The organism is Citrobacter sp. Cf087, assembly GCF_030334285.1.
Lineage (GTDB): Bacteria > Pseudomonadota > Gammaproteobacteria > Enterobacterales > Enterobacteriaceae > Citrobacter > Citrobacter freundii.
In genome coordinates this window covers 516,687-632,029 of sequence record NZ_JAOWED010000022.1, presented here as the reverse complement: position 1 = coordinate 632,029, position 115,343 = coordinate 516,687, and the positions used below count along the sequence as shown (strand labels likewise).

The following is a 115,343-nucleotide window of genomic DNA, read 5'->3' as shown; positions in this document are numbered from 1 at the left end:
TTGCGCAGACGGTGTGACATCATGCATAAAATAGCGATACAGCGCCTGAACATCCTCGTCAGAAAGTTTTGCATAAGAGGGATAAGGCATGGCCGGATAGAGCGGGTGACCGTCTTTGGCAATTCCCTGGCGTACCGCCTTTTCAAAATCCTCGTATGAGTAATTACCAATACCCTGAGCCTTGTCCGGGGTAATGTTGGTCGAATAAATATCCCCCACCGGAGTAGGAAATTTTTTGCCCCCCGCCATCGCCGCACCACCTTCAGCGGTATGACAGGCGACGCAGTCTGAAATTCGCGCGATGTATTCACCGTTAGATTCAGCAGCGCTTACCGAAGCGGTAAATAAACAGGCGGCGAGAATGGTTACGTTACGCATAGATCACCCCATATCCTTGAGTTCATTAACCGCACGCCATGCCTGATCGATTGCCGTGTGGGCATAAGCACTCCAGTCAGAATCGGAGTTAGCGATGGCAATGCGACCGACTGGCTGACGCGCCCGCTCGATAATTTCTGGCATTTTATCCATATCATCGAACAGTGAATTGGCGTAGTACGCATAGCCATGCGCCCAGCGGTTAACGGTAATGGCGGAGATATCGCGTTGATTATCAAAGCCTGTTGAGCCAAACATCTCCTGCAACTGGGAGCGAATCATCTCCTCATGCGCCGCAAAAGTGGTCCCCAGCAAATAGGCTCGTCCCAGGCGGAACTGCTCTCTGGCCGATAGGTTACTGCCCGGATAGGTCGGCACATAGACCATGTGAATGACCATCGGATCGTCCGGGGAGGCCGGATGCTGATACCCACCAATACTGACCGGATAGTCGAGCTTAACCCGGCTGTAAGGTGCCGCTGGAGAATAAAATTCATGTACGCCAAGCTGTTTGAACGCCTGCCAGTTTTTTACCACCACGTTGGTGTACACCAGCGGAGCCTTGACGTTCAGTTTGAGATCCGCCTGCTGCTGTTCCGGCATCTCAGGCACCAGATACGGGATCATCATGTTATAGCCTGCCATGATGGTGTTCTTACCGCGCACACGGTGCATTTTACCGTCACGCAGATAGGTCACCACAACGCCATCCTGCACGTTAGCCGCATTAATCACTGTGCTGTTCAGGCGCAGGCGCGTGGTGTTTTCTGGTAGATCCAGCTTTTCATAATGTAATCTGGCGAGAACAGAGTCTTCCATCGTGTTACCCGGTAGCGCATCCGGCAGCATATACCTGACTAACAGTCGGGCCAGACCGGCGTTACCGTCCGGGAAATGGTAAACATACGGCTCTTCGAGGTCGGCCAGCGACTCTCCGTCCAACGGCGGTAACCCCATCCCTTCCATGCCGGGTAAGGCGCACGCCCTGGCATCGCTGCAGGAGATGCCTTCAATGCCGATGGCAAAGAAGTCATTGGAACGCTGCTGAAAATAGAGCAGCGCCATTTTGCTCAAACCCACTTTTGTTGCTAAAAATTCACTGTAGCTGTGGGTATCCAGCCATTCCATTTTCTCATCAACCGTCATCCCCGGAAGGTAATCGCCAGGGCGCACATGCAGGTCGATCAGCGCTTTTCTGTCGTTCTCACCTAGCGGAAAATCATTGATAAAGTCTTCAATTTTACGGCCATTGAGCCTGTCCGGCGGAATATCATCAGATACCGCGCGGCCCGGATCGCCGCTGACGATTTTTGTTACGCCAAAATTCTTCTTGTCGAAAAAAACCCCGCGACTGAGCTGCCAGTCGGGGTAGAAGTTTACGTCAAAACTCTCTTTTAACCGCGTGACGCTGACGCCCACGGTTTCCATCAGTTTTTGTACTTCAGGGCTGAAATTATGCGCGGGTGACTGGAATGCTTCGCTGCCGCCATAACCGAGTAATTTCTTGCCCGAGCTGGTAAATTCATTACGTTTGGCGTGTCCGCCAAAATCGTCATGGTTATCGAGGATCAGGATCCGGCTATTTTGCCCGGCAACTTGACGCCAAAAACAACCGGCAGCTAACCCGCTAATCCCGCCCCCAACAATCACCAGATCGTACTCTTCCTCGACGGGCAGAGCGTTTAAATCAAAATGCTTCTGCTCGCGGCCTAGCGCATGCGCCATTTCAAATGATCCAGGATGATTACCCCGCAGCCCTGTCAGCGCAGGAGGATAATAATTTCCATCTATAAATGCGTTTCCCTTTCCTGTCGCCCTGACCCACTCCAGCGGGGTAAGTCCCGCCGCAATAGTCACCGCGACGCCGTTGAGAAAATCACGTCTGGTAATTGCCATTAACTTTTTTCCTTATTGCTACACACTGCCTTTAATACGACACAAATAAGAGAAATACCCCCTTCTTATTTATAAAGGGGTACAACCGACTACTTCACTGGCTTTAACTCTTCATCCAGTTTTTTAGAATCATAATAATCACCCTGCCAGGTGATTTTTCCTGCTTTAACATGAATATAGCTTACGCCTTCAAATTTGATCGGATTATTTGTCGGCGGACTCCCTGCCCATTCACCACTATTTTTGCCTGAAAATTCCCAACGGAATGCCACGGTGTCTTCGTCGTAGACGGGTTTGCCAACCATTTTCCAGCTAAGATCTGGCACCGCCTTAATAAAAGCGCCGATAACCTCTTTTTCCGCTTTTTCTCTGCCGTTTATCGGTTCTCCCGCGGCGGCATCATAATAGACTGCGTCCTCCGCAAGATATTGAGCGGCTCGCGAAGCATCATGCGCATTCCACGCCGCCATATACTCTTTCACGGTATTCAGCGATGTACTTTCTGCAAGGCTATAGCCAGAGAGCATCACTAATGAAAGAACCGCAATTTTTACTGTTTTCATCGTAATCCTCTCTATTCAGAAATGTCACACATGATATGTTTCACCCGAGTGTATTCTTCGAGCGAATAGGATGAGAGATCTTTGCCATAACCCGATTTTTTGAACCCGCCGTGCGGCATTTCGGCGCACAGAGGAATGTGATTGTTAATCCACACCGTGCCAAAATCGAGGTCAATGCTGAAGCGCTGCGCGCGACCATGGTTACTGGTCCAGACGCTGGCGGCAAGACCATACTCCACATCATTCGCTTTGTGTAGTGCCTCTTCGTCAGTAGAAAACGACTGAATGGTCATTACCGGACCAAATACTTCATGCTGAATAGCTTCATCATTTTGATGCAATCCGGAGACAATCGTCGGCTCAAAATAGAAGCCCGGACCTGACCCGGCGCGCCCACCGGTTTCAATTTTTGCATGTGCCGGTAAACGCTCAATAAAACCTTTCACCTGCTCCAGTTGATTCCGGCTATTCAATGCGCCGTACAGCGCATTCTGATCTTCTGGCGGCCCAAATTTGATACTTTTTGTTTTCTGGATCAGTTTTTCCAGAAACTCAGCATAGATGGATTGCTCTACCAGGATCCGCGTAGCCGCTGTGCAATCCTGCCCGGCATTGAAAAAGCCTGCCGTAGTGATTGTCGCAATCGCCTTGTCCATATCCGCATCGGCGAACACGACTGCAGGCGCTTTCCCGCCCAATTCCAGATGTGCTTTAGTCAGATTCGCCGCTGCTGATGCCGCAACCTGCAAGCCCGCGCGGACCGAACCGGTAATCGAAACCAGTGAAGCCTTCGGATTTGAAACCACCAGCGAACCAGTGCTGGCTTTGCCCAACACGACGTTAAACGCCCCTCTCGGGAACAATGGTGCTGCCAGTTCAGCTAACAGCAGCGTACTGACTGGTGTGGTGTCGCTTGGCTTTAACACGACCGTGTTGCCTGCCGCCAGCGCTGGTGCAATCTTCCACACCGCCATCATGAACGGGTAGTTCCACGGCGTAACTTGCCCAACGATACCCAGCGGTTCACGACGGATGGTCGATGTAAACCCGGCGGAATATTCTCCGGCCGCCTTCCCTTCAAGACAGCGCGCCGCGCCAGCAAAAAAACGGATGGCATCGCAGGATGCCGCAATCTCCTCTTTCTCAATAAAATGGCGAAGCTGACCGGTTTCCTGACTCTGCGCGGTTACCAGTCGCTCAACGTTGCGTTCAATCTCATCAGCTAGCAGCAATAACGCCTTTTGCCGCTGTGCTGGCGTCGATTTTCTCCAGATGCTAAACGCCGCCTCCGCTGCTGAGTAGGCTTGCTCTACCTCCGCCTCGTTAGCGTTGGGAGAAATTGCGTATGTTTCACCATCAACCGGACTCACCAGTTCGAAGCTATCTTCGCTACTGCCTGCTACATAGTGCCCATTAATAAAATGCTTCAGGGTTTTCATGTTTGTCTCCTGCCAATTAATACATAAAGAATCTTATGTAATATATATATTGTAAAATTTTTTCAAATGCGCAACATTGACACTATGATAAGCCTCGCATTTTTAACTTAATTTTCACATTTGCAAGGTAAGGCTTTTCATTGCCAGCTGACGCGTTATGCTCAGCTCATCATGAGGTTATCGGGACACACATCCGCTTGTGCAGTGACGTTGCGCCCAGGCATGTAAAATAACTCGGCCATTCTTACCTTCCTTGCCCGACGGGCATGTGTTAAAAATGGTCGTTGTTTCAGGGAATTGAGTACAGAAAAGATTATGATTACTCACGCGGTCATATTTGCGCCTATCGGGCAGGTCAGTCGTTCAGACCAGATAGTCCAGCGCCTTTCAAATGCCATTATCACGGGGTTGCTGGAGCCAAAAGAACAGCTTCCCAACGAAACTGATTTGGCAAAAATGATGGGTGTCTCACATATCACTATCAGAGAAGCGCTAAACACGCTTCGGGCTAATAATCTTATCCATACGGTTCGTGGTCGTAATGGCGGGAGCTTCGTTTGCGAAAATATCGATGGCAAAAATAGCGCCCTGCACCCGTTCAAAGCGATCAGTACGGATTATCTGTCTGATCTGGGTGAAATGCATTGTGCCATTATTAGCCATAGCGCGAGACTGGCTTCCCGACGGATGACCGGTGCGGATATCGCCAAATTTCGCGAGTTTGTCGAGGTACTCAGAAAGGCAAACTCACCTGAGCTGATGACCCAGGCCGATATGCGTTGTCTGCTGGCGATTGCCGCCAGTTCGCATTCAGCGCGACTGGCCAATCAGGAGCTGCAAATTCAGGCTGAATGGGCATCACTTGTGGCGATACTTTATCGCACAGACAGTATTCATGCGGAAATTATCGCGCTTTATTCAGCGCTGGCCGATGCACTGGCTGCTCACAACGAGGCAGAGTCAGTACAGTTTGCTACACGGATCATCGACACGTTTACCTACTACCTTATTGAAAAAAAGCTGAAATATAACTCGAACTGACAATCAGTGAAGGCAGGACAGACAATGAGCTCTTCGACATCCCTAAGCGCATTAATCCGTAAAATTGATGACATAACTGTTTCTACCGTAGATTCTACCGTTGCGCTAGCGAGGAGCATCCATGAGGCGATTTCAGGGGTACAAAAGGCCTCAGCCGAGGTCGTTCTCGACCCATCAGTAAGATCCACCGTTCAACAGCACATCAAGCGCACGCTCAGTGACAACCATTACTGTTCAGGGGCGGGATTCGCCAGCCATATTGAGAGCACCGCAAACACAAAAGAGTACTGGTTGCTGGAGTGGTGGTATAAGAAAGATAACGGTTTGAGCCAGGCGCATCTGGATTTGGATCAGGCCACGCAACAACGACTGGATTTCAGAACCTTTGAGTGGTTTAAGCATTCTCCTCCGGCTGGCAAAGCCTATATCCACGGTCCCTACGTCGACTATATTTGCAATATCTCCTATACCCTAACGTCAGCCGTCCCGGTCTACTACAACGACCAGTTTCTCGGTGTTGCCGCGGTCGATTTGCTGGTCAGTCAGATAGAAGCCGAACTGCTCTCCTGCGCTCATCCTGATTATGTGATTCTGACCAATCTGGAAAACAGGATCATTTTCTCCAGTTGGCCACGTTTTCGCGTGGGTGAATTGCTGTCACCTGCAAATAGTACCGTGGTGTATCAGAGCGACTATTTTATCCTTTATCACTATAAAAACTAAGGGCCCGAAGGCCCTTAGTTTTTAGTTATCCTGCCCCATATTGAGCTTACTGGCGTACGCAATGGCGTCGTTTTCCGGCGCCGCTGAACGACCAAACGGACGGGTCAGGAACATATAAATAAGTCCCGAGCCAACGACAATCGCCAGGCCGAACAGGACCGTCCAACGGTCAATGAAGTCGCTGCTGTCTGCCGGTTGCGCCAGTAACCAGATCCCGCACAATCCGTAAGCTAACGCCAGCACATTCACGATTACCCCCCAACCGCCAATGGTCCACTCCCCCGCCGGTTTCCAGCCTTTCAGGCGCTGACGCAGCGCGGCAAGCACAACCATCTGGAACGAGATGTAAATCCCGATAACAGCAAACGCGGTGATACGCGACAGGTTATCTGGCTGGAAATAAACCCAAACACAGATGATCACTGGCAGTAGGCAACTGACGACCATGGCATTATCCGGAACACCATTTTTAGAGATTTTGGCCATCCATTCACTTCCCGGCAGCATTCTGTCGCGGGAGAAAGAAAAGATAAGACGGCTTAACGCAGCCTGGAGAGACAAAATGCACGACAACATGGCGATAATCGCGACGACGATAAAGACAGTCGCGCCGGTTTCACCCAGAGCTTCATTAAGGATTGCCGGGATCGGATCGGACGTTTTACCATTCACGATGCTGACCAGATTCGGTGAAGCCAGCAGATAACCCATAACAGAAATAATGGCGGAAATCGCGCCGAATACGATGCTTAAAATCATCGCCACTGGGATCTTTTTACTGGGATTCTGCACCTCTTCCGCAACGTTACCGCAGGCCTCAAAGCCAAAGAACATAAACAGTCCCATCAGCGCAGCAGACATAAATGCGGTGGAATAGCTGCCGTCATGAGCCAGCACACCCATCGAGTCAAAAATTACAGAGAACGGCTGCGAACGGTGGAAAATCAGCAGATAAATCCCCAGCGCGATCACGCTGACAATTTCACACCAGAAACCAATTTTCGCCACCCGGGCCAGATTTTTAGTCCCGGACATATTAACCGCCATCATCAACAGCAGCAGCAGAACGGAAGTCACCAACATCGTGGCTGGAGTCTGACCATAGTGGAAGAGTGATTCAACAAACGTTGATGTATATTCCGCGATCGACGTAATGGTGACCACCAGTGCCCACAGGTAGATCCAGGCGGCGATCCACGCATATTTCTTGCCCCACAACCTTCTGGCCCAAGGGTAAAGTCCGCCGGTTATCGGATACTGGGAAGCGACCTCACCAAACACCAGCGCCACCAAAAGTTGCCCGCATGCGACGATTAAAATCCACCATACTGCAGGCGGCCCCGCCAGCGTTACGGCCAGCGCAAACAGCGAATAGACGGCGGTAAGCGGCGACAGGTAGGTAAAACCCAACGCAAAGTTTGAAATTAAACCGATTGATCTATTGAACTGTTCTTTGCCATCTTTTTGAGAATTATCGTTTTTCTTATCAGGTGTCTGTTCCATATAGCTTTCTCTTTTGTGGAATAGTCGCAGGGTTGAACAATTAATGTATAAAAGATATTAAGTTATATGTATAGTGATTTTGTCGCAGATTTGTTAAAAATGATCGCGCATCACGTTAATGAAAAAGTGGAAATAAAACGGTAGAGAGAGCGAGAATTTTGCGGTATTTACAACCAACAATTCTTTAGCAATTGCGAACCGTGGGCCACTTTGGCGGATAAATACGCACAGCGGATTGCGTTCGATGCTAAGTAGCAAGAATCGCTGCTGTTAAGCAACATTTTTGCAATATAATAACGTGATGTTAAACGCTGAACCTGAGCAGGTGAATGATGGAAATTGATCTCGATAATCTGGTCTTTGATGGACTGGAAGAAGCGCAAGAGCGTAACGCTGAACGTCTGGAAGATGCAGACAAGAAAGCGCAAGAAATTATTGCTGATAATGATTGCGGTGACGCCTGCAAAATCTGATTTCCGAACCGGCGCAATGCCGGTTTTTTTTACCTCCTGGCTATGCCCTCTCGCCTGGCTACATATCGCATTGCGTTTACCCATTGTTAACACCTTTTTCACTAATAACATTTTGTAAATAGATAAGAATTTTTTCTTATTTTGTCCTGAACCTGAGTTATGGGAGCGTAAAAAGCACAAACCAAAAAAAACGACAGGGACTTACAAAATGATGGTAACAAAAACTCACAGCGCGAAAAAAACACTGCTGGCACTCGGCATCCTGCTGGCATCAGGCATTAGCGTCTCACAGGCTCAGGCCGACCAACTGGCCGATATCAAAGCCGCAGGCGTAGTAAAAGTCGCAACATTTGACGCGAACCCGCCGTTTGGCTCCATCGATGCCAAAACGCATAAGATTGTCGGCTACGACGTCGATTTTGCCGAAGCGCTGGCCAAATCTCTTGGTGTAAAACTGGAACTGGTGGCGACCAATCCGGCAAACCGAATTCCGTTATTACAATCTGGTAAAGCCGATTTAATCGTTGCGGATATCACGATCACGCCTGAGCGGTCGCAGGTAATAGATTTCTCCGTCCCCTATTTTGTTACCGGCCAGCAGTTTCTTGTGCCAGCAAAATCTCCGGATAAGCTCGATCAATACAGCAAAGCACGCATCGGCGCGGTAAAAGGCACTACTGGTGAACAGGCACTGCATCAGCGCTTCCCGCAGTCGCGCGTACTGGCCTATGACGATATCCCGCTGGCGTTAACCGCACTGCGCAACGGCAATGTTCAGGCCATCACCCAGGACAGTACGATTCTGGCCGGTTTATTAGGCGGTGCGCCGGATAAAGCAGATTTCAAAATTCTACCGGATCTGCTGAGCAAAGAAGAGATTGGCGTGGGGGTGAAAAAAGGTGAGCCAGCGTTGTTAAAAGCCGTCAACGATGCACTTTTGAAGCTGGAATCTACCGGGCAGGCGGCCAAAATTTATGATGTCTGGTTTGGTCCTGAAACCAAAAGTCCACAAGCCCGCGCCTTTAAAATAGAAGCCAAATAATATGCTCTCAGCCCTTTTTCATCGATCCGCAGCTTCGGCTGCGGATTTTACCCATTTGCGTCAGGCGAGCGTCGAACTACGCAATGTGGTTAAAGAGTATGGCGCTCAAACTGTACTTAACGGCGTCAACCTGGCAGTTGAGCCCGGTGAAGTGGTGACCATTCTGGGGCCTTCCGGCTCTGGAAAGTCCACTCTTATACGTCTTATCAACCAGTTGGAGTCGCTCAGCGATGGCGAAATCTTCATTGATGGTAAACCGATTAGCCAGTTGCGCGGGGCGGCATTACGCCAGCTACGCAGCCGTATCGGTTTCGTATTTCAGCAATTCAATCTCTATTCGCATCTGACTGCGCTGCAAAACATCGCGCTGGCGCTGGAATATGTTCACGGCTGGAATAAGACGGAAGCGGATCGCCGGGCACTTGAGTTGCTGGAAAAGGTGGGACTGGCGGAAAAAGCCAATGCCTATGCCGCACAGTTGTCCGGTGGACAGCAGCAGCGCGTGGCCATCGCCCGCGCGCTGGCTTCATCACCGCAAATTATTCTGTTTGATGAGCCCACCTCCGCGCTGGATCCTGAAATGATCGGCGAGGTATTGCAGGTGATGAAAAATCTCGCCCACAGCGGTATCACCATGATCGTCGTGACCCACGAAATGCATTTCGCCCGCGAGATTGCCGATCGTGTGGTTTTCATCGATGGTGGCGATATTCTTGAAGTGGCCCCGCCGGAGGATTTTTTCGTCCAACCACAGCACCCGAGAACCCAGCGTTTCCTGAAAAAAGTGCTCGACCCGTTACACCAGGAGTCATCATCATAATGCATGCAATGGACTGGCAGGGAGTGCTGAGCGGGCAACCCCTGCAATGGATAATTTCTGGTTTTCTTACCACGCTTTGGGTGACGCTGGCAGGTATCGTGCTCGCCACGCTCATTGCCATCTCACTGCTCAGCCTGCGACTGACGGGCAATCGTCTCGCTAAAACGATGGTCGGGGTGTGGGTCTCGGTGTTTCGCAATACACCTTTACTGGTGCAACTGATGTTCTGGTATTTTGCCGCATGGAACTGGCTTCCCCGTGACGTCATTAGCTTCATCAATGCTGATCATCCATGGTCAATTCTGCCGGGTGATGTCTGGTGGTTAACACCGGAGTTTATCTGTTCAGCATGGGGACTGAGCGTATTTACCTCAGCATTTTTGGTCGAAGAGATCGCCTCAGGTTTACAGGCAGTTTCTGCCGGACAACGCGAGGCTGCCGTGGCGCAGGGGTTTTCATCCTGGGCGATATTTCGTCACATTCTGCTGCCTCAGGGACTGGCAAACGCCTGGCAACCCATTGTTGGGCAATATCTCAACCTGATGAAGCTTTCCTCGCTTGCCAGCGGTATTGGATTTGCTGAGCTCACCTACCAGGTACGGCAAATTGAGAGCTACAACGCGCACGCGCTGGAAGCCTTTGCCCTTGGCACCGCACTCTATCTGTTTACCGGCATCGTGCTGGGTATGTTGCTTACGCGTCTTGGGCCGCGGCCGGCGGCGGGTAAATCGTCAAAGGTAAGAATGCGCATCTTCAGCGTCAGGAGCATACTGCATGATCGCTAATATTTCGGTCATTACCGACAATCTTGACTATCTCCTGTGGGGACGTGTGGCTGAGGGGCAACCCGGCGGTGTACTGCTCACTTTGCTGATGGCTATCGGTGCGGCTTTGCTGGCGCTGCCTGGCGGGATCGTTCTTGCCTGCTGCGCCTGGCGATTTCCAGGCGCGGTTCGCAACGGGTTGTTTATCTGGGCGGAATTTATTCGCGGCATTCCGCTCATCTTTGTGATTTTCTGGATGTGGTATTTGCTACCCATGCTGACCGGAAGCGATCTGCCCGGTGCCGTTACCGTGACGCTGGCGCTGGCATGGTTCACCACCGCTTCGGTGATGCACTCGGTGTATGCTGGAATTAGCGCACTGCCTGGTGGGCAATATGAAGCGGCAGTCGTTCAGGGGTTTCGCCCGGATCAGGCCCTGTGTCTTGTCTTGCTGCCGCAGGTGCTGCGTAACGTACTGCCGTCGTTGACGGGGATTTTCATTGGGCTACTGAAGGACACGTCACTGGCATTTATCGTTAACGTACCGGAACTCACGACGGTTGCCGGTCAGGTTAACAGCCGGGTGCAAATCTACCCGGCAGCCATTTTTATCTTTACCGGACTGGTCTATTACCTGCTGTGCTTTAGCCTGGAGAAAATCACCCAGCGCCGCTTCGCACTAAAATAACCTCTCGGCTCAACATTCCACAAACTGATGGTCTTCGTTGAGCCGATATTTCACGCCCGCCCGAATGTTTTTTTCCCCTTCAACGGCAAGCGCAAAGCGCATTCTCTCGCCATCGTGATAAGCCAGCGCCGCACATCCGCCGGGACCGAGCGTTATCGAATCTACAGTACCGGTACTGGCAACAACGGCGTTCTCTCCGCTGGCAATAATGTGGATATTGTCCGCGCAGTTAGCGATTTTTGCCTCTGCGCCAAAACAGGCTACCTGGGTTAAATCACCGCTACTGGCAACCCGGTTTCGGTCGCCAAGCGAACTGATGCGTACGCGCATGCCGGTACTGGCGATACGCGTTCCGTCGCCCACACTGCTGATACGCGCCGAATTTCCCGCAATCGCTATTCGCCCACGATCGCCTGAACTGCCGATATGCGTGTTATAGCCTACACTGCCAATCCGTGCGCTGTAACCGGCACTGGCGATCTGTGCGGCATACCCGGCGCTGGCAATTTTAACGTTGTCACCCGCACTGCTAAATCGGGCATAATCTTCCGCACTCGCCAACGGACGACTGGTTTCCTCCGCGGCTTGCTCACAGGAAATATTCCCCATTGCGTCAATATCCTGCTGAGCAAAACTCGCCTCTTCCCGCCATTTCGACCAGCCGTATTCCACCAGGCTATTTGCCCAATCGGTATACCCTTCCCGCTGGAGCGCGCGATGAACATCGGCATAGCTTCCTCCTGCGGGAAACGCGCGTAGAAACCAGCGATACATGACGGGCCCAACACGCCAGGCCCGTAAGTCACTTCGTGTAATCATCATCGCTTAATGCCGGTGGTAGCCATCCACCATACACTTGAAGGTTTCGCCCGGCGTGCGGCCCGTAGTGCAAAGATAAAGATGCCCAAAAATGAAAAACAGACTGACAATTGCCAGCGCAAAGTGCGCCTGAAGCAGCCAGTAACGCACACCAGGAAACAGATCTCCGACGACCGTCGGGTAAAGCGATAACAACCCAGAAATCAGCAGTAGTGGCAGCAACCCATACATCACGCCAACGTAGGCCGCCTGCTGTAGCGGATTGAATTTAGAACGCGGTGATGCCGGGAATGGATGTGACTCGCCCTGCATAATGCCAAACAGGTAAAAACGTGTTTGTCTTTGCGCGCGAGCGATCCAGCCCTGACGTTGAATAATATAGTGATGTCCGTTGCCGCCAATCAGGTTGATCAGCACAAAACCAACCCAGCAGGCAAGTAGCAAAAAGCCGCAAACCTCATGAACGGTAAGCAGGCTTTTCATTACCGGTGCGCTGACGGCAGAGAAGTGATTGACCAGGCCACTGACCAGAAGTAGCAAAAACAGCAGCGCATTCGACCAGTGCCACAAACGAACAGCCTTCGAATATAAATAGACCTTCTCACCGTGCCCTGCCGACGTTTTATGTGCCGCCCGAAAGCGCAGCATGGCGTGAAGCGCCAGCACCAGCCACATTCCCACCAGCATTAACCCGGCAACGACTAACCACACGGGCCAGTAGTCCGGTGAAAACAGGGGAACATACTGCGCAAGCTGGGCGTGAAACTGTTCGGCATTTTGCGACGCGTTCATACATTTTCCTTTTTAATCAAATGTTGACCGAACCGACGATACAGATGGGGTTTCCCGGCGCCTGCAAGTTGATATTCGTAATACTTGTTTTCTCGCAACCAGGTCTGAATTTCCGGGCTATCTTCACGGCCAAAAATCAGCGCATGTTCCGGGCAAGCGTTAACGCAGATCGGTGGAAAACCTTTCGCCAGGCGTGATTCAGCGCAAAAGTCGCATTTATCCGCCACTTTGGTATGCGGGTTGAGATAACGAACCTGATAAGGACACGCACCAATACAGTAACTGCAGCCGATACAGGAAGACGTATCTACTCGCACAATACCGTTCTCATCCCGCCAGGAGGCACCGGTCGGACACACCTCAATACAAGGCGCATCATCACAATGCTGGCAGGATTGACGGAAGTAGTGATACAGCGTTTCGTTGTCGTTGTCCGAGACTGGAATATGCGCTATCGACAAACGGCTGCCCTGGGCAGGAACATGGTTGGTTTTCCTGCAGGCCCGCGCGCAGATATTACATCCGTTACACAGTGATTCGTCGTGAATCATGACGTAACGAACGGCTTTAGGGCTCCTGGTACTCGCTAACAGATTTTGACCTGGGCCGGTGAAAAAAATCACCGTCCCCATGCCAATGACAAATTTTCGTCGGGTGAAGGACATCGGGTTATCCTCTAAACTGTGACAGTGGTCGTCCACACGTTCCATGACATCAACCTGAATAATTCAGGGGTTCTGATACTGCTCAACCTCAAGCCATTCACACAGGCCGTACGCTTTGCCATAACTCATAAAACGTTCGCTAAACAGATAAGGTTCCGCATTTGACGATTCCACAGTACGTATATCTGCGTAATCGGGATGCGTTTCCATAGCCGTTAGCGCCGCTGTAATCTGCTGAGATTCAAAGCTATACGGCGGTTGCGTCAACATGGCGACCTTATAGGGGCGAGGATACGTGCGGCCGTCGAAGCGTACCGCCTCGGCAATCGCACGGCAGATGTCGTTTTCCACCACCTGCACGCACATGTCGGCGTAGTTTGCCGTCATGGTTTGCGTTGAGTAGAAATAGACATCTTCCGCGCCCTGCACACGGGTGATATCCGCGTTAATTGCGTCCTGACACAGCACATCCAGCAGCACGGATAGATCGGTTTCAGGGACCGAATAAGGTGGCTGCAGAAACACGCTGCGCCCCACCAATTGCCCGGATGCCGAATGCTGGCGGATAAAATCTGCCACAATCGACTCCGGGCTAGAGGGTTCCTGAACCTGCGGCGCAGTCACCTGTTCTACCGGCGAGTGAAAGGCCTGTAGCCAGTGTCTCTTTTGACTATCAACCTCGTCAGGAAGCGCCTCTACGGGTGCCAGAACGTTGCTCACGTTAGTCATCTCACGTTCCTTACGCTGGCAACAGATCTTGCGCCGCCAAATCAGCTGCCACGTCTTCAAGTCCGAGTCGGTTCAGGGTTTCACGCGTTGGGCAACCCAGCTCTGGATCCCAGCCCATTTCCTGATAGAACATCGTCAATGACTGACGCATATCCTCCCTGTCCATCTTGTCGGTTCCTTCAGTGAAGACCGGGATCTTCGGATCTTTATCGAATACCCAGGAGCAGATGAGATCGTGCTCATTGCGCATATCCTTGGTTTGCATCAGTTTGACCGTATAAGCGCGATGCAGTGTAAAGATGCGTTCAGCGGCAAGGTCCAGACTCGCCTGCGTGGTTTCATCACCGGTGACTGCCTGGAAGAACTTCGCTTCCAGATCCAAGTCTCCGCGATAGTTACGGCTCTTGAGTGGTGAAACCGTCATCGGCCAAACCCAGTTACACAACGTAACCGCGTTATGCAGACAGACTTTCAGCAGCGTCCATTTGGCATATTTGATCTTGGCAGCATTGATCGGGGTGTAGTTTTTGGTTTCATCGTAGGCATCCTGTGAACCAAACAGCTCGCCCGCCACTTCGCGCTGCAATTTCAACGGCAAACCGGAACCGATGAAGTTGATATGGGTGTGCGCCATGCAGTCACGGTTAAACATACAGTTGGTGATCGCCCCCACCTGCGCTGAAGCCTCGTTCGCATGGTGAACAGGAAAACCGAACGGCGACCACAGTTTATTTTTGGCATAACCCCAGTACTCTTCGCCCAAATCCCAGCGTTCAGCAATGGCATACGAGCCGTCCGCAAGGTGACTGAGTTCCCCCACGCGATGCGCCAACCGATAGTAGAAGTCTTTAATAAAATTAGGATCACCCGCTTCCAACTGATCCCAGCGGATCTCCGCATACTCTTCAGCCGGCAGTACGCGTTTAAAGACGCCTTTCGAATAGCAATAAGTAAAATCACGGTGCAACTGGCCGTAGTTACACCAGATACCGTAATCGTCAAACAGGTTCAGACCAATCAGGTTTCCCACCACACGCCCATCGTCTTTATCGTCAAAATCTTTCGGGCCATTGGGGAAAATGGTGGTGTGTACAAAGTTCGCCACACAAGTGTTGCCGCCGGTACTCGGCACGCCAAAATCTTTCACCCGCGGAACATTGAGCTGTGACATACAACGAATAGGGCATGAATGACAGCCGCTCATTTTGACCGTGTATTTTTCTGCGGCTGGCCCCAGATCGAACACCGATTTATAGGTACGGAAACCTACCGTATTTTGGTTGCCCGGCGGGATTTCCCCGGTTTCGATTGGTCCGCCTTCTGCTGCGCCCCAGAACAGCCCTTTACGCGCCGTCCAGCGCGAGTTTGGCGAAGAGTATTCTGCCCAGGCCTGCGGGGTGCTTGGCACAACGTGGTTGTTGTTAGCGCCGATGAGCTCGGTCATCATGTAGTCATTGAGCCGCTTCATCTCTTTGCGATCGGCAATATTGACGCCTTTGGTCCCTTCTACCGCAATAGCCTTCAGGTTTTTCGAGCCCATTACTGCGCCAGTACCAGCTCCGCCGCTGTGGTTGCGACTGTTGATCATGCAGGAGAGCGGCACCAGATTTTCCCCCGCCTGGCCAATCGCGGCGACGCAGGTTTCCGGGCTGGTGATGCGACAAATTTCTTCAGTTGTGGCTCGCGTCCCCTTACCCCACAGGAAATCGGCTTTTTCGATGCTAACCTTATCGTCTTTAATGTTGATCCAGACCGGCGATGCGGACTTGCCTTCAATAATAATGGCGTCGTAACCGGCGAATTTCATTTGTGCAGCAAAGAAACCGCCCATATGAGCATCCACGACTAAATTGCCTTTGGTAAAAGTCGATAAGGAGGTGATATTGACGCGGGAGCTACAGGGAGCGCCAGAACCCGTTAATGGTCCGGTGGCAAAAACCAACTTATTCCCTTCATCAAAAGGCATGGTGCCTGGCGGGACTTCGTCGTACATAATTTTATAACCAAAGCCCATCCCACCGACAAATTTTTTAAATTTACTGGAATCTTCAAGGGTGATATTACCCGTGGTGAGATTGACCCGTAAAATAGTACCTGTCCAACCATTAGCCATCATGTTTTCCTTTGCAAGAAGGTTTAATAGATATACCCGCCATTCTTCAGGCAGCTTTTTTATCCAAAACTGCGGTATTTTTGGCAATTAATGGCGCGAATCAGGTATGCCTGCTATCTATCAAACAGTAATATCTTTCCACTCGATAATTTTTAATGCCCCAGTCGGACAAGCATTGGCGCATTCCCCGCATAACACACATTTTGAGGACTTTTTCGTTTCGGTATTTACGGTCGCCATCATCCACGGGCAGGCTGTGGTACACGCGCTACAGCCAATACAGCGTTTGTGGTCCACCGCAATACAACCGTCTTCCTGCTTCCAGGTAATTGCACCTATCGGGCAGACCTTCATACACTGCGGATCTTTGCATTGCCGGCAGGTATCAGCGGTATAGTTTAAATCGCCATACAGCCCACCACCGGACCCGACACCATCATCGCCAAAGAAGAAATTGCGATGGATTTTTATCCGGGAAAAGAAGGTACCCACCGCACCATCGTTATAATTGGTACAGGAAATTTCGCAGCGGTGACAGCCCGTACAGCGAGCTCGCTGGGTTACCAAAACCCCTTTAGGCGTATTGATAAGCCCAACAGTCCCACTATCGACATCTTCCTGCTTACAACCAAAAAGGGATAACAGCGCGGGAGCAATCGTTAATCCCGCCAGTCCTTTTCCTGATATCCGCAGAAATTCTAGTCGCGTTAAACCACAATCTAAAAATGGACGATCAACCTGGTTCATTTATTTCGCATCCTCTTCGCAAATGCTGTGGTAGCAACACCTTCAGGCTAATTTAAACCAGCGCAGGTCAAGCCATATCGGGCGGTTAATGTTGCCAACAACACGTAAATTTTTGCCCTAACCTGATCGCATAAATGACGGTGGTTAAACTGAATGAATCTAATCCTTTAGGGTTAGGCACAGAAATAATGTGGTTATTCAGCATGCATAGTCTTGATCGTCATCAATTAAAAAACGGAAGGGATATAATTAATGCGGAGTGAGATTTATTATCATTAAGATAAATTGAAATAGCACTTCATATGTATTGCAAATATTTGTGACTCCACTCTCATATATATTTTTATATATCATCCGATATACAATTAAATATATAGCGAGTTTGATAGCATTAATTGCAACGCTAAATTATAATTATTGATAGATTAACGTAATGAGAATAAGAGGACGGCGAGAGAAACTACCGCCCTCTTTTTGCGGATTATCCGGCCAATGCTTTAATTACGGTCTCAATAGCCTGTTTTTCTAACTCACTGCGCTTCACACGCTGGTTCGCAAGGGTGGTTCTCAGTACTCCCGCAATGACGATATGCTTAGGCTCTTGTCCCAGATCGCGCATTTCCAGCACTACTTTACCGACTACTCTGCACATTTCACGGTACAACTCGTCGTCTTTCGTCTGATTTCCCATTTTTGCCCGCTCGTCATTAACTCAAACCAACAGCATATATCACTCTGAGTATTTAGACAAAATTCAATGAAAATCAAAGAAATGTCATCATTCTACTGAACTCTCTGAAGTCGATTTACAAGCTCAGCAAGACTTCCCGCCTGCATTTTTTCCATCACCCGCGCCCGGTGCACTTCAACCGTACGCACGGCAATATTCATGGCATCAGCAATTTCCCGATTCATTAATCCTTTTGCTACCAGATGCGCCAGTTCCCGTTCTTTTGGCGTAAGCTGTTGATAGCAGCAGATGATCTCTTGTCGCGAGAACGCCGCTGCCGAGACCTGCAAGGCATGTTCTAATGCTGCCTGAAGCGGCACGGCTGACACCGGTTTTTGCAAAAAATCGACCGCGCCACGTTTCATTTGCTCAACCGCCATCGGCACATCGCCATGCCCGGTGAGAAAGACCACCGCCAGCGTGCTTGCTTTCTGACGCATGATTTCATGCACAGCGTGCCCATCCAGTACCGGCATACGCATATCCAGCAGCAGTACACCCACCTGGTGCAGATTTGCCTCAGCGAGGAATTTCTCACCTTGCTCCCAGCAAGACACTTCATATCCCAGACTTTCCAATAAAAACGCACAGGCCTGGGTGACGGCAATGTCGTCATCCAGCAGATGAATTATCGCCACTACGGCCTCCTTCCCGATTTGGTTTAAAATATAATGTCACTCTCGCCCCCGCTTTTCCGTCCGGGGCCTGCTGATTGTTGATCTCAATATCTCCGTTTGCGTAGCGCACCAGTCGCTGACAAATGACCAGTCCTAGTCCCATGCCTTCTTTACGCGTGGTCATAAACGGCTGAAACGCCTGATACAACTGCGTCTCGTCAATGCCTCCGGCATTATCCTGCACCTGAATACTCACACCACCATCCTTATGCAGGGCGCTAAACCAAACTGTGGTAGCCCCTGCCTGGGCGGCATTGAGTACCAGATTGGCCAGCACCTGCTCAAGAAGAACGCTTGGCAGCGTCAATGTTAACGCCTTGCTGACCTGTGTGTGCAGCGTTACCGCCGGGAATTGCTGGGGCATGCGTAGTAATTGCCAGACGTGATGGATAGCATCGTGAACGTTGATGGCTTGCCAGTCATCGGGAAGTACCGGATTGCCCTGTGCCTGGCTGACCCACTGCCGGAGATTGCGCAGCGTATCGGCCCCCCTTTGTGCCTGGGTGTCGATGTGCTCAAGCACGGGCAGCAACGGATGCTGCTCATCCTGACCGCGCAGGCGAATCAGACAGCCTTGGGCATAATGGCGGATAGCCGACAACGGCTGATTGAGCTCATGGGCAAAACCGGAGGTCATCTCCCCCAGCACGCTCATTTGTCGGGCAGTCTCCAGCGCCTGTTCCTGTTTGTGCAACAACACGTTGTTCCGCTCTAGCTGCCTGCCGCGTCGGCGAACCAACAGCATTACCCAGATGTAGTTGAGCGTCAGCAACAGCAACACGATGGCCACGCCCCCCATTGCCAGTCGGTGTTGAATAAACCAGCTTTTGACATCCAGCCACAACTGACGCTGCTGCGGATGCTGGCGGACATCGCGCAACAACGCTTCCACCTCGCGGGTCGAGGCGGGCGCTCCCCAGCGAAATGTCGCGTTTTGCGGTGCATTGAACAACACCCGCGTGACGCGATCGGCCAGCTCGTCACTCACTGCAGGTAGTGCGGCAAATGACCAGTCAGGATAGAGCGGTGTACTGGTCAGACAGGGAATTGAGGTCGGATGGTTCAACACGGTCATAAAATCGGTTTTACGAATGAGGCCTTCTTCATCCATTTTTTCCAGCAGGCACACCGGCACGATCACCGCCTGCACGGCTTTTTCACGTAATAAATAGAGTAAGGCATCGGCGGGAAATCCGGTAAACGTCAGACGTAAATCGCGTTCAGGGCGCAGACCGGCATCACTGAGCGCTTTATATCCCAGCAAATAGCCGCCAAAAGCCTGAGCATCAATGGCGCCAACCGTTTTGCCGATCAGATCGTGTGGGGAGGTTATCCCGCTGTCGCGTCTGACGAGGATCGCGCTGCCGATCACGTTACTGGTGGCTTTCCCACCACGGGTGGAGCGTAGCGAAGCCAGCCAGCGCAGCGCAGAACGGCTGTTTAGCTGAACAAACTGCGCCGGATTAGTAACAACAAACTGCACCGTTCCACGATTCACCGCCTCCTGCATCTGGTGCAGATCCAGCGGTTGAATATGAAACTGTTCGCCGGGGATTTGCTGATTCAACAATGTTTCCAGCGGCTGCCAGTGATTACGTGTAGAAACCTCCCCGCGCATCGCCAAAACGCCAATGTTCCATGTCTGCGCCCTGATCGCGCCGCTTAGCATCCACAGCGACGCCAGCACTGTCAGACATCTTACTACGTTGCGTCCCACTCAATTGTCCCTGTCAATTATGTTGTTTTAGATCAACAACAAGCCGGGTATGTGGTTAACCACAATAGAGTATACCCCGTCACGATTTTTACACTGTAAATCATTGAGATTCTTTATTCATCACACGCAAATCAACGGCGTGACCAATGTTTCGTTGTTGCATCGTGACGGGAGAAAATATGGACAGCAGTAAACGGCAGTTTCTCCAGCAACTGGGCGTCCTGACCGCTGGCGCATCACTGGTTCCGCTGGCTCAGGCGAAATTTCCCTTTTCGCCTGAACGCCATGAAGGCTCACTTCAGCATCGCTACGCCATGCTGGTTGACCTGCGACGCTGTATTGGCTGCCAGGCCTGTACCGTCAGTTGCGCCATTGAAAACCAGACGCCACAGGGCGAATTTCGTACCCTCGTCAACCAGTATCAAGTACAGATTGAAGGTCAGCAAAGCGTCACCAACGTCCTGCTGCCGCGACTATGCAACCATTGTGATAATCCCCCTTGCGTGCCCGTTTGCCCGGTACAGGCCACTTTCCAACGCGAAGACGGCATCGTGGTGGTCGACAACACACGCTGCGTTGGCTGCGCCTATTGCGTGCAGGCCTGCCCTTATGATGCGCGATTCATCAACCATGAAACGCAAACCGCCGATAAATGTACCTTCTGTGTTCACCGCCTCGAAGCGGGGCTGCTCCCGGCCTGTGTAGAATCCTGCGTCGGCGGCGCGCGCATCATTGGCGATATTAAAGATCCACACAGCCGCATTTCACAAATGCTGCATGAACACCATGACACCATCAAAGTCCTGAAGCCGGAAAGCGGTACGTCTCCTCACGTGTTCTATCTGGGACTGGATGAGGCGTTTGTCACCCCATTGATTGGACGTGCTCAACCCGCTCTCTGGCAGGAGGTTTAAATGAACCATTCACTAATTATCGACGAGGTTCTGGCCCATCCCCAGGACGTAAGCTGGTTACCCTGGGCCGTACAATATTTCTTTTTCATCGGCATTGCCGCCTGCGCCGCACTGTTCGCCTGCGTTCTCCACTGGCGCAAAAAAGAAACGGCAGATCTGGAGAATCTGACGCTGTTAATCGCCCTGACCTGCGCGATTACCGCACCGCTGGCGCTGACCGCTGATCTACACCAAACCGCCCGCGTCTGGCATTTCTATGCGTATCCGACGCCGTGGTCCTGGATGCCGTGGGGCGCACTGTTCTTACCGCTGTTTACCGGTTTTTTAGGTCTGTGGTTTCTGGCGCAGCACGTTAAACGGCTAACGCTAAAAAGTTACAACGTCACAAAATGGTTAGCACTTGGTAGCGCACTGTCCGCCATCGGATTGCTGGTTTACACCGGCCGTGAAGTGTCGGTGGTGCAGGCGCGTCCCATCTGGTTCAGTTACGCATTTCCGGTTGCGATGTTCCTCAGCGCGCTGCAAACGTTTCTTGCCCTGCTTATTGCCACGACAAATAACAAGGACGTACTGCCGCGTAAGCTAGCGTGGGGGCAAATGGTCACGTTGATCGCACTGGCTATCGTGGTGTTGATCTGGGCGAGCGGTAATACGCTTTCCGGTTCGGCTATCCGCCAATGGCTGGATGTGGCTTCTTCAGCACAACACTACGCTATCGGTTGGGTTGCGTTATGGCTTGTTTCACTTGTTCTTTGCGGGTTGGTTGTACGTTACCCCTTGTCGCTACCGCTGCGCGTATTACTCGCTTTTAGCGCCATGGCGCTGTGCTGGCTAATGCGCTGGACGTTACTCATCCAGGTGCAAACCATACCGAAATTTAACGCGCAGTTTAATCCCTACACCCTGCCCGGCGGCACCGATGGCTGGCTGGCCATTGTGGGTACCTTCGGCCTGTGGATAGCACTGATTATTATTGTTCGTGAAGCCCTGAACGCGATCGCAAGGAGAATGCAACATGGCTAATTTAACCCGTCGTCAGTGGCTTAAAGTGGGCCTTGCCGTAGGTGGCATGGTGACTTTTGGCCTGAGTTATCGGGATGTGGCAAAGCGCGCGATAGACGGTTTGCTGGACGGAACCTCGGGCAAAATTACCCGTGACCGCATCTTTGCAAACGCGCTCATCCCTGAAGCCAACGCCCGGCCGCACTGGCAGCAAAACCCGCAGCAGGTGATCTCAATGACACAGTGTTTTGGTTGCTGGACGCAGTGTGGCGTGCGGGTTCGCGTTGACACTGAGCAAGGCAAGGTGCTGCGCATTGCGGGCAACCCTTATCATCCGTTGTCGCACGAGCACCATATCGACGCCTCCGTCCCCTTTACCACGGCAATGGAACAGTTGGCCGGGGAGTCAGGTCTTGACGCACGTTCCACCGCCTGCGCCCGTGGTGCAACTTTACTCGAAGGTCTGTACAGCCCGTTACGTATTCTGGAGCCCATGAAGCGCGTCGGTAAGCGCGGTGAGGGAAAATGGCAGCGCATCAGCTTCGAACAGCTGATCAAAGAGGTGGTGGAAGGCGGAGATCTGTTTGGTGAAGGCCACGTTGATGGTCTGAGAGCCATCTACGATCCCGCTACACCGCTTGATGCGAAACATCCCGGCTTTGGCCCAAAATCCAATCAACTGCTGGTCACTAATACCAGCGATGAAGGACGTGATACCTTTCTACGTCGCTTCGCACTGAACAGTTTCGGCAGTAAAAATTTCGGTGCTCATGGCGCTTACTGCGGTCTGGCCTATCGGGCCGGTTCCGGCGCGTTAATGGGCGATCTGGATAAAAATACCCACGTGAAACCCGACTGGGATAACGTCGAATTCGCGCTGTTTATGGGCACCTCTCCGGCGCAATCCGGCAACCCGTTTAAGCGCCAGGCCCGCCAGTTGGCCAGCGCCCGTTTACGTGACGACTTCCGCTATGTTGTGGTAGCGCCCGCCCTGCCATTAACCACGGTGCTGGCTGACGATCGCGGCCACTGGCAGCCCGTACGACCGGGAAGCGACTCCGCGCTGGCGATGGGGATGATAAGCTGGATTATCGATAAACAACGCTATAACGCTGATTATCTCGCCATTCCCGGTGTGCAGGCCATGCAGCAGGCAGGAGAAAAAAGCTGGACTAACGCCACTCATCTTGTGATTACCGATGAAATTCCAACGCTTGCCGGACAACACCTGACCCTCGCCCATCTGAGCACAAACGCCGCCCAGGAGCCGGTGGTCGTCAACGAGGCCGGTGAGATTGTCGCCGCCAACAGTTGCCCGCGTGCGCAACTGTTTGTTACCCGCGAGGTGACGCTGGCTGACGGGCAGACGGTAACGGTAAAAAGCAGCTTCCAGTGTCTGCGAGAGTCCGCAGAGAAACTGTCGCTAACGCAGTACAGCCAGCAGTGTGGGGTGTCAGAAGCAGACATTGGCGCTCTGGCCGACGCATTCACCCGCCACGGACGTAAAGCGGCAGTAATTACGCACGGCGGAATGATGGCAGGCAATGGATTTTATAACGCCTGGTCGGTAATGATGCTCAATGCGCTGATTGGCAACCTCAGTCTTGAAGGCGGTGTGTTTGTTGGTGGCGGCAAATTCAATGGTGCCACCGACGGTCCGCGCTACAACATGGACAGCTTCGCCGGGAAGGTAAAGCCGAAAGGGTTAAGCATCGCGCGCAGTAAAACCGCTTATGAGTCTTCCGAAGAGTACCGCAATAAGGTAGCTGCCGGACAATCCCCCTTCCCGGCTAAGGCCCCGTGGTATCCGTTTGTCGCAGGTCAGCTTACCGAACTCCTCGTCTCAGCGCTTGAAGGTTACCCTTATCCGCTGAAAGCATGGATCTCAAACATGACCAACCCGTTTTACGGCATTGCGGGATTACGTGGCGTGGCGGAAGAAAAGCTCAAGGATCCTGCTCGCTTGCCGCTGTTTATCGCGATTGACGCCTTTATGAACGAAACCACGGCGCTGGCAGATTACATCGTGCCGGATACTCACAACTTCGAAAGCTGGGGATTTAGCGCTCCGTGGGCAGGCGTGGCCAGCAAAGCCACCACCGCGCGTTGGCCTGTCGTCAGACCTGCGACCAGCCTCACGGCTGACGGTCAATCGGCCTCGATGGAATCTTTCTGTATCGCAGTGGCAAAGCGCATTGGGCTACCTGGATTCGGCGACAATGCGATTACCGATCCGCAAGGTAATCACTATCCGTTGAATCGTGCGGAAGATTACTACCTGCGCCTCGCCGCCAATATTGCGTTTATGGGCAAAGCCCCGGTTGCAGAGGCACAGCCGGAAGACATAGCGCTGACCGGAGTACAGCGGATCATGCCTGTGATGACCCAAACGCTGAAACCCGATGAAATCAGCCGAGTTGCGTTTATCTACTCCCGCGGCGGGCGCTTTGCGCCGGACATCAGCGGACGAGTTGATAACCGCGTCGGCAATGCCTGGGAAAAACCGCTCCAAATCTGGAATGCGAACGTCGCCGCGCACCGTCATGCAATTACCGGCGAGCGCTACAGCGGCTGCCCGACCTGGTATCCTTCACGTCTGTCTGATGGACGTGCGGTCGAGGAGTTGTTCCCGGAACAAGAGTGGCCGTTGAAACTAATTTCCTTTAAATCCAATACCATGTCCAGCGCCACGGCGGTTATCCCACGCCTTCATCATCTGAAACCGGTTAATCTGGTGGCGCTCAATCCGCAGGATGGTCAGCGGTATGGTTTAGCACATGGCGATATCGTGCGTATCACCACCCCTGGCGGTCAGGCGCAAGCGCAGATAAGTCTGCTGCATGGCGTCATGCCGGGTGTCATCGCCATTGAACACGGTTACGGGCATAAAGAGATGGGCGCAGCTCAGCATACGCTCGACGGCAAGCCAATGGCATTTGATGCACAGATAAAGTCAGGGATTAATCTCAATGATTTGGGCTTTGCGGATCCTACCCGGCAGGTTGCCAATACCTGGCTTGACTGGGTGTCGGGCGCGTCGGTGCGTCAGGGGTTGCCAGCGAGAATTGAGCGTATATAACTTTAGCGCCGGATGACAACGCTAACGCGATTTATCCGGCCTATGACGTTCAAAGTCATTGGCTATAGAGATAACTCCAACAGAAGTTACTCAATGACGGCAAAGTTGGGTCAAAAGAGGTTTTCTGGCACAAACTAATAAAGTAAGGAACAAATCACATGCTGTCTTCGCTTACGGTTTGGTTGCTGATAATGATTCATTAGGCGATTCAGTATCAAATGGCAGAGTTGGTGAAATAGAGTTAATTATTGATACAAGCCGAATTTTATAATTCATTTATCCGATAAATAGATAAACCCTTGAATATTTAAAACCTAAATTTCACATGCGGAATTTAGGTTTTTTTGTGTAATTTGAGAACATAGTCACATTAATTAAATGTGAAATAGTTTGATATCATATACCCATTAGTCTGGATATTTAAAATAGGGACTTAATCTATGAACTTCTGGGATGAAGATAAGCAAGGCTTTTTATTATCTCCTGGAGATAGAACAAGTTGCGGTGGTTATATTTTGGAAAATACTGGTCTCCCTCGTATCAGAGGAATTAACATAGCATGCGAAGGAGATGAATATATATGCGGCCTTGATGGTCAACGATATAAAATTGAAGGCGGCGTACCAAATGGTTCATATATAGAGGTAGGTAGAAATTTAATTAGAAATACCTTCAAGAATACCTTTGATGATGACATCGATTATGAAGGTCGAAAAATAACACCAGCCTCAGAGAGACTGAGGAAAATGCAGGAGGAATCAGGTTTACAAAGATGTTCATATGATTCACTTAGAGACCTCAATGAAAGATTTGAACATGATGATTTTATTGGTTCTGCAGGAGGTATAATATCAGGGCGAAAAACAATCATTTCTGGAGATAAGGACAATAAATTCTTAACTTCAAATTTCAGCACGGGTTTTCGAACACGGATTTCCAGGCATTTATTTGATACTTACGCAAGGATGGGGAAAGATTTATCAGGTTATGAAACAGAAATAATATGTCTCCTTGCAGGTTCCGCACACAGTAGAGGTTCATGCAAATGTCATTGCAGGTTTACACCACGTTTTAATTTAACATACAGATATGATGAATATCTTTTGTCCAGTTTTCAGTCAGTAAATAACACCAGTAATTCAAAATCGGAGACACCACCTGTACGGCATCAGCGCCCCTCTGAAGCAAGACAATCGGTTGAACCCGGTTTTTGTGTCGTGCCAGATCAAACATCACCTAAGAAATATGAGTGTGAGTTAATAGTCAATCCACCATCGGGAGTAAGAGAGTTATACCGCCAACTAAATCCAGAAAGAGGAAAAAAACCAGGTTCAATATTGATTGTTGCTGATCCTGAAAAAATTGATACCGATAAAATAAATCATATTAAAGTTGCCAGAGATAAAATTGATCTGGCTTTAGCACCATTAACAAATGAAGAGGCTAAACTTCTATTTGAAAACAGAACCCCGGTAGATATATTCGCATCAAATTTATACAGTGATGCACTAGGAACAAGTGGCGACATTTTGGGTTATATAAAGGACGCGGGAGGAAACTATTATGAAGAAATTAATAAAAAATTAAATCAAATTCAGGGTCTATACCAAAGAACTTATAGCGAAAATGCTGGTCGTATTTCTGGTGAGGAATTTTTTGGTCAGCGAAAGCGGTTGTTTAAAGAGCTTGATGCTATTATGAATAGATTATCAAAAGAGCAATTAGATCTAAAACAATATGATAATATAAAACAGGCTCTAGGACTATCAACAAAATCAATTATACATAAATGGGATCAAACTGGTATAAATGATATTGAAGGGTATGCAAGTTATATAGAAAAATCCGCAAAGTTATTTAAAATAATGAAAACCGTAGGTTATGTTGGTGTCGGCCTCGATTTTGCTAGTTACACTACAAATGTATACGATGCTTGCGCAAAAGGCCGTGAAAGTGAATGTAGAAAAGCCGCTATCTCTGAATATAGTAAGTTTGGTGGTAAACAAACTGCAAGTATGTTTGCCAGTGGTGCTGCTGGCACAGCTTCCAGAGCTGTTTGCATGTGGGCAATGGGTTTTGCTAGCGCAGAATTTGCAGGCGCTGGTGCTGCATTATGTTTAGCGATCGGCACTGGTGCTGGAATCTTAGCAGGTAAAGGTGCTGAAAAATATGGAGAAAAAGCAGGAGAGTATGTGGGAGAAATTATAATTAATAGTCCAGAAAAGCTTACCTACTCGCCCGAGACATTTATGGAAGAATCAGGAATCCTTATATATGAAAAGTTATTTGATAGAAAATTACGCTAATTTACAAGGTTTGATAGGAATAAGTTTTATGTTTTTAATGCTAGCAATAATCTTTATATCTTATGTTATTAATGGTTATAATTACAAGATAATTGCAAAAGCATATGAGAATAAATTTGGTTTGCTTCCTCAAACAGCACGACTGGCAAGAGGGGCGAGTTTGATTGGCACTCCTGCGGCATATTTCGCAAAAATAGATTTTATTATGGGGAGCCTTATATTCCCATATAATAGAGTAATCAATCATGATATGAGTATTGAATCTTATAATTATATTAGAAACCTTCCAGGTCATTTGACTACCGGGTTTAAAATAGAAGCAGCCCTATGGCTTGCTGAGTTAGTATTAGCGATGGCTTTTATGCTAATAGAGTTTATTGTTTAAAAACAGGGACTCCGGTGGAGTCCCTTTTTAACTTTTATTTCAATGTGCCATATGTTTGAACAACAATCCAGCCATATGGTTAACCGGATCGATTGACGTCAACGTTCCGGTCCATCCTGTATGACTATAGGTTTCTGAAATGGTTAACACACCGGACGTTGACGGCATCGATGCGTTACCGTTCATACGCCACTCGGCAAAAAGCGGATTAGTTGTTTACCGGGATCACCGCGCCTTTATATTTAGTACGGATCCAGTCCTGGATCTCTTTTGAGTGCAGGACATCAACCAGCGCCACTATATCCTTCTTCTTCTCGTCGCCACGATGCACGGTAATGATGTTGGCGTACGGGTTGTTTTCACCGCTTTCAACGGCAATCGGATCTTTCACCGGATCCAGCCCGGCGTCGATGGCGTAGTTGGCGTTAATCACCACCGCATCGCCTTCGTCGTTGTTATACATCTGCGGTAACAGCGCGGCTTCCACGTTTGGCAGGAACTTCAGTTTTTTCGGATTTTCGACGATATCGCTAATGCGCGCGGTTACTTTATCCACGCCCGGCTTAAGCTTAATAACACCCTCTTTTTCGAAGATCGACAGAATACGGCCTTCCTCAGATACCGCATCGCGCATGATGACTTTGCCGCCTTCCGGTAGATCTTTCAGCGATTTCACTTTTTTCGAATAGATACCAATTGGCTCAATGTGAATTGCTCCGGCGCTGACGAAGTCATACGTTTTATCGCCCGCATGATCTTTTATCACACTGTTCAGGTACGGAATATGCTGGAAGTAGTTAGCGTCAATCTCACGACCAGCCAGCGCGGTGTTCGGCAGAATGTAATCCTGGAACGGTTTAATCTCCAGATCGATCCCCTGTTTCGCCAGAATCGGTTTGGCCTGTTCAAGGATCTCCGCGTGCGGCACGTTAGACGCACCAACGGTCAGAGTGTCTGCCCAGGAGGCAAAGCTCAGGGCGCTTAAGGTTGCTGCGGCGAGTAACGTCAGTGATTTTTTCATGATAATGGTTTCCGTATTTTATTAGCGTTTATCTAACAGAGAGGTGATCACATCGCCGCAAAGCTGGATGATGAAGACAATGAGCAAAATCGTCACCGTCGCCACCAGCGTGACGTCGCTGTGGTTGCGCTGGAATCCTTCCAGATAGGCCAGATTCCCTAAACCACCGGCACCAATTACCCCTGCCATCGCGCTGTAGCTAACCAGCGCAATTAGCGTCACGGTGATCCCGGACACCAGAGCAGGAGAGGATTCCGGCAGTAAAACCCGAAAAATAAGCGTGCTCAGCCGTGCGCCCATCGAACGTGTCGCTTCAATAACGCCTTTATCCACTTCACGCAGAGCGATTTCGACCAGACGTGCATAAAACGGCGCTGCACCGACGATCAGCGCAGGCAACGCGGCATTGGCGCCGAGAATGGTGCCTACCATCGCTTTGGTAAACGGGATCAGCAGCACGATCAAAATGATGAATGGGATTGAACGAAAGATATTCACCACCAGCGAAATAGCGCTATATACCGCTCGGTTGGGGAACAATCCGCCGCGCGCGGTCAGGAACAATGCCAGACCAAGCGCGATGCCCAGAATAAAGGTCGCAGCACCCGAAAGAGCTGTCATATACAGCGTTTCCTGGGTTGCCGCTAACAGTTGCTCCCACTTCAGATGGGGAAACAGTTCTTCAGCCATGTTGAATCACCTCGCCTTCAATGTCGCTCTGGCGCAGGTCGGCCAAAATATTGTTCAATTGTTCCTCAGAGGCCACCACGTGCACCCAAAGTTGACCAAACACACCATGTGCGGTTTGCGTCATTTTGCCGTGCAAGATATTGAATGGCAGGCCATAGCGCAGGGTCAACTCGCCAACCACAGGCCGGTGCGTGCGTTGCCCGGTAAACGTAAGCTTGATAACTACGCCGCCAAGCTCACTTGCCAACTGCGGATTAAACTCGTCTTCCTCGGTGTACTGGCTCACCTGACGAACGAACTGTTGGGTGATCGGCTGCTGTGGATGGGTAAAGACGCTGAGTACGTCGCCTTCCTCAACAACTTTGCCATTTTCCATTACCGCCACGCGATCGCAGATTTTGCGTACCACGTGCATTTCATGAGTGATCAGCACAATGGTCAATTTGAAGCGACGGTTAATATCGAGGAGTAAATCGAGGATCTGATCGGTAGTTTGCGGATCCAGCGCCGAGGTGGCTTCGTCACACAGCAGGACATCCGGATTGTTCGCCAGCGCGCGGGCAATTCCTACACGCTGTTTTTGCCCGCCGCTGAGCTGGGACGGATACGCATTTTCACGACCGCTCAGCCCAACCAGCGTAATCATTTCAGCAACCCGCTGTTTGATGGACGTTTTGGACGCGCCAGCGATTTGCATAGAGAAAGCAATATTTTCGCTAACGGTCCGTGACCACAGCAAATTGAAGTGTTGAAACACCATGCTGATTTTCAGTCGTGCCTGGCGTAACGATTCCCCACGGGCGGCAGAGATATCGTGGCCGTTAATCATCACGCTGCCTGAGGTCGGTTTTTCCAGCCCATTGAGCAAACGAATTAAGGTGCTTTTACCTGCCCCGCTGTAACCAATAATGCCGTAAATCTGTCCCTGTTCAACCGTCAGGTTGACGTCATCGACAGCGGTGATGGCAAGCCTTCCTGGCGTAAACACTTTCGAAATATTTTTCAGGACAATCATGTCGTTTGGGTATCCGCTGCTGCTTATTGTTCTTCTGCTATCGCTTTTGGCTGTTTAGCAGTATGGATGTCCAAACGAGTGTAATCAGCGGAATTGTCTTTTAAAATGAATTAAAAAGTATTTGATATAACATTTAGATATATATGTCGCGAACACTGAACAGATATCCGTTCTATCCCAGCCACGATGATGGAAAAACTCCTGACATTTTTGTTCACTGTTTTTTTTATCTCTACCCATCTCAATTTATAACTGAATCGAGCAAGCCAGCATCTTTTAAATGAGACATAGGAAATTGCAAAACTAATACATGACTGTGCTCACAAGATATCTTGCGTTAATTGTAAACATATAAAAATAAAGAACGTGTAATCCACTTTTTATTATTCTCAATAATTTGGTTTTGCTTCCGGTTTACAGCATGATCTGTGATTCATTTCACCACATGGCAACATTACTATAAATACAATTCAGCAAAATACACGGAGGCTTTAATGTTTAAAGAAGAAAGGCGTACATCTATTCTTAACTTACTCATCAAAGATCATAGTGTCAGCGTGAGAAAACTCGCCGTTCTTTTTAATGTTAGCCAGGAGACTATACGTTCAGATCTTTGTTATTTTCAGAAAACAGGAATGCTTTTGCGTTGTTACGGTGGTGGTATTGTTAACCGCCAGGCATTAAGCAAGTTGATAACAGAAAATAAAATTGATATCTCCGGCACAATTTCAACTCCGGCAAACAAAGATTTTCGATTACATAGAGAAGGCACGAAAATGTCGGGAAAAGTTTGTATATTAGGTTCATTTAATATTGATGTATCGGCTACCGTCCCCTGGCTTCCGCAAAGCGGTGAATCAATCCTCGCAAGCCAGTTCGGTTTTTATCCAGGAGGTAAAGGTGCTAATCAGGCATTGGCCGCAAATAATGCTGGCACCGACGTCCACTTTATTTTTAAAGTAGGTAAAGATCAGTTTAGCTCTTTTGCCCTCAATCATATTATCCAATCTGGTATAAATTCATATTGTGCTTATCAGACTGATGATGCACCCACCGGAAGTGCATTAATTTATGTTTCAGAGCAGGATGGTGATAATATCATTGCTATCTATCCTGGTGCCAATATGATGCTAACCAGACACGAAATTAATGAACAGCAGGGTCATATATCTGAAGCTAACGTTTTGCTAATGCAGCTGGAGACTAATATCGATGCTATTGAAGAATTTGTTCGCTTGGGTAAATTAGCAAACAAGACAATTATTTTGAATCCGGCACCTTATACCAAAAATGTTAGCCGTTTATTACCTTCAATAGATATTTTAACACCTAACGAAACAGAAGCATCATTTTTATCGGGTATTACAATATTAAATATTGATGATGCTCAAAAAGCAGGGAATATCATTCTTCAATCAGGCGTTGAGAAGGTCATTATCACTCTCGGCGCACAAGGATCATTACTGTGCGAACGCCACCGTACTTTGTTTATCCCAGCCTGGAGTGCCGTCGTCAAAGATGCTGCGGGCGCGGGTGATGCATTTAATGGCGCACTGGCCGCCTCACTTGCCCGTAAATCAGACCTTGTATCAGCCATTCAGTATGCCTCTGCCTTTGCTTCACTGGCAGTTGAACAAGAAGGCGCATCGAGCATGCCGCAGCATGAGCTGGTACTACACCGGATGCGCACTCAATCGCATGATATTATTAATATCAAATAATAGGATCTCAGTATGAAAATTTTATTTATCGGTGAGTCATGGCATATTCATATGATTCATTCTAAGGGATATGACAGCTTCACATCCAGTAAATACGAAGAAGGCGCTGACTATCTCTTATCCTGTCTGCGCCAGCAAAATATCACTATCGACTACATGCCAGCGCATATTGTACAAACCCGCTTCCCGCAGACGGTAGAGGAACTTGATATATACGATGCTATCGTGATTAGCGATATAGGCAGCAATACCTTTTTGTTGCAAAACAAAACTTTTTATCAGATGAATATCATCCCGAATGCGTTAGCGCTGATTAAAGAATATGTCTCAAATGGCGGCGGTCTGTTAATGATTGGCGGATACCTTTCCTTCACCGGCATTGAAGCGAAAGCAAATTATAAAAACACCCTGCTGGCCGAAGTTTTGCCTGTCGAAATGCTGGAGCATGATGATCGCGTTGAAATTCCGGAAGGATGCTGCCCAATCAACACGGAGGAACAGCATATCATTACGCAAGACCTGACACAGTGGCCCCCCTTGCTCGGTTATAACAAATTGCGTGCCAAGGTAAACAGCATCACATTGGTCAAAATAAATGACGACCCACTATTAGTTCTCGGTGAGTACAATAAAGGTAAAGTCGGCTGTTTTGCCAGTGATTGCGCACCGCACTGGGGAAGTCCGCAATTTATGCAATGGGAACATTACAAGTCATTCTGGTGTAACGTTCTGCAAGCAATTAAAAAATAAACGCCAATCTGCAGGTGATTATTGAATCACCTGCCCTTTACCCTCCGTATCGGTTAAAAATATGCAAAGTCACTACAAATATGGTGAAATGTTTTGCGATAGCATATTAACCAGCTATCGTATTTATGGCGACCCGGCATCTCAATTAATGCCATTAATTATCTTACACGGCGGTCCATCAGGCGGTTTTGATTATCTATTAAATTATCATGAGCTGTCTGATGATGGACGCATGGTGATATTTTACGATCAATATGGCTGTGGTCGTTCGACGCATTTTCCGCTGGCGGATGCCTCATTCTGGACAATAGAACGTTATCTTCAGCAACTTCGCCAATTAATCAGTCATCTGAATATTGGTCAGCGATATTCATTACTCGGACATTCCTGGGGAGGTATGCTGGCAGCAGAGCACGCCTGCACGCAACCGGAAGGGTTGAGTGGTGTGATATATGCCAGCGCTCCCGCCAGCATCCCACTTTGGCAAAGCGAAGTACTGCGATTGTTTAAAGAACTCACGACTGGCGCTGATGCAATGTCAGACGATGCCATTATGCAGGCAAAAATCTATCAGCATCCGCCTGAACAACTTATTGCCTACTACAAAAAACATGTTTATTCCCTGGCGCAAGAACCGCTGCATATTCAGCGTTCTGATGCGCAATTTGCCGCCGATCCCACCGCCTACCATGTGCTATGGGGCGCCAATGAACTTGCGGTGAATGGCTTGCTGGCGCAGTGGGACATCACCCGTTCATTGCACAAGATTCGATGCCCAGGATTAGTCCTTCATGGTGAGTATGATCAGGCGACATCACAGGTCGTTCAACCGCTTATTACCCATATAACCCACTGTCGGGGTGTCACGATTCCTAACAGCAGCCATAACCCACATGAAGAAAATACCGAGCCTTGCCTCACTGCTGTCCGTGAGTTTTTACGAGGCCTTGATTAACACGAATTGAGGTGTTTACTATGAGTAAAATAAAAAAGTTATCTCTCACAGATTTGGTGCTGTACGGGCTGGTATTTATGGTGCCGATCGCGCCGGTTTCTCTCTATGGCGTCGTATATAATTTATCTCATGGCATGGTCGCGCTCGTGTATATTATTGGCGCTATCGCGATGTTTTTTACCGCCCACAGCTATTCAACATTATCAAAGCACATCTCATCCTCCGGGTCGGCTTATACCTATGCAGGCGTGTGCATCAACCCCGCTGTGGGTTTTCTCACCGGATGGATTTTGTTGCTGGATTATCTGTTATTCCCTACGCTGGTTGCCGTCCTGGGCGGTGTTGCTGTTCATGCAATACTTCCGCAAATACCGATTTGGGTATGGCCGTTAATTTATGTGGCTATCGGAACGGGCATAAATTATTTGGGAATACAACAAACAGCTAAATTCGACAAACTGCTGGTCTTTATTCAACTCGGTATTCTGGCCATTTTTGTGGTGCTGATTTTGCGACTGCTGATGCTTGATAGCAGCCACGCGTCATTTTCTTTCAAACCTTTTTTTGATTCTCAGTGGTTTACGCCTGGCTTAATTGCTACCGCGATCTCTGTTGCGGCGCTCAACTTCCTCGGATTTGATGCCATTAGTACCCTAAGTGAAGAAAGCGAAGGCGGCGGGAAAGCAGTCAGTAAGGCAACCCTTCTCGCCCTTATCCTGGCCACCGTGCTGTTTATTATTGTGGTGACCTTTGCCGCATTCGCTACGGGTAAAATCGACAGTTTTGCGGAAGGTACAGAAACTAACGAGGCCTTTTTCACGATTGCAGGCGATGTTGGCGGCATCTGGCTTAAAGTTGCATTTTCTATCATCGTAGCGTTCGTTTGCGCAGTCGGGAATATCATTACGGCGCAAACTGCCGTATCGCGCGTCCTGTTCTCTATGGGGCGAGATAAAATGTTACCCACATTTCTGGCGCATGTGCACAGTAAAAGAAAAACACCTGACTATGCAATTCTGTTCACCGGGGCTGTGACACTATTCCTTAGTTACTTGTTTTCCGGGAAAATTGAATCCATATCCACCCTTGTCAACTTCGGTGCGCTTTTCGCATTCTTTATGGTGAACCTGAGTGTCTTCGTGCTCTACAACGTAAAGATGAAAGAGCATCGTCGTTTTGTCCCTCATGTGATTTCTCCTGTGCTGGGGATGGTCGTCATTGGTTATGTCTGTATGAATATGAACATTCACGCGCTGACGCTCGGGGTTATCTGGTCTGTAATCGGTCTGGCGGTTCTGTGGTATCGGAAAGCGCATAAGCAGGACATCCATATCGATCTTGAGGGGCGAAAGCTGCTCGACTAAGGCTGAATGCTGAGTTTGCAACACGTTATTTTTTTCTTGTTGCGCAACACCGTCTGAAGTTGGGCGGTGTTTTGTTAACCAACCCGAAACAATTTAATGCTGATTCTTTGTAAAAGTGCACAGAAGTGTTTTGAAACGCTGTTTCCATTTTCCTTTTTGATAATTTTCAGCGTATAATGCGCGCCAATTGTCTCTTGAATGGTTTCAGCACATTGACCTGTAAAACTCAACGACTACAAAAATCACCATCCCGTTGGGCTGAAACACAAGCACACATTCCTCTGCACGCTCTTTCGATGTCACCTATCCTTAGAGCGAGGCATCACAACTTTCGTAACTCAGGTTTAGCTTCCCGTCCGTGCGCGGCGGGAGCCAGATTTCCATATCCTTCTCAACTTAAAGACTAAGACTGTCATGAAAAAGACGAAAATTGTTTGCACCATCGGTCCGAAAACCGAATCCGAAGAGATGTTAACCAAAATGCTGGACGCGGGCATGAACGTCATGCGTCTGAACTTCTCTCACGGCGACTATGCAGAACACGGTCAGCGCATCAAGAATTTGCGCAACGTCATGAGCAAAACCGGCAAGAAAGCAGCAATCCTGCTCGACACCAAAGGTCCGGAAATCCGTACCATCAAACTGGAAGGCGGTAACGACGTTTCCCTGAAAGCAGGCCAGACCTTCACCTTCACCACCGACAAATCTGTCGTAGGCAACAACGAAATCGTTGCTGTTACTTATGAAGGCTTCACGAAAGATCTGTCCGTCGGCAACACCGTTCTGGTTGACGATGGTCTGATCGGCATGGAAGTTACCGCCATCGAAGGTAACAAAGTTATCTGTAAAGTGCTGAACAACGGCGACCTGGGCGAAAACAAAGGTGTTAACCTGCCGGGCGTTTCCATCGCACTGCCAGCACTGGCTGAAAAAGACAAACAAGACCTGATCTTCGGTTGCGAGCAAGGCGTTGACTTCGTTGCAGCGTCCTTTATCCGTAAACGTTCTGACGTCGTTGAAATCCGTGAGCACCTGAAAGCGCACGGCGGCGAAAACATCCAGATCATCTCCAAAATCGAAAACCAGGAAGGCCTGAACAACTTCGACGAAATCCTCGAAGCGTCTGACGGCATCATGGTTGCGCGTGGCGATATGGGCGTTGAGATCCCGGTTGAAGAAGTTATCTTCGCGCAGAAAATGATCATCGAAAAATGTATCCGCGCACGTAAAGTCGTTATCACTGCGACCCAGATGCTGGATTCCATGATCAAAAACCCGCGTCCGACCCGTGCAGAAGCCGGTGACGTAGCGAACGCCATCCTCGACGGTACCGACGCAGTAATGCTGTCTGGCGAGTCAGCAAAAGGTAAATACCCGCTGGAAGCCGTTACCATCATGGCGACCATCTGTGAGCGTACTGACCGTGTGATGACCAGCCGTCTGGACTTCAACAACGACAGCCGCAAACTGCGCATCACCGAAGCCGTTTGCCGTGGCGCGGTTGAAACTGCTGAAAAACTGGACGCGCCGCTGATCGTCGTCGCAACCCAGGGTGGTAAATCTGCTCGTGCAGTACGTAAATACTTCCCGGATGCTACCATCCTGGCGCTGACCACCAACGAAACTACCGCGCGTCAGCTGGTGCTGAGCAAAGGCGTTGTTGCACAGGTGGTTAAAGAAATCAGCTCTACCGATGATTTCTATCGCCTGGGTAAAGAAGTCGCTCTGGAAAGCGGTCTGGCTCAGAAAGGTGACGTTGTGGTTATGGTTTCTGGTGCACTGGTTCCGAGCGGCACCACCAACACTGCATCCGTTCACGTGCTGTAATAATTCCATCGCGAATTAATTTGCTTAAAAAAGCGCCCTGGTGGCGCTTTTTTTATTTAATCGATAGCCACAATTAATAAAAAATCAAATCGGATTTCACTATCTAATCCGTGATTATCTAAGATGAATCCGATGGAAGCTTTCTGTTTTCACTCGGTTTTTTAGCCGTTTTTGCACAATTCGATGCTTCTTTGAGCGAACGATCAAAAATAAGTGCATTCCCATCAAAAAAATATTCTCAACATAAAAAACTTTGTGTAATACTTGTAACGCTACATGGAGATTAACTCAATCTAGAGGGTATTAATAATGAATCGTACTAAACTGGTACTGGGCGCGGTAATCCTGGGTTCTACTCTGCTGGCAGGTTGCTCCAGCAACGCTAAAATCGATCAGCTGTCTTCTGACGTTCAGACTCTGAACGCTAAAGTTGACCAGCTGAGCAACGACGTGAACGCAATGCGTTCCGACGTTCAGGCTGCTAAAGATGACGCAGCTCGCGCTAACCAGCGTCTGGACAACGCAGCTACTAAATACCGCAAGTAATAGTATCTGTGTAATAAAAATGGCGCACATTGTGCGCCATTTTTTTGCTCTGAATTCCCCTTCCCTGTTATTGCGTAGCGCGCACCTCAGCATCTTCTCCCGGCACACCATTTTGCGCAGACTTCACTTCTGGCCCATTGCTCGCGACCGATGCTTGCCCGGCAGTGACGGTGACCGGATAACCTGCACGACGATACAACGCCCTTTCCACCAGACTGTTATCCACCGCTTTATTGTCTTTAAACTGGGTAAAGCCGGCTGGTAACACATACGGCATGGTCTGGACGTTTTGTTCCTCTTCAGGCGACAGCGGTCGATGCACTTCGACATACCTCATGCCGTTCGGCTCTATCGAATATTTTATCGGCTCATTAATCACCCTGACCGGCGTGCCTGTGCGGACCTGAGCAAACAACGCTTTGATATCCGGCGCGTTCATGCGAATACACCCAGAACTCACTCGCAGGCCCACGCTGTCGGGCGCGCTGGTGCCGTGGATCAGATATTCACCGTTTCCATGCGCCAGACGCAGTGCAAAGCGTCCTAACGGGTTATTTGGTCCAGCAGGTACAACAGGCGGTAATGTGATGCCGCGCTCCAGAGAGCGTTTACGGATGCCTGGTGTAGGGGTCCAGGTTGGATTCGGGATTTTCTGCCCAACCCGGGTTTCCATTACCGGCGTTTCCAGCCCCTGTAAACCGATACCAATCGGGAATACCTGAACAATATTCTCTCCCGGCGGGAAGTAATACAGACGCAGTTCCGCCAGATTCACAATAATGCCTTCGCGTGGTGCATCCGGCAGCAGTAATTGTGAGGGAATAGTGATCAGCGTTCCGGGTTTAGGTACGGGGGCAATAGTATTGTTGGCTTCAAGGATCAGCATTGCAGCGGTATCAAACTTACGGGCTATCGCCTGTAGGTTTTTATCGCCTTCCTGCACGGTGTAGGTTTGGTTTTGCCCAACAAGGCGGCTGTTCGCCTGGGGCAAAGGATAATCGACCGCCCATGCGGCCTGAATAGCGCTGTAGGCGCCGATTAGCATTAACGTAATAACAGACGCGCGTTTCATACTCACTCACCCCCCTGGCGTTCTTGCCGGCCGGCGGCGAGCGCCCGATCCGGCCTACGAGTCACTGCGTTGCCTTACACGAACGCTTTCAAGTCGGTCTGAAAGTTGACGTGTTTTATCAGTTTAGCTAAGAGTTGCGGCTTTGGCGCGAATAGCCCGAATCATCGCCTCCAGCCCTTGTGAACGAGACGGTGTGAGATGCTGTGCGAGCGCCATTTTTTCAAACCACGGGCGCACATCAAAATTCACAATATCCTGGGCCGTCATGCGATCATACAAAATGAATACCACGGCAATAAGCCCTTTCACAATTGCCGCATCACTGTCGCCCTGTAATTCAATAATCCCTTCGCCATTCTGACGCATAACAATCCATACCTGGCTTTGACATCCCTGAATGCTATTTTCCGGGCAGCGTAAGTCGTCGTTTAGTTCCGGCAAACGCTGACCCAGTTCAATAATGTACAGGTATTTCTCTTCCCAATTAGCGCAACGCAGAAAATTACGCAACAACTTTTCTTTATCCGGTAGCGCAGCCATAACGCCTCCCTGTTAGCCCAGTAAATGGTGAATACGCTTGAGGCCCGTTACCAGGCGATCCACTTCTTCATGGGTGTTATACATTGCAATCGACGCCCGGCACATCGCGGGAACGTTATAAAAGGCCATCAGCGGCATTGCGCAGTGATGCCCCGTCCGCACGGCGATGCCATAGTTATCGAGAAAACTCCCGACGTCATAGGCGTGATGCTTGCCGAGGTTAAACGCAATCACACCCAGACGGTTATCCGGTCCGTAGATTGTTAAATCCGGCACATCCGCCAGCTGCTCCAACGCATAGCGCATTATGAACTGTTCATATTCGCTGATTTCAGTCAGCCCCAGCGCTGAAACATATTCAATAGCCGCGCCGAGTCCGATAATGCCCCCGGTGTTCGGCGTTCCGGCTTCAAACCGCCAGGGCGCTTTGGCCCACGTCGTTCCCTGACTCAAACTCACCGTCGCAATCATTGAACCACCGCCTTCCCACGGCGGCATCTCCTGCAGCAGCGACTCTCTGGCATACAGAACGCCAATACCGGTTGGACCGTAAAGTTTATGCCCGGAGAAAACATAAAAATCGCAATCCAGCGCCTGCACATCCACCTGATGATGCATCACCGCCTGCGCACCATCCACCAGCACTTTCGCGCCGTATTGATGCGCCAGCGCGATCATCTCACCCAACGGGTTTCCCGTGCCCAGCACGTTAGATACGTGGGTAATCGCCAACAGCTTCGTGCGATCGTCAAACAGCGTCGGCAGCGTTTCCAGCTGCAACGTACCATCGGCATTGAGCGGGATAACGCGCAGTTCTGCACCTACGCGGGCACACAGCATCTGCCAGGGCACAATATTGGCATGGTGCTCCATTTCGCTGATGATAATGTTATCGCCCGCCCGCACATTGCTGCTGCCCCAGCTGTTCGCCACCAGGTTGATGCCCTCCGTCGTACCGCGAACAAACACCAGCTCTTCGGCGGAGCGGGCGTTAATAAACAGCGAAACGAGCTTGCGCACATTCTCCATTTTTTCCGTAGCCTGAGCGCTCAGCGTATGGATACCGCGGTGGACCGCCGCATAGCCGTGACGGTAGAACTCGGCTTCGGCATCAATCACCTGGTTCGGCTTTTGCGCGCTGGCCGCGCTATCCAGATACGCCAACGGTAAACCATTCACTTCACGCGTCAGAACCGGAAAATCGGCCCGCACTTTTTCAATGGGAAATGTCATGCTACGCCTCCCGGCAAGCGTTGGGCGATCCGTGCCAGTACCTGTTGTTTCAGCGTTTCCTCGCCCAGGGCTTCCGTTAGCTCAGCGGCAAACGCATAGAGAATCATTTGTTGGGCATCTTGCTGGCCGATCCCGCGCGAACGCAAATAGAACATCTGCTCGTCGTCGATCCGCCCTACCGTCGCCCCGTGACTGCATTTCACGTCGTCGGCATAGATTTCAAGCTGCGGCTTGGTATCCACTTCCGCCAGTTTACCGAGCAGCAAATTATTATTGGTCATCTGGCCATCGGTTTTAATAGCGTGCTGAGCGACGTTGATCAGGCCATTGAATACCGCCCGCCCCTTATCGCTGACTATCGTTTTATGCAGCTGGCGGCTGTTGCAATATCCTTTGTTATGCTCAAGCCAGGTGCGGGTGTCGCAGACTTCATTTTTCACCGGCATTGCCAGGCTGTTGAGCCGAAGCGTGGTGTTTTCGCCGTTAAGCTGGGTGCTGGTGTTATGACGCAGCACCGCATCACCGAGTAAAAAACTGTGGCTGGCGGCCGTGGCATCCGCCCCCAATTGAATGTCATTGTGCGCGAAATGGTGGCTCTGTGGGTTCTCAAACGCCAGTTTGATGTGGCGCAAGTGCGCATTCGCCGCGACATTCATGGTTAAACGTGCGCCAGTGAAATGGCGAAGCTCGCTGAGGCTGACATAGTGTTCAATAACGGTGGCTTCTGCGCCTTCCGCCAGCTCCAGATGGTGGCGATAGTGCGCCGTGTTCACCTCATCGCCCGCCAGCCCCTGGGTAATGTGCAGTAGCAGCAGCGGTTTCGCTGGGCGCTGGTTACGCTTCACCTGAATGTGAGTGACGCTACGCGACAGGCTTTCGGTCAGGTGCAGAAACACTTCCGGTTGGATAGCCGCTGGCAGCATCTGGCGCGCATCGTCAATGGTAATGTCAAAACCACTACCTTCCACTCTGTCGCTCAGCGTTGGAGAGAATTGCCCGTCGACAAATACCAGTCGTATGGCATCAATTGCCGGCGCTAACGCTTCACACTGGGCTGACGTTATCTCAGTGACATGACTGACAAACTGGCTATTGGTTAACCCCTCCAGCGGCGTGTATTTCCAGTCCTCATGCTTACGCGTTGGCAGCCCCAGACGCAGCATCTGCTGCAGATGCTGCTGGGCATGTTGCGAGCGCGTCTCACCTTGCGTTTCAAACAGATGGTGCCACTGTTGCAGCACGTTACTGCTGTTCGCTAAGCCAGCCATAACCTTGCTCCTCAAGTTGTTTGACCAGCGTAAAATCACCGGACTTCACTATTCGCCCCTGGTAGAGAACGTGAACATAATCGGGTTTGATATAGTCCAGGATGCGTTGATAATGGGTGACGATAATGAATGAACGTTGCCCGTCGCGTAGTGAGTTCACGCCGTCTGCGACGATTTTCAGCGCATCGATATCCAGCCCGGAGTCCGACTCATCCAGAATGCACAACTGAGGCTCCAGCACCGCCATTTGCAATATGTCATTACGCTTTTTCTCACCGCCGGAGAAACCAACGTTGACCGAACGCGTGAGCAAATCTTCCGGCATCTTCAGCAACGCAATTTTTTCTTCCATCAGATCCTGGAAGTCAAACCTGTCCAGCGACTCTTCACCACGGTAGGTGCGCACCGCATTCAGTGCCGTTTGCAGGAAAAACTGATTACTGACGCCGGGGATTTCCACCGGATACTGGAATGCCATAAAGATCCCTTCGCCGGCCCGGTCTTCCGGTGACAGTTCCAGTAAATCCTTACCGTTGAATTCTACCGTCCCGCCGGTGACTTCATAGTCATCACGTCCGGCCAGGGTGGCGGAAAGCGTACTTTTCCCGGAACCATTTGGCCCCATAATGGCGTGCACTTCTCCGGGGCGAATTTCAAGACTCAGCCCACGCAGGATCGCCTTATCTTCCACACTGACCTGTAAATCTTTGATGCTTAACATGTGCTTTCCTTAAATTTTAACCGACGCTGTGTTCAAGACTTATGGCGAGAAGTTTTTGCGCTTCCACGGCAAATTCCAGCGGCAGTTCAGAGAACACGTCTTTACAGAAACCATTCACGATCATCGAAATGGCATCCTCTTCGCTGATACCGCGCTGCAGGCAGTAAAACAGCTGATCTTCGCCAATGCGCGACGTCGTGGCTTCGTGCTCGAGCTGGGCGCTGTTGTTACGACACTCCACATATGGGAATGTGTGCGCTCCGCAATCCGCCCCGATCAGCATCGAGTCACATTGGGTATAGTTGCGGGCGTTGGTGGCGGTCGGCATGATTTTCACTAAACCGCGATAGCTGTTCTGGCTGTGTCCGGCGGAGATCCCTTTCGAGATAATGGTCGATTTGGTGTTTTTACCGATGTGGATCATCTTGGTGCCTGTATCGGCCTGCTGATGACCACTGGTCAGGGCCACGGAGTAGAATTCGCCGATAGAGTTGTCGCCACGCAAAATGCAACTTGGGTATTTCCAGGTAATGGCCGAGCCGGTTTCCGACTGCGTCCACGACATTTTGCTGTTTTCACCTTCGCACAGAGCGCGCTTGGTGACGAAGTTCAAAATGCCGCCGGTGTTACCATCCCCGGGGAACCAGTTTTGCACCGTCGAGTATTTCACTTCGGCATCTTTGTGGATGATGACTTCTACCACCGCGGCATGCAACTGATAGCTGTCGCGCACCGGGGCCGAACAGCCTTCGATATAGCTGACGTAGCTGCCCTCATCCGCGATCAGAATGGTGCGTTCAAACTGCCCGGTTTTTTCTGCATTGATACGGAAATAGGTCGACAGTTCCATGGGGCAACGCACGCCTTTCGGTACATAAATAAACGTGCCGTCAGATGCCACCGCTGCATTCAGCGCGGCAAAGAAGTTGTCATTACCTGGAACCACGGTGCCCAGATATTGTTTTACCAGCTCAGGATGATCGTGAATCGCCTCACCGAACGAACAGAAAATAATGCCCTGTTCCGCCAGTTTGTCGCGATAGGTGGTCGCCACCGATACCGAGTCAAAAATAGCATCAACCGCCACCTCTTTGCCTTCACGGACCGGTACGCCAAGCTGTTCAAAGGCATCCTCAACCTCTTTGCTTAAAAACGCATTCGCCCCCGTTTGCTGCACCGCTCCCGGCTCAGATGCGCAGGTTTCATCGCAGTTACCGCAGGACGGTGCGGAATAATAGCTGTACTCCTGATAATTCAGCTTGTCGTAGTGCGCTTTTAGCCAGTGCGGCTCTTCCATCGTCAGCCATGCCCGAAAGGCATTCAGGCGGAATTCCAGCATCCAGTCGGGTTCATTACGTTTTGCCGAAATCGCGCGCACGACCTCTTCGTTGATCCCTTTCGCCAGCTCATCGGTTTGCAGTTGGGTGAAGAAGCCCTCTTTGTAATTAAGGTGCCCGCCAGCCCAGGTGTTGACATCGTCAGTTGCTTCAGTATTACGAGACATAGTACCGCCTATACCCCAAAACTTTCGCCACAGCCGCATTCGTTCTGGGCTTTCGGGTTATGAAATTTAAATAACTGATTTAATCCTTCGCGAACGAAATCGACTTCTGTGCCGTCGATGAACGGCATCGCCTGTAAAGGCACATACAGTCTGGCGCCATCCGTTTCAAACAGGAGATCGTCTTTTTGGGCCTCGCGCACGGTATCCAGCACGTAGCCGAATCCCGCGCATCCCGTTTGCTTCACGCCCAGGCGTACGCCCAACATGTCGGGTTGCTTTGCCACCAGTTCACGGATATGCGCCGCAGCCGCAGGTGTTAACGTCAGTCCACGCCAGGCAAAATCGTCCGGGTTAAATGTTCCTGAATGCAATTCCATAGGGTTACCTCGAGTCACTAGCTTTTAAGCTATAACAACATGTTAGTGATAATGATTATCACTTCAACCCCTCAACAGCAGGGGCATTCGGGTTAACCGCCCTTTTTGACTACTTTTACTAAGCATAGACCCTGCAGCGAGGGTTTACAGGAATGGAATTATTTGTTCAATGCATTGATTAATAATGGATTATAGAAATCTAATCGTTCAGGCAGGTCAAAGATTAAAAGATGTATAGATAATGTCTATTTAAGGGATAGGTAGGGATAAAAACAGGGAAAACAACTATTCAAATAATATGCTAATGACAAAAAACCCTTAAGTCTGCTTGCTGGCAGGCTTAAGGGTTCCGGCCCCATCCGGCGCTTATCTCCGGCACTCACAATGGCTTAGCTCTTGAAGGGACGATAAGAATAATCTCATACACCGTTAAGTTTTTTTTAACACAACTTGCGGTTTGACTATTTTGTGAGCACGTTTAGCTACCTTTTTAGCATTGCGCCGCCCCACTAAGCGCATCCAGCAGCAAACGTAGCCCCGCAGGCTGATGCTCCCGAGAAAGGTATAAGCCATAAATTGGTAAGCATTTAGGTTGAAGTTCTGGCAGTAATCGAATTAACGCTCCCTGCGCCAGCCCTTCCTGCGCTTCCAGTTCTGGCACCAACGCGATCCCCATTCCTGCCACCGCCGACTCGCAGAGCAGCGAAGAGATCCCTGCACTCAAATTCCCTTTGATTGCAACGGAGACAGACTGCCCCTGGGCATCCAAAAAGTGCCAGGATTGTCCGGCAAAACCGCTGTAGTACAGGCAATTGTGCCGAGTGAGATCGTCGACTGTCTCAGGCGTGCCATGTTGATGCAGATAATCTGCGGACGCGCAAAGTACCGATTTACAGTCGCCCAACCGACGGGCGATGGTTCCTGGCTCGGGATTATCCGTTATGCGGATCGCCACATCGATGCGTTCCCCCACAAGGCTTACCGGTTGATTATTGATCTCCACCTCAATACGTAATTGCGGATATTGCTCCATAAACGCCGGCAGAACCGGAGCAAGAATATGCATGGCGGTAAAATGGGCGCAGGCCACACGTAGCGTGCCTGAGGGAATTTGCGCGCCACTGGCGGCACCAATATCCAGCGAAAGTTGCGCCAGAGAACGCGTTTTCAGTAATGCCTCTTCACCCGCTGGCGTGATCGTTAAGCGACGCGATGAGCGATGAATAAGCCTTGCGCCTGCCCATTTCTCCATCTCGTCGAGGTAACGACTGACCATCGGACGGGAAAGCCCCAATGCACGTGCAGCGGCGCTCAGACTGCCCAAATCACAGATATGATTAAATACCATTGCCGCCATCACTCTGTCCATTGCATCCCATCCGATCGTTTTATGAAACTCAGCATGTCCTAATGAGGGAATTCTAACAGATACGAATATGCTTAAAATACGGGAACTATCAAAAGACAATTCCCTGCATAAGGTTACCTGGTATGAAAGTTAAATCTCTGGCCCTGCTGTTACCTCTGTTTGCGTCTTCAGCTTTCGCCGCACCGCTACAGCTGAACGTCTATAATCCGCAGGAGAAGGGTATTTTCCCGGTCTCTTCGACGCTGGTGTCTGGCCCCAAAGAGGCGATTTTGTTTGACGCCCAGTTCAGCACCAAAGATGGCGAACAGCTGGTGCAGATGATTCGCGCCAGCGGTAAAACGCTGAAGGCTATCGTGATCACTTCCGGCGATCCGGATTTCTATTTCGGTCTGCAACCTATCGTCAACGCTTTCCCACAGGTAAAAGTTCTGGCAACACCGCAGGTGGTAGACCATATCCGCGCCACCAAAGAGGCCAAACTGCAATTCTGGGGCCCGCAAATGAAGGACGGCGCGCCAACATCGCTCACCGTTCCGCAGGCGACGACGCAAACGCAGTTCACGGTTGATGGTGAACCGCTGGAACTGCGTCACTCCAACGATTATGCAGCGTATATCTGGATCCCGGCGAATCGGGCCATTATTGGCGGCACAGGCGTGGCTTCAGGTATTCACGTCTGGACGGCGGATACACAATCTGAAGAACAGCGTAGTACATGGCGTAACGTACTGAGCGAAATGCAGAGCTTACAGCCCACTCAAGTGGTCCCGGGTCATTACATTGGCGAACGCCCAACCGGCGATAAAGCTATTCGCTTCACCCAGGACTATTTGCAGTCGTTTGAGCAGGTGTTAGGGGCGAAGAAAGGATCGGATTATGTGATTAAAACCATGACGGCAGCATGGCCAGGTCTGGCAGACGCAAGCTCGCTGGAACTAAGTGCGAAGGTTAACAGCGGTGAGATGAAGTGGTAATGAAGATTTAAGGCAAAAATAACCCCGAACACGTGTCGGGGTTTCGTTACGATAAGCATACCGGAATCAATGAACGCCCATGCGCCAGGCAAAATAGATCTCTTCTTTCAGTTCCATCGAGGAGAGCGCCAGTAAATCAGCAAACTCCAGTTCGAGCTGTTTCAGCCTTTTCAGGTACTGAGCCGGTGAAAGATCGGTTTTATCACGACGTAAAAATTCTATTGCCAGTTGGGCAGGGTCTAATTGGGTAGACATATCATCCTCGCTTGTGTTCAAAACCTGCACAGTATAACACCATTCCCTGTGCAGATAATGACCAAAAGCAATATGCATCACAAAATTGCGGTCGTCAGACGCGAAGTACAGCACAATCGTCCCTGCTCATCGAAGATCTCTATTTGCCAAACCTGGTGACGAGAGCCGGTATGTAACGCGCGACATACGCCCCTGACGTGCCCTTCCCGCGCAGAACGGATATGGTTGGCGTTGATCTCCAGGCCCACCACTTTCTGCTCACCCTGAGTACACAGGTATCCCGCTACTGAACCAATACTTTCCGCCAGCACCACGGATGCGCCGCCGTGCAGCAACCCAAAGGGTTGTTTGGTGCGATGGTCCACCGGCATTGTAGCTTCCAGCGTATCGTCACCAATGTGCACAAAACGAATATCGAGCAGCCCAACCATATTTCCTTCACCCATGGCATTGAGCGCCTCGAGTGTGACTTCACGTTTCCAGATCATCCTATAATCTCCAGCAGTGCCTGTAATGGGTGGCGAACGCCCGTACCTTCAACGCGTTTAACCTGACTGCGACAGGAGTACCCGGTAGCCAGACAACGGTTACGTGGCAATCGTTGCATTGCCTGGTGCCATGATAACTCATAGATCCCCAATGAGTTTTGGTGATTCTTCACTTCGTGGCCGTAGGTGCCAGCCATACCACAGCATCCCACGCTGACGTTCTCCAGCTTTGCGCCAAAGCGAGCAAAAATAGCCGCCCACTGTGCAGGCGCGCCCGGCAAGGCCGTCACTTCGGTACAGTGACCAAAGAAATACCACGGTTCACCGCCAACAGCGACTGGCTGCTGTGCTTCCACAGCTTTCGATAACCATTCGTTGGCTAGCAACACATGGAAATCCCCCCGTTGTTCACCCAGCACCATCTTGTATTCATCGCGATAACAAAGCACCAGCGCCGGATCAACACCCACCATCGGAATATTCAGCTTCGCTACCCGGTTAAGAAACTCGGATGTCTTTTTCGCCGTTTTGGCAAAACGGTTTAAGAAGCCTTTAATGTGCTGCGCCTTGCCGTTTGGCGAAAACGGCAGCAGTACCGGCTGCATGCCCAGCTTCTCTACCAGACGTATAAAGTCAGCAACCACCTGCGCATCGTAATAGCTGGTGAAAGGGTCCTGCACCACCAGCACCGTACGGGCTTTTTGCTCAAGGCTGAGTAATTCGAGCTGTTCCAACGTCATATTGGCGGAGCGATGCCCCACCAGTTGGCGTTGCAGCGACGGTGCAGACAACAGAGGTAAATCAACCATTCCAATGTGCTTTTTAGCCAGGTTTCGCACCAGCGGCTGGTTGATGAAGAAGTTAAACGTTTTGGGCGCTCGTGCCATTAACGGCGCATAGCTCTCAACGGTCGCCACCATGTGATCGCGCAACGGGCGCAGATAACGCGTGTGGTACAGCTGGAGGAAGCGCGAACGGAACTCCGGTACATCAATTTTAATTGGACACTGGGTGGAACAGGCTTTACACGCCAGGCAACCTGACATCGCCTCTTTTACTTCGTGTGAGAAATCGTATTCACCCTTGCGCGCATGCCAGCTGTTGCGGGTACGGGCAATCAGCGAACGTAAACTGGCGCGTTTTTCCGGTAGCTCTTTTTCCAGCTGTATTGGGTCAATCCCGCGATCCGCTAACAAACGCAGCCATTCACGCACTAACGTGGCTCGCCCTTTTGGCGAATGAATACGGTTGAGGCTGATTTTCATCGACGGACACATAGGGCTTTTCGCATCGAAGTTAAAGCATAACCCGTTGCCGTTACACTCCATTGCCCCGCGCCACTCCTGGCGTACGGCCAGAGGGATCTGACGGTCATACGTTCCGCGTTTCACCGCGTCCACTTTCATCATCGGCGCATCTACGTCTTCCGGTGGACAGATTTTCCCAGGATTCAGCCGGTTTTGCGGATCAAACACCGATTTCACTTTGCGCAGTTCGCGATACAGCTCCTCGCCGAAGAACGCCGGGCTATATTCTGCACGAAAACCTTTCCCATGCTCGCCCCACAGCAAACCGCCATATTTCGCCGTCAGCGCCACAACATCATCAGAAATGCGTTTCATCAGCACTTCCTGCTGCGGGTCACACATATCCAACGCCGGTCTGACATGCAGCACGCCTGCGTCTACGTGACCAAACATGCCGTAACTCAGGGCGTGGCTGTCGAGTAGCGCGCGGAACTCGGCAATATAGTCCGCCAGATGCTCCGGCGGAACGCAGGTATCCTCGGCAAACGGAATTGGCTTCGCGGAACCTTTTGCATTGCCCAGCAGACCGACTGCCTTTTTGCGCATGGCGTAAATTCGTTCGACTCCCGCCAGTTCGGTACACAGCTGCCAGCCAATGACACCCGCTTCCTGACGAGCGATTAAGCCATCCAGACGTTCACACAGTGCGCTGACCTGCGAATTAATCAATACTTCGTCGTCACCGGCAAACTCTACAATGTTCAGACCCAGCATCTCTTTATCAGGTACATCGGTAATCAATTCACTTACCGAGTGCCAGACGATATCTTCCCGCGCCAGATTGAGTACTTTGGAGTCAACAGTTTCTACCGACAATGCGCGTGCTTCCACCATCACCGGCGCATTACGCAACGCCGAGTCGAAAGAGTCGTACTTGACGTTAACCAGTTGTCTGACTTTTGGCAGCGGGGTGATATCCAGACGGGCTTCGGTGATAAACGCCAGCGTACCTTCAGAGCCGGTGAGAATGCGGGTTAAATCAAATTCGGTCATCTCATCGTTAAAGACGTGCCGTAGATCGTACCCGGTCAGGAAGCGATTAAGTTTCGGGAATTTATCCATGATCAGCTGTCGGTTATCGCGACAACGTTCATAAACGGTCTTATAGATGCGGCCAATGGTGGTATTGCTTTTCCCCAGCATTTCGGCAAGCTCGATCGGCATTGGCTGAGTATCAAGAATATCACCGCCCATCAGCACCGCACGGATGCCCAACACATGATCGGAAGTTTTACCGTAAACCAACGATCCTTGCCCGGATGCATCGGTGTTGATCATCCCGCCGAGTGTTGCCCGGTTACTGGTGGATAATTCCGGGGCAAAGAAATAGCCGTAAGGCTTCAGAAACTGGTTGAGCTGATCTTTTATCACCCCGGCTTCTACCCGCACCCAACCTTCTTGCGGGTTGATTTCAATAATGCGGCTCATATAGCGGGACATATCAACAATAATGCCCTGGTTCAGCGCCTGACCGTTGGTCCCGGTGCCGCCGCCGCGCGGGGTAAAAATCAACGACGAGAAAAGCGGTTCTGCCGCCAGACGGGCGATTAGCGCCACATCTGCGGTTGAACGAGGGAAAACGACAGCATCAGGTAGCAGCTGATAAATACTGTTATCCGTCGACATTGTTAGACGATCGGCATAGCTCGTTGCCGTATCGCCCGTAAATCCTTGCTGCTCCAGCGCCTGCAAAAAGTTGAGCACCAGTTGAACGACACCTGGTGCCTGAGAAATTTGTGGAATCATTATAGTGACCCTTTCCTGCGGTCTGTGTTGTGAATTTAATCGTTTGCGTGTTGCTTTGTTTGTTGTATCACATTTTTTTCTAATACGCTCAGCAGATTTACAGGCAGAATCCGCCTGTTCAAAACCGCTGAAATTGCTCATCATTACAGGGTGTGATTTAAGTATTCACGTCGCGTCAACGTTCTGGCGCAAAGACAAAGGTGAAAAGTATTTATGGTAAATTTCCGTCAGCCCAGGGATATTGCACAAGTGCTGCTATCGGTGCTGTTTTTAGCCATCCTGATTGTGGCCTGTCTCTGGATTGTTCAGCCCTTTATCCTCGGTTTTGCCTGGGCAGGCACGATTGTCATTGCAACCTGGCCTATCCTGCTACGCTTACAAAAATTGCTCTGGGGACGCCGTTCACTTGCCGTACTGGTGATGACGCTGTTGCTGGTGCTGTTGTTCATCATCCCCATCGCGCTGCTGGTTAACAGCATCGTCGATGGCAGTGGGCCGCTGATCCATGCCGTAACCGCAGGTGATATGACACTACCGGATCTGGCATGGTTGAACAGCATTCCACTGGTGGGTGCCAAAATGTATGGCGCATGGCACAGCTTACTGGATATGGGCGGTTCGGCGATTATGGCCAAGGTTCGTCCTTATATCGGCACCACCACCACCTGGTTCGTCGGTCAGGCCGCGCATATCGGCCGCTTTATGATGCACTGTGGCCTGATGCTGCTGTTCAGTGCCCTGTTGTACTGGCGCGGTGAACAAGTCGCATTAGGTATTCGTCACTTCGCCTGCCGTCTTGCCTCAAAACGTGGAGATGCTGCCATTCTGCTGGCAGCACAAGCCATTCGCGCCGTCGCATTAGGCGTTGTGGTCACCGCTCTGGTACAGGCAGTGCTCGGGGGTATTGGTCTGGCGGTAACCGGTGTGCCGTATGCCACACTGCTGGCGGTATTGATGATCCTGTCATGTCTGGTGCAACTTGGGCCGCTACCGGTACTGATTCCGGCCATTATCTGGCTATACTGGACGGGGGATTCAACCTGGGGCACCGTGCTGCTGGTGTGGAGCGGCGTGGTCGGAACACTGGATAACGTGATTCGACCGATGCTGATTCGCATGGGTGCCGATTTGCCACTGCTCCTGATTCTCTCCGGAGTCATCGGCGGATTGATTGCCTTCGGCATGATTGGTCTGTTTATCGGTCCAGTAGTACTGGCCGTTTCCTGGCGTCTGTTCTCCGCCTGGGTAAACGAAGCCCCTGCGCCAGGTACCAATCCGGATGAAATCCTCGAAGAAATTGCTGAAATCGAACGCAATAAGTAATCCAACATCAGGCGGCAACGCCGCCTGATTGTTTAACAATACTAATCAATCCCTCCCTCTTACGGGATTAGAACCAACTTCGTCCCTCTTTCAATACTCATTTGTGTCGCAAATTCTTTACAGTTTTTAAACTATTGAGATGAATCTGATCGACGTAAAAAATCAGTATGCCTACTATTAGCCCATGGCTTTAGATCAACACATTGATTTATAAGCATGGAAATCCCCTGAGTGAAACAACGAATTGCTGTGTGTAGTCTTTGCCCATCTCCCACGATGGGCTTTTTTTTGTCCTTCGCGCGCCACTCCACCAACCTTAACGCACTAACACATTATCTTCCCCGTCAAGGACCAAATAATATTGCACAAAATACTGTGACTCTCTTCAAGCCGAAATATCCACAGCAATGTTATTACTATTCCACCGTCTTTTATGAAGCGACCAAATAATGAACGCATTAGAGCTACAGGCGATCCGCCATATTTTTGCTATGACGGTGGAAGAAAGCGCCAGGTATATCGCGCACGATGACAATGTTGTCGCCTGGCAACAATGGGAAAAGGGTGAAAGAGAAATTCCAGACGACATTGTCCGCATTTGTTCAGAAATGAAAGCCAAGAGGAAGTTAAGAATTAATGCAATTATCGACAAAATAAATAACCGCATTGGTAATAACACCATGCGTTTTTTCCCCGATCTGAACGCTTTTCAGGCGGTTTATCACCACGATGGTTTTCTCGACTGGAAAATCTATCAGTCGGCAGCTGTTGAACTCTATGCTCACGATCTCGAGCGTATGTGTTAAGAGATCGCAACGCCATACCTATTTAGCCTCTTCGCTGAGTAACACATTATGAAAAACACCTATTTCTCCACTGCGATAGGGCTGTACCTAAATTACCTGGTGCACGGCATGGGGGTCATTCTGATGAGCCTCAATATGTCTTCACTGGAACAACAGTGGCAAACCAATACCGCGGGCGTCTCGATTGTTATTTCCTCACTCGGTATCGGCCGCTTAAGCGTTTTATTAGTAGCAGGGATGCTTTCCGATCGCTATGGTCGCAGACCATTTATTATCCTTGGTATGACCTGCTACCTGATTTTCTTTATTGGCATCATAAATACTCACAGTATTTTTCTTGCCTATGCTTTTGGTTTTTTAGCGGGAATGGCAAACAGTTTTCTCGATGCCGGAACCTATCCCAGCTTGATGGAGGCATTCCCCCGTTCACCCAGCACGGCCAATATTTTGATAAAAGCCTTCGTCTCCAGCGGTCAGTTCCTGCTGCCAATGATTATCAGTCTGCTGGTATGGGCCGAAATCTGGTTTGGCTGGTCCTTCCTGCTGGCGGCAGCCGTAATGATACTCAACGGTGTGTTTTTATTTCGCTGTCGGTTTCCGCCACATCCCGGGCCTCATACCGTCATCCGGGCTCAACCGGCTGAACGGGAAACCGGACAATCTAAACATCGTTGCTCCCTGCTCGACCTTGCCAGTTACACCCTGTACGGCTACATCGCAATGGCAACATTTTACCTGGTAAGCCAGTGGCTGGCGCAATACGGACAGTTTGTCGCCGGAATGTCCTATACGTTATCTATCAAACTGTTAAGCATTTATACCTGCGGCTCTCTACTGTGCGTGCTGATCACCGCCCCGCTGGCGCGAAAAGCAGAACGCGCGACATCGATGCTGATGCTGTATACGTTTATCTCATTTGTCGCACTGCTGATGGTTTGTCTGCATCCGACACCTATCGTTGTCATTATCTTTGCGTTTGTCATCGGTTTTTCTTCCGCAGGGGGCGTTGTGCAAATCGGTTTAACGCTGATGGCCGCACGCTTTCCGCATGCGAAGGGCAAAGCGACCGGTATTTACTACAGCGCGGGCAGCATTGCGACCTTCACCATTCCATTGATAACAGCAAAACTCTCTGAAACCAGTATTGCTCACATCATGTGGTTTGATACTGGCATAGCCGCTGTTGGATTCCTGTTGGCGTTGTTTATTGGTTATCGCAGCCACATCACGTCAAAACATCAGCTAAAGATGATACAAGCCGTAAAATAAGCGTGGATGCAATATTGTTCCCCTCTTCTGCAAAATAATTGACTTCAGTTTTAAAACATCAGCAAAACACTGGCTGGCAGAGTTCGATTTCACAGTGTGTTATGCAATATACCTGGTAACTTAAACGCCATGCTATGTAGGTTCTGTGGTTGCCGCCCAGTATATTAATTACAAGGTCGCCGCAATTTAAACAATATCGACGAGCACAGAACAATTTTAAAATCCGCAAGGAGTTGTGAAAATGTCTCAAAGCAAGACCTTTAATACGCCATTTCTTTTGGCGATAATCTGTATTTATTTAAGTTATTTCCTACACGGCATTAGCGTCATTACACTGGCGCAAAACATGACCTCTCTTGCAGAAAAGTTTTCCACCGACAATGCAGGAATTGCCTATTTGATTTCAGGCATTGGTCTGGGGCGACTGGTGAGCATCTTATTCTTTGGCGTGCTCTCAGATAAATTTGGTCGTCGGGCTATCATTCTGTTAGGCGCTATTCTTTATATACTGTTCTTCTTCGGTATTCCCGCCAGCCCTAATCTGATGATTGCCTTTATTCTGGCCGTTTGCGTTGGCGTGGCAAACTCGGCACTGGATACCGGCGGGTACCCGGCGTTAATGGAATGCTTCCCTAAAGCCTCTGGCTCAGCCGTTATCCTGGTGAAAGCTATGGTCTCGTTTGGGCAGATGATCTACCCCATCGTCGTCAGCACCATGCTGCTAAACCATATCTGGTACGGTTATGCGGTCATTATCCCGGGTGCGTTGTTTGTCGTCATTACCTTGATGCTGCTAAGAAGTCGCTTCCCTGGCCAGATGGTGGATGCTGGCATCGCGAAAGATCTGCCACAGATGAACAGTAAACCGTTGGTCTGGCTGGAAGGTGTGGCATCCGTCATGTTTGGTGTTGCTGCCTTTTCGACTTTTTACGTCATCGTGGTCTGGATGCCAAAATATGCGATGGCCTTTGCCGGCATGGCAGAATCTGACGCACTGAAGACAATCTCTTACTACAGTATGGGATCATTGGTCTGCGTATTTATTTTTGCCGCTCTGTTAAAAAAATGGGTTCGACCTATTTGGGCAAATGTGTTTAACGCCGGGCTGGCAACCATCACCGCAGCCGTCATCTACTTATATCCCTCTCCGCTGGTGTGTAACGTCGGTTCATTTCTCATTGGATTCTCTGCCGCTGGCGGTATTTTACAGCTCGGTGTCTCGGTGATGTCTGAATTCTTTCCCAAGAGCAAAGCCAAAGTCACCAGTATTTATATGATGATGGGTGGCGTAGCCAACTTTATTATCCCATTAATCACCGGATACCTCTCTAACATTGGTCTGCAGTACATCATTTTGCTGGACTTTGCATTTGCTCTGCTGGCCTTCATCACCGCCATCATCGTCTTTATTCGTTACTACCGCGTATTTGATATCCCCAAAAATGATGTGCGGTTGGGCGAACGTTATTTTCAATAAATTGTTTAGAAGGAGTATCAAATGGACGTAACTGCTAAATATGAACTAATTGGATTGATGGCCTACCCTATCAGACACAGTCTGTCGCCTGAAATGCAAAATAAGGCATTAGAAAAAGCGGGATTGCCATTCACTTATATGGCATTTGAAGTCGATAACTCAACGTTTGCTAATGCAATTGCCGGGCTGAAGGCCTTAAAGATGCGTGGTACAGGGGTCTCAATGCCCAACAAGCAGCTAGCATGTGAATATGTTGATGAATTAACACCTGCCGCCAAACTGGTCGGTGCAATTAATACTATCGTCAATGATGATGGTTACCTGCGTGGTTACAATACCGATGGCACGGGTCATATTCGTGCAATTAAGGAAAGTGGTTTCGATATCAAAGGTAAAACCATGGTACTGTTGGGCGCAGGCGGTGCGTCGACAGCCATTGGTGCACAGGCAGCGATTGAAGGCATCAAAGAAATTAAACTCTTTAACCGCCAGGATGAGTTTTTTGCCAAAGCGCAGGAGTTTGCCAAACGCGTCAATGAAAACACCGACTGCGTGGTCACTGTTATCGATCTCGCCGATCGCCAGGCTTTTGCTGACGCACTTGCCAGCGCGGATATTTTAACCAACGGAACAAAAGTCGGCATGAAGCCGCTGGAAAATGAATCTCTCGTGACCGACGCTTCCCTGCTACGTCCGGAACTGCTGGTAACCGAATGCGTCTACAACCCGCATATGACCAAATTATTGCAGCAGGCACAAAGTGCTGGTTGCAAAACAATTGATGGTTACGGCATGTTGTTATGGCAAGGGGCTGAACAGTTCAAGCTCTGGACCGGGAAAGATTTCCCGCTGGAGTATGTGAAACAGGTTATGGGTTTTGCCGCCTGACGGGCAAGCATTTGTAGAATAGTTAAAGGGTAATCAATGAAAACCGTAACCGTAAGAAATCTCGTTATTGGCGATGGTGCGCCGAAGATCATTGTGTCGCTGATGGGTATAGACATCGCAACGGTAAAAAGCGAAGCGCTGGCCTATCGCGAAGCGGATTTCGACATTCTGGAATGGCGCGTTGACCATTTCGGCGATGTCTCTTCCACAGATGCCGTGCTGGAAGCGGCTCGCGCCATCCGCGATGTGATAGCGGACAAACCGCTACTTTTCACCTTCCGCAGCGCCAAAGAAGGCGGTGAACAGGCACTGTCTGTCGAAAACTATATTGCACTTAACCGCGCGGCGGTAGACAGCGGTCTGGTAGATATGATCGATCTGGAACTGTTTACCGGAGACGAACTGGTCAAAGCGACCGTCGAGCATGCGCACGCGAAAAATGTCTTTGTGATTATGTCCAATCACGATTTTCATAAGACACCAGCTGCAGAAGAGATTGTCCAGCGCCTGCGTAAAATGCAGGAACTAGGCGCAGACATCCCCAAAATTGCCTTGATGCCGCAAAATAAAGCGGATGTTCTGACACTGCTTAGCGCCACGCTGGAAATGCAAGAACGCTATGCCGATCGCCCGATAATCACCATGTCGATGGCTAAAACAGGGGTGATTTCACGTCTGTCTGGTGAAGTTTTCGGTTCAGCGGCAACCTTTGGGGCAGTAAAAAAAGCCTCCGCCCCAGGACAAATTTCGGTCACCGACCTGCGTACTGTATTGACAATATTGCATCAGGCTTAATTACAGATATATCCATATTAATATCAGTAATGCCCTACCCCAGATATTCGTCTAACCACGGATATCTGGCCGATGATTAAACTTTATTAAATAACTCACAATATTATTGTCGAATATAGCGACAGGTAGTCGCACGCATATAATCTGGAGTTCACATGAAATTTTCAAGACCAAATCGTATAGATGGTCGGGTACCTGTATTATCCGCAGCAGATGCAGTTAATTATATTCCTGATGAAGCAACTCTTTGTGTATTAGGTGCAGGTGGCGGTATTCTCGAAGCAACAACATTAATTAACGCGCTGGCTGAAAAATATAAAAATTCTCAGTCACCACGGAATCTAGCGTTGATTAGCCCTACGGGTCTGGGTGACCGTGCCGACCGGGGAATTAGCCCGCTGGCACAGGAAGGCTTAGTCAAATGGGCATTATGCGGACACTGGGGACAATCACCACGAATCTCCGACCTGGCGGAACAAAATAAAATTGCCGCCTATAACTATCCTCAGGGCGTATTAACCCAAACCCTGCGTGCATCGGCAGCCCACCAGCCTGGGATCCTCAGTGATATCGGCATCGGTACATTTGTTGACCCTCGCCAACAGGGCGGTAAGCTGAATGAAGTGACCACCGAAGATCTGATCAAATTGGTGGAAATTGATAACAAAGAGTACCTGTATTACAAAGCCATTGCGCCAAACATCGCCTTTATTCGCGCCACCACCTGTGACAGCGAAGGCTATGCCACCTTTGAAGATGAAGTTATGTATCTTGATGCGCTGGTGATTGCCCAGGCCGTACACAATAACGGCGGCATCGTTATGATGCAGGTGCAAAAAATGGTGAAGAAAGCCACTTTGCATCCGAAGTCGGTACGTATTCCCGGCTATCTGGTCGATATTGTGGTCATCGACCCCGACCAAACGCAACTGTACGGTGGTGCGCCGGTTAACCGCTTTATCTCTGGCGATTTTGTGCTCGATGACAGCCAACAAACTGCCCTGCCGCTCAATCAGCGTAAACTGGTGGCCCGACGCGCCCTGTTTGAAATGCGCAAAGGTGCGGTCGGCAACGTTGGCGTAGGTATTGCCGATGGCATTGGTCTCGTCGCGCGCGAAGAAGGCTGTGCTGACGATTTTATTCTGACAGTCGAAACGGGTCCGATTGGCGGCATCACCTCTCAAGGCATTGCTTTCGGTGCCAACGTCAACACTCGCGCCATTCTGGATATGACGTCCCAGTTTGACTTCTATCACGGTGGTGGGCTGGATGTGTGCTATTTAAGTTTTGCCGAAGTGGATCGCCACGGCAACGTCGGCGTACACAAATTCAATGGCAAAATCATGGGTACCGGCGGTTTTATCGATATTAGCGCCACTTCCAAAAAAATTATTTTCTGCGGCACGTTAACTGCCGGAAGTCTGAAAACGGAAGTTGCGGACGGTAAGTTAAATATCGTGCAGGAAGGTCGGGTGAAAAAATTCGTTAATGAATTACCTGAAGTGACTTTCAGCGGAAAAATTGCCCTCGAACGTGGACTTAATGTGCGTTACATCACTGAACGCGCTGTATTTACGTTAAAAGCAGATGGTCTTCATTTAATCGAAATAGCACCGGGAGTCTCTTTACAGGAAGACATCCTGGACAAAATGGATTTCACACCGATTATTTCCCCAGACCTGAAATTGATGGACGAAAGATTATTTATCGATGCCTCGATGGGCTTTGTATTACCCGACGCAGCCAATTAAAAGGAGTACCCTGATGGACTTTTCATTAACTGAAGAACAAGAACTGTTGCTTGCCAGCATTCGTGAGCTGATTACCAGCAATTTCCCGGAGGAGTATTTCCGTACCTGCGATCAGACGGCGACTTATCCGAAGGAATTTATGCGAGCCCTTGCGGACAACGGCATTTCGATGCTGGGCGTTCCGGAAGAGTTTGGCGGCATCCCGGCTGATTACGTCACCCAGATGCTGGCGCTGATGGAAGTGTCAAAATGTGGCGCGCCCGCTTTTTTGATCACTAACGGTCAGTGCATCCACAGCATGCGACGTTTTGGCTCCGCCGAGCAGCTGCGTAAAACAGCAGAAAGCACCATGGAAACGGGCGATCCGGCGTATGCGCTGGCATTAACCGAGCCGGGAGCAGGCTCCGATAATAATAGTGCCACCACCAGCTACACCCGCAAAAATGGCAAGGTGTATCTCAACGGACAAAAAACGTTTATCACCGGCGCTAAAGAGTATCCGTACATGCTGGTACTGGCTCGCGACCCGGAGCCGAAAGATCCGAAGAAAGCCTTTACGTTGTGGTGGGTGGATTCTAAGAAAACGGGCATTAAGGTTAACCCGCTGCATAAAATCGGCTGGCACATGTTAAGCACCTGCGAAGTCTATCTTGATGACGTTGAAGTGGACGAAAGCGATATGGTCGGCGAAGAAGGCATGGGCTTCCTCAACGTAATGTACAACTTCGAAATGGAACGCCTGATCAACGCCGCGCGCAGCACGGGTTTTGCCGAATGCGCCTTCGAAGATGCCGCCCGCTACGCTAACCAGCGCATCGCATTTGGTAAGCCGATCGGTCATAACCAGATGATCCAGGAAAAACTGGCGCTGATGGCAATCAAAATTGAAAACATGCGCAATATGGTGCTGAAGGTCGCCTGGCAGGCCGATCAGGAACAGTCGCTGCGAACCAGTGCGGCACTGGCAAAACTGTATTGTGCACGTACGGCAATGGAAGTGATTGACGACGCAATTCAGATCATGGGCGGACTGGGTTACACCGATGAAGCACGCGTATCCCGATTCTGGCGCGATGTCCGCTGTGAGCGCATTGGCGGTGGTACCGATGAAATCATGATTTACGTCGCGGGTCGCCAAATCCTAAAGGATTATCAGAATAAGTAAGCGGTATAACTGACCGGATAGCGCAGATACGCTATCCGGGACGGTGCGGGAGAATCAAACTTCAGGCATCAAGCATTCCTGCTCAGCAAGGTTATTTTTAAACTGCTTACGATAATCGCTGGGAGTACACCCCACATGCCGCTGAAAAAGTTTGGCAAAATGATCGACGTTTTCATACCCTACCCGCCACGAAATTTCCGCCAACGAGGCCTCCGTATTGGTCAGGGAAAATTTCGCTTCTGTCATTCGCCGTTGAATAACATAATTGATGGGTGATATACGATACTCGCGGGTAAATTCATGGCAGATATAGCTCACGCTGGCGCGGAATTTTTTAGATAACTGTTCGAGAGTAATTTTTTCGCGGAAGTTGTTATTTAAATAGACCAATACATCTTTAATTAAGACATCTTTTTTAATATATCCCTGTTCAGAGCGGTAAGCATTTTTAAAGTTTTCGTAATATAACACGGTTAATGCATACGCGAATGCGTCATAAGCGGAAGACGTCAGGTTGTTCTTGCTCTGCGGGAGCATCACCCCCAGCTCATTAAAAATACTCTTAATAACCTCTTTACCCTGGCTGACGCTAATGACCGGACACGAGTGCATCTGCAATAGCTGATTGTCCTGCCAACTGTTAAACCGGAAACCGTAGAGTGCGCAGGTGTAAGTGGTAGCAGGTGCGCTGCTATCAGATGCAACCGCATGCAATCGCCCTTGCTCAATCACCACAATGTCCCCGGCATGCGCGACATACAGCGAAGAGTCGATGATTAATCTTGCAACCCCCTTTTTAACATAGATAAGTTCCGTTTCATTATCATGAACATGATGTCCGGACTCCCAGTTAGGATCATCGCTAATGACGAATCGGGAAAATCTCGGCGTTTTCCCCTGCTCAAAAAGGGTCTCAATGGCATTATCAAAGCAGCGTTGATACATGACAACCTCCACCTAAAGGCAGTAATTTTGTGAATAATGAATATCGAAAAGTGAAAACGATAATAACGTTATACAACGTTATTCCTTGCTGGCGAAACAAAATTATTTGCGTCGACTGCAAGATGATACCTCCTGCCTCATTGCGTTGTTTTCCACGTTTATTTCCGTTTGATAAAAAACGAAAAGAATAAATGTTATTAATTCAACATTAACAATTTACATATCAGAAACAAATTAAGCGTAAAAACGATAAAAAACATGATGCATTTCGCAATTATCCTTCCCTGGTTTGTTTGCTCTTTTTTCTCTTCAGTACACAAGGCCGAGCTCTCGTTTATAAAACAAGCATTCCCGCAGCACTTTTTTTTGCAAGATTGTTGGGAATGAAAACAGATTGCCCCGTCGAAAACTGTCCCCTCTCTGCCGCAAACTATTTTCAGTTAATTTTCCCTACTGTGGATGACTGGAGATGCCATGAAAATAATAACCTGCTTTAAGTTGGTGCCTGAAGAACAGGACATTGTTGTTACCCCACAGCATTCGCTTAACTTTGACCGGGCCGATGCCAAAATCAGCCAGTTTGATCTGAATGCGATTGAGGCCGCGGCGCAACTGAGTGCGGAGGGTGATGAAATCGTCGCTTTAACCGTGGGCGGATCGCTACTGCAAAATTCCAAAGTGCGTAAAGACGTGCTGTCACGTGGACCGGACAGTTTGTTCATGGTGCAGGATCCGCAATTGGAGCATTCATTGCCCCGCGACACCGCTCAGGCGCTGGCCTGCGCGGCCAAAAATATGAATTTCGACCTGATGCTGTTCGGAGAAGGATCGGGGGATATCTATGCCCAACAGGTTGGCTTACTGGTTGGCGAACTGTTGCAACTCCCGGTGATTAACGCCGTCAGCAACATCCAACGTAACGGCGACCGCATTGTGGTTGAGCGCGTGCTGGAAGACGAGGTTGAAGTGATCGACCTGCCGCTCCCCGCCGTACTCTGCGTAACCTCGGATATCAACACGCCGCGTATTCCCTCAATGAAAGCCATTCTCGGCGCGGGTAAAAAGCCCGTCACACCATGGCAAGCCAGCAATATTGGCTGGACGCCTGCGTCACCGTTAGCGGAACTGGTAAGCCTCACCGTACCGCCACAAACGGAACGTAAGCATATCATTCTGGAAAATGACTCGGCTGAAGCCATTGCCGAACTGGCTGAACACCTGAAAAAAGCCCTGAACTAAGCTCAACGGAGAGAAATTGTCATGAGTAAATTAGCTAACGTATGGGTGTTCAGCGATAACGTAGAACGCTATGCAGAATTAATGACCGGCGCGCGTCAGTGGGGTGAGCATGTCCATCTTATTGTACAAGGCAGCGAACAGGCTAATCAGGTTAAACCTCTGGGTGCCGATGAAATAATCGTGCTCGAAGCCCCCTCCGGTTTACAGCGTGTAGAAAATTACGCCGAAACCATCGCGGCGCTGATGCAAGAACACGCCGGAATGCTGTTGATGCCAGCCACAAAGCGCGCGAAATCACTTGGGGCACGGTTAAGCATCCAACTCAATGCCGCGATGGTGAACGACGCAATATCGGTGACTCTTGAGGATGGCACAGTGTTCGCAGAGCACCGAATGTATGGTGGGCTGGCATTCGGCAAAGAAAAAATCAAAAGCGCGCTGGCAATTATCACTCTTGCCCCTGGCCTGCTTGAACCTGTAGCGGAAAACGCCTCGTACAACTGCCCTGTTGTCCCAGTAGCTTACATCGCACCGCTTCATAAAATTATGTGCCAGGAACGTCGCGCTAAATCCGTGAGCAGCGTGGACCTCAGTAAAGCCAAACGTGTGGTTGGCGTGGGTCGCGGCCTGGTTGCGCAACACGATCTGGAGATGGTGCATCAGTTGGCATCGGTACTGGGGGCAGAAGTGGGCTGCTCGCGCCCGATCGCCGAAGGCGAAAACTGGATGGAGCGCGAACGCTACATTGGCGTTTCTGGTGTGTTACTGAAGTCAGACCTTTATCTGACGTTGGGCATTTCAGGACAAATTCAGCATATGGTCGGTGGTAACGGCGCGAAAGTCATTGTTGCTATCAACAAAGACAAGAAAGCCCCTATTTTCAATTATGCCGATTACGGCCTGGTAGGCGACATCTACAAAGTTGTTCCGGCCCTTATCGAACATCTCAGCCGCTAATCCCCCCATTTAACGCACATCTCCCGCTGCCCTTGCAGCGGGAAAGGAGCATAAAGCATGTCAGATGAAAAATTTGATGCCATTGTGGTCGGTGCTGGCGTGGCGGGTACGGTTGCAGGCTACGTTATGGCTCTGTCCGGACTGGACGTGCTGGTCATTGAGCGCGGAAACAGTGCAGGCAGTAAAAATATGACCGGCGGAAGACTCTACGCGCATAGCCTTGAGCGCATCATGCCAGGGTTCGCGCAGGAGGCGCCGCTCGAGCGTAAAGTCACCCGCGAAAAAATCTCCTTTCTGACCGAAGAAAGCGCCGTCACTCTCGATTTCCATCGTGAAAAAGCTGACGCACCAACGCAGGATTCGTATACCGTTTTGCGCAACAGACTCGACCCATGGTTAATGGAAAAAGCGGAACAAGCTGGCGTGCAGTTCATCCCCGGTGTGCGCGTCGATGCTCTGATCCGCGAAGGTAATAAGGTCACCGGAGTCCAGGCCGGTGACGATATCCTGGAAGCCAATATTGTCATCCTGGCCGATGGCGTCAACTCTATGTTGGGGCGGTCCCTGGGGATGGTTCCTCCCTCTTCTGCACATCACTATGCCGTTGGCGTAAAAGAGCTGATCGGCTTACCTCCAGCGGTCATTGCAGATCGCTTCAACCTTTCAGGTAATGAGGGCGCGGCCTGGCTGTTTGCAGGCTCACCGTCTGATGGATTGATGGGAGGAGGTTTTTTGTATACCAACCAGGACTCCATCTCTCTGGGGCTGGTGTGTGGTCTGGGGGATATTGCCCATGCCACAAAAAGTATTCCACAAATGCTGGAAGACTTTAAGCAACATCCAACTATTCGACCATTGATTGCCGGTGGTGAATTACTGGAATATTCCGCGCATATGGTGCCGGAAGGCGGTCTGGCAATGGTTCCAAAGCTGGTCGATGACGGTGTGATGATCGTCGGTGATGCCGCCGGTTTCTGTTTGAACCTGGGTTTCACGGTGCGAGGTATGGATTTGGCCATCGCTTCCGCAGAAGCCGCTGCCCAAACAGCCATTGCAGCAAAAGAACGACAGGATTTCTCTGCCAGCAGCCTGATGGACTACAAACGCGCGCTTGAACAAGGCTGTGTGATGCGTGATTTACAACATTTTCGCAAGCTCCCGGCGTTGATGGAAAACCCACGTCTGTTCACCCAGTATCCGCGTATGGTGGCCGACATCATGAGCGATATGTTCACCGTTGACGGACGTCCAAATCAACCGGTTCGCAAGATGATTATGTCCCATGCCAAACAAATCGGACTGATGAACTTACTGAAAGACGGTATCAAGGGGGCAACTGCACTATGAGTCAGGACAATACTGTTAACGTTGACGTCAAACTGGGCGTCAATAAATTCAATGTCGATGAAGGCCACCCGCACATCATCCTGGCCGAACATCCAGACCTTAATGAATTTCGCAAGCTGCTGAAAGCCTGCCCCGCCGGGCTCTATAAGCAGGACGAGAGTGGAAACATTCATTTTGATTCTGCTGGTTGCCTGGAGTGCGGAACGTGTCGAGTACTGTGCGGCGACACGATCCTCGACCAATGGGAATATCCGGTCGGAACATTTGGCATTGATTTTCGCTACGGCTAACGGATTTTACCTGTAGTACACCGGTTCGGCCACGCCGGCCATCCGGTCAGATGTATGCCGAAATCATCCAGGGAATAACTTCATGAGTATCACACTAACGTTTAACGCCGAACGTCGCGAAGTCTGGCGGCAACAGGGTTTATGGGGAGATGCTTCGCTTGGCGATTACTGGAACCAAACTGCCAGAGCCATGCCAGATAAAATCGCGGTGGTTGATAACCATGGCGCTTCATACACCTATGCTGCACTCGATAGCGCGGCCAGCAGTCTGGCAACCTGGTTTTTAGCCTGCGGTATTCAACCTGGCGATCGCATTGCCTTCCAGCTACCGGGCTGGTGCGAGTTTACGATTATCTACCTGGCCTGCCTGAAAACCGGGGCCGTTTCCGTACCGCTGCTGCCAGCGTGGCGTGAAGCAGAACTGGTATGGGTGCTGAATAAGTGCAAAGCGAAGATTTTTTTCGCACCGACGCTGTTTAAACAGACCCGACCGGTCGATCTGATCCTGCCCTTACAAAACCAGTTGCCACATCTGCAACAGATCGTTGCCGTGGATAAACTGGCTCCGGCAACGACCTCGCTAGCGCTCAGCCAACTGCTTTTAGCTCCGCCATTAACTCAAACGATTAATGTTCACGCCGATGAACTGGCGGCGGTGTTGTTTACCTCCGGTACCGAGGGAATGCCAAAAGGCGTAATGCTGACCCACAACAACATCCTTGCCAGCGAGCGCGCCTACTGTGCCCGCCTTAATCTCACCTGGCAGGATGTGTTTTTAATGCCAGCACCACTGGGACACGCTACCGGTTTTCTGCATGGCGTTACCGCACCGTTTTTAATCGGCGCACGCAGCGTATTGTTAGATGTTTTCACCCCAGCCGCCTGTCTTGAACTGCTGGAACAACAACGCTGTACCTGTGTGCTCGGCGCAACGCCCTTCGTCTACGACATGTTGTGTAGCATGGATAAACGGCCAAGCGATCTCTCATCGCTACGCTTTTTCTTATGTGGGGGCACAACCATTCCACAGAAGATTGCCCGTGACTGCCAGCATCTCGGCATAAAATTATTAAGCATTTATGGCTCGACAGAGAGTTCCCCGCATGCGCTGGTCAATCTCGATGATTCGCTTTCTCGCATGATGGATACCGACGGATATGCTGCTGCAGGCGTCGAAATTAAAGTCGTCGATGAAGCGCGCAATACGTTGCCTGTGGGTGTAGAAGGCGAAGAAGCCTCACGCGGTCCCAATGTGTTTATGGGCTATCTCGATGAACCCGAACTCACCGCCCGTGCGCTGGATCAAGACGGCTGGTATTACAGCGGCGACTTATGCCGAATGGACGATGCGGGGTACATCAAAATCACCGGACGGAAAAAAGATATCATTGTCCGCGGTGGAGAAAACATCAGCAGCCGCGAAGTTGAGGATATTTTATTGCAGCACCCCCGCATTCACGATGCCTGCGTTGTCGCGATGCCAGACGAACGCTTAGGTGAAAGGTCATGTGCTTATGTGGTACTAAAACCGCCGCATCATTCGCTGTCACTGGAGTCAGTGGTAGCCTTTTTTAGTCGCAAGCGGGTGGCAAAGTACAAATACCCTGAGCACATTGTGATCGTGGAGAAATTACCACGCACAGCGTCCGGTAAAGTACAAAAATACCAACTGCGTCAGGATATTATTCAGCGTTTGAGCGTGGAGAGTGTTGCAGGATAAAGTGCCGGATGGCGACGCTAGCGTATCTTATCCGGCCTACGTTGAATAGGCCGGATAAGGCATGATGTTACTTGTTCAGTTCAGCCAGACTTAGCCAGGTCTGTACGACAGTGTCCGGGTTCAGCGACAGGCTGTCGATCCCCTCTTCCATCAGCCAGGCCGCAAAGTCTTCATGGTCAGATGGGCCCTGACCGCAAATACCCACGTATTTGCCCTGTTTCTTGGCTGCACGAATCGCCATTGACAGCAGCGCTTTCACCGCGTCGTTACGCTCATCAAACAGTTCAGAAACCACACCAGAGTCACGATCCAGACCCAGCGCCAACTGCGTCATGTCGTTTGAGCCGATGGAGAAGCCGTCGAAGTACTCGAGGAACTGCTCGGCCAGCAAGGCGTTAGACGGGATCTCACACATCATGATGATCTTCAGTCCGTTCTCACCGCGTTTCAGCCCCTGGCGTGCCAGCTCTTCCACCACCGCTTTCGCCTGGGCAACGGTACGTACAAACGGTACCATCACTTCAACGTTAGTCAGGCCCATGTCGTTACGGACACGTTTTACTGCGTCGCATTCCAGCGCGAAGCAGTCGCGGAAGCTATCGGCAACATAACGGCCCGCCCCACGGAAGCCCAGCATCGGGTTCTCTTCATGCGGTTCATAACGCTCACCGCCGACCAGGTTGGCATATTCGTTGGACTTAAAGTCAGACATACGCACGATGACGCGTTTAGGATAAAACGCCGCTCCCAGCGTCGCGATCCCTTCCGTCAGACGACCAACGTAGAATTCACGCGGAGAATCGAAACCTTTCATCATGGCGCGGATTTCATTTTGTAGCTCAGGCGTCTGGTCATCAAACTCCAGCAGTGCACGCGGGTGTACGCCAATCATACGGTTGATGATAAATTCCAGACGCGCCAGACCAACACCTTCGTTTGGCAGGCAGGCGAAGTCGAAAGCGCGGTCCGGGTTACCGACGTTCATCATCACCTTCAACGGCAGATCCGGCATGGTCTCCACGCTGGAACTCTTCACGCTAAAATCGAGCATGTCAGCGTAAACATAACCGGTGTCACCTTCGGCACAAGAGACAGTAACCTTCTCACCATCTTTCATGCGCTCGGTCGCATCGCCACAGCCCACCACGGCAGGGATCCCCAGCTCACGGGCAATGATTGCCGCGTGACAGGTACGACCGCCACGGTTGGTGACAATCGCCGCTGCTTTCTTCATGATCGGTTCCCAGTCCGGGTCGGTCATGTCGGTAACCAGTACGTCGCCTGGTTCGATACGGTTCATTTCGCTGATGTCCTGGATGACTTTGACCGGCCCCGCGCCAATGCGGTGACCGATGGCACGACCTTCAGCAATAATTTTACCCTGCGCATGCAGCGTATAACGCTCCATCACCTGGCCACGAGAACGCACGGTTTCCGGGCGCGCCTGCACAATGAACAGCTTACCGGTATGACCGTCTTTCGCCCATTCGATATCCATCGGACGACCGTAGTGCTTCTCGATCTGCACCGCCTGCTTGGCCAGTTCCTGCACTTCTTCGTTAGTCAGGGAGAAAATGTCGCGTTGTTCCTGCGGCACATCTTCGATCGTTACCTGCTTACCGTGTTCCTGAGTCGGCGCGTAGATCATGCGGATTTTTTTCGAACCCATGGTGCGACGAACGATAGCCGGACGATTAGCCGCCAGCGTCGGTTTATGCACGTAAAATTCATCCGGGTTAACGGCCCCCTGCACGACCATCTCGCCCAGGCCCCATGCAGAGGTAATAAACACTACCTGATCGAAACCGGATTCGGTATCGATGGAGAACATGACGCCGGAAGACGCGAGGTCAGAACGCACCATCCGCTGCACACCCGCAGAGAGCGCTACGCCACGATGGTCATAACCCTGGTGGACACGATAAGAGATCGCACGGTCGTTAAACAGCGAGGCAAATACGTGTTTGATGGCAACCAGCACGGCATCAAATCCCTGGACGTTGAGGAAGGTTTCCTGCTGACCGGCAAATGACGCATCTGGCATATCTTCTGCGGTAGCGGAAGATCGCACAGCAAAAGAGGCATGGGCATCGTCCGCTGACAGCTGCGCGTAGGCATCGCGGACGGCATTTTCCAGCTCCGGCTGGAAAGGAGTGTCGATAATCCACTGGCGGATCTGCGCGCCGGCTTTTGCAAGCTCGGTGACATCGTCAATATCCGTTTTATCCAGCAGCTCATAAATGCGCTGGTTTACACCGCTCTGGTCCAGAAACTGGTTAAACGCGTCGGCGGTCGTTGCAAAACCATTCGGTACGGAAACACCCATACCTGAAAGGTTAGTAATCATTTCACCCAGGGAGGCATTTTTGCCCCCAACTCTGTCTACATCATTCATGCCGAGTTGGTTATACCAAAGCACCAGCGGTGACGAGCCATTGTTGGACATCGAACAATCCTTATATTTGAACGAGGTTAGGAAACTCAATTTTGCGTAATTATCTTTGCATATTTACTCCAGCGAAAAAAACGGTGAATCGTTCAAGCAACTTTATTTTTTATTTTTTCAGATTGTTTCCACATTTGCGCAAACCCGCGAGCCACAGGGGATCTCCACAAAAACTACCGGTATAAACATTTGTTCCGAAAAATGAAATGTACTTTTCATTAATTATAAAAATACCGTTTCACTTTATAAAAAAGATGCAGCAATATTCGCTTCTGGCGAATTTTAATTTATGCTTTCAGAGAATTATGTCTGCCCAGGATGAGCAAAATGGATAATGCTGTTGATCGTCACGTATTTTATATTTCTGATGGTACGGCCATCACCGCCGAGGTCTTGGGTCACGCGGTGATGTCGCAATTCCCGGTCACGATCAGCAGCATTACGCTGCCGTTTGTGGAAAATGAGAGTCGTGCGCGCGCGGTTAAAGACCAGATTGACGCGATCTACCATCAAACTGGTGTGCGCCCTTTGGTGTTTTACTCCATCGTCCTGCCAGAAATTCGCTCAATCATTCTGCAAAGTGAGGGATTTTGTCAGGATATTGTGCAGGCGCTGGTTGCCCCACTACAACACGAGATGAAGCTCGACCCTACACCTATCGCCCATCGCACGCACGGTCTGAATCCCGGTAACCTCAACAAGTACGACGCGCGCATTGCCGCCATTGACTACACCCTCGCCCACGACGACGGTATTTCGTTGCGCAACCTCGATCAGGCCCAGGTTATCCTGCTTGGTGTTTCTCGTTGCGGCAAAACCCCAACCAGTTTGTATCTGGCCATGCAGTTTGGTATCCGCGCCGCCAACTACCCCTTTATTGCCGATGATATGGATAATTTGGTGCTGCCCGCCTCCCTGAAGCCGTTGCAGCATAAGCTGTTCGGTCTGACTATCGACCCTGAGCGCCTGGCGGCCATCCGCGAAGAGCGCCGTGAGAACAGCCGTTACGCCTCGCTGCGACAGTGCCGAATGGAAGTTGCTGAGGTAGAAGCGCTGTACCGGAAAAACCAGATCCCCTGGCTGAACAGTACCAATTATTCGGTAGAAGAGATTGCTACCAAGATCCTCGATATCATGGGACTGAATCGCCGCATGTACTAGAATGCTAGTGCATTGGTTCGATTTTTTGTTATTATGCTCGCCACCAGGCAGGATGAGTGTGATATTGTGATGTACATCACTTCCCGGTAGTCCTGCCGTTGAAGCAACAAATTTCTGAGACAAGTAATGAACAGAACCGATGAACTCCGTACTGCGCGTATTGACAACCTGGTCACTCCAGCAGAGCTTGCGCAACGGCATCCTGTTTCATCCTCCGTCGCCCGTCATGTTACGGACTCCCGACGTCGGATAGAAAAAATTTTAAATGGTGAAGATCCCCGTTTACTGGTGATCGTAGGTCCCTGCTCGATTCACGATCTTGATGCCGCGATGGAATACGCGACACGATTACAGACGCTGCGCACAAAGCACCAGGCGCGTCTGGAAATCGTGATGCGTACCTATTTTGAAAAGCCACGCACCGTCGTGGGTTGGAAAGGCCTGATTTCCGACCCGGATTTGAACGGCAGTTATCGTGTAAACCACGGTATTGAACTGGCGCGAAAACTGCTGTTGCAGGTCAACGAACTGGGCGTCCCCACGGCGACTGAATTCCTCGACATGGTGACCGGCCAGTTTATTGCCGATTTAATCAGTTGGGGAGCTATTGGCGCGCGCACCACCGAAAGTCAGATCCATCGTGAAATGGCCTCCGCGCTCTCCTGCCCGGTCGGTTTTAAGAACGGAACGGATGGCAACACGCGCATCGCCGTCGATGCGATTCGCGCCTCCCGCGCCAGTCACATGTTCCTCTCGCCGGATAAAACCGGTCAGATGACCATTTATCAGACCAGCGGTAACCCTTACGGGCATATCATCATGCGTGGCGGTAAAAAGCCGAATTATTATGCTGAAGATATTGCCGCAGCCTGCGATACCCTGCACGAATTTTCCCTGCCTGAGCATCTGGTGGTCGATTTTAGCCACGGCAATTGCCAGAAGCAGCATCGTCGTCAGTTGGACGTTTGTGATGATGTGTGCCAGCAAATTCGTAACGGTTCGACGGCAATTGCCGGGATCATGGCGGAGAGTTTCCTGCGTGAAGGTACGCAAAAAATCGTTAGCGGCCAGCCGTTGGTTTACGGTCAGTCTATTACCGACCCGTGCCTGAACTGGGAAGATACTGAACTGTTGGTTGAAAAACTCGCCTCTGCGGTTGATAGCCGTTTTTAATGCTGTTCGCCGGGCAATATCACTTTGCCCGGTGCTAATCCTTTGTTTTTCCCCAATTGTTGTGCAAAAAACGTTCTCGTCACAATTATTTCACAAAAACGCTTGCCGCAAATTTGCAGTTTGATGATAATGATTATCATTGTTACATTGATTGTTATTTTTAAACACTATGTCACGTATGGATAACACAACGGCTACGCCTACAAAAGACACAACACCGCCTTCCGTCGCGCCAAACGAGCGACGAATTGACAGTAAAACCCTGCTGGGTAACGAAGGACGCGTGATCATAGAACATGATGGTCAGCACTACCTGCTGCGCCAGACGCAAGCCGGAAAACTCATTCTGACTAAATAAACAACACATTTCGCCAGCCACCCAGGTCACATACCCAGGCAGCCAGCGCTTTTCGATTTCCTAATGGAGAGTTGCTATGCCTTACCTGCACACCGCTTCCCTGCGCCCGTCGCTGTTGGCGCTGGCGATTGTCAGTAACCTGCCCGCCGTCGCCTATGCGGCGGTCGAGGATATGACCGTTACCGCCACCGGCAATGCTCGTAGCGCCTTTGAAGCGCCGATGATGGTCAGCGTGATTGATGCCACCGCCCCGGAAAACCAGACCGCCAGTTCGGCAGCCGATCTGTTGCGGACGGTTCCGGGTCTGACCCTCGATGGTACGGGTCGTACCAACGGCCAGGACGTGAATCTGCGCGGCTACGATCGACGTGGCGTTCTGGTACTGGTTGACGGCGTTCGTCAGGGAACTGACACCGGACACCTGAACAGCACCTTCCTCGACCCGGCGCTTATCAAACGTATCGAAGTCGTACGTGGCCCTTCCGCACTACTGTACGGTAGCGGCGCGCTGGGCGGCGTGATCGCCTATGACAGTGCGGATGCCAAAGATCTGCTGGAAGCCGGACAAAACAGCGGTTACCGCGTGTTCGGTACCGCGGCAACCGGCGATCACAGCCTCGGTATGGGCGCCAGCGCATTTGGGCGCACCGATACGCTGGACGGACTGCTCGCATGGTCGAGTCGCGATCGCGGTGATTTACGCCAGAGTGACGGTACTACTGCGCCGAATGATGAAGCAATTAACAATATGCTGGCGAAAGGTAGCTGGAAAATTGACAGCGCCCAGACGTTGGCCGGCTCGCTGCGTTACTACAACAATGACGCCCGGGAACCTAAAAACCCGCAGACCAGTGTGGCGGATGCCAGCAACCCGATGACCAACCGTTCAACGATCCAGCGTGATGCGCAACTGACCTACTCGCTCGCTCCGGCAGACAATGACTGGCTGAACGCGGATGCCCGTATCTACTGGTCCGAAGCGCGCATTAATGCTCAGAACGCAGATAACACTGGCGAATTTCGCAAGCAAACCACCAAAGGCGGGAAGATCGACAACCGCAGCCGCCTGTTTACCGACTCTTTTGCATCTCACCTGTTGACCTACGGCGGTGAATACTATCGCCAGGAACAACAACCGGGTGGTTCAACCACCGGTTTCCCGGAGGCAAAGATCGATTTCAGCTCCGGCTGGCTACAGGATGAAATCACCCTGCGTGACCTGCCGGTTACGCTGCTGGGCGGTACCCGTTATGACTCTTATCGCGGCAGCAGCGACGGCTATGAAGATGTTGATGCTGACAAATGGTCGTCCCGCGCCGGACTCACCGTTACGCCAGCCGACTGGCTGATGCTGTTCGGTTCATACGCTCAGGCCTTCCGTGCGCCAACCATGGGCGAGATGTATAACGATGCGAAACACTTCTCGATTGGTCGTTTCTACACTAACTACTGGGTGCCAAACCCTAACCTGCGCCCGGAAACCAACGAAACACAGGAATACGGATTTGGCCTGCGCTTTGACGATCTGCTGATGGCGAGCGATGCGCTCGAATTTAAAGCCAGCTATTTCGATACCAAAGCAAAAGATTACATCTCCACCAGCGTTGACTTTGCTGCCGCGACAACCATGTCCTATAACGTTCCCAATGCCAAAATCTGGGGTTGGGACGTGATGGCAAAATATACCGCCGACCTGTTCAGCCTCGACATGGCCTATAACCGCACACGCGGAAAAGATACTGACACAGGTGAATACATTTCCAGCATTAATCCGGACACCGTCACCAGCAAACTGAATGTGCCGGTTGCGCACAGCGGTTTCTCCGTAGGCTGGATCGGGACATTTGCTGACCGTTCAACGCATATCAGCAGCACCTACGCTAAACAGCCTGGCTATGCGGTAAACGATTTTTACGTGAGCTATCAGAGCCAACAAGCGCTGAAAGGCATGACCACCACGCTGGTACTGGGCAACGCCTTTGACAAAGAGTACTGGTCGCCGCAAGGCATTCCGCAGGATGGTCGTAATGGCAAAATTTTCGTGAGTTATCAGTGGTAATCACTTTTCCCCGGTTCGCCGGGGCCGCAATCTGGAAGGAAGAGACAATGAATCATTACACACGCTGGCTGGAACTGAAGAAAGAAAATCCCGGCAAATACGCACGTGACATTGCAGGATTGATGAATATTAGCGAAGCCGAACTGACCTTTGCGCGCGTCGGCCATGACGCCTGGCGCTTACGTGGCGAAGTCCGCGAAATCCTCGGCGCACTGGAAGCGGTTGGTGAAACCAAATGCATTTGCCGCAACGAATATGCGGTGCATGAACAGGTTGGCGCTTTTACCAATCAGCACCTGAACGGCCATGCCGGGCTGGTTCTTAATCCGCGTGCCCTCGACCTGCGCCTGTTCCTCAATCAGTGGGCAAGCGCTTTTCATATCAGTGAGACTACCGCCCACGGCGAGCGTCAGAGCATTCAATTCTTTGACCATCAGGGAGACGCACTGCTGAAGGTCTATACCACACAAAATACCTTCGTTGAGGAATGGGCGGCGTTGCTGACCCGTTTCATCTTTGCAGAAAACCCGCCGCTGGTGCTGCAACCCGTCAACAATTCTGTGCCTGCCGCCGTCACTGTCGACGCACAGACTGTTGATCAAGAGTGGCGAGCGATGACCGATGTCCATCAGTTCTTCGGTCTGCTGAAACGCCACGATCTCACCCGCCAACAGGCGTTTAATCTGGTTGGCGACGACCTGGCCTGTAAGGTTTCTAATAGCGCACTGGCGCAATTGCTCGACACCGCGCGTCAGGATGGCAACGAAATTATGGTTTTTGTGGGTAATCGCGGCTGTGTACAGATATTTACCGGCGTAATAGAAAAACTGGTGCCGATGAAAGGCTGGCTGAACATCTTCAACCCAACATTTACCCTGCATCTACTGGAAGAGAGCGTGGCGGAAACGTGGGTGACGCGTAAACCGACCGCCGATGGTCACGTCACCAGTCTGGAGCTGTTTGCTGCCGACGGCACGCAAATCGCCCAGCTGTATGGTCAACGTACGGAAGGCGAGCCGGAGCAGACGCAATGGCGCGCACAGATTGACGCACTGACGCCGAAAGGACTGGCCGCATGAAAAAACTGCTGGCCCTGATCGCGCTGCTGCCCTTCGCGGCGCTGGCTGCGCCCGAGGAACGGGTTGTTGCGCTCGGTGGCGATGTCACCGAGATTGTCTACGCACTGGGAGCACAACCCTCCCTTGTAGCGAGAGACAGCACCAGCCAGTGGCCTGTTGCGGCAACCGCGTTACCTGATGTTGGTTATTTGCGCCAGCTCAACGCCGAAGGGATCCTGGCTACCCGCCCTACGCTGGTCCTTGCCAGCGCGCAGGCACAGCCCTCTTTAGCGCTAAAACAGCTTGAGCAGAGCAACGTCAGGGTTGTCACGATCCCAGCAAGCAACGATCTTAACGCGATTGATGAAAAAGTTCGGGTTATCGCTGAGGCTACTCATCGGGAGGCCGACGGCGAAACGCTGCGCGCAACGTTACGTCAGGAACTGGCGACGCTCCCGTCGTCTGAACTTAATAAACGTGTGCTGTTTATTCTCAATCATGGCGGGATGACCGCGATGGCGGCGGGCCAGCAAACCGGAGCCGATGCGGCGATTCGTGCCGCAGGTCTACGCAACGCGATGCAGGGCGTTAATCGCTATCAGCCGCTGTCACAAGAAGGCGTCATTGCCAGCCAGCCCGATCTGGTGGTGATTTCGCAGGACGGCGTTAAGGCGATGGGTGGCGAAGATAATCTGTGGGCGCTACCGGGACTTGCGCAAACACCTGCCGGAAGGAATAAACAGGTATTGCAGGTTGACGATATGGCTCTGTTGGGCTTCAGCGTTCGCACGCCACAGGCTATTTTGCAGCTTCGTGCTAAAGCGGAGCAATTGCCCTGATGTCCCGGCGGATCACCTGTTCGTTGTGGATGTTGGCATTGATGCTGATTGCAATGACGGTTCTGGCTACCGGTTTTGGCGCGTTGCGCCTGCCGGTAAGTCTGCTCTGGCGTGATGGCGATGAGGCACTGCGTCAAATCTGGCTCACGATTCGTCTTCCCCGCGTCCTGCTGGCACTGGTGATTGGCGGCTCTCTGGCGCTCGCTGGCTGCGTGATGCAGGGGCTGTTTCGCAATCCGCTTGCAGACCCTGGATTACTGGGAATAAGCAGCGGCGCTGCCTGCGCTGTGGCCCTGTGGGTGGTGCTGCCTGTCTCTTTGCCCGCGCTGATGATGTTGTATGCTCCAATGCTGGCCGCTTTTTTCGGCGCGCTGGCGGCAACCGTAGTGATTTTTATCCTCAGCCAACAGCGCGACGGTTCGCTCTCCCGCCTGCTGCTGGTCGGCATTGCCATCAACGCGCTCTGCGGGGCGGCGGTTGGCGTACTGTCGTGGGTCAGTAATGATGCGCAACTGCGCCAGCTGTCGCTATGGGGAATGGGAAGTCTGGGGGCCGCACAGTGGTCCACGCTGTTGGCTGTCACTTCGCTGACAATCCCGACAGTGCTGATCATCTGGCGACTTGCTCCGGCGCTGAATCTTCTGCAACTGGGTGAGGAAGAGGCGCATTATCTCGGCGTTGATGTACGTACAATCCAGCGTATTTTGCTGCTTTGTAGCGCATTACTGGTTGCCTCAGCCGTGGCGGTAAGCGGGGTGATTGGCTTTATCGGGTTGGTAATCCCACATTTAATACGTATGTGGCTCGGCTCAGACCATCGGGCCGTTATTCCGGGTTCCGTGCTGGCGGGCGCGTTTTTATTGCTGATTGCCGACACCCTGGCTCGTACGGCGGTTGCGCCTGCGGAGATGCCGGTCGGTCTGTTGACCAGTCTTCTCGGCGCACCGTGGTTTTTATGGCTTATTTTTCGTCAGCGAGGAGCGCATGGCTGAACATTTCATCGCTGAAAGGCTTCGCTATCACGTAGCTGGCAGACCGGTGATTGACGACGTATCGCTCGCCCTTACAAGAGGTGAACTGGTTGCGCTCATCGGCCCAAACGGTGCGGGAAAATCCACCCTGCTGCGCCTGCTGACCGGTTTTCTGCAGCCCGCTAGCGGACGCTGCGTGCTGGCGGGCAAACCGCTGCATGAATGGTCTACCCAGACCCTGTCGCGGCATCGGGCAGTGATGCGCCAGCAAACACTGTTGGGATTCGACTGGCCGGTAGAGGCCGTCATCGCGATGGGCCGCGCGCCGTGGACCCAACAGCAGGAGCCCCGGCTTATCGCTCAGGTGATGGAAATGACCGGATGCACACCGTTGGCGGGTCGGCAATACGCCGCGCTTTCCGGCGGCGAGCAACAGCGAGTACAGTTAGCCCGTGCGCTGGCACAACTCTGGTGCGACGGTGCGCCTCGCGGTTGGTTATTCCTTGATGAACCGACCTCCGCGCTGGATCTTTACCACCAGCAGCATCTGTTGCGCATGCTAAAAACGCTTACCTCTTCGGGAGAGCTGCATGTGTGCATTGTGCTTCACGATCTGAACCTCGCCGCACTGTGGGCAGACAGAATAGTGCTGCTGCACAACGGCAGGCTGGTATCGCAGGGAACACCGGAAACTGTGTTACAAGCCGATGACCTGAAGCGCTGGTACGGTGCTCAGGTACACGTTGGCCAGCATCCGGCCAACGCCTCCCCGCAGGTATTTCTGGCCCCTTAGCTTGAACAACTCACTTCCAGCCGTTTGCCCCAGTCAGGTGGACGGCTGACATAGTCATCATCACGATCGGCAAACGGGGTACGCAACGCCTGGTGCAACCGATGCAGCTCGGCGTAATCCCCCTGCTCTGCCTGACTAATCGCCCGTTGCGCCAGCCAGTTACGTAATACCATCGCCGGGTTAGCCGCCTTCATCTGTGTTTGTCTGGCAGCATCGGCAATATTGTCTTGCTGAAGGCGTGAGCGATACCGCGTGAACCAGTCGTCAAACGCTGCGCGGTCGATAAACTCATCGCGCAACGGAGATTGCGCACTGTGTTGTTCCGTTTGGCTGAGCATGCGAAACGTTCGCGTATAGTCGCTTCTTTCCCGCGACATCAGACTAAACAGCTCGCTAAGCAGTTCGTTATCGTCTGTCTGCTCGCTAAAGAAGCCGAGCTTTTGCCGCATCCGCTGACCGTAGCGAGTTAACAGCGCCAGCTGGTAACTGTCCAGCGCATCATTGAGCGCCTCGACCGGGATAAACGGCGACAGGGTTTGCGCCAGACGTTGCAGGTTCCACAACGCGACGGCCGGTTGATTATCGAAACTGTATCGCCCCTGGTTGTCAGAGTGATTGCAGATATAATCAGGCACGTAATCATCAAGAAAACCGAATGGACCGTAATCCATCGTCAGACCCAGAATCGACATGTTGTCCGTGTTCATAACACCATGCGCAAATCCTACCGCCTGCCAGTCAGCGATTAACGTCGCAGTACGCGTGACAACATCGTTAAACCACAGCTGATATTTATCGGCGTCTTCCTGCCATTGCGGCCAGTAATGGCGAATCGCAAAGTCAGCCAACTGGCGCACTTTTTCCGGCTCCCGGCGATAGTAAAAATGCTCAAAATGGCCAAACCGCATATGGCTTTGCGCCACGCGGATAAGCATCGCCCCCGCTTCGACCGTTTCGCGATACACCGGCGTGTCGCTGGTGACAATCGACAATGCCCGCGTGGTCGGTATTCCCAGGTAGTGCATCGCTTCACTGGCCAGGCTTTCGCGAATGGTCGAGCGCAGCACGGCGCGCCCATCACCCATGCGGGAATACGGCGTGAGTCCGGCGCCTTTCAGGTGCCAGTCAAACGTTGAACCATCCGCAAGCTGTTGTTCGCCCAGCAGGATCCCACGTCCGTCGCCAAGCTGACCAGCCCAGACGCCGAACTGATGCCCACTATAAACCTGGGCTAAAGGCGACATTCCGGGAAGCAGCGATTCGCCTCCCCAAACGCCCGCACCAGTTGGAATATCAAATAGCGCCGCAGGAATAGCTAATTGCTCCGCCAGCGCATCGTTATGCCAGATAAGGCGCGCATTTTTCAAAGGGGTGGGTGAAAGCGCGGTATAAGTTGCTGGTAGTTCATCACGCCAGCGAGTGGTAAAAGACAGGGTCATAGGGCCTCCTGCCTCTAGTGTAGACTGTTAATAGCCTGTTAAACACCAGCAAATAAAAGGGTTATATCTTAGCAAGCGAAATTATCTGCGCAGGAGGCACTGCAGGCCACAATCCTCCCTGCATGGCACTGAATCCCACAGGCAAAACGCGCTCCAGCATCTCTTGTGTATCAATTCCGCTAATGATTATTGACTCACAGCTGGGAGATAGTTGCGCCAGAATAGCCCGCATAAACGGTTCAAACGAAATATGTGCAATCCTTTGTTGAACAAAGTTTTTATCCAGAACGACGCGTTTGAACAGGCCGTCAAAAATTGCCCGGGTTGATATACCGCCAGCACCATAGTTTGTCAGGGCTAATGGAAATCGCGCAGCAAGTGCGGCCAATGTTGGATTATCTTTGCCTTTGTTTAACTCCGGATAGCTTTCATTAATAGTCAGCTCCAGAAATGAAAATCGTTCAACTTGTGAAGCAAGTTCAGTATCTGATAATAAAGTATTAGCAATTGCTGGCGTTAAATTAATCCAGGCAAATACTTTTCGCTGAATAAAAAAATGTTGGCACGTTTCGATTAATTCTAGTTTTTCTACAAATAAACGACATTGTTCGTCGTCTGACATCCGAGGTAGGACCAGCTCGGTGGGTATACGCACATCCCCATGTGCACTGGCGAAATTGGTGATGATGTCGACGAATTCAAGATCGCCTTTTTCGCTTCTCGCAGGAAGAAAAGAGAACTCAGAATGGTAAAGATTATCCAGTGAAACAATCATCGTGCCAGCCCCGCTGCATGGGTGTTATCCGGCATCCTGTAGCAAAGGATGAAGAAATACGTTACTGCTGATGCAAGTAGAGGCCCTTTCATTTTTCCCTTTTTAGCCGGTAAATCGAATCCTTTTTTTTAGCTTATCCTGATTATAAGCGAATATCCAGCTTTGCACTTTTTAATATCTCGGAATAAATCATATTTTTAGCAAGATACGCTCTTAATGTTCATGGGTATTGTCTAACCCAAAGCAGAAATAAAAGTTAACTTTCAAACGGTGATGTCGAGGCTGCCACTCGATGGCAGCCTCGGAGTTGTGGGGATTAAATACGTCGCGCCTGCCAAAAGTTTTTACGCCAGTAAACGTTATCCAGAGACGAGCGCATCACTCCACGGCTGGTTGAAGCATGAATAAATTGATTATTGGTATCGTAAATACCGACATGCAGACCGCTTTCCCCAGACCCGGTTTTAAAGAAAACCAGATCGCCGGGCAGCAAATCGTCTTTATCAATTTCGGTACCAATCTTTGATTGCGTACGCGTATCGCGTGGGAGTTGCAGATCGAATTTATCGCGCATCGTCATCAAAACAAATCCAGAACAATCCACCCCGCTACGACTCATACCACCATAACGATAGGGTGTGCCATGCCAGGTTTGTAGCTGATCATTAAGACCGGCGATAACGGCGATTGAATCCGACAAGCGGGCATTTGGCGCAGGCGCACGATGGCTGCTGCAGCCCGCCAAAAACAATGCTGTGATTAAAAGGAGCCAAAAGCGCATTCAGTACGAATCCTCTGAATTTTATTTTTATACCAATTTAGCGTGGAAATTATATGATTTTCAAGAACCCATTTAACTTAAGTGGTTGATATGAGCATTCTGTGCCCTTCAATATCCAAACGTCGGAAGTTGACGCCATAGGCCGCAGACAGATTAGCCGGCGTCAGTACCGCATCTCGAGAACCACTGGCAAGCAGTTTCCCGCGTTTGAGTAGCCAGGCTTTATGCGCATGGCGTAAGGTGTGATTAAGGTCGTGACTGCTCATCACAATCGCTATGCCCTGCAAACACAGCTGACTCAACAATCGATCCAGTGCGTTTTGTTGCGCGACGTCCAGACTGTTCATCGGCTCATCCAGGAGTAAAAGCTGACCTAATGGATTCGCTTGTGGGCAAATCTGCAGGATAACCGCAGCCAGGCGCACACGCTGCCACTCACCGCCGGAGAGTTGGTTCACGCCGCGCCCCAGTTTATCTCCCAGGCCGAGCGCATCGGCGACCTCCTGTAACAGATCGGTACGTGCTTTGTCGGGTTGATGCAGCGTCAGAAAATGCCAGACCGGCATCGCAAACGGGGGATTTTGCTGTTGCGCAAGATAGGCACGATATTGCGCCAGCCTGGCAGCCGGCCATTCCTCCAACGGCATATCACCAAAAGTGATGCTGCCCTCTCCGTTCGTCAGACCCGCCATACGCGCCAACAGCGTACTTTTTCCGGCACCGTTTGGTCCCACTAAATGCAGGATCTCTCCTGCTTTTATCTCACCAGAAAGCGGGCCAAGACGGGTCGATTCCGCGACGTCCTGTAGCTGCATCAATCGAGACATTAGTTTGCCAGCGCCTGCTTGATGGTTTGCACCAGAATGGGATCCTCAGGCGTCATATCCGGTGAGAATCGTTGCAGCACTTTTCCATCGCGCCCCACTAAAAACTTCTCGAAATTCCACAGAATATCGTCCGGGTAGAGCGGCGCACGACCTTTGCTCGCCATTCGCTCATAGAACCCACTGTCCGCAGGTGCAACGGCCGTTGGTGCGGCATCAATCAGCTTCTGATACAGCGGATGGCGTCCCTCGCCGTTGACGTCAATTTTGCTGAACATCGGGAAAGTTACGCCCCAGGTGGTACTGCAGTACGTTTTTATTTCCTCTTCGCTGCCCGGCTCCTGGCCCAGAAACTGATTGCAAGGGAAACCAAGAACGCTGAAGCCCTGTTGGTGCCAGGTTTTCTGCAGATTCTCCAGTTGCTCGTACTGCGGCGTCAGTCCACATTTTGAAGCAACGTTGACGATTAACAGCACATTTCCGGAATACGGCTGCAGTGAGGTAACCTCGCCGTCGATGGTCGTCACTTCTGTATCGAGGATAGTGTTTTGCATAGCATCTCCAGAACAACAGGTGGATTTTCAGTTTTTAATCATAGACCGAACTAACGCGTTCTAGCGCGCGGCTTTTAACAATAGCCAGATAAATACCGGTGCGCCCATGGTGGCCGTCACCACGCCGATAGGTAACTCAGCCGAGGCCAGCACCAGACGCGCGACAACATCAGCAAACAGTAATGCGATTGCACCAGCCAACGCACAACCTGGCAATAAAACACGGTGATCGGTGAGGCCGCACAGTCGCAAAATATGCGGGATCACAAGCCCAATAAAACCAATCGCCCCTGCCAGAGCCACGCTCACGCCGACCATCCAGCCTGTGGCGACCACCAGCATGTTGCGCCAGAACCATAGTGGCAGCCCCAGCTGACGAGCAGATGTCTCTCCTAATGCCAGCATATTCATCGGCTGCGACTGACAGCAGATCCACACCAGTACCGGAATCAACGCCACCATGAGCCAGGCCTGATGCCAGTCTACGCCACCGAAGCCCCCCATCATCCAGTACATCAGCTGTCGTAAGTCAAATGAGGTGGAGAAGTAGATGGCCCATGTCATCAGCGCGCTACAGATAATCCCCAGCGCCACCCCTGCCAACAGCAGACGGCTGGTAGACAAATGGCGGCGGGCGAAACGTAGCAGTATGAGCGTGATAATCAGCGCCCCGGCAATGGCGCAAAGGCCCAATGCCCAGCCGGGAAGTTGCCCCTGCCCCAGCAGCACCGCCGCGATGAGCCCGACTCCCGCGCCGTTAGACACGCCTAATAATCCCGGCTCGGCGAGCGGATTTTCAAAGAGAGCTTGCATCACTGCGCCTGATAAGGCCAACGCAGCGCCTACCAGCAAAACGGCAAGGGTACGGGGAAGTCGGATTTGCCAGACGAACAGATCGCCGCGGGCGCTGAACCAGTCGCCGGGAGCGATCCATTGTTCTCCTGCGCACAAGCTTAGAATCGTTGCCAGTAGCATAAGTACTGACAGTGACAGTATCCAGCGCACATTTCGACGCTGCTGTTGATGGGCGAAAGTCAGCATGTTTTCCATTCTGCTGAAAAGAGATGAAGGTGATTCTACGGTGCTGATTCGGTAGTGAAAAGGAAAAAGGCCGCAGAGCGGCCTTTTTAGTTATATATCATGGTTTGCGCTGCCGCTTTGATGGCAGAGCAAGTGACTTAACGGATCGTTAAATCACTCTTCTTTGGGCGTTGCGTTTTCGACCCGGCTTTTTAACTTCTGTCCGGGTCTGAAGGTCACCACGCGCCGTGCTGTAATGGGAATATCTTCGCCCGTTTTCGGGTTACGGCCCGGACGTTGATTCTTATCACGCAGATCGAAGTTACCAAAACCAGAGAGTTTTACCTGCTCACCATTTTCCAGAGCACGACGGATCTCTTCGAAAAACAGCTCGACCAGTTCTTTGGCATCCCGCTTGCTAAGCCCAAGCTTATCAAACAGATATTCTGACATTTCAGCTTTTGTAAGCGCCATAGGTTCAATCCCTCAATGATGCCTGGAATCGCTCTTTTAATGCCTCTACACATTTGGCGACGGTAGCGGCAATCTCCTCTTCTTCAAGTGTACGGCTGGTATCCTGAAGGATCAGGCTGATAGCGAGGCTCTTATAACCCTCCGCAACACCCTTACCGCGGTACACGTCAAATAAGTTTACGCCAACTACCTGATTTACGCCAACTTTCTTACACTCGGATAAAATATCCGCAGCGGGAACGTTTTCGGCCACAACAACCGCGATGTCGCGACGGTTCGCCGGGAAGCGAGAAACTTCACGCGCCTGAGGCACCACGCGGTCTGCGAGCTTATTCCACTCCAGTTCAAACACCAGAGTGCGACCGTTCAGATCCAGTTTACGTTCCAGTTCAGGATGAACAACCCCAATGAAACCAATACGTTCACCTTTCAGATAAATCGCCGCAGACTGACCCGGATGCAGTGCTGGATTCGCTTCAGCTTTGAACTGAATGTCTGCCAGTTTGCCGGTCAGGTCGAGAACCGCTTCCAGATCGCCTTTCAGATCATAGAAATCAACGGTCTCTTTTGCCAGATTCCAGTGTTCATCATGACGGTTACCGCAGATCACGCCCGCCAGCATCAGATCCTGACGGATCCCGAGATTGGCCTGTGTATCCGGTACGAAACGTAAACCCGTTTCAAAAATACGTACGCGGTTCTGCTGACGGTTCTGGTTATACACTACCGTAGACAGCAAGCCGGTCCACAGGGACAAACGCATAGCCGACATATCAATAGAGATTGGGCTTGGCAACAGCAGTGCTTCTTCACCCGGGTGCAGCAGCGACTGGACTTTCGGATCGACGAAGCTGTAGGTAATTACTTCCTGGTAGCCTTTGTCATTCAGCATGGTTTTTACACGTTTCAGCGACAAATCCGCTTCACGATGCGTACCCATGATAAGACCCGCCTGAATCGGCGTGTTCGGGATATTGTCATAACCGTATACGCGGGCGACTTCTTCGACCAGGTCTTCTTCAATTTCCATATCGAAACGCCAGCTCGGCGCGACCGCTTTCCACTCATCCTGCCCTTCCGTCACGTCACAACCCAGACGACGCAGAATGTCGCTCACCTGCTCATCCGCAATATGGTGTCCGATCAGACGATCCAGTTTGCTACGACGAAGCGTAATGGTTGCGCGTTTTGGCAGCGTGTCTTCGTTCGTCACGTCAATGACTGGACCCGCTTCGCCGCCGCAGATATCGATCAGCAGGCGCGTTGCACGTTCCATGGCCTTATGTTGCAGAGCCGGATCGACACCACGCTCATAGCGGTGAGAAGCATCGGTGTGCAGACCGTGACGACGTGCGCGACCGGTAATAGACAGCGGGCTGAAGAATGCACATTCCAGCAGGACGTTTTGCGTTTCATCATTCACGCCGGAATGTTCGCCACCAAAGATGCCGCCCATCGCCAGCGCTTTGTTATGGTCCGCAATCACCAGCGTATCCGCATTCAGCTTCGCTTCGCTGCCATCCAGCAATACCAGGGTCTCACCCTCTTTTGCCATACGGACAACAATTCCGCCTTCAATGCGGTCTTTGTCGAATGCGTGCATCGGCTGGCCCAGTTCGAGCAGCACATAGTTAGTCACGTCAACCACGGCATCGATTGAACGAATACCGCAACGACGCAGTTTTTCTTTCATCCACAGCGGGGTCGGCGCTTTAACATTGATGCCTTTAACCACGCGGCCCAGATAGCGTGGACAGGCTTCCACGGCTTCAACCTGAATCGGCAGGACGTCGCTAATGGTTGCCGCTACAGGCGCGATTTCCGGCTCAACCAGCGGAGCTTTGTTCAGCACAGCAACATCACGTGCGACACCGATAATGCCTAAGCAGTCGGCGCGGTTCGGCGTAACGCTGATTTCGATAGTGTTGTCGTCAAGCTTCAGGTATTCACGGATATCGGTGCCAATTGGCGCATCGGCCGGCAGTTCGATAATACCGTTATGATCGTCGGAAATACCCAGCTCAGAGAATGAGCACAGCATACCTTCAGACGGCTCACCGCGCAGTTTCGCGGCTTTGATTTTGAAATCGCCCGGCAGAACGGCACCAACGGTTGCCACAGCCACTTTCAGCCCCTGACGGCAGTTTGGTGCACCACAGACAATATCCAGCAGACGGTCGCCGCCTACATTCACTTTGGTGACACGCAGTTTGTCAGCGTTCGGGTGCTGGCCACATTCAACCACTTCACCCACCACAACGCCGTTAAACGCGCCGGAAACAGGTTCCACACCGTCAACTTCCAGACCCGCCATTGTGATTTGGTTTGACAGAGCATCGCTATCAATCGCCGGGTTTACCCATTCGCGTAACCACAGTTCACTGAATTTCATTGTTTTATCCTGCCTTTATTTAAACTGTTTGAGGAAACGCAGATCGTTTTCGAAGAAAGAACGCAGATCGGTAACACCGTAACGCAGCATGGTCAGACGCTCCATCCCCATACCAAATGCAAAGCCCGAGTAGATTTCCGGATCGATGCCAACATTACGCAGCACGTTCGGGTGAACCATCCCGCAACCCAGCACTTCCAGCCACTTACCGTTTTTGCCCATCACGTCTACTTCCGCAGAAGGTTCAGTGAACGGGAAGTAGGAAGGACGGAAACGAACCTGCAGGTCTTCTTCAAAGAAGTTGCGCAGGAAATCGTGCAGCGTGCCTTTCAGGTTGGTGAAGTTGATGTTGGTATCAACAATCAGCCCTTCCATCTGATGGAACATCGGGGTGTGAGTCTGATCGTAATCGTTACGATATACACGGCCCGGGGCGATAATACGGATCGGCGGCTGTTTTTCCTTCATGGTGCGGATCTGCACGCCGGAAGTCTGCGTACGCAGCAAACGCGTCGCGTCAAACCAGAAAGTGTCGTGGTCAGCGCGCGCCGGATGATGGCCAGGAATGTTCAGCGCATCGAAGTTATGATAGTCATCTTCGATTTCCGGACCAGTCGCCACGGTAAAGCCCAGCTCACCAAAGAAACTTTCAATCCTGTCAATTGTACGCGTTACAGGATGCAGACCGCCGTTTTCGATACGACGCCCTGGCAGGGAGATATCGATAGTTTCTTCAGCCAGACGAGCATTCAGAGCAGCACTTTCTAGTTCGGCCTTACGCGCGTTCAGCGCTTGCTGCACCTGCTCTTTGGCTTCGTTTATCACCGCACCTGCTGCCGGGCGCTCTTCTGGCGGCAGTTCGCGCAGGGTTGTCATCTGAAGGGTCAGGTGCCCTTTCTTGCCCAAATATTCGACGCGGACATTGTCTAACGCGGCAACATCTGAAGCCTGGTTAATGGCGGCCGTTGCACTGGCAACCAGCTCTGCGAGATGTGACATGGTTTTCCTCGTTATGTTGCGATATTCACTAGTCGCTCATATATACGCAAAATCATTCAAGTTGTATCAACGCAGCAAAAGAGCGAATGCAGCCAATACAGAGACAACTTGAAGGATGACGCGTATAAAAAAAGCCTCCACCAGGGAGGCTTTTAGGCGCTGTTTTCCGTTTCTTCTTTCACGCGCAAGCCTCCTGATTTCAGGTGCTAAAGTAAAAGAAGAAGCGGAAAATAGCAGCATTCATGCTTGCGTTACCTTGTGTGGTAAAAACCGGACAACCTTTATTGAAAAGGCTTACGGATAAATTGTCAACTAATTGATTGTACTGCAAATAAAAGAGAGGGAGCCAGGCTCCCTCTTTTCACCGGCTTATGCCAGAGCTGCTTTCGCTTTTTCGACCAGAGCGGTGAACGCTACTTTGTCGAATACTGCGATGTCAGCCAGGATCTTACGGTCGATTTCAACAGAGGCTTTTTTCAGGCCGTTGATGAATTTGCTGTAAGAAATACCGTTCTGACGTGCTGCTGCGTTGATACGCGCAATCCACAGTTGACGGAACTGACGCTTTTTCTGACGACGGTCACGATAAGCGTACTGACCAGCTTTGATAACAGCCTGGAAGGCAACGCGGTATACGCGAGAACGCGCACCGTAGTAGCCTTTAGCTTGTTTCAAAATTTTCTTGTGACGTGCACGGGCAACTACACCACGTTTTACGCGAGCCATATGTGCTCTCCTGTATCTATATTCTTAGTAAAAAAATGAATTAAACGTTAACGGCTTATGCGTACGGCAGGCACGCGATAACCAGACCCAGATCGCCTTTAGACACGAGGCCTTTTGGACGCAGGTGACGTTTACGCTTAGTAGATTTTTTGGTCAGAATATGACGCAGGTTTGCGTGCTTACGCTTAAATCCACCACCACCGGTTTTTTTGAAACGCTTAGCAGCACCGCGTACGGTCTTAATTTTTGGCATTTTAATAACTTCCACTTCGCATTGTTAATAAACGAAACGTAGGCGAACAACGGCTGTGGAACCCGTAGGCTCCACAGACATTGCTACTTGAAGGCCTTACTGTTTCTTCTTAGGAGCGAGCACCATGATCATCTGGCGGCCTTCGATCTTCGTAGGGAAGGATTCGACTACTGCCAGTTCACTCAGATCGTCACGGACGCGGTTGAGCACTTCCATACCGATCTGTTGGTGGGCCATCTCACGACCGCGAAAACGCAGTGTGATCTTAGCCTTATCGCCATCTTCCAGAAAGCGTACCAGGCTGCGGAGTTTTACCTGGTAATCGCCATCGTCGGTGCCAGGACGGAATTTAATTTCCTTAACCTGGATAACTTTTTGCTTTTTCTTCTGTTCCTTAGAAGACTTACTCTTTTCATAAAGGAACTTGCCGTAGTCCATAATACGACAAACTGGCGGTTCGGCGTTAGGGCTGATTTCAACTAAATCTACTCCAGCTTCTTCAGCTTTTTCGATCGCTTCTCTCAGACTCACAATACCCAAAGCTTCGCCTTCCAGACCTGTTAAGCGAACTTCCAGGGCGCGAATCTCGCCATTGATACGATTCGGACGTGCCGTTTGAACTCGTTTTCCGCCTTTAATACCTTATTCCTCCAGTTGTTGAAGACTGCGGCTGCGAATCTCTTGTTGCAGCTTCTCAATCACTTCATTTACGTCCAGGCTGCCCAAGTCTTTGCCACGACGGGTGCGCACGGCAACTTTGCCTGCTTCTACCTCTTTGTCGCCACAGACCAACATGTAAGGGACACGACGTAAAGTGTGCTCGCGGATTTTAAAGCCAATCTTCTCATTTCTCAAGTCTGCTTTTACACGAATACCCGCATTTTGTAGTTTCTGCGTTAATTCGTTAACGTATTCAGACTGAGAATCGGTGATGTTCATGACCACAACCTGAACCGGCGCAAGCCAGGTCGGGAAGAAGCCAGCGAACTCTTCGGTCAGGATACCGATGAAACGTTCCATCGACCCAAGAATTGCACGGTGAATCATAACCGGCACCTGACGTTCGTTGTTTTCGCCAACGTAAGAGGCGCTTAAACGGGACGGCAGGGAGAAGTCCAGCTGTACAGTACCGCACTGCCATGCACGATCGAGGCAGTCATACAGGGTAAATTCAATTTTCGGACCGTAGAACGCGCCCTCACCCAGTTGGAACTCAAACGGGATGTTGTTTTCTTCCAGCGCAACGGCCAGGTCAGCTTCAGCACGGTCCCACATTTCATCGCTACCGATACGTTTTTCGGGGCGAGTGGACAGTTTGACGACGATTTTCTCGAAGCCAAAGGTGCTGTACATATCGTAGACCATACGAATGCACGCGTTAACTTCATCACGAATCTGCTCTTCAGTACAGAAGATATGCGCATCATCTTGAGTGAAGCCACGAACACGCATCAGGCCATGCAGCGCACCTGACGGTTCATTACGGTGGCAGCTACCAAACTCAGCCATACGCAGCGGCAGATCGCGATAGGATTTCAGACCCTGATTAAAGATCTGTACGTGGCCCGGGCAGTTCATTGGCTTAATGCAGTATTCACGGTTCTCAGAAGAGGTGGTGAACATTGCATCTTTGTAGTTATCCCAGTGACCTGTTTTTTCCCACAGCACGCGGTCCATCATGAACGGACCTTTCACTTCCTGATACTGGTATTCTTTCAGTTTTGAGCGAACAAAGACTTCCAGTTCACGGAAGATAGTCCAGCCATCGTTGTGCCAGAACACCATACCCGGTGCTTCTTCCTGCATATGATACAGGTCAAGCTGCTTGCCGATTTTACGGTGGTCGCGTTTGGCCGCTTCTTCCAGACGTTGCAGATAGGCATTCAGGGCTTTTTTATCTGCCCATGCAGTACCATAAATACGCTGCAGCATCTTGTTATTGCTGTCGCCACGCCAGTATGCCCCAGCGGTCTTCATCAGTTTGAAATGATGGCAGAAACGCATGTTCGGCACGTGCGGGCCACGGCACATATCGACATATTCTTCATGATGGTACAAGCCAGGCTTGTCATCATGGGCGATGTTTTCATCAAGAATAGAGACTTTATAGGTCTCGCCACGCTTCACGAAGGTTTCACGCGCTTCGTACCAGCTGACTTTCTTCTTAATGACATCGTAGTTTTTCTCAGCGAGCTCGTGCATCCGCTTTTCGAGCGCGTCGACGTCTTCCTGGGTTAACGTACGGTCAAGATCGATATCGTAGTAAAAACCGTTATCAACAACCGGTCCGATCGCCATTTTGGTGTGCGGCCAGAGTTGTTTGATCGCGTGCCCTAACAGGTGCGCACAGGAGTGACGAATGATCTCCAGACCTTCTTCATCCTTCGCGGTGATGATGGAGAGCTTCGCATCATGCTCAATCAGATCGGAAGCATCTACCAGCTCACCGTCAACACGGCCAGCAATAGTGGCTTTCGCCAGACCAGGACCGATGTCCAGCGCAACATCCATGGGGCTTACAGCGTGGTCGTAATGGCGTTGGCTGCCATCAGGAAGAGTAATAACAGGCATGTTATATCCTTATTTGCAGTGGTGACCCACACGTAAGATCACATACAAAGATTCAATATTTAAAATTATCAAAAAGGTGTGGGCTGATTCCCGCTTCACTCTGCGAAATATGTCACTGATTGCCTCAATGGCTACACTGGACCTACACCCGCTTTTTGATAACACCGTTTCACAGTGTACACGGCATTTCGAGCCGATCAAAGCAACAATCAACGCGCGCTCTATGATGTAAATCAATTCACTGACACCCTGACGTCTTTGTTACACTTGCAGAAAGTCATCTAATCTGAGCAGGAAAAGAACAATGCCAACAAATCGCTTTGCAAAGAAACACTGGAAGATGGTTGTGATCCTGCTCGTTATTTGTGCAGCAATGCTAATGCTACGTTGGGCAGCGATGATCTGGGGTTAAATGACGCTCACCCGCTATTCCAGTTTCGTTTATTTATCAATTAAATCGAATTCGTCTGAAAAATAGCGCGTTATTGATAAGTACTAAAAATAAAACACAGATTATCTATTAAATAACCTTAACTTTAATAGATAAAAGCCGGGCCAATTATTTGACCCGGTTTGTCATTACATCCGGTAGCCGAGTGAAACAGTAGTACGACGATCGGTATGTTCCGGCGCTGTTGCCGGTGGTTCAGAGTTCCAGGTGACGTTGTAAGCCACCTTTAACCCAAAGTGTTCGTTGATGGCAACGTTCAAGGCCGTTTCAGAGTTGAGCGTTGTATCGTCCGCACCGAATACCGACACGCCTTGCGTAAATTTAGTATTGTCCGTCATCTGCCATGCATAGGCCCCGGACGCATAGCCCAGCGGCTGTGTTTCGGTGGTGCCATCCGTGTGCTCGTCATAGCGCACGCCAGGACCGAATTCGAAACGGAAGCTGTGCACAGGCCCGTTGAGGAACTGACGACCATAACCCGCGGTCAGCACATCACGCTCGCGGTAGCCGTTGTAGCGGTCGGTCAACCAGCTTGCCTGTCCAAAGAGATAGTCATAGTCGGTCATGTTGTAACGACTACGGCCACCTACGGCATATTTCTCCGATGAACGCTCATCATTTGAGGAGGTATTACTGGCATTTCCCCACAGAGACCATGCGGTCGTTTGGCCGTACCAAGTCATGGTGGTATCTGCGGTTAAAGAAGAACTTTTTGTGTTGCCTGACTGGGCGAGATATCCCGCGTTCAGGTTACCTTCAAAGGGTTTTTTCGCGCTGGAAGGGTCATCCATGACAGTAAAAACGGAATCATCGGCGGCAGCATGCATTGACGCAAGCAGGCCTCCCGTCAGCAGCAATGCTGCGGGCACTGTCTTCAAAAGCTTCATTTATTAAGAGTCCGTACAACAAAAAAAGAGACCATTACGGTCTCGGAAACTTTCATATGGATCAATGACAAAAGACCCTTGAAAGGTAACAAATTATAAAAAGACTCGAATAACATAGCAATAAATTCTTATTTCATTTTTTGAATAAGAGCGTTCCTAAACCTTTATTTTATTTATATAACTTTATGACGATAATTTTAAATAAAGATATGAAAAATCATGTTGTTAATTACTTCACTTTCGGGAGGTTAAGTGCCAGACTGAGGACAGCCTAACAGGAGGTAAAGATGGTACGTATCTATACGTTAACACTTGCGCCCTCTCTCGATAGCGCAACAATCACCCCGCAAATTTACCCGGAAGGTAAGCTTCGTTGTACCTCGCCGGTTTTTGAACCCGGCGGCGGCGGCATCAACGTCGCTCGCGCAATTGCCCATCTTGGCGGAACCGCAACGGCGATTTTCCCCGCGGGGGGTGCAACCGGAGAGCATCTTGTTGCATTGCTCGCCGACGAAAATGTTCCCGTATCCACCGTCGAAGCCAAAGACTGGACCCGACAAAATCTTCATGTCCACATTGAGTCCAGCGGCGAACAGTATCGTTTTGTCATGCCTGGCGCTGCGCTGACCGATGACGAGTTCTACCAACTTCAGGATCAGGTGCTGGAAATTGAATCTGGTGCATTGCTGGTCATCAGCGGTAGTTTGCCGCCCGGCGTACAGCTTGAGAAGTTGACCCGACTGATTACCACCGCACAAAAACAGGGGATCCGCTGTATTGTCGACAGTTCAGGCGAAGCACTGACGGCGGCGTTAGCCATCGGCAATATCGAACTGGTCAAACCCAACCTCAAAGAACTGAGTGCGCTGGTAAACCGCGAACTGACACAGCCCGATGATGTGCGCAAGGCCGCGCAGGAAATCGTACATAGTGGGAAAGCGCACCGCGTTGTGGTCTCGCTTGGGCCGCAAGGGGCGCTGGGCGTAGATCGAGAAACCTGCGTTCAGGTGGTTCCGCCACCGGTGAAAAGTCAAAGCACCGTAGGCGCGGGCGACAGCATGGTCGGGGCCATGACGCTTAAACTGGCTGAGAATGCACCTTTTGAGGATATTGTCCGTTACGGCGTCGCCGCAGGTAGCGCAGCAACGCTCAATCAGGGTACGCGCCTGTGCTCTTTGGACGACACGCAAAAAATTTATTCGTATCTCACTCAGTAATGACACCGTCCCTCTTATGAAGAGAAAGAGGGATTCTCGCGTAAAACTGTCAGCATGGATGTTATGCGACTATGATAAAAAATCACGTGATTACAAAGAAGTGAATCATGTGCAGTCAGACGTCTCCACAACGGTACGGGGTGAAGAAGAGCGACAAACATTAAGTGCCTTTCCAGCGATGACGCGTCCGTGGTGTGCGTCAGTTCGTGTTTTTTAACCGCATTCTTGCGCTAACCTTATGATCTGGCAGACAACATGGGGAGAGACATCATGTGGCAGGCTATCAGTCGTCTTTTAAGCGAGCAATTAGGTGAAGGCGAAATCGAACTGCGTAATGAACTGCCCGGCGGAGAGATTCACGCCGCATGGCATTTACGCTATGCGGGGCGAGATTTTTTCGTCAAATGCGATGAAAGAGAGCTGTTAACCGGCTTTACGGCAGAAGCCGATCAGCTGGAGCTACTTTCCCGCAGTCAAACTGTATCTGTACCGAAAGTCTGGGCAGTAGGCGCAGACAGAGATTACAGCTTTCTGGTGATGGATTTCCTCCCTCCCCGTCCGCTTGATGCGCATAACGCGTTTATCCTCGGTCAACAGCTTGCGCATTTGCACGAATGGAGCGACCAGCCTCAGTTTGGCCTCGACTTCGATAACGCGCTCTCTACCACGCCGCAGCCCAATACCTGGCAACGTCGCTGGTCAACCTTTTTCGCCGAGCAGCGAATAGGCTGGCAACTGGAACTCGCCGCTGAAAAAGGCATTGCGTTTGGCAATATTGATGCCATCGTCGAACATGTCCAGCAACGTCTCTCTTCTCATCAGCCGCAGCCGTCTCTCCTGCACGGTGATTTGTGGTCCGGGAACTGCGCCCTCGGTCCTAACGGTCCGTACATCTTTGACCCTGCCTGCTACTGGGGGGACAGAGAGTGTGACCTGGCAATGCTGCCGTTGCATACCGATCAGCCGCCGCAAATTTATGACGGTTACCAGTCTGTCTCACCACTACCGCTGGACTTTCTCGACAGGCAGCCAATCTACCAGCTCTATACGCTGCTGAATCGAGCAATTCTGTTCGGAGGGCAGCATCTGGTTGTGGCGCAGAAAGCGCTGGATAGATTACTCGCTGCTTAGCTACGTACCGCGTTGATTATCAGGCCTGCCGTTTCGCAACGTGGCAGGCCCGATAGAGCGGCACTTACAAAAAGCCCAGCAATGAGAAGAAGAAGTAGCCGATCACGATAACGATCACCGGCAAAATATAAAGCGGGAAAATTTGTAAGAAGATCGTATGGTGCGGTACTACAATTCGCGATTCAAGTTGCTCGCGGGATAATCCTTCACTGCCTTTTGCCTGTTCCAGAATCAGTTGATCCTCAACGCCTTCGCGTAAGAAACGTGCCTGGCGGCTCATTCTGGCGCCTGAATCCTGCAACGCCAGACCGATAAAAATCAGGATGAATATCAGCCAAAAAACGAGATTCAGTCCACTTTGAAAATCGGGTGTTGGCGAGTTATACCAGAACACGTTAAGAAAAGGTGTATTAACCCGCATCATATCGATCATCACGTGAGCAAAATCGAGCATGACCGCGTTAATTCCCTCCTGCTTTTCGCTGTGCGCATACATAAATTTCAGTACAGAAACCAGTGTTGAAATCAGCGCGGGAATGAAAATTACCCATCCCGCCAGCCTTTTCAAGACGGCAATGCGTCCAGCTTGTTGATACGTCATGAGTTCCCCTTGATAAAGACGTGTCATTTTGGCCTAAGTTTACCCGCTGATAACCGTTTTCGCCTGATCTTTAAAGGCGGTATACTGCTTAATTAGCCATAATGAACGCTCAGAGCCTGTTATGACTGGCTCTTAATCCCTTTTATCACCGTAAAGGAGAGGTTGTAATGTCAACCCCGCGTCAAATTCTTGCTGCAATTTTCGATATGGATGGATTACTGGTCGATTCTGAACCGCTTTGGGATCAGGCTGAACTGGATGTGATAGCAAGTTTAGGCGTTGATATCTCCCGCCGCCATGAACTTCCCGACACCCTTGGCTTACGCATCGATATGGTGGTCGATTTGTGGTTTGCGCAGCAACCGTGGAACGGTCCCTCACGTCAGGAGGTCACCGAGCGCATCATCACCCGGGCCATTGCGTTAGTGGAAGAAACAAAACCACTGCTGCCGGGTGTGCGTGAAGCCGTGGCGTTGTGCAAATCTCAGGGAATCAAAGTAGGACTGGCATCCGCCTCGCCGCTGCATATGCTGGAAAAAGTGCTGACCATGTTTGATCTGCGCAGCAGCTTCGACGCGTTGGCTTCTGCAGAAAAACTGCCCTACAGCAAACCGCACCCGCAGGTTTATCTCGATTGCGCCACAAAACTGGGCATTGACCCATTAAACTGCGTAGCACTGGAAGACTCGGTAAACGGCATGATTGCTTCGAAAGCCGCCCGTATGCGTTCCATCGTCGTACCAGCGCATGAGAATCAGGACGATCCCCGCTTCGTCCTTGCCGACGTCAAACTAACCTCGCTCACCGAACTTACTGCCGCTCATCTGCGCGGCTAATCCTGTAACGGGCAATGATCGTATTGCCCGCTTTCTCAGCCCCTTATTTTTAAAACAGCGTTTCATTTTTAATTGAATTTCTGTTTAACCTCTCCTATTCTTGCCCTATAGAGCAAGCGTTAATGACATAAATAGTTGAGGTGAGCATGATTCAGGAAGCTTTTCGTCTCGAAGGTAAAGTAGCCATCGTCACTGGATGTGACACCGGCCTTGGGCAGGGTATGGCAGTGGCGCTGGCTGAAGCGGGCTGCGATGTAGTCGGCGTGAATCGTAAAATACCACATGAAACCGCAGAGAAAATTAACGCTCTCGGTCGACGTTTTATGGCTATTCGGGCCGACCTCAGCCAACAAGATGCTCTCACCAGCATCGTGACACAATCGGTGTCGGCGTTTGGCCGGATCGATATTCTGGTCAACAATGCGGGAACCATACGCCGTCAGGGTGCGCTGGACTTCAGCGAAAAGGATTGGGATGACGTGATGAATCTGAATCTTAAATCCGTTTTCTTTCTGTCACAGGCCGTGGCGCGCCAGTTTCAGGCTCAGGGCAATGGCGGAAAAATTATTAACATTGCCTCAATGCTCTCTTTTCAGGGCGGAATCCGCGTCCCTTCCTATACCGCATCAAAAAGCGGCGTGCTGGGCATCACTCGCCTGCTCGCCAATGAATGGGCGGCCAAAGGAATTAATGTCAATGCTATCGCACCCGGCTATATGGCGACCAATAATACCCAGCAGCTGCGCGCAGACAGCGAGCGCAATCAGGAGATTATCGATCGTATTCCCGCAGGGCGCTGGGGCACACCAAATGACCTGAAAGGCCCGGTCGTATTCCTCGCAAGTCCCGCCTCTGACTATATTCATGGCTATACGCTAGCCGTGGATGGCGGTTGGCTGGCGCGGTAATGGCGCACTTGTGACAAAGGGTTACAACGTCACCTCTTCCGCCTACTGTATAAAACCCCTATACTGTATGAATCGACAGTTTATTGGGTTTTATCATGACGGCGGAAGGCCACCTTCTTTTTTCTATTGCCTGTGCGGTATTTGCCAAGAATGCCGAGCTAACGCCCGTTCTTGCTCAGGGTGACTGGTGGCATATTGTTCCTTCCGCCATTTTAACGTGCCTGCTGCCGGATATTGATCATCCCAAATCCCTGCTGGGGCAGCGTCTGAAGTGGATATCAAAACCCATTGCCCGGGCATTTGGTCATCGCGGGTTTACGCATAGCCTGCTTGCAGTCTTTGCCCTACTGACTACGTTTTACCTGAAAGTCCCGGACACCTGGATAATACCGGCTGATGCCTTACAAGGTATGGTTCTCGGTTATCTCAGCCATATTCTGGCCGATATGCTGACCCCGGCGGGCGTTCCCCTGCTTTGGCCCTGCCGCTGGCGTTTTCGTCTGCCCATCCTCGTGCCGCAAAAAGGCAACCAACTGGAGCGGTTTCTGTGCATGGCACTGTTCGCATGGGCAATCTGGATGCCGCAGACCGTACAAGAGAACAGCGCGGTACGCTGGTCTTCGCAGATGATTAATACGCTACAAATGCAGTTCAATCGTTTCATAACGCATCAGATTGACTAATAAATCAGCCAAAAAGTCATTTTCGGTATAAACAATTCCATTTGAATATAAGAGGCAAGTCACAGTTCTGCTAATCTTGCGCCAACAGAATCACCTTTAAACGGTGATACGTATAATAAGATCAGGAGAACGGGGATGAACTTTCCATTAATCGCGAACATTATCGTGTTCGTAGTGCTGCTGTTCGTGCTGGCGCAAGCCCGTCACAAACAGTGGAGTCTGGCCAAAAAAGTACTGGTCGGTCTGATCATGGGTGTCGTGTTCGGCCTTGCCCTGCACACCATTTATGGTTCCGACAGCCAGGTTCTTAAAGATTCCGTACAGTGGTTCAACATTGTCGGCAACGGTTATGTCCAGTTGCTGCAGATGATTGTTATGCCGCTGGTATTTGCATCTATTCTCAGCGCCGTTGCGCGTCTGCACAATGCCTCTCAGTTAGGTAAAATCAGCTTCCTGACCATCGGAACGCTACTGTTTACCACGCTGATTGCCGCACTGGTCGGGGTTCTGGTGACCAACCTGTTCGGCCTGACCGCCGAAGGTCTGGTGCAAGGTGGTGCCGAGACGGCCCGTCTGAACGCGATTGAAACCAACTATGTTGGCAAAGTGGCTGACCTCAGCGTTCCGCAACTGGTGCTGTCGTTTATTCCGAAAAACCCGTTTGCCGATCTGACTGGCGCCAACCCGACGTCGATTATCAGCGTAGTTATCTTCGCAGCATTCCTTGGTGTAGCCGCACTTAAACTGCTGAAGGATGATGCACCAAAAGGCGAGCGCGTTCTGGTGGCTATCGATACCCTGCAAAGCTGGGTGATGAAGCTGGTTCGTTTGGTGATGCAGTTGACGCCGTACGGTGTTCTGGCGCTGATGACCAAAGTGGTTGCCGGTTCCAACCTTCAGGACATCATTAAGCTGGGTAGCTTCGTCGTGGCCTCTTATCTCGGTCTGGGCATTATGTTCGTGGTTCACGGGATCCTCTTGGGTATTAACGGCGTTAGCCCGCTGAAATACTTCCGTAAGGTGTGGCCGGTGCTGACTTTCGCCTTCACCAGCCGTTCCAGCGCAGCCTCAATTCCGCTGAACGTTGAAGCGCAAACCCGTCGTCTGGGCGTGCCTGAATCCATCGCCTCTTTCGCCGCCTCTTTTGGCGCCACGATTGGCCAGAATGGTTGTGCGGGTCTGTACCCGGCAATGCTGGCAGTAATGGTCGCGCCGACCGTTGGAATCAACCCGCTGGACCCAATGTGGATTGCCACGCTGGTTGGTATCGTGACCGTGAGTTCCGCAGGGGTTGCGGGTGTCGGTGGCGGTGCAACGTTTGCCGCGCTGATCGTTCTGCCTGCTATGGGTCTGCCGGTCACGCTGGTTGCGCTGTTGATCTCCGTTGAACCGCTGATCGATATGGGGCGTACTGCGTTGAACGTAAGCGGTTCCATGACTGCCGGTACGCTGACCAGTCAATGGCTGAAGCAGACCGATAAAACAATTCTGGACAGCGACGATAACGCCGAACTGGCGCATCGCTAAGTCTGTCAGCTAAAAAACAAAAAACCGCCGGAGTATCATGATCCGGCGGTTTTTTTATATCCATTAATCGCTCAGTTCATTTTCCTGACGAACCTGATTAGCCCAGCGCTGCGCTGATTCCGGGACCGTAAATGCAGGCGAACGTTGAAACGACTCCCCCATTAAGACAAAAGCGACATATTTTCCGCGCAGTATCCATACGTCACGAAACGCATCCATTTTAATCGCATGCTCTGGTGGAGCGGGCTCCACGCGAGGAACATAGCTGATAACCGGACGATTTTGTTGGCGAAGAGGTTTCATAATCAGTTGCTTCACTAAAGACAAATTCTAAAAATCAGAAAACTGCTATCTTAGCCGATTTTGTCTCCTGACGTCCTGCCTTGCGTGCGCTGTTTGCCTGGTTCATCGCGCTTTACGTCATCGACCTGTACCTGCGCCGCTGAATGAGTGGTCTATAGTTAAAGTTTTTGACAGCAACAACGACCCTTTCAGCGATGAAAACAGGAGACGAGTTTAATGTCACAGAACGATAAGCACCCACTCCATCACTCAGCGCCGGTTCATGATGCCAGCGAATCCCAGCCAGGACTTGACTCACTGGCGCCAGCAGACGGTTCACATCAGCCAGCGCCTGAACCCACTCCACCAGGCATGCAACCCACCACATCCGGCAGCTTAAAAGCGCCTGACGTCACAAGTGACAAACTCAACGCGCTGGACAGTTTTCGCAAAGGAAGCGAGGATTTTGCCCTGACCACCAATCAGGGCGTGCGCATTGCGGACGATCAAAACTCTCTGCGCGCCGGAAACCGTGGGCCAACTCTGCTGGAAGACTTCATCCTGCGGGAAAAAATCACCCATTTTGATCATGAACGCATCCCGGAGAGGATCGTACATGCCCGAGGTTCTGCCGCTCACGGTTACTTTCAGCCCTATGCCAGTCTCAGCGCGACGACGAAAGCGGACTTTCTGAGTGATGAAAATAAAATCACCCCGGTTTTTGTCCGATTCTCTACGGTTCAGGGCGGCGCAGGCTCTGCGGATACGGTCAGAGATATACGGGGATTTGCGACCAAGTTTTACACTGAAGAGGGCATTTTCGACCTGGTGGGAAACAATACTCCCATCTTCTTTATTCAGGATGCCCATAAATTCCCAGATTTCGTCCATGCGGTTAAACCGGAGCCGCATTGGGCTATCCCGCAGGGTCAAAGCGCCCATGACACCTTCTGGGATTATGTCTCATTACAGCCTGAAACGTTGCACAACGTCATATGGGCAATGTCCGATCGGGGTATTCCGCGCAGCTATCGCACGATGGAAGGCTTTGGTATTCACACATTTCGGTTGATTAATGCGCAAGGGAAAGCCACCTTTGTCCGTTTCCACTGGAAACCGCTGGCAGGCAAAGCTTCGCTGGTATGGGATGAAGCGCAAAAACTTACCGGTCGGGATCCCGACTTTCATCGCCGCGATCTGTGGGAGGCGATTGAAGCGGGCGATTATCCGGAATATGAACTGGGGCTACAGCTCATTCCTGAAGAGGACGAATTCAAGTTCGATTTTGACCTGCTCGATCCAACGAAATTGATACCTGAAGAACTGGTTCCGGTACAACTCGTCGGTAAAATGGTGCTAAACCGCAATCCGGACAATTTTTTCGCCGAAAATGAGCAAGTAGCTTTTCATCCCGGACACATCGTCCCGGGCATCGATTTTACTAACGATCCCTTGTTGCAGGGCCGCTTGTTCTCCTATACCGATACCCAGATCAGTCGTCTGGGCGGGCCCAACTTCCATGAAATCCCAATTAATCGCCCAACCTGTCCGTATCATAATTTCCAGCGTGACGGCATGCATCGCATGGACATCGATACTAACCCGGCCAACTATGAACCGAATTCCATCAATGATAACTGGCCGCGTGAAACACCTCCGGGGCCAAAACGCGGTGGATTTGAGTCGTACCAGGAACGGATTGAAGGAAACAAAATCCGCGAACGCAGCCCCTCTTTCGGCGAATACTATGCGCAGCCTCGTCTGTTCTGGCTAAGTCAGACGCCAATTGAACAGCAGCATATTATAGGCGGATTCAGTTTCGAGCTTAGCAAAGTTACGCGCCCCTATATCAGAGAAAGAGTGGTCGAACAGTTAGCTCATATTGATACTGCCCTCGCCACGGCGGTTGCCGGGAATCTCGGTTTTGAACTCACTGAGGAACAAACCAAAATTATACCGCCGGCCAACGTCAACGGTTTGAAAAATGCGCCGTCACTCAGTTTATATGCAGGTGCGCAAGGTGAGATTAAGGGCCGTGTGGTCGCCATTTTACTTAATGACCAGGTGAAATCGGCCGATCTGCTCGCCATCATGCAAGCCCTACAGGCCGAAGGTGTTCATGCCAAACTGCTCTATTCCCGAATGGGGAATGTGGTTGCCGACGATGGCTCCGTTCTGACAATCGCCGGTACCTTTGCGGGTTCGCCATCCCTGACGGTCGATGCAGTCATTGTTCCATGTGGGAATATTGCGGATATCGCAATGAACGGAGATGCCCGATATTACTTACTCGAAGCGTATAAACACTTAAAACCTATCGCCCTGGCTGGCGATGCTCGTCAGTTTAAAGCAACGTTGAATATCAAAAAGGAAGGAGAAGAAGGCGTGGTGGAAGCGGACAGTGCAGACACACAGTTCATGGATACCCTGCTGACGCTGATGACCGCGCACCGCGTCTGGTCACGCGCCGGAAAAATAGACACGATTCCGGCCTAAAAAAATGCGGCGCATCAAGCGCCGCAAACTCAGGAATTACACGTTTAGAAAACTGCCAAGACGATAACCGCGCTCCGCAATAGCATATTTCAGTGACGAAGACGTCAGCACGTCGAGCTCAGTTAAGCGGGGGTAACAGTAGGCACTTTGACGAATAATGTCATCGATAAAAGCCGGATGACACATCACTTCCAGAGAGGATTCTCCGCGATCGGCTGACGCATCAAGCATCTGCAAAAACAGAGCTTCAGAAATCGCCTCACCGTAAAACTCGCTGCTGAATCCCTGGGAAGTCCGTAAGGTTTCCGGTAAGTCAGACGCCTGGAATACAGCCTGACGATCGATACGCAACGCAATCCCCTTCTGGGCAGCAAACCCTGCTACGATAGGGAAAATTTGCGGGAACATATGCACATGGTGATGGCTATCCAGATGCGTCGGCTCCCGCCCGAACAGGTCAATAAAACGCTGATACTGTGCGGCCAGTTCCTGAGAAATTTCATCCAGCGGCAAAGTGTCTTCCTCCGCCATCTGCCAGATCCATTTCCCCAGTACCCCGTCACGAGTAAGGCCCGGCATTGCCGTCAACGGCCTGCCCAGCGTCAGAACAAAGTGCATTCCGACGGCAAGTTCAGGTATGTCGCGACTCAGCTGTACCGCATGGTCAATTGCCGCACCGTTAATCAGCGCCGTTGTCGAGGTGACAACACCATTGCGACAAGCTTCAACAATGCCGTAGTTTTGTCCTTTACTCAGGCCAAAATCATCCGCATTTACAATCAGTACGCGTTCCATAGCCGACCTCAGTTAGTGTTGTTCGCTTTTGAGTTTCTCAATGCACCCGGCGAAGTTTGGCAGCCATTTTTCATGCGCCAGAATCAGTTCACGCGCCAGAATTTCGGCATCGCTGTCAGAATGCACCAGCGGGCTCAGGTTCAGCGCCAGCAGCACATCATTCAGCTCACCGCTCAACGCTGCGTTGCTCGCCGCCACTTCAAAACCTTTAATGGTATAGATAAGGCCGAGCACTTTCTCATCAAAATGGGTAATTCGCGGATGCGGCGTAGCACCGTTGCGCCCCAGCGTACAGGTCATCTCAACCGCCCAGTCGGCAGGAATATTATCAACATGCCCATGGTGAGGAATGTTGACATAGTGCTCGGTCTGTTTGTCATTGTAGATGGCATTGATCACTTCACAGGCCGCATCGGAGTAATAGGCCCCGCCGCGCTGCTCCAGCTCTTTCGGTTTAACGTTTAGCTCAGGATTTTTGTAGAGCTCAAACAGTTGTTTTTCAACTTTTTGTACTACCTGAGCACGTGCGCCACCCTTATAGTACTCGCCCATTTCGATCGCCAGCATCTCTTTTGGCTTGAAGTAGTACAGCAGATACGAGCACGGCAGCAGCTTCAGCGAACGAATCAATCCTTCGCTGAACGGCAGGTCGAAGATGTTCTTCACGCCAGAGGCTTTCAATTGACCCGAAGCAACGCCGTCAAGCAGTTCATCAAAGCGTGACACACCGTTGACCAGAACATCCTTAATGAAGACCATATGGTTCAGACCAAACAGGTCGATAGATAAGTCATCGCTCTCTTTCAGCGCCAGCACGTCGCTGATGAACATTTTCATGCCGATCGGAATATTACATACGCCGATGAATTTCTTGAAATTCGTATGGCGATAAACCGCCTCAGTCACCATCCCGGCTGGGTTAGTGAAGTTGATCACCCACGCATTCGGGCACAGTTCTTCCACATCTTTAACAATATCAAAGATAACCGGAATGGTACGCAGGCCTTTGAACAACCCGCCAGCGCCGTTGGTTTCCTGCCCCAGATACCCGTGGCTCAGCGGAATGCGTTCATCCTTTTCACGGGCTTGCAGCTGCCCTACACGCAGCTGGGTGGTAACGAAATCAGCATCTTTCAGTGCTTCACGGCGATCCAGCGTTTTAAACAACTTCATCGGCACGCCGGCTTTATCGATCATGCGCTGGCATAGGTCAAAAATAATGTCCAGTTTCTCTTTTCCACCGTCGACATCAACCAGCCACAACTCAGAAACCGGTAATTCATGATAGCGCTTAATAAAGCCTTCAAGTAATTCAGGGGTGTAGCTGCTCCCGCCACCGATAGTGACGACTTTTAATTTCTGGCTCATACTTTCTCCCTTCAGTGTCAAAACACTGACGTGTATTATGCTCAACCCGTATGTCAGGTATAGCGTGGCTGTCCCGACGCTATTTTGGGCAAGCTATAAAAAATGGGTTATTGGCAAATAATATCTACTGATTAAATTCAGTTAATTTCTTACGGTAGCTATTCGGTGTAAACGACGTCAGCTTTTTAAACGTTTTAATAAACAAGCTTGGACTACTGTAGCCAGACTCGTAAGCAATATCCGTTACAGAATAGTTCGTCATTTCCAGCTGTTTTTTAGCAAAGTTAATGCGGATTTCATTAATAATCTGCATCGGCGTTTTGCTGTAATAACGCTGGGTTGCGCGGGTCAGGTACTCCTGGGATTTCGCGGACAGGTGTACCATATTTTCCAGCGCATTCTCGCTAAACTGCCGTTTGTCATGCATGGTCTCAACGGTGGTTTTAAGCCACTGCGGAATATCATCCAACACCTGCTCTTCGCGATGATGACGTAACCGATTAATAATATAGAAGGTGACCACTTCTACAAATTCATCCAGTCCGCTCTCGCGAAAGTTAAGTGATGCAATAACCGTTTCAATATAGGTAAGAAACGAGTTATTCGCCCGATAGACCTGCGATGCAACGAAACAAAATGGCAGTAGCGGGTGATAGTGCTGTTCAAAAAAACGTTTACTGATGCCGACGTTAAGGATCCTTGTCGCACCAAAATCATAAAAACTTTGGTGGTGCGATCCCAACGGGATAAAGACAAAGTCTCCACGTTCGAGCAGTACGCGTTTACCGTTGATTTCCTGATAATAGCGCCCGGTTAAAACCAGGGTAAATTCATAGTAGTCATGCTGATGCAGCCCGCTGATGCTCTCAGTTTTGTTATAGATGAACACATGGAAATTTTTGCCATTAAACAGCTGCTGTTCATAAACGGTTTTGATTTCCGGTGCGTTAATCTGTAGCTGCATTATGCACTCCTCGCTATTTCAGCTTTTCGTGAAGTTCAATCAGTTCAGTCACCAGCTCACGCGCCAGCATTGATGTCATCAGGTGGTCCTGCGCGTGGACCAGCACCAGGCTAACTTTCATTTTACCTTCACCCTGATCGCCTTCAATCAGTTTCGTTTGCACGAGGTGCGCTTCGTTCAGCGCCAGACGAGACTGGTCCATCATCGCCTTGGCCGACTCGAAATCGCCTTGCTTGGCCATTTTAAGTGCGCCGTACGCCAGGCTACGCGCCTGACCGGAGTTGATGATGAGGCCCATCACCACTTCTTCAAGTTCTTCTGCTTCGGACTGCGTGTCGACGATGTTCTCGATATCCAACATACTTTTTTCCTCTGGTTCAGTCCGGCATGACCGTGAAGCCATGCCGGATTAAATTTAGAATTTCAATGCGTTAGCGATATCTTCTTCGCTTTCTTCTTGGTCAATAACATTCTGCGCTTTGTTGGCTACCACCACGAACGGCAGGTAAACCAGCGTTGCAATACCGAGGTTGAACAGCGCGACCAGCAGAGCAGCGACACTACCGTTGGTGTTAAAGAACGCGCCCAAACCGGTTGGCATGGTCCACGGTGCAATGTTGGTAATCGGTGGAATAATGCCTGAGTAATAAGCTGCCAGCGTAATCGCCGCCAGAATCGGCTGAACCAGGATGAACGGGATAAACATCACCGGGTTCATGATGATCGGCAGACCGAACAGGATAGGTTCGTTAATCTGGAACAGACCTGATGGCAGTGCCAGTTTAGCAACCTGACGATAGTCAGGACGACGCGATGCCAGGAAGATAGCGATAATCAGACCCAGCGTTGCCCCGCTACCTCCAAGGAAAATATAGGAGTCGAGCATCGGTTTCGCCCAGACGTGGAACGTCTTACCGGCTTCCAGCGCGGCATCTACGGAACCAAACTGTTGGTAGATAGAGATGTTTTCCAGCGCCCATGGCGTCATGATACCGCTGTCCAGCGCAGTCAGCGCCAGTGAACCGTGAATACCAAAGAACCACAGCAGCGGAACAAAAATCACGTAGGCCCAGCCCACCACGCTGCCCAACGACGCCAGCGGAGTTGAAATGGAATCCATAATGATCTGGTGGAAGTTCGTACCCCAGGTGTTCAATGCCCAGGCGATGATCCCCATAATGGAGAGGATAAGGAAGCCAGGAATCAGCGCAGAGAATGAGCGCGATACAGATGTCGGTACGCTATCAGGTAATTTAATGACCCAATTGCGACGAACCACAAAGGTGAACATTTCCGCGACCGCGAGGCCGATAATGATACCGGAAATAATATTGGCACCGCCGAGCCAGTTCGCGCCAACGGCATAGGCTTCACCCACGCTATAAGGCGTTACGGTCATAAACGCGGCGACAGATAACAGCCCGGCAGCCAGTGAGTCGACTTTACGTTCTTCTGCCAGCGCCATGCCGATAAAGAACGGTGCCATCAATGACATGATACCCAGCGTACCGTTATAGACGTTTCCACCAATGCCTTTCAAGCTATTCAGCGTTTCAATAGTTGAAGCATCAAGTCGAATGCCCATTGAATAAAAAAACGACCCCTCCCCAAAGCTCAGGAAAACGTTATTGATTAATACAAACATGGCCCCTGCGAGGGTTAACGGCATTAAACGAATAAAACCGTTCTTGATTGCATTAACGTGTGGCTGCTTTCCAATTTTTACAGCAAAAGGAAGGAGTACCTTTTCAAGTGAAGCAATAGCGTTACTCATAGAAAAATACCCTTAAATACCGCAATTAAAAATTGCGGTGAATGTTAATGAAATAACTCTTTGACGGGAAAAATTAAAATAAAATAATTAATTTGCTGCGGCTTTTTTAATTGCTGCAACAGCAGCCTTAAGCACGCCTAAACCATCGACTTTGCCATACAGCAGCGAGTCAATCACTTCCACAGGCTTGTTGGGTAACAAACGCTGAATTTCGGGCAACATATAAGCAATTTGTGGACCTAATAACACGACATCGGCCGTTGGACCTTTTTCTCCGGCCAGCGTTTCAGGAAACGCTTCAATAATAACCGGCACTTCGTATTTTTCGGCCTGAGCACGCATCTTCGAAACCAACAATGAAGTCGACATGCCCGCAGAACAAAACAGATAAATGTGTTTCTTTTCCATTAAAACGATCCTCATATGCGATTATCTGTCAACCAGACACTCCGCAAGCCATAACCTGCATCCATGCTCTGGGTAACTTGCGTCAGCTAAATTACTTTTTTAGGTGGCTGAAATGAGTATACGGGATTGCACCAGTGGATGGTATTTCCTTGACCAACTAAATTGTCTCTCCTTGACCTGTCGTTATGACCCCCCTCACATTTCGGGCAAATAATTCGCGGCAATAAATAAGATCGTTCGGCACAAAAAAACCGGCACGATGGCCGGTTCGTCTGAATGCTCAGGCAATAAGCAGTTGTTACTTCTTCGCCGCCTGCGGGTCGGTGTCGTACTCTGCGCAGGTCTGGTAACCGGAGTTAATCACATGTCCGGTGTCATCTAAAGCAACAAAATAGGTTTCAGCTTTACCATCTCGTTGACCCAGGATGTAGGTCTGGCATGTCCCTCGCGCATGAATCATGCTGACTTCAGAAGAAGGTTTACCGGCAATCTGCGCCACCTGCGCCCGGCTCATCCCTTTCTTCACATCTTTCACCACGGGTTGAACAAATTGGTCTTTGGTACGATCGTAAGCCGTACACCCTGCCAGCATAGTCAAAACAGCCGCTGCACTCAGAATTCCTGTTAGGTTCTTGTTCATATTCCGTCCTCTTGTATTTCAGCGTGTTATATAAGCCTGGAGCACAACAACGCATTTTTCAAGCAATCAGATGATACTTAGGCGGTTTCGGAAAATTCTATTAAAACAAAATGATGCTCGCATCCCTTGTCGTTTGGGCCTCAACGCGATAATTTTAACACATCATTTTTTTGATCATTTTATTTTCCATAGGGGGTTAAATGACTCTGCAGCAAGAGATAATCCAGGCGCTTGGCGCAAAACCGCACATCAATGCAGAAGAAGAAATTCGCCGCAGCGTGGATTTCCTTAAATCTTATCTGCAGACCTACCCCTTTCTGAAATCACTGGTATTAGGGATTAGCGGCGGGCAGGACTCAACGCTCGCGGGAAAACTATGCCAGATGGCTATTTCCGAGCTTCGCGAAGAAACGGGGAATGACGCGCTGCAGTTTATTGCCGTACGTCTGCCATATGGCGTTCAGGCTGATGAACAGGACTGTCAGGATGCCATCGCCTTTATCCAACCGGACCGCGTACTCACCGTCAATATTAAGGGTGCGGTACTGGCCAGTGAACAGGCCCTGCGTGAAGCGGGTATTGAACTGAGCGATTTTGTCCGTGGCAATGAAAAAGCCCGTGAACGTATGAAGGCTCAGTACAGTATCGCCGGTATGACCAGCGGCGTTGTCGTGGGAACCGATCATGCAGCAGAAGCTATCACCGGATTTTTCACCAAATACGGCGATGGCGGTACTGACATTAACCCTATTTTCCGTTTGAACAAGCGTCAGGGTAAGCAGTTGCTTGCCGCGCTGGGTTGCCCGGAACATTTATATAAGAAAGCACCAACCGCCGACCTCGAAGACGAGCGTCCTTCTCTGCCGGATGAAGCCGCATTAGGCGTCACCTATGACAACATCGACGATTATCTGGAAGGAAAAACGCTGGCTGCCGACGTCGCGAAAAAAATTGAAGGCTGGTATCTGAAGACCGAGCACAAACGTCGCACACCGATTACGGTGTTTGATGACTTCTGGAAAAAAGTGTAATTCTTTTAGTCACATATTGCCGGATAGCACTGAGATCACCGCTGTCCGGTCCCTTTTCCTGATCTGATGCCGCTTTTTTAATCGGTTCCAAACTGTTATACTGGATGGATAACCAGCATCCGGAGTGAGAAGTGGTACGGCGTCAATCAGCCCCGCGCCTGACATTTGAGGCAGCGGCAATCTATGAATATCCTGAGCACCTGCGTCCATTTTTGAATGCGCTTCCCGCCGTGCCAGGCGTCTATCTGTTTCACAGTGAAAGTGACACTATGCCGCTCTATATTGGTAAAAGCGTCAATATTCGCAGCCGCGTGATGGCACACCTGCGTACCGCAAACGAAGCAGCAATGCTGCGTCAGGCCAAACGCATTAGCTGGATTTGTACCGCGGGAGAAATTGGTGCCCTGCTGCTGGAAGCGCGATTGATCAAAGAACAGCAGCCGTTGTTTAATAAACGACTGCGGCGCAATCGTCAGCTTTGCGCCTTGCAGCTTACCGACCGAACTGTTCAGGTTGTCTACGCACGAGATATTGATTTCTCCCATGCCCCCAATCTGTTTGGCCTGTTTGCCAATCGTCGCACAGCGCTACAAGCGTTGCAAAGCCTCGCGGATGAACAGCAGCTCTGCTACGGCCTGTTGGGGCTGGAACCCCTGAGTCGCGGGCGCGCCTGTTTTCGCTCCGCGCTTAAGCGATGCGCCGGAGCGTGCTGCGGGAAAGAGAGTCATGAAGCCCATCATTTGCGTCTGTTAGAGGCGCTGGAAAGAGTGAGAGTCATTTGCTGGCCATGGAGCAATGCCATCGCGCTGCAGGAAACCCGCGCTGAAATGACACAGTACCATATCATCAACAACTGGCTGTGGCTGGGAGCCGTTTCAACGCTGGATGAAGCGGCTACCCTGGCGCGTATGCCGGCCGGCTTTGACCATGATGGCTACAAAATTCTCTGTCGGCCTGTTCTGTCTGGTCAATATGACATTATTGAACTGCGTCCGGAGAATGGCCCGGCATCCAGTTAATCTCGCTGAACAGCAGTTTTCCCTCGCGCTCCAGCAGTCGTAAGGTGTGTTTACCGTCGTGCCAGCTTGCACCCTGATCGGCGGTCAGTAGCTTATCGCCCAGTTGCCAGGCACCGCTGATAACAAATACCACGCCGCCGCGCGAACCAAAAGTCGTAAACGTACGGTCGGCAACTCTGACTTTCGCCTGGCAGACATCCCGTCGGGTCATGATATTGAAATCCATCGACATCTGCCCTTCTGTCAGCTTCGCTTTTACCACCTTGTCACCGGCAAAGGTAAAAGGCTGATGCTGTTTCAGAGTATGTGTGAAGGTGTTTGACTCTTCCAGGGTCACTTCTCCACCTTCCAGTAAAGTAATCACGCGTTCTACGCCGGGAAAGAGAGAAAACTCTCCGTTGGCTGCAATGGAGGCGATACTCGCCCGCCAGTGAAAATCTCGTGTTGCTGGCGGAAAACAGCAAATCTCACGGGTTTCTCCCGCACCATTTCGCCACAGATTGACCGGCATTTTGCGGATATCAAAGTATTCCATCATCCCTCCAGAAAGACGCAGCACGGCAACCCGCCGTATACAGGCAGCCATAAATCATCATTGGTATGTTCACCCTGCAGATTATTGTTATCGGCAGCAGAGTTGATTTGCCTTAGCGATGAACCCGGTGTTTTGCAAAAAAGAATAACGCGCTGATCCAGGTAGAATTTTCACGGGCTTCAGGAGAATAGCGTGTCGTGTGTCCGGTGCAATAGGCAGGAAAGAAAAAACCGCCGATCCTGCCCACATCGTTAAACGTGTTGTGGACAAGAGCGGCGGTCTTGAGTTCGGTTTCACGCTGTGCGGCAATCAGTGCAACACAGCATGAATGATTTAGTGTAGACGCTGATCGATTACTCGGCAGCTTGTGGCATTTTACCTTTCTGCGCTGCACGTTCTGTCAGACGCTTCTCAAAATTGGCATTAAACTGCTTTTTCTGTTCCGGGGTCAGAATGTTGTAAATCTTGTTCTGAGTTTCCATATGCGCCAGCATGTTGGCTTTGCGCTGTTCTTCCATCTTCGCAATCTGCGCTTCGGCTTTCGCTTTATCGAAACTATCGCTGGCAATAATGTCGTGCATCGCGCGACGCTCTTCCAGCGGCGGACGTTTCATCTGGTCGCGTTGACCTTTCATGATCTCGCGAATCTGCTGTTTCTGAGCATCGGTCAGGTTCAGGTCTTTGAACATCATGTCGTGATGCGGGGCGAATTTACCGTTGTGGTGCATCATCGGTTTGGCATCAGCTGGCGCAGCTGTTGTCGTGTCAGCGGCGTGAGCCAGGTTGGCAGCACCCAGGGCCAGAGTAGAGGCAACAAACAGAGCAGTCAGTTTACGCATAATTTCTATCCTTTCTTTCAGTTATTTTTACGACACTCATGCGACTCTTATGCAATGTGATGTCGTGTTGACGAGATTAACTTTACCGGCTTAAGCGTCAATTAATCAGAGCAACGGTAAAACAGTGAAAGTATAAAAAACAAATTTTCATCAATTATGAAGAAAAAAAGAATAAATTGCGCAGAGTTGCAATAAAAAATTACAACAGGATGATTTTGAAAGGATTATGAAGAACTATACCTGAAACCTGATTATTAAGAAAGCAATTCACCAGGAATAATCCGTAATAAATAAAAACAGCACGCAAAAATAAGCCCTGAAGGATAAACCTGCAAGGCATATATATTTATCACATTTTTTGGAGCATCAGCCCGGCACGTAAACCACAGGCCACGTTGGGATTCGGAAAGAGAACGTATTCAACATCATGGGTGACAATAAAACGTTCATCACCGTCCTGCGCCAGCAAGGTTCCCTCTTTAAAAGGGGTAAAGTTGAGCGTCTGGTTATCCATATGAAGAATGAAATCGTCGCTACGTCGCGTGATTTGCGACACTACGCGGTAGCGCAGCGGAGATGTTTCTCCCGTCGATACTCGCTCGCCTCGCAGCAACTGCGCCAGGGCGTCTGCCGTTTGCGCAAACTGGGACAGATCGTTTTGTCCAAACGGCAGCGCTTTACCGAGTTCCAGCGTACAGGCCAGTGCGCCAAAATGTTCAGCGCTAAAATGGGTGAACGTACCGCCAGGCGCCTGATGGAAGACCAGCGCCTCCAGTCCCGCATCTCCCAGCCATTCAAGAAAACCCTCATCCCAGGCAACGTTGCGTTGTGGCAACACGCCAAAGCGCAGATGCTGTGAACCGCGAATCGCGGTGTGTAGATCCAGATGCCAGCGTGCTGGCTCTTTCGCCCGCGAATAAAAATCCTCCAGACACAGCTCAAGCTCATGGGCTCGGCGCGTTTCTTCACTCGCGGTAAAAATCTGCCACCGGCCGCAAAACATACGATTCAGGTCGCTATGACAATACCGTTTTCCCGCAGCAAGTGCCTGCGGGTTTCCCAGAATCACCAGTAGCCGCCATGTTAGTACCAGCTCGCCGCTAAATAACCTGGACAACAATGAGTCGAGTATCTCTACCGGCGCGGTTTCATTGCCATGGATCCCCGCAGACAGCACCAGAGAATGTTCAACGGGTGCAAGCGGCGTCAGTTCCAGAATTCCGTGACCGATCCACTGCCAGTCAATACCATGAATGGTTCCTTGCGTTTTCTCTGGAGTGGCGCCTGCGAGCGTGATAGCCAGAAAGTTATCCATGGCGCATCCCCTCCTGCTGGAAAGGATACACAGAGCCGAGGTTAAGCAATTGCGTCAGCGTATCCAGCGCTTCACGCCCCTCGCGCAACAGCTGTGGGTCGGCAAGGTCGGCAGCGGTAAGACGATCGCGATAGTAACGGTCAACCCAGTTATTCAACGTGTTAAACAGCATATCGTTCATGATAACCGCCGGATTCACCGCCTGCTGTTCCTGCAAGGTGAGCACCACTCTCAGGCGCAAGCATGCCGGACCGCCGCCGTTGGACATACTTTCACGCAGATCGAATACCCGCAGATCATCGATCGGATTGTCTTCCTCGACAAGACGGTTCAGATACCGCCACACACCAGCATGCTCCCGGCACTCCTGTGGCAGGACCAGCATCATCGAACCGTCATCACGACTCAGCAACTGACTGTTAAACAGATAGGTAGTCACCGCATCCTGCACCGAAACTTCCGCAGTCGGGACTTCCAGCGGGGTAAAACCTGCCACCTGACTACGCAACTGCTCTAATAACGCCTGCTGTCTGACAAACGCTTGCTGATGACAAAACAACACCTGGCGATTCGACACCGCAATCACATCGTTATGAAACACACCAAGATCGATGACATCCGGATTTTGCTGAGCAAAAATACACTGATGCGGGTTAACCTGATTCAGTCGTGCGACCGCCTCACTGGCCTCACGGGATTGCCTTGCCGGATAGCGCTTCGGCTGGGATGCATTGCCTTCTTCACGACCGTAAACAAATAGCTGTACACCGGGATCGCCGTAATCTCCACCGAGGCGGTTATGGTTTGCCGCCCCTTCATCACCGAAAAGCGCAACCTGGGGTAACGCACCGTGGACAGCAAAACTATTCTCATCACGGAAAATCGCCCGTAGCAACGCTTCGGTAGTAGGCGCTTCCAGCGAACGGTGGAACTTATTATTCAGATTCGCCACCGTCAGATGCACTTTCCCGTCCAGCGAATCTGCTGAAGGGCAAACCGTTGCCGCATTCGCTACCCACATAGGCGATGCGGAGCTGGCACTGGAGAGCCAGTGAGGTGCCTGACGCGCCACTTTCTCCAGCACCTGTTCGTCACTGCCGCTAAAACCCAACTGACGCAGAACCGGAATAAAAGGCCGCTCGTGGGGGGGGATCACCGCCTGAGGAAAACCCGCATCCGCCAGCGCTTTCATCTTTAGCAGACCTTGCTTCGCCGCCAGACGCGGGTTCGACACCTGAAATCGATGTTTGGTTGAGGCCTCATTACCAAATGACAATCCAGCATAGTGGTGAGTCAGTCCCACCAGGCCATCAAAATTTACCTCACGGGCTTTCATAGATTATCCTCGCGAGAAAAATCCAGCCCGGGGCTAAGCGCCGTTGGCAGCGTTAAGACCGGTGATTCCAGACTTGCCATCGGCCAGGCGCAATAATCTGCGGCATACCACGCGCTGGCGCGATGGTTCCCGGAAGCGCCAACGCCGCCAAACGGTGCGGTACTCGCAGCGCCGGTTAACGGCTTATTCCAGTTGACGATCCCTGCTCGTGCCTCCAGCAGTAGCTGTTCAAACTGGCCGCGATCGGGCGAAACTAACCCACACGACAGTCCAAAGCGGGTGTTGTTCGCCACACGAATCGCCTCATCAAAACTGTCATAACGCCATACGCCAAGCAGCGGCCCAAAAACCTCTTCATCAGGTACGTTCGCCGCCCCGGTCAGTTCAATGATTCCAGGGGTCAGCAGTGACGTTCCGGCTTTCACCAGACGTGGCGCCAACAGCGTACGTCCCCCCAACGACGCCAGACGCTGCCAGGCATCATAGACATGCTGCGCGGCCTGTTCGGAAATCAGTCCGCCCATAAACGGCTGCGGTTCCGCATCCCAGTTACCGGGCATTAAACGCTGACTAACCTCCACCAGACGCGTCAGGAACGCATCACCCTGCGCGCCTTTTTTAACTAACAGGCGGCGGGCACAGGTACAGCGCTGTCCGGCGGTGACAAATGCGGACTGAATGGTCAGATGTACCGCGGCATCAATATCCTCCGGATTCTCAATAATCAGCGGATTATTACCCCCCATCTCGAGGGCGAGGATTTTTTCCGGTTGACCGGATAACTGCCGATGCAACTGATAACCGGTATTGGCACTGCCGGTAAACAGCAGACCATCGAGGTCTTCCAGCGCACTCAGCGCCTGCCCTGTTTCACGTCCGCCCTGCACCAGGTTCAGCACGCCCGGCGGCAACCCCGCCTGTTCCCACAGCTTTGTTACTGTTTCACCGGTCCACGGCGTCAACTCGCTGGGTTTGAAAATCAACGTATTGCCTGCCAGCAATGCCGGAACAATATGACCATTGGGTAAATGACCAGGGAAGTTATACGGACCAAAAACCGCCAGCACGCCGTGTGGGCGATGGCGCAACGTTGCCGCGCCATCCGGTAGTTCGCTGTGCTGCTCTCCGGTACGGGCATGGTAAGCTTTGACGGAGATGGCGATTTTATTGATCATCGCCGTCAGTTCAGTCGCGGCTTCCCAGCGTGGTTTGCCGGTTTCCCTGGCGATAATCTGGGTTAGCTCGGACTTATTGCTTTCCAGCAATGAAGCAAACTTTTCAACAATCGCCTGGCGTTCACTGAAGGGCTGTTTAGCCCAACCGGCAAAAGCTGCACGCGCAGCCTGGCACGCTTGCGTCACCTGCGTGGCATCGGCATCATTGCCGTGCCACAGCACATCACCACCTACTGGGTTGGTTTTCAACCGACGCTCGCCCAGTCCCGTCACCCAGTCACCGTTTATCCATAGTGTCATGCTGTTTTCTCCTCTGCACAAAGACGCACAAAACGTACATGGTCGCCCGCGTGGCATTTCAGGGCATCCAGTTGTGCCGCCGTCAGTACCAGACGTTGGGTATCCGGGTCTGCGCGAACCAGCATGACACGGAAGTTTTGATAGTTTTCATTGGCAACCAGACAGGCCGGATAATCGCCGATTGCTGGCTGACCTTCCGCCACTTCCACCAGCCTGCTTTTACGAATCGCCCGCACCCGGTCAATATCGCATTCCAGCGTCGGCCCGCCGTCGAAAATATCGACATAGTTGCGATAGCGAAAGCCCTCTTTCTCCAGCACCGCCCGCGCGGGCGCCGTTTGCGGATGAACCTGACCAATCACGCTTTGTGCTTCATCAGACAGGAAATCGGTGTAAATAGGATGCTTGGGCATTAATTCAGCAATAAACGCTTTTTGCC

General features: G+C 50.9%; 111 protein-coding genes, 1 other RNA gene, 1 pseudogene and 1 other annotated feature (2 of these 114 cut by a window edge). Of the genes and pseudogenes, 52 read left to right on the top strand and 61 right to left on the bottom strand.

The annotated features are described in order from the left end of the window. The 4 genes from OGV57_RS05125 to OGV57_RS05110 all read right to left on the bottom strand — a co-directional run. Window positions 1–378, bottom strand: the 5' portion of a protein-coding gene (locus OGV57_RS05125; RefSeq protein WP_046670609.1) for a c-type cytochrome. Its footprint begins 831 nt before the window's first position; only the first 378 of its 1,209 coding nucleotides appear in the window; it begins with the start codon at window positions 376–378; the stop codon falls past the left edge of the window. A gap of 3 nt (window positions 379–381) precedes the next feature. Then, on the bottom strand, window positions 382–2,274 hold the full coding sequence (locus tag OGV57_RS05120; protein WP_016150164.1) for an NAD(P)-binding protein: 1,893 nt from the start codon (window positions 2,272–2,274) through the stop codon (window positions 382–384). Between the two features lie 89 nt (window positions 2,275–2,363). Beyond that, window positions 2,364–2,837 carry an ester cyclase gene (locus OGV57_RS05115; protein WP_054528337.1) on the bottom strand — a complete coding sequence of 158 codons (474 nt, stop codon included), beginning with the start codon at window positions 2,835–2,837 and terminating at the stop codon, window positions 2,364–2,366. Between the two features lie 11 nt (window positions 2,838–2,848). Beyond that, on the bottom strand, window positions 2,849–4,276 hold the full coding sequence (locus tag OGV57_RS05110) for a gamma-aminobutyraldehyde dehydrogenase (protein WP_054528336.1): 1,428 nt from the start codon (window positions 4,274–4,276) through the stop codon (window positions 2,849–2,851). A gap of 315 nt (window positions 4,277–4,591) precedes the next feature. Between OGV57_RS05110 and OGV57_RS05105 the strand changes: the two genes are divergently transcribed. After that, window positions 4,592–5,317, top strand: coding sequence for a FadR/GntR family transcriptional regulator (locus tag OGV57_RS05105; RefSeq protein ID WP_054528335.1), 726 nt, complete (start codon window positions 4,592–4,594; stop codon window positions 5,315–5,317). 24 nt (window positions 5,318–5,341) lie between these two features. Further along, complete coding sequence (locus OGV57_RS05100) at window positions 5,342–6,040, top strand: cache domain-containing protein (RefSeq protein WP_054528334.1); 699 nt, start codon at window positions 5,342–5,344, stop codon at window positions 6,038–6,040. A gap of 21 nt (window positions 6,041–6,061) precedes the next feature. Here OGV57_RS05100 and OGV57_RS05095 read toward each other — a convergent pair whose 3' ends face one another. Then, complete coding sequence (locus OGV57_RS05095; protein ID WP_054528333.1) at window positions 6,062–7,543, bottom strand: APC family permease; 1,482 nt, start codon at window positions 7,541–7,543, stop codon at window positions 6,062–6,064. A 332-nt stretch (window positions 7,544–7,875) separates the two neighbouring features. Between OGV57_RS05095 and OGV57_RS05090 the strand changes: the two genes are divergently transcribed. The 5 genes from OGV57_RS05090 (at window position 7,876) to OGV57_RS05070 (ending at window position 11,330) form a co-directional block, all read left to right on the top strand. After that, window positions 7,876–8,016, top strand: a complete 141-nt coding sequence (locus OGV57_RS05090) for a hypothetical protein (RefSeq protein ID WP_003832695.1) — start codon at window positions 7,876–7,878, stop codon at window positions 8,014–8,016. Window positions 8,017–8,224: 208 nt separating this feature from the next. Continuing rightward, window positions 8,225–9,058, top strand: a complete 834-nt coding sequence (locus OGV57_RS05085) for an ABC transporter substrate-binding protein (RefSeq protein WP_049016161.1) — start codon at window positions 8,225–8,227, stop codon at window positions 9,056–9,058. 1 nt (window position 9,059) lies between these two features. Further along, window positions 9,060–9,878 carry an amino acid ABC transporter ATP-binding protein gene (locus tag OGV57_RS05080; protein ID WP_003029322.1) on the top strand — a complete coding sequence of 273 codons (819 nt, stop codon included), beginning with the start codon at window positions 9,060–9,062 and terminating at the stop codon, window positions 9,876–9,878. Next, window positions 9,878–10,663, top strand: coding sequence for an amino acid ABC transporter permease (locus OGV57_RS05075; RefSeq protein WP_054528332.1), 786 nt, complete (start codon window positions 9,878–9,880; stop codon window positions 10,661–10,663). The genes OGV57_RS05080 and OGV57_RS05075 overlap by 1 nt, the downstream gene beginning before the upstream one ends. After that, a complete protein-coding gene (locus OGV57_RS05070; protein ID WP_054528331.1) occupies window positions 10,653–11,330 on the top strand; it encodes an amino acid ABC transporter permease in 678 nt (225 codons plus the stop codon). Before OGV57_RS05075 ends, OGV57_RS05070 begins: the two co-directional genes overlap by 11 nt. A gap of 9 nt (window positions 11,331–11,339) precedes the next feature. On the opposite strand, the gene ydhT is transcribed toward OGV57_RS05070, so the two are convergent. The 9 genes from ydhT to ttrS all read right to left on the bottom strand — a co-directional run bounded on the left by ydhT (window position 11,340) and on the right by ttrS (window position 20,271). After that, window positions 11,340–12,104 carry a protein YdhT gene (gene ydhT, locus OGV57_RS05065; protein WP_369700982.1) on the bottom strand — a complete coding sequence of 255 codons (765 nt, stop codon included), beginning with the start codon at window positions 12,102–12,104 and terminating at the stop codon, window positions 11,340–11,342. A gap of 51 nt (window positions 12,105–12,155) precedes the next feature. Then, on the bottom strand, window positions 12,156–12,941 hold the full coding sequence (gene phsC, locus OGV57_RS05060; protein WP_003029330.1) for a thiosulfate reductase cytochrome B subunit: 786 nt from the start codon (window positions 12,939–12,941) through the stop codon (window positions 12,156–12,158). Further along, window positions 12,938–13,606, bottom strand: a complete 669-nt coding sequence (locus OGV57_RS05055; protein ID WP_003029332.1) for a 4Fe-4S dicluster domain-containing protein — start codon at window positions 13,604–13,606, stop codon at window positions 12,938–12,940. Before OGV57_RS05055 ends, phsC begins: the two co-directional genes overlap by 4 nt. A gap of 63 nt (window positions 13,607–13,669) precedes the next feature. Continuing rightward, the gene (locus tag OGV57_RS05050; RefSeq protein WP_054528330.1) at window positions 13,670–14,335 is read right to left on the bottom strand and encodes a YdhW family putative oxidoreductase system protein; all 666 of its coding nucleotides are present in this window, start codon (window positions 14,333–14,335) and stop codon (window positions 13,670–13,672) included. 10 nt (window positions 14,336–14,345) lie between these two features. After that, window positions 14,346–16,448 (bottom strand): aldehyde ferredoxin oxidoreductase, encoded by a 2,103-nt coding sequence (locus OGV57_RS05045; protein ID WP_003029336.1) that lies wholly within the window; start codon window positions 16,446–16,448, stop codon window positions 14,346–14,348. A 120-nt stretch (window positions 16,449–16,568) separates the two neighbouring features. After that, window positions 16,569–17,195: a ferredoxin-like protein gene (locus OGV57_RS05040; RefSeq protein WP_003029338.1), complete on the bottom strand. Its 627-nt coding sequence runs from the start codon at window positions 17,193–17,195 to the stop codon at window positions 16,569–16,571. A 481-nt stretch (window positions 17,196–17,676) separates the two neighbouring features. After that, a complete protein-coding gene (fumD, locus tag OGV57_RS05035) occupies window positions 17,677–17,886 on the bottom strand; it encodes a fumarate hydratase FumD (RefSeq protein ID WP_003029345.1) in 210 nt (69 codons plus the stop codon). A gap of 92 nt (window positions 17,887–17,978) precedes the next feature. Beyond that, the gene (gene ttrR, locus OGV57_RS05030) at window positions 17,979–18,563 is read right to left on the bottom strand and encodes a tetrathionate respiration response regulator TtrR (protein ID WP_003836549.1); all 585 of its coding nucleotides are present in this window, start codon (window positions 18,561–18,563) and stop codon (window positions 17,979–17,981) included. Next, window positions 18,538–20,271, bottom strand: coding sequence for a tetrathionate respiration histidine kinase TtrS (gene ttrS, locus OGV57_RS05025; RefSeq protein WP_114070827.1), 1,734 nt, complete (start codon window positions 20,269–20,271; stop codon window positions 18,538–18,540). The genes ttrR and ttrS overlap by 26 nt, the downstream gene beginning before the upstream one ends. Before the next feature lie 227 nt (window positions 20,272–20,498). Between ttrS and ttrB the strand changes: the two genes are divergently transcribed. The 5 genes from ttrB (at window position 20,499) to OGV57_RS05000 (ending at window position 28,005) form a co-directional block, all read left to right on the top strand. Next, complete coding sequence (gene ttrB, locus OGV57_RS05020; protein WP_003836551.1) at window positions 20,499–21,233, top strand: tetrathionate reductase subunit TtrB; 735 nt, start codon at window positions 20,499–20,501, stop codon at window positions 21,231–21,233. After that, window positions 21,234–22,256: a tetrathionate reductase subunit TtrC gene (gene ttrC, locus OGV57_RS05015; protein ID WP_003836554.1), complete on the top strand. Its 1,023-nt coding sequence runs from the start codon at window positions 21,234–21,236 to the stop codon at window positions 22,254–22,256. Next, on the top strand, window positions 22,249–25,314 hold the full coding sequence (gene ttrA / locus OGV57_RS05010; RefSeq protein ID WP_054528328.1) for a tetrathionate reductase subunit TtrA: 3,066 nt from the start codon (window positions 22,249–22,251) through the stop codon (window positions 25,312–25,314). Before ttrC ends, ttrA begins: the two co-directional genes overlap by 8 nt. A gap of 440 nt (window positions 25,315–25,754) precedes the next feature. Then, entirely contained in the window at window positions 25,755–27,620 is a 1,866-nt protein-coding gene (locus OGV57_RS05005) for a PAAR domain-containing protein (protein ID WP_054528327.1), read from the top strand. After that, window positions 27,589–28,005: a hypothetical protein gene (locus OGV57_RS05000; RefSeq protein WP_003836560.1), complete on the top strand. Its 417-nt coding sequence runs from the start codon at window positions 27,589–27,591 to the stop codon at window positions 28,003–28,005. The genes OGV57_RS05005 and OGV57_RS05000 overlap by 32 nt, the downstream gene beginning before the upstream one ends. 42 nt (window positions 28,006–28,047) lie before the next feature. On the opposite strand, the pseudogene OGV57_RS04995 reads toward OGV57_RS05000, so the two are convergent. From OGV57_RS04995 to OGV57_RS04980, 4 genes and pseudogenes are all read right to left on the bottom strand, one after another. Next, window positions 28,048–28,197, bottom strand: a pseudogene (locus tag OGV57_RS04995) (penicillin binding protein PBP4B); the annotation flags it as partial. A gap of 16 nt (window positions 28,198–28,213) precedes the next feature. Beyond that, window positions 28,214–29,026 carry a MetQ/NlpA family ABC transporter substrate-binding protein gene (locus OGV57_RS04990; protein WP_003029358.1) on the bottom strand — a complete coding sequence of 271 codons (813 nt, stop codon included), beginning with the start codon at window positions 29,024–29,026 and terminating at the stop codon, window positions 28,214–28,216. 21 nt (window positions 29,027–29,047) lie between these two features. Continuing rightward, window positions 29,048–29,716: a methionine ABC transporter permease gene (locus OGV57_RS04985; RefSeq protein ID WP_003029361.1), complete on the bottom strand. Its 669-nt coding sequence runs from the start codon at window positions 29,714–29,716 to the stop codon at window positions 29,048–29,050. Then, window positions 29,709–30,731 (bottom strand): methionine ABC transporter ATP-binding protein, encoded by a 1,023-nt coding sequence (locus OGV57_RS04980; protein WP_054528326.1) that lies wholly within the window; start codon window positions 30,729–30,731, stop codon window positions 29,709–29,711. The genes OGV57_RS04985 and OGV57_RS04980 overlap by 8 nt, the downstream gene beginning before the upstream one ends. 494 nt (window positions 30,732–31,225) lie before the next feature. Between OGV57_RS04980 and OGV57_RS04975 the strand changes: the two genes are divergently transcribed. From OGV57_RS04975 to lpp, 7 genes are all read left to right on the top strand, one after another. Then, window positions 31,226–32,452, top strand: coding sequence for a PfkB family carbohydrate kinase (locus tag OGV57_RS04975; protein WP_016150146.1), 1,227 nt, complete (start codon window positions 31,226–31,228; stop codon window positions 32,450–32,452). 12 nt (window positions 32,453–32,464) lie between these two features. Then, the gene (locus tag OGV57_RS04970; RefSeq protein ID WP_054528325.1) at window positions 32,465–33,202 is read left to right on the top strand and encodes a glutamine amidotransferase; all 738 of its coding nucleotides are present in this window, start codon (window positions 32,465–32,467) and stop codon (window positions 33,200–33,202) included. A 61-nt stretch (window positions 33,203–33,263) separates the two neighbouring features. Then, a complete protein-coding gene (locus OGV57_RS04965; RefSeq protein ID WP_054528324.1) occupies window positions 33,264–34,157 on the top strand; it encodes a proline iminopeptidase-family hydrolase in 894 nt (297 codons plus the stop codon). A gap of 20 nt (window positions 34,158–34,177) precedes the next feature. Continuing rightward, window positions 34,178–35,521: an APC family permease gene (locus tag OGV57_RS04960; RefSeq protein WP_054528323.1), complete on the top strand. Its 1,344-nt coding sequence runs from the start codon at window positions 34,178–34,180 to the stop codon at window positions 35,519–35,521. Between the two features lie 176 nt (window positions 35,522–35,697). Then, a complete protein-coding gene (gene ynhH, locus OGV57_RS23775; protein ID WP_418219450.1) occupies window positions 35,698–35,928 on the top strand; it encodes a protein YnhH in 231 nt (76 codons plus the stop codon). Window positions 35,929–35,935: 7 nt separating this feature from the next. Next, a complete protein-coding gene (gene pykF, locus OGV57_RS04955; protein ID WP_003029366.1) occupies window positions 35,936–37,348 on the top strand; it encodes a pyruvate kinase PykF in 1,413 nt (470 codons plus the stop codon). A 309-nt stretch (window positions 37,349–37,657) separates the two neighbouring features. Continuing rightward, window positions 37,658–37,894, top strand: coding sequence for a murein lipoprotein Lpp (lpp, locus tag OGV57_RS04950; RefSeq protein WP_003029373.1), 237 nt, complete (start codon window positions 37,658–37,660; stop codon window positions 37,892–37,894). 67 nt (window positions 37,895–37,961) lie between these two features. Here lpp and ldtE read toward each other — a convergent pair whose 3' ends face one another. The 8 genes from ldtE to OGV57_RS04910 form a co-directional block, all read right to left on the bottom strand. Beyond that, window positions 37,962–38,966 (bottom strand): L,D-transpeptidase LdtE, encoded by a 1,005-nt coding sequence (ldtE, locus tag OGV57_RS04945; RefSeq protein WP_003029376.1) that lies wholly within the window; start codon window positions 38,964–38,966, stop codon window positions 37,962–37,964. A 123-nt stretch (window positions 38,967–39,089) separates the two neighbouring features. Beyond that, window positions 39,090–39,506: a cysteine desulfuration protein SufE gene (gene sufE, locus OGV57_RS04940; protein ID WP_003029378.1), complete on the bottom strand. Its 417-nt coding sequence runs from the start codon at window positions 39,504–39,506 to the stop codon at window positions 39,090–39,092. 12 nt (window positions 39,507–39,518) lie between these two features. Beyond that, window positions 39,519–40,739 carry a cysteine desulfurase SufS gene (sufS, locus tag OGV57_RS04935; protein ID WP_054528322.1) on the bottom strand — a complete coding sequence of 407 codons (1,221 nt, stop codon included), beginning with the start codon at window positions 40,737–40,739 and terminating at the stop codon, window positions 39,519–39,521. Then, window positions 40,736–42,007, bottom strand: a complete 1,272-nt coding sequence (gene sufD / locus OGV57_RS04930; RefSeq protein ID WP_054528321.1) for a Fe-S cluster assembly protein SufD — start codon at window positions 42,005–42,007, stop codon at window positions 40,736–40,738. The genes sufS and sufD overlap by 4 nt, the downstream gene beginning before the upstream one ends. Further along, the gene (gene sufC, locus OGV57_RS04925) at window positions 41,982–42,728 is read right to left on the bottom strand and encodes a Fe-S cluster assembly ATPase SufC (RefSeq protein WP_003029383.1); all 747 of its coding nucleotides are present in this window, start codon (window positions 42,726–42,728) and stop codon (window positions 41,982–41,984) included. The genes sufD and sufC overlap by 26 nt, the downstream gene beginning before the upstream one ends. A 16-nt stretch (window positions 42,729–42,744) precedes the next feature. Further along, entirely contained in the window at window positions 42,745–44,232 is a 1,488-nt protein-coding gene (gene sufB, locus OGV57_RS04920) for a Fe-S cluster assembly protein SufB (RefSeq protein ID WP_054528320.1), read from the bottom strand. Between the two features lie 8 nt (window positions 44,233–44,240). Beyond that, the gene (gene sufA, locus OGV57_RS04915; protein WP_003029385.1) at window positions 44,241–44,609 is read right to left on the bottom strand and encodes a Fe-S cluster assembly scaffold SufA; all 369 of its coding nucleotides are present in this window, start codon (window positions 44,607–44,609) and stop codon (window positions 44,241–44,243) included. Window positions 44,610–45,099: 490 nt separating this feature from the next. Continuing rightward, window positions 45,100–45,978, bottom strand: a complete 879-nt coding sequence (locus OGV57_RS04910; protein ID WP_016150140.1) for a LysR family transcriptional regulator — start codon at window positions 45,976–45,978, stop codon at window positions 45,100–45,102. A gap of 122 nt (window positions 45,979–46,100) precedes the next feature. On the opposite strand from OGV57_RS04910, the gene OGV57_RS04905 reads away from it, so the two are divergent. Further along, window positions 46,101–46,952: a Vmh family MBL fold metallo-hydrolase gene (locus OGV57_RS04905; protein ID WP_044712276.1), complete on the top strand. Its 852-nt coding sequence runs from the start codon at window positions 46,101–46,103 to the stop codon at window positions 46,950–46,952. Window positions 46,953–47,018: 66 nt separating this feature from the next. On the opposite strand, the gene OGV57_RS04900 is transcribed toward OGV57_RS04905, so the two are convergent. From OGV57_RS04900 to ydiJ, 3 genes are all read right to left on the bottom strand, one after another. Then, entirely contained in the window at window positions 47,019–47,207 is a 189-nt protein-coding gene (locus OGV57_RS04900; RefSeq protein WP_003836591.1) for a YdiH family protein, read from the bottom strand. 77 nt (window positions 47,208–47,284) lie between these two features. After that, window positions 47,285–47,695: a 1,4-dihydroxy-2-naphthoyl-CoA hydrolase gene (gene menI / locus OGV57_RS04895; protein ID WP_003030541.1), complete on the bottom strand. Its 411-nt coding sequence runs from the start codon at window positions 47,693–47,695 to the stop codon at window positions 47,285–47,287. Continuing rightward, window positions 47,692–50,748, bottom strand: coding sequence for a D-2-hydroxyglutarate dehydrogenase YdiJ (ydiJ, locus tag OGV57_RS04890; RefSeq protein WP_003836595.1), 3,057 nt, complete (start codon window positions 50,746–50,748; stop codon window positions 47,692–47,694). The genes menI and ydiJ overlap by 4 nt, the downstream gene beginning before the upstream one ends. Before the next feature lie 213 nt (window positions 50,749–50,961). On the opposite strand from ydiJ, the gene ydiK reads away from it, so the two are divergent. From ydiK to OGV57_RS04845, 9 genes are all read left to right on the top strand, one after another. After that, on the top strand, window positions 50,962–52,071 hold the full coding sequence (ydiK, locus tag OGV57_RS04885; RefSeq protein ID WP_003030544.1) for an AI-2E family transporter YdiK: 1,110 nt from the start codon (window positions 50,962–50,964) through the stop codon (window positions 52,069–52,071). Between the two features lie 184 nt (window positions 52,072–52,255). Then, window positions 52,256–52,363, top strand: an RNA gene (gene rprA, locus OGV57_RS04880) — antisense sRNA RprA. 157 nt (window positions 52,364–52,520) lie between these two features. Beyond that, window positions 52,521–52,877: a YdiL family protein gene (locus OGV57_RS04875; RefSeq protein WP_016150137.1), complete on the top strand. Its 357-nt coding sequence runs from the start codon at window positions 52,521–52,523 to the stop codon at window positions 52,875–52,877. A 48-nt stretch (window positions 52,878–52,925) separates the two neighbouring features. Then, window positions 52,926–54,146, top strand: a complete 1,221-nt coding sequence (locus OGV57_RS04870; protein WP_049002403.1) for an MFS transporter — start codon at window positions 52,926–52,928, stop codon at window positions 54,144–54,146. A gap of 241 nt (window positions 54,147–54,387) precedes the next feature. Next, window positions 54,388–55,623 (top strand): MFS transporter, encoded by a 1,236-nt coding sequence (locus OGV57_RS04865; protein WP_003836601.1) that lies wholly within the window; start codon window positions 54,388–54,390, stop codon window positions 55,621–55,623. A gap of 21 nt (window positions 55,624–55,644) precedes the next feature. Next, on the top strand, window positions 55,645–56,511 hold the full coding sequence (gene ydiB, locus OGV57_RS04860) for a quinate/shikimate dehydrogenase (protein ID WP_003836604.1): 867 nt from the start codon (window positions 55,645–55,647) through the stop codon (window positions 56,509–56,511). A 36-nt stretch (window positions 56,512–56,547) separates the two neighbouring features. Beyond that, window positions 56,548–57,306 carry a type I 3-dehydroquinate dehydratase gene (gene aroD, locus OGV57_RS04855; RefSeq protein WP_003836605.1) on the top strand — a complete coding sequence of 253 codons (759 nt, stop codon included), beginning with the start codon at window positions 56,548–56,550 and terminating at the stop codon, window positions 57,304–57,306. A 155-nt stretch (window positions 57,307–57,461) separates the two neighbouring features. Next, a complete protein-coding gene (locus OGV57_RS04850) occupies window positions 57,462–59,057 on the top strand; it encodes an acyl CoA:acetate/3-ketoacid CoA transferase (protein WP_054528319.1) in 1,596 nt (531 codons plus the stop codon). A gap of 13 nt (window positions 59,058–59,070) precedes the next feature. Continuing rightward, window positions 59,071–60,222, top strand: a complete 1,152-nt coding sequence (locus OGV57_RS04845; RefSeq protein WP_054528318.1) for an acyl-CoA dehydrogenase — start codon at window positions 59,071–59,073, stop codon at window positions 60,220–60,222. Window positions 60,223–60,276: 54 nt separating this feature from the next. On the opposite strand, the gene OGV57_RS04840 is transcribed toward OGV57_RS04845, so the two are convergent. Next, window positions 60,277–61,167 (bottom strand): AraC family transcriptional regulator, encoded by an 891-nt coding sequence (locus OGV57_RS04840; protein ID WP_003836612.1) that lies wholly within the window; start codon window positions 61,165–61,167, stop codon window positions 60,277–60,279. 474 nt (window positions 61,168–61,641) lie between these two features. Between OGV57_RS04840 and OGV57_RS04835 the strand changes: the two genes are divergently transcribed. The 5 genes from OGV57_RS04835 (at window position 61,642) to fadK (ending at window position 66,720) form a co-directional block, all read left to right on the top strand. Continuing rightward, window positions 61,642–62,406, top strand: coding sequence for an electron transfer flavoprotein (locus tag OGV57_RS04835; RefSeq protein WP_003843472.1), 765 nt, complete (start codon window positions 61,642–61,644; stop codon window positions 62,404–62,406). A 21-nt stretch (window positions 62,407–62,427) separates the two neighbouring features. Beyond that, a complete protein-coding gene (locus OGV57_RS04830) occupies window positions 62,428–63,363 on the top strand; it encodes an electron transfer flavoprotein subunit alpha (RefSeq protein ID WP_054528317.1) in 936 nt (311 codons plus the stop codon). A gap of 57 nt (window positions 63,364–63,420) precedes the next feature. Next, the gene (locus OGV57_RS04825; RefSeq protein WP_054528316.1) at window positions 63,421–64,710 is read left to right on the top strand and encodes an FAD-dependent oxidoreductase; all 1,290 of its coding nucleotides are present in this window, start codon (window positions 63,421–63,423) and stop codon (window positions 64,708–64,710) included. Further along, the gene (locus OGV57_RS04820) at window positions 64,707–65,000 is read left to right on the top strand and encodes a ferredoxin family protein (RefSeq protein WP_003836621.1); all 294 of its coding nucleotides are present in this window, start codon (window positions 64,707–64,709) and stop codon (window positions 64,998–65,000) included. The genes OGV57_RS04825 and OGV57_RS04820 overlap by 4 nt, the downstream gene beginning before the upstream one ends. A gap of 82 nt (window positions 65,001–65,082) precedes the next feature. Beyond that, window positions 65,083–66,720, top strand: a complete 1,638-nt coding sequence (fadK, locus tag OGV57_RS04815) for a medium-chain fatty-acid--CoA ligase (RefSeq protein WP_054528315.1) — start codon at window positions 65,083–65,085, stop codon at window positions 66,718–66,720. Between the two features lie 67 nt (window positions 66,721–66,787). Here fadK and ppsA read toward each other — a convergent pair whose 3' ends face one another. Further along, on the bottom strand, window positions 66,788–69,166 hold the full coding sequence (gene ppsA, locus OGV57_RS04810; protein ID WP_003030548.1) for a phosphoenolpyruvate synthase: 2,379 nt from the start codon (window positions 69,164–69,166) through the stop codon (window positions 66,788–66,790). Window positions 69,167–69,493: 327 nt separating this feature from the next. Between ppsA and ppsR the strand changes: the two genes are divergently transcribed. The 8 genes from ppsR to OGV57_RS04770 all read left to right on the top strand — a co-directional run bounded on the left by ppsR (window position 69,494) and on the right by OGV57_RS04770 (window position 77,578). Beyond that, window positions 69,494–70,327 carry a posphoenolpyruvate synthetase regulatory kinase/phosphorylase PpsR gene (gene ppsR, locus OGV57_RS04805; protein WP_054528314.1) on the top strand — a complete coding sequence of 278 codons (834 nt, stop codon included), beginning with the start codon at window positions 69,494–69,496 and terminating at the stop codon, window positions 70,325–70,327. A 126-nt stretch (window positions 70,328–70,453) separates the two neighbouring features. Then, on the top strand, window positions 70,454–71,500 hold the full coding sequence (gene aroH, locus OGV57_RS04800) for a 3-deoxy-7-phosphoheptulonate synthase AroH (protein WP_049003462.1): 1,047 nt from the start codon (window positions 70,454–70,456) through the stop codon (window positions 71,498–71,500). A gap of 169 nt (window positions 71,501–71,669) precedes the next feature. Further along, on the top strand, window positions 71,670–71,858 hold the full coding sequence (hemP, locus tag OGV57_RS04795) for a hemin uptake protein HemP (RefSeq protein WP_003030556.1): 189 nt from the start codon (window positions 71,670–71,672) through the stop codon (window positions 71,856–71,858). A 76-nt stretch (window positions 71,859–71,934) separates the two neighbouring features. Next, on the top strand, window positions 71,935–73,917 hold the full coding sequence (locus tag OGV57_RS04790) for a TonB-dependent hemoglobin/transferrin/lactoferrin family receptor (RefSeq protein ID WP_054528313.1): 1,983 nt from the start codon (window positions 71,935–71,937) through the stop codon (window positions 73,915–73,917). A gap of 47 nt (window positions 73,918–73,964) precedes the next feature. Then, window positions 73,965–74,996 (top strand): hematinate-forming heme oxygenase ChuS, encoded by a 1,032-nt coding sequence (gene chuS, locus OGV57_RS04785; RefSeq protein WP_003843464.1) that lies wholly within the window; start codon window positions 73,965–73,967, stop codon window positions 74,994–74,996. Further along, the gene (locus OGV57_RS04780) at window positions 74,993–75,814 is read left to right on the top strand and encodes a heme/hemin ABC transporter substrate-binding protein (protein ID WP_003843463.1); all 822 of its coding nucleotides are present in this window, start codon (window positions 74,993–74,995) and stop codon (window positions 75,812–75,814) included. Before chuS ends, OGV57_RS04780 begins: the two co-directional genes overlap by 4 nt. Continuing rightward, window positions 75,814–76,806 (top strand): FecCD family ABC transporter permease, encoded by a 993-nt coding sequence (locus OGV57_RS04775; protein WP_032949136.1) that lies wholly within the window; start codon window positions 75,814–75,816, stop codon window positions 76,804–76,806. Before OGV57_RS04780 ends, OGV57_RS04775 begins: the two co-directional genes overlap by 1 nt. Then, complete coding sequence (locus tag OGV57_RS04770) at window positions 76,799–77,578, top strand: heme ABC transporter ATP-binding protein (RefSeq protein WP_003030561.1); 780 nt, start codon at window positions 76,799–76,801, stop codon at window positions 77,576–77,578. Before OGV57_RS04775 ends, OGV57_RS04770 begins: the two co-directional genes overlap by 8 nt. On the opposite strand, the gene selO is transcribed toward OGV57_RS04770, so the two are convergent. The 14 genes from selO to thrS all read right to left on the bottom strand — a co-directional run bounded on the left by selO (window position 77,575) and on the right by thrS (window position 90,386). After that, window positions 77,575–79,017 (bottom strand): protein adenylyltransferase SelO, encoded by a 1,443-nt coding sequence (gene selO, locus OGV57_RS04765; protein ID WP_054528312.1) that lies wholly within the window; start codon window positions 79,015–79,017, stop codon window positions 77,575–77,577. The two genes, OGV57_RS04770 and selO, sit on opposite strands and share 4 nt — an antisense overlap. 61 nt (window positions 79,018–79,078) lie before the next feature. Beyond that, window positions 79,079–79,792 carry an EAL domain-containing protein gene (locus tag OGV57_RS04760; protein ID WP_054528311.1) on the bottom strand — a complete coding sequence of 238 codons (714 nt, stop codon included), beginning with the start codon at window positions 79,790–79,792 and terminating at the stop codon, window positions 79,079–79,081. A 316-nt stretch (window positions 79,793–80,108) separates the two neighbouring features. Beyond that, window positions 80,109–80,573: an NlpC/P60 family protein gene (locus OGV57_RS04755; RefSeq protein WP_003836644.1), complete on the bottom strand. Its 465-nt coding sequence runs from the start codon at window positions 80,571–80,573 to the stop codon at window positions 80,109–80,111. A gap of 77 nt (window positions 80,574–80,650) precedes the next feature. Continuing rightward, window positions 80,651–81,400 carry a vitamin B12 ABC transporter ATP-binding protein BtuD gene (gene btuD / locus OGV57_RS04750; protein WP_003030567.1) on the bottom strand — a complete coding sequence of 250 codons (750 nt, stop codon included), beginning with the start codon at window positions 81,398–81,400 and terminating at the stop codon, window positions 80,651–80,653. Then, on the bottom strand, window positions 81,400–81,951 hold the full coding sequence (locus tag OGV57_RS04745; protein ID WP_003030569.1) for a glutathione peroxidase: 552 nt from the start codon (window positions 81,949–81,951) through the stop codon (window positions 81,400–81,402). Before OGV57_RS04745 ends, btuD begins: the two co-directional genes overlap by 1 nt. Window positions 81,952–82,011: 60 nt before the next feature. Further along, on the bottom strand, window positions 82,012–82,992 hold the full coding sequence (btuC, locus tag OGV57_RS04740) for a vitamin B12 ABC transporter permease BtuC (protein WP_054528310.1): 981 nt from the start codon (window positions 82,990–82,992) through the stop codon (window positions 82,012–82,014). A 153-nt stretch (window positions 82,993–83,145) separates the two neighbouring features. Further along, complete coding sequence (gene ihfA, locus OGV57_RS04735; protein ID WP_003030571.1) at window positions 83,146–83,445, bottom strand: integration host factor subunit alpha; 300 nt, start codon at window positions 83,443–83,445, stop codon at window positions 83,146–83,148. 4 nt (window positions 83,446–83,449) lie between these two features. Beyond that, a complete protein-coding gene (gene pheT, locus OGV57_RS04730; protein WP_003030574.1) occupies window positions 83,450–85,837 on the bottom strand; it encodes a phenylalanine--tRNA ligase subunit beta in 2,388 nt (795 codons plus the stop codon). Window positions 85,838–85,852: 15 nt separating this feature from the next. Next, window positions 85,853–86,836, bottom strand: coding sequence for a phenylalanine--tRNA ligase subunit alpha (gene pheS, locus OGV57_RS04725; RefSeq protein ID WP_003832580.1), 984 nt, complete (start codon window positions 86,834–86,836; stop codon window positions 85,853–85,855). Window positions 86,837–86,960: 124 nt separating this feature from the next. Next, window positions 86,961–87,085: a sequence feature (Phe leader region), on the bottom strand. Then, window positions 87,036–87,080: a pheST operon leader peptide PheM gene (gene pheM, locus OGV57_RS04720; RefSeq protein WP_001386830.1), complete on the bottom strand. Its 45-nt coding sequence runs from the start codon at window positions 87,078–87,080 to the stop codon at window positions 87,036–87,038. Its footprint overlaps the feature before it by 45 nt. Before the next feature lie 120 nt (window positions 87,086–87,205). Beyond that, a complete protein-coding gene (gene rplT, locus OGV57_RS04715) occupies window positions 87,206–87,562 on the bottom strand; it encodes a 50S ribosomal protein L20 (protein ID WP_003030578.1) in 357 nt (118 codons plus the stop codon). A 55-nt stretch (window positions 87,563–87,617) separates the two neighbouring features. After that, window positions 87,618–87,815: a 50S ribosomal protein L35 gene (gene rpmI, locus OGV57_RS04710; protein ID WP_003030583.1), complete on the bottom strand. Its 198-nt coding sequence runs from the start codon at window positions 87,813–87,815 to the stop codon at window positions 87,618–87,620. 96 nt (window positions 87,816–87,911) lie between these two features. Next, window positions 87,912–88,454: a translation initiation factor IF-3 gene (infC, locus tag OGV57_RS04705; protein WP_048997935.1), complete on the bottom strand. Its 543-nt coding sequence runs from the start codon at window positions 88,452–88,454 to the stop codon at window positions 87,912–87,914. Between the two features lie 3 nt (window positions 88,455–88,457). Beyond that, entirely contained in the window at window positions 88,458–90,386 is a 1,929-nt protein-coding gene (gene thrS, locus OGV57_RS04700; RefSeq protein WP_003832572.1) for a threonine--tRNA ligase, read from the bottom strand. A 304-nt stretch (window positions 90,387–90,690) separates the two neighbouring features. Between thrS and yniD the strand changes: the two genes are divergently transcribed. Then, window positions 90,691–90,798, top strand: coding sequence for a small membrane protein YniD (gene yniD / locus OGV57_RS04695; protein WP_003030590.1), 108 nt, complete (start codon window positions 90,691–90,693; stop codon window positions 90,796–90,798). Window positions 90,799–90,965: 167 nt separating this feature from the next. On the opposite strand, the gene OGV57_RS04690 is transcribed toward yniD, so the two are convergent. Further along, window positions 90,966–91,724, bottom strand: coding sequence for a DUF481 domain-containing protein (locus tag OGV57_RS04690; protein WP_003840911.1), 759 nt, complete (start codon window positions 91,722–91,724; stop codon window positions 90,966–90,968). Between the two features lie 287 nt (window positions 91,725–92,011). Between OGV57_RS04690 and pfkB the strand changes: the two genes are divergently transcribed. Next, complete coding sequence (gene pfkB, locus OGV57_RS04685; RefSeq protein WP_003030596.1) at window positions 92,012–92,941, top strand: 6-phosphofructokinase II; 930 nt, start codon at window positions 92,012–92,014, stop codon at window positions 92,939–92,941. A gap of 270 nt (window positions 92,942–93,211) precedes the next feature. Beyond that, entirely contained in the window at window positions 93,212–94,072 is an 861-nt protein-coding gene (locus OGV57_RS04680; protein ID WP_003030598.1) for a fructosamine kinase family protein, read from the top strand. A 64-nt stretch (window positions 94,073–94,136) separates the two neighbouring features. Here the strand turns inward: OGV57_RS04680 and OGV57_RS04675 are convergent, their stop codons facing one another. After that, on the bottom strand, window positions 94,137–94,673 hold the full coding sequence (locus tag OGV57_RS04675) for a YniB family protein (protein ID WP_003030600.1): 537 nt from the start codon (window positions 94,671–94,673) through the stop codon (window positions 94,137–94,139). Between the two features lie 167 nt (window positions 94,674–94,840). Here OGV57_RS04675 and hxpB point away from each other — a divergent pair, with 167 nt between their 5' ends. From hxpB to tcyP, 4 genes are all read left to right on the top strand, one after another. Then, window positions 94,841–95,509, top strand: a complete 669-nt coding sequence (gene hxpB / locus OGV57_RS04670) for a hexitol phosphatase HxpB (protein ID WP_003030602.1) — start codon at window positions 94,841–94,843, stop codon at window positions 95,507–95,509. A gap of 146 nt (window positions 95,510–95,655) precedes the next feature. Beyond that, entirely contained in the window at window positions 95,656–96,417 is a 762-nt protein-coding gene (kduD, locus tag OGV57_RS04665) for a 2-dehydro-3-deoxy-D-gluconate 5-dehydrogenase KduD (RefSeq protein ID WP_054528309.1), read from the top strand. Window positions 96,418–96,500: 83 nt separating this feature from the next. Continuing rightward, window positions 96,501–97,100, top strand: a complete 600-nt coding sequence (locus OGV57_RS04660; protein WP_086551139.1) for a metal-dependent hydrolase — start codon at window positions 96,501–96,503, stop codon at window positions 97,098–97,100. A 135-nt stretch (window positions 97,101–97,235) separates the two neighbouring features. Beyond that, complete coding sequence (gene tcyP / locus OGV57_RS04655) at window positions 97,236–98,627, top strand: cystine/sulfocysteine:cation symporter (protein ID WP_003030608.1); 1,392 nt, start codon at window positions 97,236–97,238, stop codon at window positions 98,625–98,627. A 63-nt stretch (window positions 98,628–98,690) separates the two neighbouring features. Here tcyP and cedA read toward each other — a convergent pair whose 3' ends face one another. Continuing rightward, a complete protein-coding gene (gene cedA, locus OGV57_RS04650; protein WP_071524328.1) occupies window positions 98,691–98,954 on the bottom strand; it encodes a cell division activator CedA in 264 nt (87 codons plus the stop codon). Between the two features lie 192 nt (window positions 98,955–99,146). On the opposite strand from cedA, the gene katE reads away from it, so the two are divergent. Beyond that, complete coding sequence (katE, locus tag OGV57_RS04645; RefSeq protein WP_044712208.1) at window positions 99,147–101,405, top strand: catalase HPII; 2,259 nt, start codon at window positions 99,147–99,149, stop codon at window positions 101,403–101,405. A 36-nt stretch (window positions 101,406–101,441) separates the two neighbouring features. Here the strand turns inward: katE and chbG are convergent, their stop codons facing one another. From chbG to osmE, 7 genes are all read right to left on the bottom strand, one after another. Then, entirely contained in the window at window positions 101,442–102,200 is a 759-nt protein-coding gene (chbG, locus tag OGV57_RS04640; protein WP_049003634.1) for a chitin disaccharide deacetylase, read from the bottom strand. Between the two features lie 12 nt (window positions 102,201–102,212). Then, on the bottom strand, window positions 102,213–103,568 hold the full coding sequence (locus OGV57_RS04635; protein WP_003843452.1) for a 6-phospho-beta-glucosidase: 1,356 nt from the start codon (window positions 103,566–103,568) through the stop codon (window positions 102,213–102,215). Window positions 103,569–103,692: 124 nt separating this feature from the next. Beyond that, window positions 103,693–104,535 carry a transcriptional regulator ChbR gene (gene chbR, locus OGV57_RS04630; protein WP_085951046.1) on the bottom strand — a complete coding sequence of 281 codons (843 nt, stop codon included), beginning with the start codon at window positions 104,533–104,535 and terminating at the stop codon, window positions 103,693–103,695. 10 nt (window positions 104,536–104,545) lie between these two features. After that, on the bottom strand, window positions 104,546–104,893 hold the full coding sequence (chbA, locus tag OGV57_RS04625; protein ID WP_003030618.1) for a PTS N,N'-diacetylchitobiose transporter subunit IIA: 348 nt from the start codon (window positions 104,891–104,893) through the stop codon (window positions 104,546–104,548). A gap of 54 nt (window positions 104,894–104,947) precedes the next feature. After that, window positions 104,948–106,306, bottom strand: a complete 1,359-nt coding sequence (gene chbC, locus OGV57_RS04620; RefSeq protein WP_003030619.1) for a PTS N,N'-diacetylchitobiose transporter subunit IIC — start codon at window positions 106,304–106,306, stop codon at window positions 104,948–104,950. 87 nt (window positions 106,307–106,393) lie between these two features. Beyond that, the gene (chbB, locus tag OGV57_RS04615; protein WP_003840900.1) at window positions 106,394–106,714 is read right to left on the bottom strand and encodes a PTS N,N'-diacetylchitobiose transporter subunit IIB; all 321 of its coding nucleotides are present in this window, start codon (window positions 106,712–106,714) and stop codon (window positions 106,394–106,396) included. A 298-nt stretch (window positions 106,715–107,012) separates the two neighbouring features. Next, on the bottom strand, window positions 107,013–107,354 hold the full coding sequence (gene osmE, locus OGV57_RS04610; protein WP_003030621.1) for an osmotically-inducible lipoprotein OsmE: 342 nt from the start codon (window positions 107,352–107,354) through the stop codon (window positions 107,013–107,015). Window positions 107,355–107,554: 200 nt separating this feature from the next. Here osmE and nadE point away from each other — a divergent pair, with 200 nt between their 5' ends. Then, window positions 107,555–108,385 (top strand): NAD(+) synthase, encoded by an 831-nt coding sequence (nadE, locus tag OGV57_RS04605; RefSeq protein WP_054528308.1) that lies wholly within the window; start codon window positions 107,555–107,557, stop codon window positions 108,383–108,385. A 131-nt stretch (window positions 108,386–108,516) separates the two neighbouring features. After that, a complete protein-coding gene (gene cho, locus OGV57_RS04600; protein ID WP_054528307.1) occupies window positions 108,517–109,404 on the top strand; it encodes an excinuclease Cho in 888 nt (295 codons plus the stop codon). On the opposite strand, the gene ves is transcribed toward cho, so the two are convergent. The 6 genes from ves to astA all read right to left on the bottom strand — a co-directional run. Further along, a complete protein-coding gene (gene ves, locus OGV57_RS04595) occupies window positions 109,364–109,939 on the bottom strand; it encodes an environmental stress-induced protein Ves (RefSeq protein ID WP_003030626.1) in 576 nt (191 codons plus the stop codon). The genes cho and ves overlap by 41 nt on opposite strands. A gap of 353 nt (window positions 109,940–110,292) precedes the next feature. After that, complete coding sequence (gene spy / locus OGV57_RS04590) at window positions 110,293–110,778, bottom strand: ATP-independent periplasmic protein-refolding chaperone Spy (protein ID WP_003030629.1); 486 nt, start codon at window positions 110,776–110,778, stop codon at window positions 110,293–110,295. Between the two features lie 349 nt (window positions 110,779–111,127). Then, window positions 111,128–112,093, bottom strand: a complete 966-nt coding sequence (gene astE, locus OGV57_RS04585; RefSeq protein WP_054528306.1) for a succinylglutamate desuccinylase — start codon at window positions 112,091–112,093, stop codon at window positions 111,128–111,130. After that, the gene (gene astB, locus OGV57_RS04580) at window positions 112,086–113,429 is read right to left on the bottom strand and encodes an N-succinylarginine dihydrolase (RefSeq protein WP_048219034.1); all 1,344 of its coding nucleotides are present in this window, start codon (window positions 113,427–113,429) and stop codon (window positions 112,086–112,088) included. The genes astE and astB overlap by 8 nt, the downstream gene beginning before the upstream one ends. Next, window positions 113,426–114,904 (bottom strand): succinylglutamate-semialdehyde dehydrogenase, encoded by a 1,479-nt coding sequence (gene astD / locus OGV57_RS04575; protein ID WP_054528305.1) that lies wholly within the window; start codon window positions 114,902–114,904, stop codon window positions 113,426–113,428. Before astD ends, astB begins: the two co-directional genes overlap by 4 nt. Further along, a protein-coding gene (gene astA / locus OGV57_RS04570; protein WP_032936105.1) for an arginine N-succinyltransferase crosses the window boundary here: on the bottom strand, window positions 114,901–115,343 show its 3' end. It continues 592 nt past the right edge of the window; the window shows 443 of its 1,035 coding nt (coding positions 593–1,035); the start codon falls outside the window, past its right edge; the stop codon is at window positions 114,901–114,903. Before astA ends, astD begins: the two co-directional genes overlap by 4 nt.

Coding starts and splice junctions, on each gene's coding strand:
- ttrA (WP_054528328.1), top strand. CDS start 22,249: ATGGCTAATTTAACCCGTCGTCAGTGGCTTAAAGTGGGCCTTGCCGTA.
- hxpB (WP_003030602.1), top strand. CDS start 94,841: ATGTCAACCCCGCGTCAAATTCTTGCTGCAATTTTCGATATGGATGGA.
- ppsR (WP_054528314.1), top strand. CDS start 69,494: ATGGATAATGCTGTTGATCGTCACGTATTTTATATTTCTGATGGTACG.
- OGV57_RS04845 (WP_054528318.1), top strand. CDS start 59,071: ATGGACTTTTCATTAACTGAAGAACAAGAACTGTTGCTTGCCAGCATT.
- OGV57_RS05085 (WP_049016161.1), top strand. CDS start 8,225: ATGATGGTAACAAAAACTCACAGCGCGAAAAAAACACTGCTGGCACTC.
- OGV57_RS04760 (WP_054528311.1), bottom strand. CDS start 79,792: ATGATTGTTTCACTGGATAATCTTTACCATTCTGAGTTCTCTTTTCTT.
- phsC (WP_003029330.1), bottom strand. CDS start 12,941: ATGAACGCGTCGCAAAATGCCGAACAGTTTCACGCCCAGCTTGCGCAG.
- OGV57_RS04675 (WP_003030600.1), bottom strand. CDS start 94,673: ATGACGTATCAACAAGCTGGACGCATTGCCGTCTTGAAAAGGCTGGCG.
- OGV57_RS04780 (WP_003843463.1), top strand. CDS start 74,993: ATGAAAAAACTGCTGGCCCTGATCGCGCTGCTGCCCTTCGCGGCGCTG.
- pheS (WP_003832580.1), bottom strand. CDS start 86,836: ATGTCACATCTCGCAGAGCTGGTTGCCAGTGCAACGGCCGCCATTAAC.
- OGV57_RS04975 (WP_016150146.1), top strand. CDS start 31,226: ATGTTTAAAGAAGAAAGGCGTACATCTATTCTTAACTTACTCATCAAA.
- osmE (WP_003030621.1), bottom strand. CDS start 107,354: ATGAACAAGAACCTAACAGGAATTCTGAGTGCAGCGGCTGTTTTGACT.
- sufC (WP_003029383.1), bottom strand. CDS start 42,728: ATGTTAAGCATCAAAGATTTACAGGTCAGTGTGGAAGATAAGGCGATC.
- thrS (WP_003832572.1), bottom strand. CDS start 90,386: ATGCCTGTTATTACTCTTCCTGATGGCAGCCAACGCCATTACGACCAC.
- pfkB (WP_003030596.1), top strand. CDS start 92,012: ATGGTACGTATCTATACGTTAACACTTGCGCCCTCTCTCGATAGCGCA.
- OGV57_RS04790 (WP_054528313.1), top strand. CDS start 71,935: ATGCCTTACCTGCACACCGCTTCCCTGCGCCCGTCGCTGTTGGCGCTG.
- OGV57_RS04755 (WP_003836644.1), bottom strand. CDS start 80,573: ATGCGCTTTTGGCTCCTTTTAATCACAGCATTGTTTTTGGCGGGCTGC.
- pheT (WP_003030574.1), bottom strand. CDS start 85,837: ATGAAATTCAGTGAACTGTGGTTACGCGAATGGGTAAACCCGGCGATT.
- OGV57_RS04985 (WP_003029361.1), bottom strand. CDS start 29,716: ATGGCTGAAGAACTGTTTCCCCATCTGAAGTGGGAGCAACTGTTAGCG.
- kduD (WP_054528309.1), top strand. CDS start 95,656: ATGATTCAGGAAGCTTTTCGTCTCGAAGGTAAAGTAGCCATCGTCACT.
- hemP (WP_003030556.1), top strand. CDS start 71,670: ATGTCACGTATGGATAACACAACGGCTACGCCTACAAAAGACACAACA.
- OGV57_RS04830 (WP_054528317.1), top strand. CDS start 62,428: ATGAGTAAATTAGCTAACGTATGGGTGTTCAGCGATAACGTAGAACGC.
- chbC (WP_003030619.1), bottom strand. CDS start 106,306: ATGAGTAACGCTATTGCTTCACTTGAAAAGGTACTCCTTCCTTTTGCT.
- OGV57_RS04870 (WP_049002403.1), top strand. CDS start 52,926: ATGAAAAACACCTATTTCTCCACTGCGATAGGGCTGTACCTAAATTAC.
- astB (WP_048219034.1), bottom strand. CDS start 113,429: ATGAAAGCCCGTGAGGTAAATTTTGATGGCCTGGTGGGACTGACTCAC.
- nadE (WP_054528308.1), top strand. CDS start 107,555: ATGACTCTGCAGCAAGAGATAATCCAGGCGCTTGGCGCAAAACCGCAC.
- OGV57_RS05120 (WP_016150164.1), bottom strand. CDS start 2,274: ATGGCAATTACCAGACGTGATTTTCTCAACGGCGTCGCGGTGACTATT.
- aroH (WP_049003462.1), top strand. CDS start 70,454: ATGAACAGAACCGATGAACTCCGTACTGCGCGTATTGACAACCTGGTC.
- OGV57_RS04690 (WP_003840911.1), bottom strand. CDS start 91,724: ATGAAGCTTTTGAAGACAGTGCCCGCAGCATTGCTGCTGACGGGAGGC.
- ttrC (WP_003836554.1), top strand. CDS start 21,234: ATGAACCATTCACTAATTATCGACGAGGTTCTGGCCCATCCCCAGGAC.
- OGV57_RS04905 (WP_044712276.1), top strand. CDS start 46,101: ATGAAAGTTAAATCTCTGGCCCTGCTGTTACCTCTGTTTGCGTCTTCA.
- ves (WP_003030626.1), bottom strand. CDS start 109,939: ATGGAATACTTTGATATCCGCAAAATGCCGGTCAATCTGTGGCGAAAT.
- sufA (WP_003029385.1), bottom strand. CDS start 44,609: ATGGAATTGCATTCAGGAACATTTAACCCGGACGATTTTGCCTGGCGT.
- katE (WP_044712208.1), top strand. CDS start 99,147: ATGTCACAGAACGATAAGCACCCACTCCATCACTCAGCGCCGGTTCAT.
- menI (WP_003030541.1), bottom strand. CDS start 47,695: ATGATCTGGAAACGTGAAGTCACACTCGAGGCGCTCAATGCCATGGGT.
- ldtE (WP_003029376.1), bottom strand. CDS start 38,966: ATGAAACGCGCGTCTGTTATTACGTTAATGCTAATCGGCGCCTACAGC.
- ihfA (WP_003030571.1), bottom strand. CDS start 83,445: ATGGCGCTTACAAAAGCTGAAATGTCAGAATATCTGTTTGATAAGCTT.
- OGV57_RS04635 (WP_003843452.1), bottom strand. CDS start 103,568: ATGAGCCAGAAATTAAAAGTCGTCACTATCGGTGGCGGGAGCAGCTAC.
- OGV57_RS04980 (WP_054528326.1), bottom strand. CDS start 30,731: ATGATTGTCCTGAAAAATATTTCGAAAGTGTTTACGCCAGGAAGGCTT.
- OGV57_RS05095 (WP_054528333.1), bottom strand. CDS start 7,543: ATGGAACAGACACCTGATAAGAAAAACGATAATTCTCAAAAAGATGGC.
- OGV57_RS05000 (WP_003836560.1), top strand. CDS start 27,589: ATGAAAAGTTATTTGATAGAAAATTACGCTAATTTACAAGGTTTGATA.
- OGV57_RS05105 (WP_054528335.1), top strand. CDS start 4,592: ATGATTACTCACGCGGTCATATTTGCGCCTATCGGGCAGGTCAGTCGT.
- OGV57_RS04835 (WP_003843472.1), top strand. CDS start 61,642: ATGAAAATAATAACCTGCTTTAAGTTGGTGCCTGAAGAACAGGACATT.
- selO (WP_054528312.1), bottom strand. CDS start 79,017: ATGACCCTGTCTTTTACCACTCGCTGGCGTGATGAACTACCAGCAACT.
- yniD (WP_003030590.1), top strand. CDS start 90,691: ATGCCAACAAATCGCTTTGCAAAGAAACACTGGAAGATGGTTGTGATC.
- sufE (WP_003029378.1), bottom strand. CDS start 39,506: ATGGCTGCGCTACCGGATAAAGAAAAGTTGTTGCGTAATTTTCTGCGT.
- OGV57_RS05080 (WP_003029322.1), top strand. CDS start 9,060: ATGCTCTCAGCCCTTTTTCATCGATCCGCAGCTTCGGCTGCGGATTTT.
- OGV57_RS05100 (WP_054528334.1), top strand. CDS start 5,342: ATGAGCTCTTCGACATCCCTAAGCGCATTAATCCGTAAAATTGATGAC.
- sufD (WP_054528321.1), bottom strand. CDS start 42,007: ATGGCTGGCTTAGCGAACAGCAGTAACGTGCTGCAACAGTGGCACCAT.
- OGV57_RS04865 (WP_003836601.1), top strand. CDS start 54,388: ATGTCTCAAAGCAAGACCTTTAATACGCCATTTCTTTTGGCGATAATC.
- ydiB (WP_003836604.1), top strand. CDS start 55,645: ATGGACGTAACTGCTAAATATGAACTAATTGGATTGATGGCCTACCCT.
- chbB (WP_003840900.1), bottom strand. CDS start 106,714: ATGGAAAAGAAACACATTTATCTGTTTTGTTCTGCGGGCATGTCGACT.
- sufS (WP_054528322.1), bottom strand. CDS start 40,739: ATGACATTTCCCATTGAAAAAGTGCGGGCCGATTTTCCGGTTCTGACG.
- ydiJ (WP_003836595.1), bottom strand. CDS start 50,748: ATGATTCCACAAATTTCTCAGGCACCAGGTGTCGTTCAACTGGTGCTC.
- ttrB (WP_003836551.1), top strand. CDS start 20,499: ATGGACAGCAGTAAACGGCAGTTTCTCCAGCAACTGGGCGTCCTGACC.
- rpmI (WP_003030583.1), bottom strand. CDS start 87,815: ATGCCAAAAATTAAGACCGTACGCGGTGCTGCTAAGCGTTTCAAAAAA.
- OGV57_RS05110 (WP_054528336.1), bottom strand. CDS start 4,276: ATGAAAACCCTGAAGCATTTTATTAATGGGCACTATGTAGCAGGCAGT.
- OGV57_RS04775 (WP_032949136.1), top strand. CDS start 75,814: ATGTCCCGGCGGATCACCTGTTCGTTGTGGATGTTGGCATTGATGCTG.
- spy (WP_003030629.1), bottom strand. CDS start 110,778: ATGCGTAAACTGACTGCTCTGTTTGTTGCCTCTACTCTGGCCCTGGGT.
- btuC (WP_054528310.1), bottom strand. CDS start 82,992: ATGCTGACTTTCGCCCATCAACAGCAGCGTCGAAATGTGCGCTGGATA.
- OGV57_RS04850 (WP_054528319.1), top strand. CDS start 57,462: ATGAAATTTTCAAGACCAAATCGTATAGATGGTCGGGTACCTGTATTA.
- OGV57_RS05090 (WP_003832695.1), top strand. CDS start 7,876: ATGGAAATTGATCTCGATAATCTGGTCTTTGATGGACTGGAAGAAGCG.
- OGV57_RS04680 (WP_003030598.1), top strand. CDS start 93,212: ATGTGGCAGGCTATCAGTCGTCTTTTAAGCGAGCAATTAGGTGAAGGC.
- sufB (WP_054528320.1), bottom strand. CDS start 44,232: ATGTCTCGTAATACTGAAGCAACTGACGATGTCAACACCTGGGCTGGC.
- aroD (WP_003836605.1), top strand. CDS start 56,548: ATGAAAACCGTAACCGTAAGAAATCTCGTTATTGGCGATGGTGCGCCG.
- fadK (WP_054528315.1), top strand. CDS start 65,083: ATGAGTATCACACTAACGTTTAACGCCGAACGTCGCGAAGTCTGGCGG.
- OGV57_RS05040 (WP_003029338.1), bottom strand. CDS start 17,195: ATGAACCAGGTTGATCGTCCATTTTTAGATTGTGGTTTAACGCGACTA.
- chbA (WP_003030618.1), bottom strand. CDS start 104,893: ATGTTGGATATCGAGAACATCGTCGACACGCAGTCCGAAGCAGAAGAA.
- lpp (WP_003029373.1), top strand. CDS start 37,658: ATGAATCGTACTAAACTGGTACTGGGCGCGGTAATCCTGGGTTCTACT.
- OGV57_RS05045 (WP_003029336.1), bottom strand. CDS start 16,448: ATGGCTAATGGTTGGACAGGTACTATTTTACGGGTCAATCTCACCACG.
- OGV57_RS04960 (WP_054528323.1), top strand. CDS start 34,178: ATGAGTAAAATAAAAAAGTTATCTCTCACAGATTTGGTGCTGTACGGG.
- btuD (WP_003030567.1), bottom strand. CDS start 81,400: ATGTCTCGATTGATGCAGCTACAGGACGTCGCGGAATCGACCCGTCTT.
- OGV57_RS04970 (WP_054528325.1), top strand. CDS start 32,465: ATGAAAATTTTATTTATCGGTGAGTCATGGCATATTCATATGATTCAT.
- OGV57_RS04770 (WP_003030561.1), top strand. CDS start 76,799: ATGGCTGAACATTTCATCGCTGAAAGGCTTCGCTATCACGTAGCTGGC.
- OGV57_RS05115 (WP_054528337.1), bottom strand. CDS start 2,837: ATGAAAACAGTAAAAATTGCGGTTCTTTCATTAGTGATGCTCTCTGGC.
- ynhH (WP_418219450.1), top strand. CDS start 35,698: ATGCGCGCCAATTGTCTCTTGAATGGTTTCAGCACATTGACCTGTAAA.
- OGV57_RS05005 (WP_054528327.1), top strand. CDS start 25,755: ATGAACTTCTGGGATGAAGATAAGCAAGGCTTTTTATTATCTCCTGGA.
- fumD (WP_003029345.1), bottom strand. CDS start 17,886: ATGGGAAATCAGACGAAAGACGACGAGTTGTACCGTGAAATGTGCAGA.
- astD (WP_054528305.1), bottom strand. CDS start 114,904: ATGACACTATGGATAAACGGTGACTGGGTGACGGGACTGGGCGAGCGT.
- OGV57_RS04875 (WP_016150137.1), top strand. CDS start 52,521: ATGAACGCATTAGAGCTACAGGCGATCCGCCATATTTTTGCTATGACG.
- astE (WP_054528306.1), bottom strand. CDS start 112,093: ATGGATAACTTTCTGGCTATCACGCTCGCAGGCGCCACTCCAGAGAAA.
- ydiK (WP_003030544.1), top strand. CDS start 50,962: ATGGTAAATTTCCGTCAGCCCAGGGATATTGCACAAGTGCTGCTATCG.
- chbG (WP_049003634.1), bottom strand. CDS start 102,200: ATGGAACGCGTACTGATTGTAAATGCGGATGATTTTGGCCTGAGTAAA.
- rplT (WP_003030578.1), bottom strand. CDS start 87,562: ATGGCTCGCGTAAAACGTGGTGTAGTTGCCCGTGCACGTCACAAGAAA.
- ttrS (WP_114070827.1), bottom strand. CDS start 20,271: ATGCTAAGCGGCGCGATCAGGGCGCAGACATGGAACATTGGCGTTTTG.
- OGV57_RS05050 (WP_054528330.1), bottom strand. CDS start 14,335: ATGACTAACGTGAGCAACGTTCTGGCACCCGTAGAGGCGCTTCCTGAC.
- ppsA (WP_003030548.1), bottom strand. CDS start 69,166: ATGTCCAACAATGGCTCGTCACCGCTGGTGCTTTGGTATAACCAACTC.
- chuS (WP_003843464.1), top strand. CDS start 73,965: ATGAATCATTACACACGCTGGCTGGAACTGAAGAAAGAAAATCCCGGC.
- OGV57_RS05070 (WP_054528331.1), top strand. CDS start 10,653: ATGATCGCTAATATTTCGGTCATTACCGACAATCTTGACTATCTCCTG.
- OGV57_RS04990 (WP_003029358.1), bottom strand. CDS start 29,026: ATGAAAAAATCACTGACGTTACTCGCCGCAGCAACCTTAAGCGCCCTG.
- OGV57_RS04840 (WP_003836612.1), bottom strand. CDS start 61,167: ATGTATCAACGCTGCTTTGATAATGCCATTGAGACCCTTTTTGAGCAG.
- tcyP (WP_003030608.1), top strand. CDS start 97,236: ATGAACTTTCCATTAATCGCGAACATTATCGTGTTCGTAGTGCTGCTG.
- pykF (WP_003029366.1), top strand. CDS start 35,936: ATGAAAAAGACGAAAATTGTTTGCACCATCGGTCCGAAAACCGAATCC.
- ydhT (WP_369700982.1), bottom strand. CDS start 12,104: ATGTATCGCTGGTTTCTACGCGCGTTTCCCGCAGGAGGAAGCTATGCC.
- OGV57_RS04900 (WP_003836591.1), bottom strand. CDS start 47,207: ATGTCTACCCAATTAGACCCTGCCCAACTGGCAATAGAATTTTTACGT.
- OGV57_RS05075 (WP_054528332.1), top strand. CDS start 9,878: ATGCATGCAATGGACTGGCAGGGAGTGCTGAGCGGGCAACCCCTGCAA.
- OGV57_RS04820 (WP_003836621.1), top strand. CDS start 64,707: ATGAGTCAGGACAATACTGTTAACGTTGACGTCAAACTGGGCGTCAAT.
- OGV57_RS04910 (WP_016150140.1), bottom strand. CDS start 45,978: ATGGACAGAGTGATGGCGGCAATGGTATTTAATCATATCTGTGATTTG.
- OGV57_RS04825 (WP_054528316.1), top strand. CDS start 63,421: ATGTCAGATGAAAAATTTGATGCCATTGTGGTCGGTGCTGGCGTGGCG.
- OGV57_RS04965 (WP_054528324.1), top strand. CDS start 33,264: ATGCAAAGTCACTACAAATATGGTGAAATGTTTTGCGATAGCATATTA.
- OGV57_RS04745 (WP_003030569.1), bottom strand. CDS start 81,951: ATGCAAAACACTATCCTCGATACAGAAGTGACGACCATCGACGGCGAG.
- OGV57_RS05055 (WP_003029332.1), bottom strand. CDS start 13,606: ATGTCCTTCACCCGACGAAAATTTGTCATTGGCATGGGGACGGTGATT.